This is a genomic window from Cognatundibacterium crateris (assembly GCF_010078235.1).
Lineage (GTDB): Bacteria > Pseudomonadota > Gammaproteobacteria > Burkholderiales > Burkholderiaceae_D > Undibacterium > Undibacterium crateris.
Map to the genome: position 1 here is coordinate 115,344 of NZ_JAABOS010000005.1, position 115,343 is coordinate 230,686.

At 52.0% G+C, this 115,343-nt stretch carries 106 protein-coding genes (2 of these 106 cut by a window edge); 40 read left to right on the forward strand and 66 right to left on the reverse strand.

Features of this window, described 5'->3' with window-relative positions; all coding sequences use genetic code 11:
- From EYB48_RS11195 to recG, 4 genes are all read right to left on the reverse strand, one after another.
- On the reverse strand, positions 1 to 57 hold the 5' portion of the coding sequence (locus EYB48_RS11195) for a hydrogen peroxide-inducible genes activator (RefSeq protein ID WP_162020432.1). The gene continues 888 nt to the left of window position 1, outside the view; only the first 57 of its 945 coding nucleotides appear in the window; its start codon is at positions 55 to 57; the stop codon falls past the left edge of the window.
- 194 nt (positions 58 to 251) lie between these two features.
- Positions 252 to 1,160, reverse strand: coding sequence for an SDR family NAD(P)-dependent oxidoreductase (locus tag EYB48_RS11200; protein ID WP_162020433.1), 909 nt, complete (start codon positions 1,158 to 1,160; stop codon positions 252 to 254).
- 155 nt (positions 1,161 to 1,315) lie between these two features.
- A complete protein-coding gene (locus EYB48_RS11205) occupies positions 1,316 to 1,801 on the reverse strand; it encodes a GNAT family N-acetyltransferase (protein WP_162020434.1) in 486 nt (161 codons plus the stop codon).
- A 91-nt stretch (positions 1,802 to 1,892) separates the two neighbouring features.
- Positions 1,893 to 4,061 (reverse strand): ATP-dependent DNA helicase RecG, encoded by a 2,169-nt coding sequence (recG, locus tag EYB48_RS11210; RefSeq protein WP_162020435.1) that lies wholly within the window; start codon positions 4,059 to 4,061, stop codon positions 1,893 to 1,895.
- A gap of 188 nt (positions 4,062 to 4,249) precedes the next feature.
- Here recG and queA point away from each other — a divergent pair, with 188 nt between their 5' ends.
- The 7 genes from queA (at position 4,250) to EYB48_RS11245 (ending at position 14,734) form a co-directional block, all read left to right on the forward strand.
- Positions 4,250 to 5,299: a tRNA preQ1(34) S-adenosylmethionine ribosyltransferase-isomerase QueA gene (queA, locus tag EYB48_RS11215; protein ID WP_162020436.1), complete on the forward strand. Its 1,050-nt coding sequence runs from the start codon at positions 4,250 to 4,252 to the stop codon at positions 5,297 to 5,299.
- Positions 5,292 to 6,425 carry a tRNA guanosine(34) transglycosylase Tgt gene (gene tgt, locus EYB48_RS11220; RefSeq protein ID WP_162020437.1) on the forward strand — a complete coding sequence of 378 codons (1,134 nt, stop codon included), beginning with the start codon at positions 5,292 to 5,294 and terminating at the stop codon, positions 6,423 to 6,425. Before queA ends, tgt begins: the two co-directional genes overlap by 8 nt.
- Positions 6,426 to 6,785: 360 nt before the next feature.
- Complete coding sequence (gene yajC / locus EYB48_RS11225) at positions 6,786 to 7,109, forward strand: preprotein translocase subunit YajC (protein ID WP_162020438.1); 324 nt, start codon at positions 6,786 to 6,788, stop codon at positions 7,107 to 7,109.
- A 77-nt stretch (positions 7,110 to 7,186) separates the two neighbouring features.
- A complete protein-coding gene (gene secD / locus EYB48_RS11230; protein WP_162020439.1) occupies positions 7,187 to 9,061 on the forward strand; it encodes a protein translocase subunit SecD in 1,875 nt (624 codons plus the stop codon).
- A gap of 23 nt (positions 9,062 to 9,084) precedes the next feature.
- On the forward strand, positions 9,085 to 10,023 hold the full coding sequence (secF, locus tag EYB48_RS11235; RefSeq protein ID WP_162020440.1) for a protein translocase subunit SecF: 939 nt from the start codon (positions 9,085 to 9,087) through the stop codon (positions 10,021 to 10,023).
- Positions 10,024 to 10,319: 296 nt separating this feature from the next.
- The gene (locus EYB48_RS11240) at positions 10,320 to 11,642 is read left to right on the forward strand and encodes an efflux RND transporter periplasmic adaptor subunit (protein WP_162020441.1); all 1,323 of its coding nucleotides are present in this window, start codon (positions 10,320 to 10,322) and stop codon (positions 11,640 to 11,642) included.
- Positions 11,639 to 14,734: an efflux RND transporter permease subunit gene (locus EYB48_RS11245; protein WP_162020442.1), complete on the forward strand. Its 3,096-nt coding sequence runs from the start codon at positions 11,639 to 11,641 to the stop codon at positions 14,732 to 14,734. The genes EYB48_RS11240 and EYB48_RS11245 overlap by 4 nt, the downstream gene beginning before the upstream one ends.
- A 119-nt stretch (positions 14,735 to 14,853) precedes the next feature.
- Here EYB48_RS11245 and EYB48_RS11250 read toward each other — a convergent pair whose 3' ends face one another.
- From EYB48_RS11250 to purB, 5 genes are all read right to left on the reverse strand, one after another.
- Positions 14,854 to 15,237: a MarR family winged helix-turn-helix transcriptional regulator gene (locus tag EYB48_RS11250; protein ID WP_235935068.1), complete on the reverse strand. Its 384-nt coding sequence runs from the start codon at positions 15,235 to 15,237 to the stop codon at positions 14,854 to 14,856.
- A 156-nt stretch (positions 15,238 to 15,393) separates the two neighbouring features.
- Entirely contained in the window at positions 15,394 to 15,960 is a 567-nt protein-coding gene (locus tag EYB48_RS11255) for a YceI family protein (RefSeq protein ID WP_162020444.1), read from the reverse strand.
- A gap of 23 nt (positions 15,961 to 15,983) precedes the next feature.
- A complete protein-coding gene (locus EYB48_RS11260; RefSeq protein ID WP_162020445.1) occupies positions 15,984 to 16,559 on the reverse strand; it encodes a YceI family protein in 576 nt (191 codons plus the stop codon).
- A gap of 9 nt (positions 16,560 to 16,568) precedes the next feature.
- Complete coding sequence (locus EYB48_RS11265) at positions 16,569 to 17,114, reverse strand: cytochrome b (RefSeq protein WP_162020446.1); 546 nt, start codon at positions 17,112 to 17,114, stop codon at positions 16,569 to 16,571.
- A 366-nt stretch (positions 17,115 to 17,480) separates the two neighbouring features.
- Positions 17,481 to 18,848, reverse strand: a complete 1,368-nt coding sequence (gene purB, locus EYB48_RS11270; RefSeq protein WP_162020447.1) for an adenylosuccinate lyase — start codon at positions 18,846 to 18,848, stop codon at positions 17,481 to 17,483.
- Between the two features lie 395 nt (positions 18,849 to 19,243).
- On the opposite strand from purB, the gene EYB48_RS11275 reads away from it, so the two are divergent.
- Positions 19,244 to 19,852 (forward strand): glutathione S-transferase C-terminal domain-containing protein, encoded by a 609-nt coding sequence (locus EYB48_RS11275; RefSeq protein ID WP_162020448.1) that lies wholly within the window; start codon positions 19,244 to 19,246, stop codon positions 19,850 to 19,852.
- A gap of 64 nt (positions 19,853 to 19,916) precedes the next feature.
- Here the strand turns inward: EYB48_RS11275 and bfr are convergent, their stop codons facing one another.
- The 6 genes from bfr to asd form a co-directional block, all read right to left on the reverse strand.
- Complete coding sequence (gene bfr, locus EYB48_RS11280; protein ID WP_162020449.1) at positions 19,917 to 20,393, reverse strand: bacterioferritin; 477 nt, start codon at positions 20,391 to 20,393, stop codon at positions 19,917 to 19,919.
- Between the two features lie 74 nt (positions 20,394 to 20,467).
- A complete protein-coding gene (locus EYB48_RS11285) occupies positions 20,468 to 21,130 on the reverse strand; it encodes an energy transducer TonB (protein WP_235935070.1) in 663 nt (220 codons plus the stop codon).
- Positions 21,131 to 21,138: 8 nt separating this feature from the next.
- The gene (locus tag EYB48_RS11290; protein WP_162020451.1) at positions 21,139 to 21,375 is read right to left on the reverse strand and encodes a (2Fe-2S)-binding protein; all 237 of its coding nucleotides are present in this window, start codon (positions 21,373 to 21,375) and stop codon (positions 21,139 to 21,141) included.
- A gap of 29 nt (positions 21,376 to 21,404) precedes the next feature.
- Positions 21,405 to 21,728, reverse strand: a complete 324-nt coding sequence (locus tag EYB48_RS11295) for a hypothetical protein (protein ID WP_162020452.1) — start codon at positions 21,726 to 21,728, stop codon at positions 21,405 to 21,407.
- Positions 21,729 to 21,805: 77 nt separating this feature from the next.
- A complete protein-coding gene (gene hemP, locus EYB48_RS11300; protein ID WP_162020453.1) occupies positions 21,806 to 22,000 on the reverse strand; it encodes a hemin uptake protein HemP in 195 nt (64 codons plus the stop codon).
- A 430-nt stretch (positions 22,001 to 22,430) separates the two neighbouring features.
- On the reverse strand, positions 22,431 to 23,285 hold the full coding sequence (gene asd, locus EYB48_RS11305) for an archaetidylserine decarboxylase (protein ID WP_162020454.1): 855 nt from the start codon (positions 23,283 to 23,285) through the stop codon (positions 22,431 to 22,433).
- Between the two features lie 272 nt (positions 23,286 to 23,557).
- On the opposite strand from asd, the gene ahpC reads away from it, so the two are divergent.
- Complete coding sequence (gene ahpC, locus EYB48_RS11310) at positions 23,558 to 24,121, forward strand: alkyl hydroperoxide reductase subunit C (protein WP_162020455.1); 564 nt, start codon at positions 23,558 to 23,560, stop codon at positions 24,119 to 24,121.
- 44 nt (positions 24,122 to 24,165) lie between these two features.
- Here the strand turns inward: ahpC and EYB48_RS11315 are convergent, their stop codons facing one another.
- On the reverse strand, positions 24,166 to 24,345 hold the full coding sequence (locus EYB48_RS11315) for a hypothetical protein (protein WP_162020456.1): 180 nt from the start codon (positions 24,343 to 24,345) through the stop codon (positions 24,166 to 24,168).
- A 27-nt stretch (positions 24,346 to 24,372) separates the two neighbouring features.
- On the opposite strand from EYB48_RS11315, the gene ahpF reads away from it, so the two are divergent.
- Complete coding sequence (ahpF, locus tag EYB48_RS11320) at positions 24,373 to 25,920, forward strand: alkyl hydroperoxide reductase subunit F (RefSeq protein WP_162020457.1); 1,548 nt, start codon at positions 24,373 to 24,375, stop codon at positions 25,918 to 25,920.
- A 194-nt stretch (positions 25,921 to 26,114) separates the two neighbouring features.
- Complete coding sequence (locus EYB48_RS11325) at positions 26,115 to 27,941, forward strand: hypothetical protein (protein ID WP_162020458.1); 1,827 nt, start codon at positions 26,115 to 26,117, stop codon at positions 27,939 to 27,941.
- Between the two features lie 124 nt (positions 27,942 to 28,065).
- Here EYB48_RS11325 and EYB48_RS11330 read toward each other — a convergent pair whose 3' ends face one another.
- The 4 genes from EYB48_RS11330 to EYB48_RS11345 form a co-directional block, all read right to left on the reverse strand.
- Positions 28,066 to 28,878: a prohibitin family protein gene (locus EYB48_RS11330; RefSeq protein ID WP_162020459.1), complete on the reverse strand. Its 813-nt coding sequence runs from the start codon at positions 28,876 to 28,878 to the stop codon at positions 28,066 to 28,068.
- A gap of 125 nt (positions 28,879 to 29,003) precedes the next feature.
- Positions 29,004 to 29,948 (reverse strand): MurR/RpiR family transcriptional regulator, encoded by a 945-nt coding sequence (locus EYB48_RS11335; protein WP_162020460.1) that lies wholly within the window; start codon positions 29,946 to 29,948, stop codon positions 29,004 to 29,006.
- Positions 29,949 to 30,258: 310 nt separating this feature from the next.
- Positions 30,259 to 31,353, reverse strand: a complete 1,095-nt coding sequence (gene mnmA, locus EYB48_RS11340) for a tRNA 2-thiouridine(34) synthase MnmA (protein WP_162020461.1) — start codon at positions 31,351 to 31,353, stop codon at positions 30,259 to 30,261.
- Entirely contained in the window at positions 31,350 to 31,820 is a 471-nt protein-coding gene (locus tag EYB48_RS11345) for an NUDIX hydrolase (RefSeq protein ID WP_162020462.1), read from the reverse strand. Before EYB48_RS11345 ends, mnmA begins: the two co-directional genes overlap by 4 nt.
- 718 nt (positions 31,821 to 32,538) lie before the next feature.
- On the opposite strand from EYB48_RS11345, the gene EYB48_RS11350 reads away from it, so the two are divergent.
- The 4 genes from EYB48_RS11350 (at position 32,539) to EYB48_RS11365 (ending at position 35,961) form a co-directional block, all read left to right on the forward strand.
- Positions 32,539 to 33,654, forward strand: a complete 1,116-nt coding sequence (locus EYB48_RS11350) for a Re/Si-specific NAD(P)(+) transhydrogenase subunit alpha (protein WP_162020463.1) — start codon at positions 32,539 to 32,541, stop codon at positions 33,652 to 33,654.
- Between the two features lie 47 nt (positions 33,655 to 33,701).
- Positions 33,702 to 34,064, forward strand: coding sequence for an aspartate 1-decarboxylase (gene panD, locus EYB48_RS11355; RefSeq protein WP_162020464.1), 363 nt, complete (start codon positions 33,702 to 33,704; stop codon positions 34,062 to 34,064).
- Positions 34,065 to 34,201: 137 nt separating this feature from the next.
- Entirely contained in the window at positions 34,202 to 34,516 is a 315-nt protein-coding gene (locus tag EYB48_RS11360) for an NAD(P) transhydrogenase subunit alpha part 2 (protein WP_162020465.1), read from the forward strand.
- On the forward strand, positions 34,516 to 35,961 hold the full coding sequence (locus EYB48_RS11365; RefSeq protein WP_162020466.1) for an NAD(P)(+) transhydrogenase (Re/Si-specific) subunit beta: 1,446 nt from the start codon (positions 34,516 to 34,518) through the stop codon (positions 35,959 to 35,961). The genes EYB48_RS11360 and EYB48_RS11365 overlap by 1 nt, the downstream gene beginning before the upstream one ends.
- Positions 35,962 to 36,033: 72 nt before the next feature.
- Here the strand turns inward: EYB48_RS11365 and rocF are convergent, their stop codons facing one another.
- Both rocF and EYB48_RS11375 read right to left on the reverse strand, forming a co-directional pair.
- Positions 36,034 to 36,945 carry an arginase gene (gene rocF / locus EYB48_RS11370; protein WP_162020467.1) on the reverse strand — a complete coding sequence of 304 codons (912 nt, stop codon included), beginning with the start codon at positions 36,943 to 36,945 and terminating at the stop codon, positions 36,034 to 36,036.
- A gap of 49 nt (positions 36,946 to 36,994) precedes the next feature.
- Entirely contained in the window at positions 36,995 to 38,077 is a 1,083-nt protein-coding gene (locus EYB48_RS11375; RefSeq protein ID WP_162020468.1) for an ornithine cyclodeaminase, read from the reverse strand.
- A gap of 445 nt (positions 38,078 to 38,522) precedes the next feature.
- Here EYB48_RS11375 and EYB48_RS11380 point away from each other — a divergent pair, with 445 nt between their 5' ends.
- Complete coding sequence (locus EYB48_RS11380; RefSeq protein WP_162020469.1) at positions 38,523 to 38,978, forward strand: Lrp/AsnC family transcriptional regulator; 456 nt, start codon at positions 38,523 to 38,525, stop codon at positions 38,976 to 38,978.
- A gap of 24 nt (positions 38,979 to 39,002) precedes the next feature.
- Here the strand turns inward: EYB48_RS11380 and polA are convergent, their stop codons facing one another.
- On the reverse strand, positions 39,003 to 41,783 hold the full coding sequence (gene polA, locus EYB48_RS11385) for a DNA polymerase I (protein WP_162020470.1): 2,781 nt from the start codon (positions 41,781 to 41,783) through the stop codon (positions 39,003 to 39,005).
- Here polA and EYB48_RS11390 point away from each other — a divergent pair, their 5' ends adjacent.
- Both EYB48_RS11390 and EYB48_RS11395 read left to right on the forward strand, forming a co-directional pair.
- The gene (locus EYB48_RS11390; protein ID WP_162020471.1) at positions 41,784 to 42,521 is read left to right on the forward strand and encodes an LOG family protein; all 738 of its coding nucleotides are present in this window, start codon (positions 41,784 to 41,786) and stop codon (positions 42,519 to 42,521) included.
- 117 nt (positions 42,522 to 42,638) lie between these two features.
- Positions 42,639 to 43,676 carry a phospholipase A gene (locus EYB48_RS11395; protein ID WP_162020472.1) on the forward strand — a complete coding sequence of 346 codons (1,038 nt, stop codon included), beginning with the start codon at positions 42,639 to 42,641 and terminating at the stop codon, positions 43,674 to 43,676.
- Positions 43,677 to 43,721: 45 nt separating this feature from the next.
- On the opposite strand, the gene EYB48_RS11400 is transcribed toward EYB48_RS11395, so the two are convergent.
- On the reverse strand, positions 43,722 to 44,078 hold the full coding sequence (locus EYB48_RS11400; protein WP_162020473.1) for a DUF1304 domain-containing protein: 357 nt from the start codon (positions 44,076 to 44,078) through the stop codon (positions 43,722 to 43,724).
- A 53-nt stretch (positions 44,079 to 44,131) separates the two neighbouring features.
- A complete protein-coding gene (locus tag EYB48_RS11405; protein WP_162020474.1) occupies positions 44,132 to 44,578 on the reverse strand; it encodes a thioesterase family protein in 447 nt (148 codons plus the stop codon).
- 309 nt (positions 44,579 to 44,887) lie between these two features.
- Between EYB48_RS11405 and EYB48_RS11410 the strand changes: the two genes are divergently transcribed.
- The 6 genes from EYB48_RS11410 to trmB all read left to right on the forward strand — a co-directional run bounded on the left by EYB48_RS11410 (position 44,888) and on the right by trmB (position 52,874).
- On the forward strand, positions 44,888 to 46,237 hold the full coding sequence (locus EYB48_RS11410) for an ATP-binding protein (RefSeq protein WP_162020475.1): 1,350 nt from the start codon (positions 44,888 to 44,890) through the stop codon (positions 46,235 to 46,237).
- A 47-nt stretch (positions 46,238 to 46,284) separates the two neighbouring features.
- Positions 46,285 to 49,062 carry an EAL domain-containing protein gene (locus EYB48_RS11415; protein ID WP_162020476.1) on the forward strand — a complete coding sequence of 926 codons (2,778 nt, stop codon included), beginning with the start codon at positions 46,285 to 46,287 and terminating at the stop codon, positions 49,060 to 49,062.
- 33 nt (positions 49,063 to 49,095) lie between these two features.
- Positions 49,096 to 49,938, forward strand: a complete 843-nt coding sequence (locus EYB48_RS11420) for an HDOD domain-containing protein (RefSeq protein ID WP_162020477.1) — start codon at positions 49,096 to 49,098, stop codon at positions 49,936 to 49,938.
- An 87-nt stretch (positions 49,939 to 50,025) separates the two neighbouring features.
- Complete coding sequence (gene nosR / locus EYB48_RS11425; RefSeq protein ID WP_162020478.1) at positions 50,026 to 51,354, forward strand: response regulator c-di-GMP phosphodiesterase, NosR family; 1,329 nt, start codon at positions 50,026 to 50,028, stop codon at positions 51,352 to 51,354.
- The gene (locus EYB48_RS11430; RefSeq protein WP_162020479.1) at positions 51,354 to 51,884 is read left to right on the forward strand and encodes a response regulator; all 531 of its coding nucleotides are present in this window, start codon (positions 51,354 to 51,356) and stop codon (positions 51,882 to 51,884) included. Before nosR ends, EYB48_RS11430 begins: the two co-directional genes overlap by 1 nt.
- 273 nt (positions 51,885 to 52,157) lie before the next feature.
- On the forward strand, positions 52,158 to 52,874 hold the full coding sequence (trmB, locus tag EYB48_RS11435; RefSeq protein ID WP_162020480.1) for a tRNA (guanosine(46)-N7)-methyltransferase TrmB: 717 nt from the start codon (positions 52,158 to 52,160) through the stop codon (positions 52,872 to 52,874).
- Between the two features lie 101 nt (positions 52,875 to 52,975).
- On the opposite strand, the gene EYB48_RS11440 is transcribed toward trmB, so the two are convergent.
- The 9 genes from EYB48_RS11440 to EYB48_RS11480 form a co-directional block, all read right to left on the reverse strand.
- Positions 52,976 to 53,773 (reverse strand): fumarylacetoacetate hydrolase family protein, encoded by a 798-nt coding sequence (locus EYB48_RS11440; RefSeq protein WP_162020481.1) that lies wholly within the window; start codon positions 53,771 to 53,773, stop codon positions 52,976 to 52,978.
- An 81-nt stretch (positions 53,774 to 53,854) separates the two neighbouring features.
- Positions 53,855 to 55,183 (reverse strand): MFS transporter, encoded by a 1,329-nt coding sequence (locus EYB48_RS11445; protein WP_162020482.1) that lies wholly within the window; start codon positions 55,181 to 55,183, stop codon positions 53,855 to 53,857.
- A 98-nt stretch (positions 55,184 to 55,281) separates the two neighbouring features.
- Positions 55,282 to 56,268, reverse strand: a complete 987-nt coding sequence (locus EYB48_RS11450; protein ID WP_162020483.1) for a PfkB family carbohydrate kinase — start codon at positions 56,266 to 56,268, stop codon at positions 55,282 to 55,284.
- Complete coding sequence (locus tag EYB48_RS11455; RefSeq protein WP_235935072.1) at positions 56,268 to 58,256, reverse strand: alpha-amylase family glycosyl hydrolase; 1,989 nt, start codon at positions 58,254 to 58,256, stop codon at positions 56,268 to 56,270. Before EYB48_RS11455 ends, EYB48_RS11450 begins: the two co-directional genes overlap by 1 nt.
- Positions 58,257 to 58,349: 93 nt before the next feature.
- A complete protein-coding gene (locus EYB48_RS11460; protein ID WP_162020484.1) occupies positions 58,350 to 60,659 on the reverse strand; it encodes a TonB-dependent receptor domain-containing protein in 2,310 nt (769 codons plus the stop codon).
- Between the two features lie 59 nt (positions 60,660 to 60,718).
- Positions 60,719 to 61,216, reverse strand: a complete 498-nt coding sequence (locus tag EYB48_RS11465; protein WP_162020485.1) for a hypothetical protein — start codon at positions 61,214 to 61,216, stop codon at positions 60,719 to 60,721.
- Between the two features lie 84 nt (positions 61,217 to 61,300).
- Complete coding sequence (locus EYB48_RS11470) at positions 61,301 to 62,359, reverse strand: LacI family DNA-binding transcriptional regulator (RefSeq protein ID WP_162020486.1); 1,059 nt, start codon at positions 62,357 to 62,359, stop codon at positions 61,301 to 61,303.
- A 103-nt stretch (positions 62,360 to 62,462) separates the two neighbouring features.
- Complete coding sequence (recQ, locus tag EYB48_RS11475; protein WP_202927771.1) at positions 62,463 to 64,265, reverse strand: DNA helicase RecQ; 1,803 nt, start codon at positions 64,263 to 64,265, stop codon at positions 62,463 to 62,465.
- Positions 64,266 to 64,358: 93 nt separating this feature from the next.
- The gene (locus tag EYB48_RS11480; RefSeq protein WP_162020488.1) at positions 64,359 to 65,189 is read right to left on the reverse strand and encodes an undecaprenyl-diphosphate phosphatase; all 831 of its coding nucleotides are present in this window, start codon (positions 65,187 to 65,189) and stop codon (positions 64,359 to 64,361) included.
- A gap of 453 nt (positions 65,190 to 65,642) precedes the next feature.
- On the opposite strand from EYB48_RS11480, the gene EYB48_RS11485 reads away from it, so the two are divergent.
- Complete coding sequence (locus EYB48_RS11485) at positions 65,643 to 66,107, forward strand: hypothetical protein (protein ID WP_162020489.1); 465 nt, start codon at positions 65,643 to 65,645, stop codon at positions 66,105 to 66,107.
- Between the two features lie 6 nt (positions 66,108 to 66,113).
- Here EYB48_RS11485 and EYB48_RS11490 read toward each other — a convergent pair whose 3' ends face one another.
- On the reverse strand, positions 66,114 to 66,383 hold the full coding sequence (locus EYB48_RS11490; protein ID WP_162020490.1) for a YkgJ family cysteine cluster protein: 270 nt from the start codon (positions 66,381 to 66,383) through the stop codon (positions 66,114 to 66,116).
- Positions 66,384 to 66,644: 261 nt separating this feature from the next.
- On the opposite strand from EYB48_RS11490, the gene EYB48_RS11495 reads away from it, so the two are divergent.
- The 4 genes from EYB48_RS11495 (at position 66,645) to EYB48_RS11510 (ending at position 69,903) form a co-directional block, all read left to right on the forward strand.
- Positions 66,645 to 67,283 carry a TetR/AcrR family transcriptional regulator gene (locus tag EYB48_RS11495; RefSeq protein WP_162020491.1) on the forward strand — a complete coding sequence of 213 codons (639 nt, stop codon included), beginning with the start codon at positions 66,645 to 66,647 and terminating at the stop codon, positions 67,281 to 67,283.
- Between the two features lie 194 nt (positions 67,284 to 67,477).
- The gene (locus EYB48_RS11500; RefSeq protein ID WP_162020492.1) at positions 67,478 to 68,128 is read left to right on the forward strand and encodes a protein-L-isoaspartate O-methyltransferase family protein; all 651 of its coding nucleotides are present in this window, start codon (positions 67,478 to 67,480) and stop codon (positions 68,126 to 68,128) included.
- A gap of 17 nt (positions 68,129 to 68,145) precedes the next feature.
- The gene (locus tag EYB48_RS11505; RefSeq protein ID WP_162020493.1) at positions 68,146 to 68,469 is read left to right on the forward strand and encodes a rhodanese-like domain-containing protein; all 324 of its coding nucleotides are present in this window, start codon (positions 68,146 to 68,148) and stop codon (positions 68,467 to 68,469) included.
- Positions 68,470 to 68,583: 114 nt separating this feature from the next.
- On the forward strand, positions 68,584 to 69,903 hold the full coding sequence (locus EYB48_RS11510) for a TolC family outer membrane protein (RefSeq protein ID WP_162020494.1): 1,320 nt from the start codon (positions 68,584 to 68,586) through the stop codon (positions 69,901 to 69,903).
- A gap of 94 nt (positions 69,904 to 69,997) precedes the next feature.
- Here EYB48_RS11510 and EYB48_RS11515 read toward each other — a convergent pair whose 3' ends face one another.
- The 5 genes from EYB48_RS11515 to EYB48_RS11535 all read right to left on the reverse strand — a co-directional run bounded on the left by EYB48_RS11515 (position 69,998) and on the right by EYB48_RS11535 (position 73,583).
- Entirely contained in the window at positions 69,998 to 70,840 is an 843-nt protein-coding gene (locus EYB48_RS11515; protein ID WP_162020495.1) for an AraC family transcriptional regulator, read from the reverse strand.
- The gene (locus tag EYB48_RS11520; RefSeq protein ID WP_162020496.1) at positions 70,837 to 71,703 is read right to left on the reverse strand and encodes a CPBP family intramembrane glutamic endopeptidase; all 867 of its coding nucleotides are present in this window, start codon (positions 71,701 to 71,703) and stop codon (positions 70,837 to 70,839) included. The genes EYB48_RS11515 and EYB48_RS11520 overlap by 4 nt, the downstream gene beginning before the upstream one ends.
- Before the next feature lie 58 nt (positions 71,704 to 71,761).
- On the reverse strand, positions 71,762 to 72,433 hold the full coding sequence (locus EYB48_RS11525; RefSeq protein WP_162020497.1) for a Vat family streptogramin A O-acetyltransferase: 672 nt from the start codon (positions 72,431 to 72,433) through the stop codon (positions 71,762 to 71,764).
- 68 nt (positions 72,434 to 72,501) lie between these two features.
- Complete coding sequence (locus EYB48_RS11530) at positions 72,502 to 72,813, reverse strand: hypothetical protein (RefSeq protein WP_162020498.1); 312 nt, start codon at positions 72,811 to 72,813, stop codon at positions 72,502 to 72,504.
- Between the two features lie 170 nt (positions 72,814 to 72,983).
- Positions 72,984 to 73,583: a phosphorylase family protein gene (locus EYB48_RS11535; RefSeq protein ID WP_162020499.1), complete on the reverse strand. Its 600-nt coding sequence runs from the start codon at positions 73,581 to 73,583 to the stop codon at positions 72,984 to 72,986.
- 232 nt (positions 73,584 to 73,815) lie between these two features.
- On the opposite strand from EYB48_RS11535, the gene EYB48_RS11540 reads away from it, so the two are divergent.
- Together EYB48_RS11540 and EYB48_RS11545 are read left to right on the forward strand one after the other, a co-directional pair.
- The gene (locus EYB48_RS11540; RefSeq protein WP_162020500.1) at positions 73,816 to 74,982 is read left to right on the forward strand and encodes a GGDEF domain-containing protein; all 1,167 of its coding nucleotides are present in this window, start codon (positions 73,816 to 73,818) and stop codon (positions 74,980 to 74,982) included.
- Between the two features lie 341 nt (positions 74,983 to 75,323).
- A complete protein-coding gene (locus EYB48_RS11545) occupies positions 75,324 to 77,399 on the forward strand; it encodes a S9 family peptidase (RefSeq protein ID WP_162020501.1) in 2,076 nt (691 codons plus the stop codon).
- 120 nt (positions 77,400 to 77,519) lie between these two features.
- Here EYB48_RS11545 and EYB48_RS11550 read toward each other — a convergent pair whose 3' ends face one another.
- The 12 genes from EYB48_RS11550 to rfbB all read right to left on the reverse strand — a co-directional run bounded on the left by EYB48_RS11550 (position 77,520) and on the right by rfbB (position 92,429).
- Positions 77,520 to 80,009: an adenosylcobalamin-dependent ribonucleoside-diphosphate reductase gene (locus EYB48_RS11550; protein ID WP_162020502.1), complete on the reverse strand. Its 2,490-nt coding sequence runs from the start codon at positions 80,007 to 80,009 to the stop codon at positions 77,520 to 77,522.
- 505 nt (positions 80,010 to 80,514) lie between these two features.
- Complete coding sequence (gene waaA, locus EYB48_RS11555; protein ID WP_162020503.1) at positions 80,515 to 81,798, reverse strand: lipid IV(A) 3-deoxy-D-manno-octulosonic acid transferase; 1,284 nt, start codon at positions 81,796 to 81,798, stop codon at positions 80,515 to 80,517.
- Between the two features lie 355 nt (positions 81,799 to 82,153).
- Positions 82,154 to 83,146, reverse strand: a complete 993-nt coding sequence (gene waaC / locus EYB48_RS11560) for a lipopolysaccharide heptosyltransferase I (protein ID WP_162020504.1) — start codon at positions 83,144 to 83,146, stop codon at positions 82,154 to 82,156.
- A gap of 103 nt (positions 83,147 to 83,249) precedes the next feature.
- On the reverse strand, positions 83,250 to 84,626 hold the full coding sequence (locus EYB48_RS11565) for a phosphomannomutase/phosphoglucomutase (protein ID WP_162020505.1): 1,377 nt from the start codon (positions 84,624 to 84,626) through the stop codon (positions 83,250 to 83,252).
- A gap of 18 nt (positions 84,627 to 84,644) precedes the next feature.
- On the reverse strand, positions 84,645 to 86,570 hold the full coding sequence (locus tag EYB48_RS11570; protein ID WP_162020506.1) for a polysaccharide biosynthesis protein: 1,926 nt from the start codon (positions 86,568 to 86,570) through the stop codon (positions 84,645 to 84,647).
- Between the two features lie 9 nt (positions 86,571 to 86,579).
- Positions 86,580 to 87,140 (reverse strand): sugar transferase, encoded by a 561-nt coding sequence (locus tag EYB48_RS11575; RefSeq protein WP_162020602.1) that lies wholly within the window; start codon positions 87,138 to 87,140, stop codon positions 86,580 to 86,582.
- Positions 87,141 to 87,158: 18 nt separating this feature from the next.
- Positions 87,159 to 88,118: a UDP-glucose 4-epimerase family protein gene (locus EYB48_RS11580; RefSeq protein WP_162020507.1), complete on the reverse strand. Its 960-nt coding sequence runs from the start codon at positions 88,116 to 88,118 to the stop codon at positions 87,159 to 87,161.
- Entirely contained in the window at positions 88,115 to 88,906 is a 792-nt protein-coding gene (locus EYB48_RS11585) for a glycosyltransferase family 2 protein (RefSeq protein ID WP_162020508.1), read from the reverse strand. Before EYB48_RS11585 ends, EYB48_RS11580 begins: the two co-directional genes overlap by 4 nt.
- A gap of 83 nt (positions 88,907 to 88,989) precedes the next feature.
- Complete coding sequence (gene rfbD, locus EYB48_RS11590; RefSeq protein WP_162020509.1) at positions 88,990 to 89,925, reverse strand: dTDP-4-dehydrorhamnose reductase; 936 nt, start codon at positions 89,923 to 89,925, stop codon at positions 88,990 to 88,992.
- Positions 89,922 to 90,467 carry a dTDP-4-dehydrorhamnose 3,5-epimerase gene (gene rfbC / locus EYB48_RS11595; RefSeq protein WP_408058290.1) on the reverse strand — a complete coding sequence of 182 codons (546 nt, stop codon included), beginning with the start codon at positions 90,465 to 90,467 and terminating at the stop codon, positions 89,922 to 89,924. The genes rfbD and rfbC overlap by 4 nt, the downstream gene beginning before the upstream one ends.
- Before the next feature lie 2 nt (positions 90,468 to 90,469).
- Positions 90,470 to 91,363 (reverse strand): glucose-1-phosphate thymidylyltransferase RfbA, encoded by an 894-nt coding sequence (rfbA, locus tag EYB48_RS11600; protein ID WP_162020510.1) that lies wholly within the window; start codon positions 91,361 to 91,363, stop codon positions 90,470 to 90,472.
- A 4-nt stretch (positions 91,364 to 91,367) separates the two neighbouring features.
- A complete protein-coding gene (rfbB, locus tag EYB48_RS11605) occupies positions 91,368 to 92,429 on the reverse strand; it encodes a dTDP-glucose 4,6-dehydratase (RefSeq protein WP_162020511.1) in 1,062 nt (353 codons plus the stop codon).
- Between the two features lie 340 nt (positions 92,430 to 92,769).
- Here rfbB and grpE point away from each other — a divergent pair, with 340 nt between their 5' ends.
- The 9 genes from grpE to EYB48_RS11650 all read left to right on the forward strand — a co-directional run bounded on the left by grpE (position 92,770) and on the right by EYB48_RS11650 (position 101,283).
- A complete protein-coding gene (grpE, locus tag EYB48_RS11610) occupies positions 92,770 to 93,339 on the forward strand; it encodes a nucleotide exchange factor GrpE (protein WP_162020512.1) in 570 nt (189 codons plus the stop codon).
- Between the two features lie 142 nt (positions 93,340 to 93,481).
- Complete coding sequence (gene dnaK / locus EYB48_RS11615; protein WP_162020513.1) at positions 93,482 to 95,428, forward strand: molecular chaperone DnaK; 1,947 nt, start codon at positions 93,482 to 93,484, stop codon at positions 95,426 to 95,428.
- 173 nt (positions 95,429 to 95,601) lie between these two features.
- Entirely contained in the window at positions 95,602 to 96,720 is a 1,119-nt protein-coding gene (gene dnaJ / locus EYB48_RS11620) for a molecular chaperone DnaJ (RefSeq protein WP_162020514.1), read from the forward strand.
- 257 nt (positions 96,721 to 96,977) lie between these two features.
- A complete protein-coding gene (locus EYB48_RS11625; protein ID WP_162020515.1) occupies positions 96,978 to 97,586 on the forward strand; it encodes a chalcone isomerase family protein in 609 nt (202 codons plus the stop codon).
- 164 nt (positions 97,587 to 97,750) lie between these two features.
- Positions 97,751 to 98,416 carry a carbonate dehydratase gene (gene can, locus EYB48_RS11630; RefSeq protein ID WP_162020604.1) on the forward strand — a complete coding sequence of 222 codons (666 nt, stop codon included), beginning with the start codon at positions 97,751 to 97,753 and terminating at the stop codon, positions 98,414 to 98,416.
- 148 nt (positions 98,417 to 98,564) lie between these two features.
- Positions 98,565 to 98,714, forward strand: coding sequence for a DUF2256 domain-containing protein (locus EYB48_RS11635; protein WP_162020516.1), 150 nt, complete (start codon positions 98,565 to 98,567; stop codon positions 98,712 to 98,714).
- Positions 98,711 to 100,243, forward strand: coding sequence for a cryptochrome/photolyase family protein (locus tag EYB48_RS11640; protein WP_162020517.1), 1,533 nt, complete (start codon positions 98,711 to 98,713; stop codon positions 100,241 to 100,243). The genes EYB48_RS11635 and EYB48_RS11640 overlap by 4 nt, the downstream gene beginning before the upstream one ends.
- Before the next feature lie 111 nt (positions 100,244 to 100,354).
- Positions 100,355 to 100,573, forward strand: a complete 219-nt coding sequence (locus EYB48_RS11645) for a TIGR02450 family Trp-rich protein (RefSeq protein ID WP_162020518.1) — start codon at positions 100,355 to 100,357, stop codon at positions 100,571 to 100,573.
- Positions 100,573 to 101,283 carry an SDR family NAD(P)-dependent oxidoreductase gene (locus EYB48_RS11650; RefSeq protein WP_162020519.1) on the forward strand — a complete coding sequence of 237 codons (711 nt, stop codon included), beginning with the start codon at positions 100,573 to 100,575 and terminating at the stop codon, positions 101,281 to 101,283. The genes EYB48_RS11645 and EYB48_RS11650 overlap by 1 nt, the downstream gene beginning before the upstream one ends.
- A 1-nt stretch (position 101,284) precedes the next feature.
- On the opposite strand, the gene kdpE is transcribed toward EYB48_RS11650, so the two are convergent.
- The 14 genes from kdpE to EYB48_RS11715 all read right to left on the reverse strand — a co-directional run.
- Positions 101,285 to 101,980 carry a two-component system response regulator KdpE gene (gene kdpE, locus EYB48_RS11655; RefSeq protein ID WP_162020520.1) on the reverse strand — a complete coding sequence of 232 codons (696 nt, stop codon included), beginning with the start codon at positions 101,978 to 101,980 and terminating at the stop codon, positions 101,285 to 101,287.
- Entirely contained in the window at positions 101,977 to 104,700 is a 2,724-nt protein-coding gene (locus EYB48_RS11660; RefSeq protein ID WP_162020521.1) for a DUF4118 domain-containing protein, read from the reverse strand. Before EYB48_RS11660 ends, kdpE begins: the two co-directional genes overlap by 4 nt.
- Before the next feature lie 38 nt (positions 104,701 to 104,738).
- Positions 104,739 to 105,311: a potassium-transporting ATPase subunit KdpC gene (gene kdpC, locus EYB48_RS11665; RefSeq protein WP_162020522.1), complete on the reverse strand. Its 573-nt coding sequence runs from the start codon at positions 105,309 to 105,311 to the stop codon at positions 104,739 to 104,741.
- Positions 105,312 to 105,324: 13 nt separating this feature from the next.
- The gene (gene kdpB / locus EYB48_RS11670) at positions 105,325 to 107,406 is read right to left on the reverse strand and encodes a potassium-transporting ATPase subunit KdpB (RefSeq protein ID WP_162020523.1); all 2,082 of its coding nucleotides are present in this window, start codon (positions 107,404 to 107,406) and stop codon (positions 105,325 to 105,327) included.
- A gap of 134 nt (positions 107,407 to 107,540) precedes the next feature.
- Entirely contained in the window at positions 107,541 to 109,358 is a 1,818-nt protein-coding gene (gene kdpA, locus EYB48_RS11675; protein ID WP_162020524.1) for a potassium-transporting ATPase subunit KdpA, read from the reverse strand.
- A gap of 1 nt (position 109,359) precedes the next feature.
- On the reverse strand, positions 109,360 to 109,449 hold the full coding sequence (kdpF, locus tag EYB48_RS11680) for a K(+)-transporting ATPase subunit F (RefSeq protein ID WP_162020525.1): 90 nt from the start codon (positions 109,447 to 109,449) through the stop codon (positions 109,360 to 109,362).
- Positions 109,446 to 109,538, reverse strand: coding sequence for a potassium ABC transporter ATPase (locus EYB48_RS19070; protein ID WP_202927763.1), 93 nt, complete (start codon positions 109,536 to 109,538; stop codon positions 109,446 to 109,448). Before EYB48_RS19070 ends, kdpF begins: the two co-directional genes overlap by 4 nt.
- A 243-nt stretch (positions 109,539 to 109,781) precedes the next feature.
- Complete coding sequence (locus tag EYB48_RS11685; RefSeq protein WP_162020526.1) at positions 109,782 to 110,558, reverse strand: TorF family putative porin; 777 nt, start codon at positions 110,556 to 110,558, stop codon at positions 109,782 to 109,784.
- A 237-nt stretch (positions 110,559 to 110,795) separates the two neighbouring features.
- Entirely contained in the window at positions 110,796 to 111,608 is an 813-nt protein-coding gene (panB, locus tag EYB48_RS11690; RefSeq protein WP_162020527.1) for a 3-methyl-2-oxobutanoate hydroxymethyltransferase, read from the reverse strand.
- A gap of 132 nt (positions 111,609 to 111,740) precedes the next feature.
- Entirely contained in the window at positions 111,741 to 112,223 is a 483-nt protein-coding gene (folK, locus tag EYB48_RS11695) for a 2-amino-4-hydroxy-6-hydroxymethyldihydropteridine diphosphokinase (protein WP_162020528.1), read from the reverse strand.
- A gap of 14 nt (positions 112,224 to 112,237) precedes the next feature.
- Positions 112,238 to 113,599: a polynucleotide adenylyltransferase PcnB gene (gene pcnB, locus EYB48_RS11700; protein ID WP_162020529.1), complete on the reverse strand. Its 1,362-nt coding sequence runs from the start codon at positions 113,597 to 113,599 to the stop codon at positions 112,238 to 112,240.
- A complete protein-coding gene (locus tag EYB48_RS11705) occupies positions 113,596 to 114,279 on the reverse strand; it encodes a histidinol-phosphatase (protein ID WP_162020530.1) in 684 nt (227 codons plus the stop codon). Before EYB48_RS11705 ends, pcnB begins: the two co-directional genes overlap by 4 nt.
- Positions 114,276 to 114,962 (reverse strand): DnaA regulatory inactivator Hda, encoded by a 687-nt coding sequence (gene hda / locus EYB48_RS11710; RefSeq protein ID WP_162020531.1) that lies wholly within the window; start codon positions 114,960 to 114,962, stop codon positions 114,276 to 114,278. The genes EYB48_RS11705 and hda overlap by 4 nt, the downstream gene beginning before the upstream one ends.
- On the reverse strand, positions 114,959 to 115,343 hold the 3' end of the coding sequence (locus EYB48_RS11715) for an AI-2E family transporter (protein WP_162020605.1). It continues 701 nt past the right edge of the window; 385 of the gene's 1,086 nt are visible here — the last part of the coding sequence; the start codon falls outside the window, past its right edge; it ends in the stop codon at positions 114,959 to 114,961. Before EYB48_RS11715 ends, hda begins: the two co-directional genes overlap by 4 nt.

Consider the following 115,343-nt stretch of genomic DNA (forward strand, 5'->3'; position numbering starts at 1 on the left):
GCCAAAATGTTTTTGCCGGGCGACCGCGACGATGTATTTTAATTCGGTGAGTGTCATGGTCTTAGTTTGGCACAGACTGGGCGAATCGTCAGCAAACTATTCAGTCAAAAATTAAAAAAAGCAGAATTCCTGGCGGTGCTGCATGACTAAAGCTGCCTCTTGATGCTTAAAATCGGACTAGGCATGGGTTGAGTTGTTGGCATTCCAATATCAAGCCATGCACCCAGTCCGCTTTTGTACTTATGGCGGACTTATTTTTTGTTCGCCATTGCCTTAGTCAATTCCATATGCCCTTGTGCCATGCCGCTTTCCGGCACGGTTTCGTGCTCGCGCTGGCGTACTTCCGCCAGTCGTGCAGCGAGCTGTTCCGGCGCATCGCTGGCATGGCCTATGTGTACACCTTGGGTCAGTGTGATGTGAGCTGCCTCAAAACTGCCTGCTCCGGCGCATAAAATAGTTCTGTTCGGTGCCTGTTCAGAAGCCAGTACCAACATGGCAGGCACCACATCGGTGGGTTGCAAAGCCTGTAAAAACTCAGGTGGGAACAGGCTTTCCGTCATGCGGGTAGCGGCAGTCGGGGCAAGGCTGTTGACACGGATATCGTATTTGGCGCCTTCCAGTGACAAGGTTTGCATCAGGCCTACCAGCGCCATTTTGGCCGCGCCGTAATTGGATTGACCGAAGTTACCGTACAGGCCAGAGGAGGAGGTCGTCATCACGATACGACCATATTTTTGTTCCGTCATGATGGGCCAGACGGCTTTGCAGCAGTGCACTGCGCCCATCAGATGCACATCCAATACGAGTTTGAAATCGTCCAGCTCCATTTTGGCGAAACTCTTATCGCGCAGGATGCCGGCATTGTTGATCAGGATATCGATGCGGCCCCATTTGGCCATGGTCTCTTTGACCATCGCTTGTACTGCCGCGTAATCAGTAACCGATGCACCATTGGCGATCGCTTCGCCGCCGGCAGCAAGGATTTCTTCAACCACAGCGAGCGCAGCTGCGGATGAGCCGCCCGAACCATCGCGTGTACCGCCCAGATCGTTGACCACGACTTTGGCACCTCTGGCAGCCAGTGCCAGTGCGTGCTCACGGCCCAGTCCGCCACCGGCACCGGTGACGATAGCTACGCGTCCTGTCAAGTCTATGCTCATGCTGTCATCCTTTATATGTTTCGTTGAAATTGAGTTGCTGAATGAGTGTCTTGTTTAGCGTCTTGTTCTTGTGTCAGTCTGGGCCTGGCTTGAAGTCCGGCCAGACTGCAGGAATGCATTGTAACCTGCAGCGCATGACATGATAGCCGGCTTGTTCAGCTTAGTTTTTTCTGCATCATGATGGCGCCACCCATGGCAGGATCAAGCTCATAAGTGGCAAAACCCTGGCTCAGATACAGTTGGCGTGCCGGATGATTGCCTTCCAGGACTTCCAGCGTGAGCTTGCAATAGCCTTGTTGTTGCGCAAATTCGCAGATGCTGTGCATGAGTCTATGGCTGATACCCCGCCCACGAAAATCTGGATGCACCGCAAAGTCGTGAATATTCAATAAGGGCTGACAAGCGAAAGTAGAAAAGCCCTCTACGCAGATGGCAAAAGCAGCGGCCTGTTCAGCTTCATACGCCAGAAAAGTATGCACCATTGTTTGGCGTTTTTGCAGTTCGACGATTAAATTCGCCTGGCTGTAAGCAGACAGGGCTGCGCCACCACCCATGGGATCACTCGCATAGGCATTCAATTGCTGCAGCAAGTCTTGAGCATGGCGCGGATTGTGCAGGTCGGCTTTGATGAGTGTCAGCATAAGTAGTCCAGAGAATGGTGTCGTTGGATGGAGTTAAGATAGCGCTGCCCGGCGCTGCCTTAATCTCATAGCTGGTGCAGCCATGATAGCCTCAGACCCGCAAAAATTCTTCTTTGTTCCCCAGCCAGCGTTCCAGATGGGCGGCGACGGTGACCGGGTCGTGTTTGAGTAATTCCTGCGCCAGATTGCGCGCTTTTTCTACCAGCCACTGATCTGTTTCCAGATTCGCGAAGCGTAACATCGCCTCGCCGGATTGGCGTGCACCAAGGAATTCACCGGGGCCGCGCAATTCCAGATCTTTTCTGGCGATTTCAAAGCCATCATTACTCTCACGCATCGTGGCCAGCCGTTGTTTGGCCGTGCCGCCCAGTGGGCCTTGGTAGAGCAGTAAGCAGACCGAGGCCGCCGCGCCGCGCCCGACCCTGCCACGCAACTGATGTAATTGCGACAGACCGAAGCGTTCGGCATGCTCTATCACCATCAGACTCGCATTCGGCACGTCGACCCCGACCTCAATCACCGTAGTGGCAACCAGTACCTGGCTGCGCTGGTGGATGAAATCATCCATCACAGTTTGTTTTTCAGCCGGTTTCAGACGTCCATGCACCAGGCCGACCTGTATGCCGGGTAAGGCGGCTGCCAGCATCATATGAGTATCAGTCGCTGTTTGTAATTGCAGGGTTTCCGACTCTTCGATCAATGGGCAAACCCAGTAGACTTGCTTACCTTCCTGTGCTGCCGCATGGACTCGGGCGATCACTTCATCACGACGGTTCTGGTCGATCACGCGTGTCACGATAGGGGTGCGGCCGGGCGGCAGCTCATCAATCACGGAGACTTCCAGATCCGCAAAATACGTCATCGCCAGCGTACGCGGGATAGGCGTGGCGGACATCATCAGCTGATGCGGTACTTTGCCGGCCACGGCCTTGTTCGCCAGATTCAGCCGCTGGCCCACGCCAAAGCGATGCTGCTCATCGACCAGCACCAGTCCCAGATTCGCGAACTGCACGCTGTCCTGGATCAGCGCATGCGTGCCTATCACCAGCTGTGCTTCGCCGGAACTGATCATGGCATTGGCCTGATCTTTTTCTTTCTTTTTCAGGCTGCCGGTCAGCCAGGCAGTTTTCACCCCCAGCGGTTCCAGCCAGGCAGCGATTTTGCGGAAATGTTGTTCAGCCAGAATTTCAGTCGGCGCCATCAATGCCGCCTGAAAGCCATTGTCTATCGCCTGCGCTGCCGCGAGTGCTGCAACGATGGTTTTGCCGCTGCCTACATCGCCTTGCAATAAGCGCTGCATAGGATAGTCCTGGCGCAGATCGGCGCGGATTTCTGCCAATACTTTTTCCTGCGCCCCAGTCAGTGCAAACGGCAGATTAATCAGAAAAGCATTGCTGAGTTCACCCACCACGGGCATCGCCGGTGCGCCTTTGCTGCGTCTTGTCAGCTGGGCACGCTTGAGCGAGAGTTGTTGTGCCAGCAGTTCATCGAACTTCATGCGCAGCCAGGCCGGGTGTTCGTGCTCCATCAGACTGTGCTGATCGATATCGGGCGGCGGGTGATGCAGGGTGCGGACGGCAGTTTCAAAGCCACATAATTGCAGGCTGGCCAGCCGCGCTGCGGACAAGGTGTCGCGCCAGTGTACGCGTTCTATTGCATTGCTGATGGCCTTACGCAGCAAGGCTTGCGGCACACCTTCACCCGATGGATAAACTGGCGTCAGCGCATTCGGCAGTGGCGCGCCTTCATTCACGATTTTATAGTTAGGATGCACCAGTTCCGCACCCAGGAAGCCATGCCTGAGTTCGCCGCGTGCACGCACCCTGGTACCTGTCGCTAGCTGCTTGGTCTGGCTGCCGTAAAAATTCAGAAAGCGCAGCGTGACCTGATCGCTGTCATCGCTGAGGGTGACCACCAGTTGCCGCCTTGGCCGGTATTGCACATCTGCGGCTGTGACCACGCCTTCGATTTGCACCTGGCTGCCGCCGCGCAGACTGGCTTCGCGCATACTCAGGATCTGGGTTTCATCCTCATAACGCATAGGTAAATGCAGGATAAAATCCATGTCTTTACGTAAGCCCAGCCTGGCCAGCTTATCACTTGCTTTAACAGGGGCTTTGGCGGTTTTTTTTGTATTGGTTTTCGTGCGGGCTGATGTCTGTGCCGACTCGCTGGCGTCGCTTTCCATAGCGTTCTCCGCTGCGGGCGCTGCCGTAGTCAGGGCAATCTCATCCTGTGCATTTGGGTGTTCCGCTGCCATGGGTGTAAAATGGTGGGTTTTGCCGTCGGCTTTGCCTGGTCGGTTATAAACAAGTTTGCTAAAAAATCAGCATACCGCATGTGCACTTTCCCCTGAGTTTATGCTGAGGGGCAGGTTGTTGTGCTTTATTTTACTGATTTTTTATACAGTGCGCAGCATTTTGTTCCATTTGATACGGTTTCCCGAGCATGAACTATTCTCTGAGTGATTTTGATTTCGATTTGCCTGATGCCTTAATCGCGCAAACTGCCTTGCCAGACCGGACGGCATCGCGCTTATTGCATGTGGATGGCGAGCGCTTGCTGGATCGCCAGTTTCCCGACATTCTGGAGCAATTGCATGCTGGGGATGTGCTGGTGTTTAACGATACCCGCGTACTCAAAGCACGCTTCTTCGGCGTCAAGGAAACCGGTGGCAAAGTGCAGTTGCTGGTCGAGCGTATTCTGTCCAATACTGAGCAAAACCGCAGTGTGCTGGTACAGATGCGTGCCTCTAAAGCGCCGCTGGTTGGCAGCAAAATCCGTCTGGCCGATGCATTTGATGTGACCGTCGGTGAGCGTGTCGGTGAGTTTTTTACGCTGTACTTCCCGGACGATATTTTTATCTTGCTCGACACCTATGGCCGCTTGCCGTTGCCACCGTATATAGAGCACGATGCCGATGCCTTTGATGAGCATCGTTATCAGACTGTGTACAGCCGTGTGCCGGGTGCGGTCGCCGCTCCGACTGCAGGCTTGCATTTCGATGAAGCCTTGCTGCAGCGCTGCCGCGACAAGGGGATTACGCTGGCCTATGTGACGCTGCATGTCGGTGCTGGCACGTTTCAGCCGGTGCGCACCGAAAACCTGGCGGAACATGTGATGCACAGCGAGTGGTACACCGTACCGCAAGAAACCGTGGATCTGATCCGCGCGGCCAAGGTCGCCGGACGTCAGGTGGTGGCAGTCGGCACCACCAGTATGCGTGCGCTGGAATCTGCCTCGCAATCCGGCAGTCTGCAGGCGGGCAGCGATGATACCTGCCTGTTTATCACACCGGGCTATGTATTCAAGACGGTAGACCGTCTGATTACCAACTTCCATTTACCTAAATCGACATTGATGATGCTGGTATCGGCTTTTGCCGGTTATGAGCGTGTTAAACAGGCTTATGCACACGCCATCGCACAACAATATCGTTTCTTCAGCTATGGTGATGCCATGTTGCTGACCAATACTTCCGGGAAATATCATGCTTGAATTTACCTTAATTAAAAAAGACAAAACCACAGCAGCGCGCCGTGGCCGCGTGAAAGTCAATCATGGTGTGATTGAAACGCCTATCTTTATGCCGGTCGGTACCTATGGCTCGGTGAAGGCGATGTCGCCACTGGAACTTAAGGAAATCGATGCCCACATTATTTTGGGTAATACCTTCCACCTGTGGCTGCGCCCGGGGCTGGATGTGATGAACAAATTCGGCGGCCTGCATGGTTTCATGGGCTGGGATAAACCTATCCTGACCGATTCCGGCGGTTTCCAGGTGTTTTCGCTGGGCGCGATGCGCAAAATTACCGAAGAAGGCGTGAAATTTTCTTCCCCTATCAGCGGTGAGCGCCTGTTCCTGTCGCCAGAGATTTCCATGCAAATCCAGCGCTCCCTGAATTCCGATATCGTGATGCAGTTCGATGAATGCACACCTTATGAAATCGATGGCCGTCCGGCGACAACCGAAGAAGCCGGAAAATCCATGCGCATGTCGCTGCGCTGGGCGCAACGCTCTATCGATGAATTCAATAAAACCGAAAACCCGAACGCCTTGTTTGGTATCGTGCAGGGCGGTATGTTTGAACATCTGCGCGATGAATCGCTGGCGGGCCTGAATGAGCTCGGCTTCCATGGTATCGCCATCGGTGGTTTGTCGGTGGGGGAACCGAAAGAAGACATGATGCGCATCCTTGCGCATACTGGTCCGAAATTGCCGGAAAATAAACCACATTACCTGATGGGTGTAGGCACACCGGAAGATCTGGTGGCTGGCGTAGCGAATGGCATTGATATGTTTGATTGCGTGATGCCAACCCGCAATGCGCGTAATGGCTGGATTTTTACCCGCTTTGGCGATGTGAAAATCAAGAATGCACGTTATAAAGAAGATAAAGAGCCGCTGGATGCGACTTGTGAATGCTATACCTGCAAGAATTTCTCGCGCGCTTATCTGCATCATTTGCATCGCACCGGCGAAATTCTGGGGGCCCGTCTGAACACTATCCACAATCTGCACTACTACCTGGATTTGATGAAAAACATCCGCCGTGCGCTGGATGACGAGCGTTTCCCGGAATTTGTACAGCAATTCCATGCTGATCGTCAGCGTGGGATCTGAGCCAGCGGCCTAAAGTAGCAAACCTGCCTGCTTAGATGCTGAAATGTGCAGCGAAAGGCAGGAAAGGGTAGTAAAAAGCAGGAAAATGCAGGAAAAAGCAGTTTTTACGATAGCCGGTGCTAGAATGTGGCGCTTTGCCAATTGAAAAACCGGCTTTTGGCACCAGATGCGGGGTTGCGGGAAATTGTCCTCGCGAGTTGGCTTGCGCAGTGCGCGTAGCCGGTTCATCAGCCTGAGCCAGCTTCCCGTCTGACAGGTTTTGCCATCCTGCTTATCTGGAATTGCAACGAAAACAGTATGTCGGTTTGATTGTCGGTTTGATCACATACTGTGGATTATTACAACGATTGGAGTCTGAACGTGTTTATTTCTAACGCTTACGCGCAAACTGCGGGTGCAGGTGTCGATGGTGGTCTGATGAGTTTCTTGCCACTGGTGTTGATGTTTGTGGTGCTGTATTTCCTGATGATACGTCCACAGATGAAGCGTCAGAAAGAACAGAAATCCATGATGGATGCGCTGGCAAAGAACGATGAAGTCGTGACCGCCGGTGGCATACTGGGTCGTGTGACCAAGGTGAACGAAAGCTATGTCACGCTGGAAGTCGCTAACGGTACCGAAGTCGTCGTGCAGAAAATCGCGATTTCGACTTTGCTGCCAAAAGGCACAATCAAGGCGATTTAAGCTCATCATACAGGCAACGCAGTCCATATTTATTGTGGACTGCGTTGTGCTTTTCAGCATCCCATTCTTAGATAATTATGAATCGCTATCCACTCTGGAAGTATGTCCTGATCCTGATTGCCCTGCTGTTCGGCGCTTTATACACTGCGCCTAACTTCTTTGGTGAGTCTCCTGCGGTACAGATCAGCAGCGCCAAGTCGACTGTCAAGATCGATGAAAGCATGAGCAAGCGCGTTGAACAGGTGTTGCAACAGGCGACACTCAAAGACAGCGGTATTTTTTATGATTTCAACGGCATGCAGGGTTCGGTACGTGCGCGTTTCGCCGATACAGATACTCAGTTCAAGGCAAAAGATGCACTCGAAAGAGCCTTGAATGCCGATCATAATGATCCTACCTATACCGTCGCATTCAATCTGTTATCGAATACGCCTAAATGGCTGCAAAGCATCCATGCACTGCCTATGTATCTGGGTCTGGATTTGCGTGGTGGTGTGCACTTCCTGATGCAGGTTGACACCAAGGCAGTCATGAACAAGCGGATACAGGGTTTGCAATCCACAGTGAAAACCAGCTTGCGTGATAAAGAAATCCGCTACGCGGGTCTGAGCCGCGATGGTGACGTGATTTCTGTTAAGTTCCGTGATGCTGAAACCCGCAACAAGGCGAAAGCCGTGCTGGCTGATCAGATGCAGGACGTCAGTTTGCAGGATGTGCCAGAGTCGACTGAATTCGAAGTAAAGATCGCACTCAAACCGGAAGCATTGAAAGCCGTCATCAGTGAGGGTGTAAAACAGAATATTACGGCTTTGTCCAAGCGCGTGAATGAGCTTGGCGTGGCTGAACCTATCATCCAGCAGCAAGGTCCTGACCGCATCGTGGTGCAGTTGCCTGGTGTGCAGGATGTGGCGCGTGCTAAAGAAATTATCGGTCGCACTGCAACGCTTGAAGTCCGTGTGCTGGATGAAAGTGTACTGGGTGCGGTGGACGAAAATACACCGGCTCCGTTTGGTGCAGAACGCTTCCGTTCTGATCGTAACGGCGAATGGCTGATGCTGGTTAAAGATCCGGTGGTCACAGGTGATTATATTACCGGCGCTACCGCCAGTTTTGACCAGAATCAGCAGCCAGCGGTATCGGTTGAGCTGAACGGTGACGGTGGCCGCAAAATGCGCGATGCAACCCGTAGCCGCGTCGGCAAACGCATGGCCATCGTGCTGTTTGAAAAAGGTAAGGGCGAAGTTCTGATTGCGCCGACTATCCAGAGTGAACTGGGTTCCCGCTTCAATATTACCGGTATGGGTACCCCTGCAGCAGCAGCCGATCTGGCGCTGTTACTGCGCGCTGGCTCGCTGGCAGCACCGATGGAAATCATCGAAGAGCGCACCATAGGACCGCAACTGGGCGTGGAAAACATCAAGCAGGGTAAGAATGCCACGCTGTATGGTTTTGCCGCGATCTCGGTCTTCATGATCGCCTATTACATGCTGTTTGGTTTCTTCAGCGTGCTGGCCTTATCGGTTAACTTGCTGTTGCTGGTGGCGATACTGTCGCTGATGCAGGCAACTCTGACCTTACCTGGTATCGCGGCGATTGCGCTGGCGCTGGGTATGGCGATTGATGCCAACGTGCTGATTAATGAACGTATTCGTGAAGAGCTGCGTGCTGGCCGTACGCCGCAAAAGGCGATAGAAGAAGGTTTTGCGCATGCCTGGGCAACGATTCTGGATTCCAACGTGACGACCATGATCGTCGGTCTGGCCCTGCTGATATTTGGCTCTGGCGCTATCCGTGGTTTCGCCGTGGTGCACTGCCTGGGTATTCTGACCTCGATTTTCTCATCCGTATTTGTCTCGCGCGGTGTCGTGAATCTGTGGTACGGACGTAAGAAAAAACTGAGTGCAATTTCTATCGGTCAGATCTGGAAACCCAGCGAAGACGCTGCGAAGTAATTTAAAGGACACAGGCATTTATCATGGAATTATTCCGCATTAAAAAAGACATTCCTTTCATGCGCCATGCGCTGATTTTCAATGTCATCTCTGCACTGACTTTTGTCGCTGCTGTGTTTTTCCTGGTACAAAAACAACTGCATTTTTCCGTCGAATTCACCGGTGGTACGGTGATGGAAGTGAGCTACACCAAGGCGGCAGACGTGGACGGCATACGCCGTACCGTCGATAGCCTGGGTTATGTGGATGCTTCGGTGCAGACTTTTGGTAAGGCGCAGGATGTGGTGATCCGCTTACCGCTGTCGAAAACCCTGAGTTCCACACAGCAGGCGGATCAGGTCATGGCGGCGCTGGTTGCTAAAGATCCTGATGTCAAAAAGCAGCGTGTAGAACAGGTCGGTGCCCAGGTTGGTGATGAGCTGGCCCACGATGGTCTGATGGCCTTGTTATTTGTGGTACTGGGCGTGATGGCTTATCTGGCGATACGCTTCGAATGGAAATTCGCGGTGGCAGCGATCGTCGCGAACTTGCATGACGTGATCATTATTCTGGGCTTCTTCGCTTTCTTCGAATGGGAATTCAACCTGTCCGTGCTGGCTGCGGTATTAGCAGTGCTGGGTTACTCCGTCAATGAATCGGTGGTTATTTTTGACCGTATCCGCGAGAATTTCCGTAAGCAGCGCAAGATGTCGGTGACAGAAGTGATCGACAATGCGATTACCAGCACCATTTCACGTACCATCATCACACACGGAAGCACGCAGATGATGGTGTTGTCCATGCTGTTGATCGGTGGCCCGACGCTGCACTATTTCGCTATGGCGCTGACCATCGGTATCTGCTTCGGTATTTACTCCTCGGTCTTTGTGGCGGCAGCGATTGCAATGTGGCTGGGTGTGACCAGAGAAGATCTGATCAAGCCGGTTAAAGAAAAAGACGATACAGACGGTGCCGTTGTATAAAACATGTCTTTATCGTGTAACGGAAAGTATCTACACTGAAAGCCAGCGGAAACGCTGGCTTTTTATTTGTTAGCATACAAAATGTATGCAAGCCGTGCACTTCAGAGTGAAACATCGGCGAAATGAGCGTTTGACGCCACGGTGTTCTTAGCTCGCTAAATCGCCCTGATCCCGTTCGCGAAACCGCTTTTGTTACTTCATTTGCCGGAATTGACCGCAAATCAGCTTAGCTTCTGCGAACTTTATGTCTCAAAGTCAGTCCTAGCGTCCGCGAAGTAAAAAAAGAATTGAAAAAAATGAGCCAACTGAAAACCATCACACTCGTTGCGGCGATCGCCGCTCTGGCCGCAGGCGGCTATTATGCGTACCAGTCATCTGCACCCAAAAATCCTGAAAGCGCCAATACGAAGAACGCTGACGCCAGCGCAAAATCATCGGCATCGGCTTCCGCCAGCGCCTTGGCTGGTAAAGGCGATAGCCGCCCGGTCAGTGTCTCTACCATACTGACGCAGAAAAAAGATTTTCCGGTTCGCCTGCAGGCTAACGGTGTGGTGTCCAGCCTGAACACGGTCGACATCCGGCCACAGATCACCAGCACGGTCACCCGTGTACATATCAAAGAAGGGCAGTTTGTACGTGCCGGTGAGTTGTTGTTTACGCTGGACAGCCGTAATGACGAAGTTAATCTGGCTAAGGCGCAGGCACAGCTGGACAAGGATATGGCCACGCTGGCTGACTTACAGCGTCAGCTGGCACGCAGCAAGGATTTAGTCAGCAAAAAATTTGTCGCGCAAAGTGCGCTCGACACTTCACAGACGCAGGTGGATGCGCAGCAGGCAGTGATTGCGTCGGATAAGGCGGCAGTGAATGCCGCTAAGGTCGCGCTCAGCTACAACCGCATCGTTGCTCCCGCATCTGGACGCACCGGCATCATTAGTGTGTTCGTGGGTTCCCTGGTACAGCCCAATGCGACGGCCACGGCGATGGTCACCATTACTCAGATCGATCCGATAGCGGTGACTTTCCCGCTGCCGCAGCGCCATCTGAACGATGCGCTGCAAAGTATGCGTAATGCAGACAGCTTTGTGCAGGCCAGTCTGCCGGATGGTCAGGGCAAATATAAAGGCAAATTACAGTTTGTCGACAACGTGGTTGATGCCGCGTCCGGTACCGTTAAAGTCAAAGCGGTGTTTGATAATAAAGAGATGAAGTTATGGCCGGGCGCTTACGTCAATCTGGACATGAGTGTGCGCACCATTAAGGATGCCGTGGTGGTACCGCAGGATGCGATTGTGGTCGGTGCACGCGGTAAGTCGGTCTATGTCGTGAATGCAGAGTCAAAAGCCGAAGTGAAACCTGTGACTGTGCTGGAAAGCTATGGCAATGAAGCGGTGATTTCCGGTGTTGAGGCTGGCGTCAAGATTGTATTGGATGGCAAGCAGAACCTGCGTCCGGGTGGTTTGGTGAAAGAGCGTAGTGCGGATGACAAAGACGCCGCTAAAGCTAAGGATGGTAAAGATGCCAAAGAGGGCAAGCCAGCCAGCAAAAACGCTGAAGGGCAGGGCGTGTCAGCCAAAGCAACTGAAGCACACAGCGCCTCTGCAGCGAGTGCATCATGAATTTATCTGAGTTATTTATCCGCCGTCCGGTGATGACGGTTTTGCTCAATCTGTCTATCGTGGTAGCAGGTATTCTGGCCTATCGCTATATTCCGATTGCGGCTTTACCCAGCTATAACACGCCTGTCATCAGCGTGAATGCCAATCTGCCGGGGGCCAGTCCTGAAACGATGGCGACCTCGGTTGCGCTGCCATTGGAAAAACAGTTCGCCACCATACCCGGCCTGTCGGTGATCAGTTCCAGCAATACGCTGGGGAATACTTCGCTGACGCTGGAGTTTGATCAAAACCGGAATATCGACGCTGCTTCGGTCGATGTACAAGCCGCCTTGCTGCGCGCCCAGCGTTCGCTGCCGATTGATATGACGTCGCCACCTTCTTATCGCAAGGTGAATCCAGCCGATGCACCGGTCTTGTTTATCGCGCTGACTTCTCCATCTTTAAGTCTGGCAGAGTTGACCAGTTATGCCGAGCATTTGATTTCACCCAGCCTGTCTACGCTGGAAGGAGTGGCACAGGTCAATATCTTCGGTATCAAACGTTATGCGGTGCGTATCCGCGTGATGCCGGATGCACTGGCTGCGCGTAATCTGACTCTGGATGACTTGTCGACTGCCATCCGCACCTCGAATGCGAATACCCCGGTTGGTACGCTGGACGGTGACAAACAAACCCTGACCCTGACTGCGAATAAGCAATTGCAAAGTGCACAGGAGTTCGCCAATCTGGTGGTCAGCAATAAAGGTGGACAGGTGGTGCGTCTGCGCGATGTGGCCAACGTCGAAGACAGCTACGAACAGGTAAAAACCAGTGCCAACTTCAATGGCGAGAGCTCGATTACGCTGGCGATTCAGCGCCAGTCGGATGCCAATACCGTAAAAGTGGTGGATTCGATCAAGGCTGCCTTACCGGGTTTCAAGGCCCAGTTGCCTGCTTCGGTGAATATGAATCTGGTCAATGACCGCTCAGTCTCTATTCGCGATGCCTTACACGACGTGAACCTGACGCTGCTGTTCACGATCTTCCTGGTGGTGCTGGTGATTTTCCTGTTCCTGCGTCACATGGTCGCCACCCTGATTCCTACGCTGTCGCTGCCAGTCTCACTGGTTGGTGCGATCAGTCTGTTATGGGGCTTTGGCTATACGCTGGATAACGTATCTTTGCTGGGTCTTACACTGGCCGTTGGTCTGGTGGTGGATGATGCGATTGTGATGCTGGAAAATATTATGCGTCACGTCGAGAATGGTGAAGAACCGTTCAAGGCCGCATTGCAGGGCTCACGCGAAGTTGGCTTCACGATTATCTCGATTTCCACTTCGCTGATCGCGGTGTTTATCCCGATTTTTTTCATGCCGGGCGTGATCGGTCAGTTATTCCATGAGTTTGCTGTGATCGTCAGTCTGGCGATTGTCGCTTCTGCTTTCGTTTCGCTGACCCTGGTGCCTATGTTGGCCAGCCGCTTTTTGAAGAACGAACATGAAATGGCAGCGCCGCCACGCTTAGTCGGCGCCATGTTAGGTGCGTTTGAACGTGGCTTCGATGCGTCCTTGCGCGTTTACACGCGTGGCCTGGACTGGTCACTGCGCTATCGCAAGCTGATCTTGTTGCTGGCATTGGCAACCTTTGTCGCGACTGCCTATTTGTTTAATGTGATTCCTAAAGGCTTCTTCCCGCAAGAAGATATAGGCCAGATTAATGTATCGACTGAGGCGGCAGAAGAGACCTCTTTCCCGGCCATGGTGGTGCTGCAGGATAAAGTGGCGAAGATCATACGCGAAGATCCGAATGTGGCGACCGCAACCTCGTTCAATGGCGGTAGCGGTGCGCAGAATAATGGCCGTATGTTTATCAATCTGAAGCCGCGCGATCAGCGTAAGCCGATGAAAGAAGTGGTCGATGGTTTGCGCAAGAAGGTCGCTGCTGTTCCGGGTATCACAGTATTCCTGCGCCCTACTCAGAACTTACAACTGGGTGGGCGCCCGAGTAAGAGTCAGTATCAGTACATCCTGCAAAGTGTGGAAGCGGGTGAGCTGAATGACTGGGCGCTTAAGCTGGTGGATAAACTGCGCAATGATCCCGGCTTTAAAGATGTGACCACCGACTCACAGCTCAAAGGATTGCAGGCCTCGATCGACATTGACCGTGACCGCGCCAATAGCCTGGGCGTGGGCATGGATAGTATACGTTCTGCGCTATACAGCGCGTTTGGTGAGCGCCAGGTCTCAACCATGTATACCAGTGTCGACAGCTATTCCGTGATTATGGAATTGGCTCCTGAAGCACGTAAAGATGAGAGCGCGATCAATGGCATCTACGTGCGCAGCAATACCGGTACGCTGGTGCCGCTGAACAGTATCGCGACGGTCAAACGCACTGTAGGACCGACCGCAATCAACCACGTCGGGCAGTTACAGGCTGTGACGGTGTCCTTCAATCTGGCACCTGATACGGCGTTGGGTGAAGCGACCAAGCGCATAGAACAATACCGCGAACAGATCAAATTGCCACCTTCGGTGATTACTTCTTACGGTGGCGATGCTGCGGTGTTTAAAGACTCGCAGTCCGGTCAGGTGGTGTTAATCGTTGCGGCCTTGCTGGTGATTTATGTACTGCTGGGCGTGCTGTATGAGAGCTATATCCATCCGATTACGATCTTGGCCGGTTTGCCATCAGCTGCAGTCGGTGCGCTGATCACGCTCAAGTGGTTTGGTGAAGATCTGACGCTGATCGCGACCATCGGTATTTTGCTGCTGATTGGTATCGTGAAAAAGAACGCGATCATGATGATCGACTTTGCGCTGGATGCACAACGTCATCAAAACATGACACCGGCAGAAGCGATACGCGAAGCTTGTATCCAACGTTTCCGTCCGATTATGATGACCACATTAGCAGCGCTGGTAGGCGCTTTGCCTATCGCACTGGGTCTGGGTGCCGGTGCTGAACTGCGTCAGCCACTGGGCCTGGCAGTCGTTGGCGGCTTGATTTTCTCGCAGGCGATTACGCTGTTCATTACGCCAGTGATTTATCTGGCGTTGGATAAATACAGCGGTTCTGGGCCGATAGTCGGTGATCGTTTGCCAGGGCGCTAGTCCTTAGCTGAGCAATGAAAAAACGGCACCTGGGTTCAGGTGCCGTTTTTTTATGCTAGGAATTTTGCGTCAGCTAAAAGAGTATGCTCTGCATATATTCCTTTGTGCATCAGCCGGATTTACTCCGTACTCAGATGCTGTTTCAGCTTGCTCAAAGCAGCTTCCAGCTGTGCGAAATCTTCCTCGCTATAAGCCTGAAATCTGACTGCACCGGCTTCTACCACTTGCGGGAAAATCTCTGCAAAGCGTTGTTCACCCTTAGCCGTGAGCTGGATAAAAAAATGGCGGCGGTCTTCGGTGCTGCGGCTGCGTTGTACCCAGCCTTGCTGTTCCAGACGATCAACCACGCCGGTTAAGGTGCCTTTGGTGATCAGGGTTTTTTCACCAAGTTCTTTGCACGTCATTCCTGGCGTATTGCCTAGCGTGGCGATGATGTCGAACTGCGATGGCGTGAAGCCGAAGCGCCGCACATTACGCGCGGATGCGTGTTCAAACAATTGCATGCATTCCGATAACAATCGTATGCTGCGCAGATAAGTCTTATTCATAATGAAGAGAAGTGATACTGATCTGAGCAGACTTTTGTGATCTGCTCAGATCAGTATTTTGTCACCGCGGCGCAGGCCGCTGTGACAAAACATGAAGCGACTGCTGGCGGATTAGTCAGCGCGGATCGCTTCAACCTGGATCGCCAGGCGGACTTCCGGAGCGAAGCGTGGCAGGCCGTAGTTCAGACCAAAATCAGAGCGCTTGAATTCTGCCGTTGCGTCGGCACCGCAGACTTCTTTTTTCAACATAGGATGTTGAATGCACTTGAACTTGTTGATTTTCAGTGTCAGCGGTTTAGTCACGCCTAACAGGGTGAATTCGCCTTCAACCGCAACCGGTGTGTCGCCATCAAATTTGATGGAGTTACCTTTGTAAGTCGCGGTCGGGAATTTGGCGACATTGAACATGTCCGGGGACTTTGCATGTTCATTCATTTTTTCGTGGCCGAAATCAACCGAGTTGGCATCGATAGTGATGTCAACGGTACCGGTTTTAGCAGCACGGTCCAGCGTGACTTTACCGCTGGATTTATTGAACTTGCCGCGCCATACCGAGATGCCGAAGTGATCGGCTTCGAAGCTAGGGTAGGTGTGGCCAGGTTCGATGACATAGCTGTCAGCGAATGCTGGGGCTGCGCTCAGCAGCAAAGTGGCGGCGATCAGTTTAGTCAATTGCATGGGATAGCTCCTGTGAGAAAAACTTAAGGTTGTGTGACTACGTGAAATTTAATCGTGACTTCATCGGCGACCATACTGGTATCTTTCCATTCACCTTCACCGATGTTGTAAGTCAGACGTTTAATAGGTAAAGCACCATCGAAAATCTGTTTGCCGCCCTCTTGTTTAATCGTGACCGGGAAGCTCACATTGCTGGTCTTGCCTTTGATGGTCAGGGTGCCGCTGACATCCAGTTTGCCGGCACCAGCTGGTTTCATCGCGGTACTGGTGAAGCTGGCTTTAGGGAATTGCGCCGCGTTAAACCATTCTTTTTTCAAGACTTCTTTGTTGTATTCTGCGTCGCCCAGATCAAAGCTGTTGAGCTCGATCTCCACATTCGCTTTGGAGCTTTCAGGTTTTGCGGCGTTGTAGTCGATGTTGGCGCTGAATTTTTTGAACTTGGCATCGACCGGTACATTCATTTGCTTGAATACGATATTCACCTGGCTCTTGCTGGCATCAACTTTCAATACGGCGGCAAAGGCAGGAATGGCCAGCACAAGGGCAGCCAGGCTGGCGGCCCAGCGGGTACGGCGTGACAGATTGGATAAGCGTTTCATCAGATTTCCTTATTGGTTGGATTTGCCTGGCATCATGCGGCGCATCAAGCCATCTTTGTCGATGACCTGGTGCTTCACAGCGGCTGCGATATGCAGCAAGACCGTGAACAGCATGAGGTTGCTGAGTATTTCGTGAACTTCTTTCAGGGTGTGTTTCAATTCCGGTGCCGGTGCGATGATGCTGGGCAGTTCGATCAGACCCAGGTAGACCACAGGATAACCGGCTGCGCAGGTATAGACATAACCCGACAGCGGAACGGCAAACATCAGAAAATACAAAAATACATGGGTGCCGTTGGCGACCTTCTTTTGCAACTCACTCATATGCGCCGGATAGGCGGGTGCCTGGGTCAGCAAACGGCTGATCAGACGCAGCGCGACCAGACCCAATACCGTCACCCCTAACCATTTATGATAAGAGTAGTATTGCAGTTTGGTCGGGCTGATGCGCATATCGGTCATGATCGTGCCCAGCACAAAAGCAGCGACGATCAGCAGTGCCACCAGCCAGTGCAGGATGATGGTTGGGGTGGCATAGCGGGTCTGATTACTCATAGTCTTTCCTTTAAACTGACACAAAAATTATTCTGACATGACGTGCAGAAGCAGAGTATGCGCTTATTACGGTCTTGGGTCATGATGCAACTTTTGTGGAACGATCACTGTCCAACATTTCACCGAACTTTTTAAAAAAGTAATTAGTTCGTATTAGGACTAATATAGCAAAAAAAATGAAAACGTGCTGAGCAGGTCAGATTTTGGGATTCGGTACACAGGCAGCATAGTAAAGAAATGCAAAAAAGCCAGTCTGCAGTTCATTCACTGCAGACTGGCTTTTTGTTTGCCGATGACCTCGCCATACTATGTGCGTTGCGCTGGTGATCCGCGCGACGCACATCGCTTAGACTCGAGTGCTTAGGCTCAGATCGCTTTAGCGAGCTTGACGGCGATACCGGTGTAGTTGGCAGGTGTCATGGCCAGCAACAAGTCTTTGGCTTCCTGAGGGATTGCCAGACCTTCGACGAATTCACGCAATGCTTGCTTAGAAATGCCTTTACCACGGGTCAGTTCTTTGAGTTGTTCGTAAGGGTTTTCTATGCCATAACGACGCATGACGGTTTGCACCGGTTCAGCCAGCACTTCCCAGGTCGCATCCAGATCCGCTGCCAGACGCTCAGGATTGGTTTCGAGTTTATTCAGACCACGCAGGCAGCTGTCATAGGCCAGCAGGGTGTAGCCAAACGCAACGCCGATATTACGCAATACGGTGGAATCGGTCAGGTCACGCTGCCAGCGCGATACGGGCAATTTTTCCGACAGATGACGCAGCAGGGAATTGGCCAGGCCCAGATTACCTTCTGAGTTTTCAAAGTCGATAGGATTGACTTTATGTGGCATGGTGGATGAACCGATTTCGCCCGCCTTGGTTTTCTGTTTGAAATAGCCAACCGAGATATAACCCCAGATGTCGCGGTTCAGATCGAGCAGGATGGTGTTGACACGTGCAAACGCATCAAACATTTCTGCCATGTAGTCATGCGGTTCGATCTGGATGGTGTAAGGGTTGTAAGTCAGACCCAGACGTTGTTCGATCACGTTTTTGGAAAAACTTTCCCAGTCATAGGATGGGTAGGCGGATAAATGCGCGTTGTAATTGCCGACTGCACCATTCATCTTACCGAGTATTTCTACCTGTTCGATACGCTTGACTGCGCGTTGCAGACGCGCAACCACGTTAGCAACCTCCTTGCCCAGTGTTGTCGGGCTGGCAGGTTGACCGTGGGTGCGTGACAGCATAGGCACTTCTGCATTCAGATGCGCGAGTTCGGTCAGTTTGCTGATGACTTTTTGCAGCGCCGGTACCATGACCTGATCACGTGCTGTTTTGAGCATCATGCCATGCGAAGTATTGTTGATATCTTCGGACGTGCAGGCAAAGTGGATGAATTCGCTGGCGGCTGTCAGTTCTGCTGAGCTGGCGACTTTCTCCTTGAGCCAGTATTCGACCGCTTTCACGTCATGGTTGGTGACAGCTTCGATTTCCTTGATGCGTGCCGCATCGGCTTCGGTGAATTCTGCTACCAGTTTGTCTAACAAGGCATTGGCTTCAGCTGAAAACGGTTTGATTTCATCAAAGCCAGCCTGGGATAAGGCTTGCAGCCACGAGACTTCAACTTTGACGCGATGATGCATGAAGCCAGCTTCAGACAAAGTTGCACGCAAGGCATCAACTTTTGCGGCATAACGGCCATCAATAGGGGAGAGGGCGGACAGAGAGGATAAGGACATGATCACTCGATTTTGTAGAGAAAAAATGGGAACTGCCGTTGCAAAATCTCCCTCAGGCTTTTCTTGCTCAGCGCACTCATTCCCAATTATTGCTGCGTGGAATCAATGCACTCAGAAAAGTTGACTTGTTGCAAAAGTCTCATCGAAAGCTTGCGCAAAAAACAACAGAACGAATGAAATTTTTGCCAAACTTGCCAGAGATCATGTTCACTGGGTAATCATGGTGAAATGATCTGAATGCTGGGAGTTCTTGCATGAATGCGCGGATTTTACCATTTTGTGCGTTGAAAATCTGGACTTTCCCTTTGTGTTGCAATGCAATAGGTATTTTCCCGTGGCAAGGGAGTGGTAATTGCCGATGGTATAATCAACGCTAAATTAATTTCTCAGAAACTATGAAACTCTTAGGCTCTACTACCAGTCCATTTGTGCGAAAAGTCCGTGTCGTACTAGCGGAAAAAAAACTCGACTACAGTTTTATCCTTGAAAACGTATGGGCGGCAGACACGACCATTCAGCAGTCCAATCCTTTGGGCAAAGTCCCTTGTCTGCTAATGGAAGATGGCGCGGTGATGTTTGATTCACGCGTGATTGTGGAGTATCTGGATACCCTGACACCGGTTGGTAAACTGATCCCTGCGCTTGGCCGTGAACGCGCAGGCGTGAAATGCTGGGAAGCGCTGGCCGATGGCGTGCTGGATGCGGCCATCCTGATCCGTCTGGAAAAAACCTTGCGTCCGGCAGAGCAGCAAAATGAAGAGTGGATACAGCGCCAGTGGAGCAAGGTAGTTGCCGGTTTGAAAACCATGTCGGCTGATCTGGGTGAAGCCACTTTTTGTGCCGGTAATCATTTAACACTGGCCGATATCAGCGTGGCCTGCACCTTGGGCTGGCTGAGTTTCCGTTTCCCGGAAATTGACTGGCGTACTGATTATCCTAACCTGGCCAGATTGTTCGATAAATTGTCTGAGCGTCCTTCGTTCAAGGACACGATTCCACACTGACACCAGGCTATGCGCCACTGTGCAGTGTAAAAAAAGGGATGGCCTCGCGGCGCATCCCTTTTTTTTATTCCTCAGCAGACAACTGGGATTGCAGATAATTCTGGATACCGATTTTCTCTATCAGTTCTATCTGGGTCTCCAGCCAGTCTATATGCTCTTCGGTGTCTTCCAATATCATCTGGAATAAATCGCGCGATACATAATCGCTGCAAGCTTCGCTGGTGGCGATGCCTTCTTTCACGGTTTTTTGCGCAGCTTGTTCCAGCTTCAGATCGCACTGCAGCATTTCCAGTGTTTCTTCGCCTATCATCAGCTTATGCAGGGCTTGCAGGTTAGGTAAGCCGCCCAGCATCAGAATGCGGTCTATCAGCTTATCCGCATGCTTCATTTCGCCTATGGATTCTTCGTATTCTTTTTTCGCAATTTTTTCAAACCCCCAGTGCTTGTACATGCGCGCATGCAGGAAGTACTGGTTGATTGCACTTAATTCATTGGTTAACTGCGCATTGAGCAGTTTGATGACTTTGGCATCGCCTTTCATTTTCTTTCCTTTCGTAAACGGAACTGGCCCACGCTCACATGATAGCAAGCGCGGGCCAGTGTATGTGGGAAATATCAGGAATCCAGGGAGAAATGGATAGTCGCAGTAGCGATCATCGCCAGTGCTTTGCCATCTTCATGATAAGGCTTGAACACCGCACGCATGATGGCGACTCTGGCCGCATCATCCAGCCGCGGGAAACCAGAAGACTGATGGACTTCAATTTTCTCTGCCTGACCTTTGTCATTCACCAGCACCCGCATCACAACTTTGCCTTCTTCTCCCATACGACGTGAAAGCGAAGGATATTCAGGACGTGGCGGACGCAGATACTCGACTGCGCTGACAGATTTGGGAGCTGCTGGCGCTGGTGGAGCCGCACTGACCACCGCCGCTGCTTCAGTCTTGGGTGGAGGCGGGGCATCATTGACTACCGCAGTGATGCTGTGTGGCGTAACCGGGGTATTGACAACTGGGGTAGGGATCACAGGCAGATGGATTTCCGGTTGTTTCAGGCTGACCGGTTTCTCGACGATTTTTGCCGGTGGCGGTGTGACTGGTTTTTCCGGCTGAACAAAGGTCATCACGACCTCTTCCGGAATGACCTTGACCACATGTGAAATCAGGCCATTTTGCAGCGCATAGAATAAGGCAGCGTGTGCCAGTACGATGCCTGCCATGGGCAGGAAACGACGCCAGGATGCAGCTTGACCAGACAGAGAAAACTCAGAGTTCATGACGGCATTCATGCTGGCATGGCCTCAGATGGCATCTGTAATTTGTGCAGCAAGAGTTGTAAGCCGGATTGGGGCGCGGGTTGCTGCGCGCACTCGCGCAATACCTGGCGCGCACAACCTGCGCATTTACCACAGCAGGTGCCGACTTCCAGATTGTCACGGATAGCGGCGAAAGTCGTCATGCCAGCATCGTAGGCACGCTGTATCTTCTTCTCTGACACGTTATGGCAAACACAAACTATCATGCAGTCCTCACTGGCTTGTTGCTTTGGGTTCAGGCGTTTCCCGGTGTGAGCCAGGAAAAGCGTTTTAATTTGCTGGGTTGCGGCAGATGCTGATCGATCAGCCCTGCCCATTGTTCCGATAACTGCTGGCACGTCGCTCTGACCACGGGTGCTAAATCAGGCAACTCAGACAGAGCTTTCAAATGGCGCTCTATCACTGCTGCCAGCTTCAGGCAAGCCTGGTCTTTATCTGCTGCATTGGCGTTCACGCTGTAATGCGACATCAGATGCAATACGGCGGATACCAATAAATCCGGCTGGGTCGAGCTGCGCTCAGTGGCCGCTGCTGCCTGGGTCAGAGGTTCATACGTCATGGCATTTCTCCAATGAAGGGTATGGTGTCCGACTGGCTGCGAGGGGGAGTCTCACTGGCTGGCTGACCATGCCTGGCTCATGCTGTCAAAATCAACTTATTCAATTGGGTGACACGCAGGCGGTAAATCCGGCCTTCGTGATCGATTTCTAACTCGCGCGACTGTTGCATCAGTTCCTGGCTTTTCAGACGTGGAACAGGCTTGCCATGGACGCTGTGCACTTTGGCTGGCAGGGCGGCGGCAAGTGGATTTGTTGTATCAAATTCAGCCATATTCACTCCGGTAATCTAAACGAGAACAATTCTTATTTAGATTATTGTGTAAACCCAGAAAATTTGCAAGCGATTTTCTATCGCAGGAATAGAAAATCACTATCTCTTGTGTAATCGCAAACGAAACAGGCAATTTGGACTGACGCAAAACCGCCCCAGCGGCGTTATGGCTCCTTGTCGTACCGCCGCGTACTGCCTGCGTCGCCATGGTGCAGCCAAGGTTTCAGGCAACACGTTGCCTGCTGGCGAAACGGACATCGCTTGCCAGCGATGTCACCCAAAGCAGGAAAGGGTTTTTTAGCTCTTGCCGGAACAATTTTGCGTAAGTCCNGAAAGGGTTTTTTAGCTCTTGCCGGAACAATTTTGCGTAAGTCCTGGCAATAAAAAAACCCACGCTATACGTGGGTTGGCTGGGAGGTGCGGGTTATTTTTATTGCTTTATCTGGCGCTCGGCCATTTTTTCACCCAGGCGTACCGGTCGGGCCGCATCCCACTCAGTATTAAAAGCCACCGTTGCCGGCGGGAACAACAGCACCACTGTTGAGCCCAGCAGGAAGCGTCCCATTTCTTCACCCTTTTTGAGCAGGATTTGTTGGGAAGCGTAATCCCATTCCTGAATGTGACCCGGGCGCGGAGGATTGACCACGCCATGCCAGACCGTCGCCATACTGCCGACGATGGTGGCACCGACCAAAACCAGCACGAAGGGGCCGAACTCAGATTCAAAATGGCAGACCACGCGTTCATTCCTGGCGAATAAGCCCGGCACACCGCGCGCTGTGGTCGGGTTAACCGAAAACAGATCACCCGGTACATACACCATGCGCAGCAGCTTTGCATCGCAAGGCATATGAATACGATGGTAGTCACGTGGGCTCAGGTAAATGGTGGCGAAGTGGCCATCGGCGTAACGCGCAGCGGCCTGACTGTCTCCCGCCAGCAAGGCAGTGGTCGAATAATTGTGACCTTTGGCCTGGAAGATCTGATCTTTTTCAATCGCGCCAAACTGACTGATGGCGCCGTCAACCGGGCAAACCCAGGCAGAATTTGCGAGCGGACGGGCACCGGCTTTCAATTCACGTGTGAAAAACTCATTGAAGGAGGCGTAACTGCTGAGGTCGGGATTTTTTGCTTCCTCCATGTTCACCTGATATTTGCCAGCAAACCAGCTGATCAGATGTGTCGTCAGCTTACCTGCGCGGGCATTGGCAACCCGGCCAGCGAAACGGGTCAGGGCAAGTTTAGGCAGCAGATATTGAGGAAGAACGGCAAGTCGATCAGACACAGTGGAAACCCCTGAAATGAATTGGTCGGGAATTATAACGTTGTGCAGTGATAGCGCCTATGATTTGTTCATGCTGCAATGCAGATAACGCAAGCGCCGGGAGCTAATCTGGAATAGAGGACATATGCAATTCACGAGTTTGCGGTATACTTGGTAGTTGATAGTTAAATTTAATCGAATTGATAAATTTAATTGTCTTTGTAAATGTTGCACATGCTATTAAGATACGCACATTCCCATTCAACAAGACTTTCAACCACGAAGGAAAAGCTATGTCTCTGATCAATACAACTGTTAAACCATTCAAAGCAACCGCTTACCACAACGGCAAATTCATTCCGGTTTCCAGCGAAGATCTGGCTGGCAAATGGTCGGTATTCGTGTTCTACCCAGCAGACTTCACTTTTGTCTGCCCGACAGAACTGGGTGACCTGGCTGATCACTACGAAGAATTCAAAAAACTGGGCGTAGAAATCTACTCTGTTTCTACAGATACCCATTTCACACACAAAGCATGGCACGACACATCTGACACGATAGGCAAAATCCAGTACCCAATGCTGGCTGATCCTACACTGCAGATTTCCCGTAACTTCGAAGTACTGATCGAAGAAGAAGGTCTGGCACTGCGTGGTACTTTCGTTGTGAATCCAGCTGGCGAAATCAAAGTCATGGAAGTGCATGACAACGGTATCGGCCGTGACGCAAAAGAATTGCTGCGTAAAGTACAAGCTGCACAATACGTAGCGAGCCATCCAGGTGAAGTTTGCCCTGCAAAATGGACACCAGGCGCGGAAACACTGACACCATCCCTGGATCTGGTCGGTAAGATCTAAGTTTTGCCTAAGTACTGATTAAGTAATCACTTAAGCAGGATTCCTCAGCGCAGCACTTCCTGTACCGCGACAAACTGGCTGCGATCAGCCAGTTTGCCAGCAGCAGCGCTGAGGAGCTGTACAGCTCTAAAAAACAGGGAACACAAGACGACCCCAGCGGCCAGATGGCTCGCGATGCTGAGTGCTTTTGATGCACCTCCGTGATAGCCCGCCCTGGACCTCATTTTCTTCATTCCTGAGAAAGAAGCATCATGTTAGACAATACGCTCAAAACGCAATTAAAAGCTTACTTAGAACGCCTGACCCGTCCGCTGCAATTGGTGGCATCGCTGGATGACAGTGATAAGTCCAGGGAAATGCACGAGTTGCTGCGCGAGATCGCCGAGTTGTCTGACAAAATTTCCGTGGTCGAACAACGCGATGATGCAGAACGCAAACCTTCGTTTGCGATCACTTCCCCTGGACAGGAAATCTCCCTGCGTTTTGCAGGCATCCCTATGGGACATGAATTTACTTCGCTGGTACTGGCATTGCTGCAGACCGGTGGCCATCCGCCGAAAGTCGATGCGGACGTGATACAGCAAATACAGCAGCTCGATGGCGATTTCCATTTCGAGACTTATATTTCCCTGAGCTGCCAGAACTGCCCTGAAGTGGTTCAGTCACTCAATTTGATGGCGGTACTGAATCCGCGTATTAAATCGGTCACGATAGACGGCGCGCTGTTTCAGAGCGAAGTCGAACAGCGTCAGATCATGGCGGTGCCGACGGTGTATCTGAACGGTCAGGTCTTCGGTCAGGGCCGTATGTCAGTAGAAGAAATACTGGCCAAACTCGATACCGGTGCGACTCAGCGTGCGGCAGAAAAACTGAATGCCAAAGCGCCTTACGATGTACTGATCGTCGGTGGTGGCCCAGCTGGTGCGGCAGCAGCGATTTACGCGGCCCGTAAAGGCATACGTACCGGCGTGGTGGCTGAGCGTTTCGGCGGTCAGGTGCTGGATACCATGTCGATAGAAAACTTTGTTTCTGTGACTGAGACCGAAGGACCGAAATTTGCGGCCGCACTCGAACAGCATGTAAAAACCTATGACGTTGAAATCAGCAATCTGCAACGTGCAGAAAAGCTGGTACAAAAAGATGGCATGACGGAAGTGCAGTTAGCCAGCGGCGCAACGCTGAAAGCAAAAAGCGTGATCCTGGCGACCGGTGCGCGCTGGCGCGAAGTGAACGTGCCGGGCGAAAAAGAATACCGTAACCACGGTGTGGCTTACTGCCCGCATTGCGATGGCCCGCTGTTCAAAGGCAAGCGCGTAGCAGTAATTGGTGGTGGTAACTCTGGCGTGGAAGCGGCAATCGATTTGGCCGGTATCGTCAGCCATGTCACCTTGCTCGAATTTGCCGCAGAATTACGTGCCGATGCCGTTTTGCAGCGCAAGTTACACAGTTTGCCGAATGTGACCGTGATCACCCAGGCGCAAACCAGCGAGATCCATGGCGATGGCCAGAAAGTGAATGGCATCAGCTATAAAAACCGCAGCGATGACAGCATTCATCGTATAGACCTGGAAGGTGTGTTTGTACAGATCGGCCTGGTACCAAATACGGAATGGCTGAAAGACACACTGAGCCTGTCACGCCACGGTGAAATTGAAGTTGATGCACGTGGCCAGACTTCGCTGCCAGGCGTGTTTGCCGCAGGCGATGTGACGACTGTGCCATACAAACAAATCGTCATTGCGGTCGGGGAAGGTGCGAAAGCTGCACTCAGCGCCTTTGATCACCTGATCCGCCAATAAACCTATCCACTCAGTCAGCCCTGATCACACGCGGGGCTGACTTCTGCCCCGGTTTTCCAGTGACATGGAGACCGGGGTTTTTTTATTTTGGGCGTGATATTCGGAAGATTGGGCGTGTCTTAAATTGCAATAAAGTATGATTGCCAAATAAATAATTGTTATAATGTGTAACTTATCTAACAATTTGTTTGGCTATGGCTCTCTTTCCTCAGTGCTTGCGTAATTTTCTCGGCTGGCAATATCCTGAACGGCAATTGATGGTGAGCCTGAGTTTGCCATTGGTGAAAACGGCTGCCGCACCTGTGCTTAATGATTTGCATCAACTACAAAAAAAGCGCGAAAACGATGAACAGGATGCGGAATTTTTGCGTTTGCTGTTACAGAAGCTGCGCCAACTGAATCGCTGTCGTCTGCGTGTCGCCGTCAGGGAAGAGTTTAATCATACGCTGGCTGCCTTGTTTTACCCGTTGGCGCAGGCAAAGCTTGCGCAGTACGGTAAAGATGGCGGGGTGCCCGATAGCCAGACCCGTGCTCAGGTGTTGGAAACACTGATCACCAGTTGTGCGGAATTCGTCAATTCTTATATCGTCATCACCCAGTACTATCAACGATGTTCACGTTTTCGCTATGCCAGATCCATCAAAAAGTCGGATTTGGCATCGGCCCGGGTGCTGGAGTTCCTGAGGCTCAAACAAAGTCTGAAAGCCTTGCGTTATCAAGAGTTGAGTCCGCGTGCCTGGGCATTTGCCAATACTCTCATGCATCAGATCGTCGCTGCCGGGCGGCAGGATGAACTCTTGTCACCGCTGCAGCGTAGCTATGGCAGTGACACTGAGCTGGAGACCATACGCGTGCGTGATGTGTATCTGTCGCTGCACATGGTACAGCGCTTACAGCTCAGTTACTGGCCGGTGCAATGGCAAACCTGGTTGCTGCGTTCTATCGGACTGGGTGATTTGAAAATTGCGCTGGGCAATGCAGCCTCAGGCGCACCTTCACGTCATACCTCGCTGGTCTATTGCGGTGATGAGCAGCCGACCCGCTTTGTGGCTGTTCCCGGCCAAGCCGGGCCTGCGCCTTTGGTATTGCAGTGGGAGTCTTTGCAGCAGGCGCTGACTTCAGACCTGGCTCAGGTCTTGCGTACACGCCGTGGGCAAGAGGCCGGTACTTTATCGCGTCATCTGAGTCTGTTCGGCCCTACCGAGCGGCTGGCGCTGGCGCAGTTACAGTTTGAGCGTTTCATGACCTATTCGGACAGTGTGGAACTGAAGCTGGATCAGCAGCGCGAAGTGCCGGATCTGCGCATTTTTATCGGCTTTCAAAACGTGTTTGCCTTGCTACGCCATATTGCCAAAGGCGGTGACTGGAAGGCGGTCGGCGAGCGTATGGTTGATTTGCTAGCGCGTCATTCCGCGGTGTTTTCCGATGATGCCGAGGGCAGCGTGCAAAGCTCCTGGACCTTACGTCACCAGGATGAACAGCAACTCTGTTTATCCACCCAGGAAAGTCACCATACCACCCAGATGCAGATTGGCGATCTGGCCGCCTATATGCTGGAACAGGCAGACTGGCATGCGCCTAAGCTGGGTGTGATACAGCGCATACTACGCCCGCAGAATGGACAACTGTTGATTACGATTAAGCTGCTTTGTGAGAATTCACAAGCCGTTTTGATAGACAGTCAGGCCGGACAGTCTTCTGCGATCAGCCATCACAATACCGATCAGCGGTCTGCGCTATTGCCTGCAATTCTGGGTGGCAGTAAAGAGTTGACGCAATTGTTGTTGCCCGTGGGTGTGCGCATGCGTGAAGAGGGGACGTTGCTACTGCAAACGCGTCAAACCCAGGAAACTGCGCAGCTGGGACATATGATCAGCGCGAGTAAGGGATTTACGCTGTATGCACTGCGGCGTCAGCCGCCGCAAGCTTTGCCAGCCGTGCAACAGGTAAAACAAGCGCCAGCCATTCAAACTGAGCAAGGGCTGAGCCTGAGCGAGACCGAAGCTGGTTTGCTGCAATAAGCGCTAAGGTGCCCAGTCGCATTTCAGCCTGAACGCTGAGCGAATGGCGGGAAGTGAATACAGAAAAAGCGGGGCAGCTGGCCCCGCTTTTGAACGGAATTGAGCAGAGTTGAGCAGAAAGATCTCAGCGATTCGTTTCCGCCGCCGCTTTATTGCCAATCTGCAGGAATGGAATCACGCCACCGGTCGTGGTTGGCAGACGGCCATCCCATTTTTCTATTGCTTTGGCCTGATTTTCCACTTCACGCAAACGCAGCAGTTCCGGTGTGACTTGCTGGCGTTGCAGTGCCAGCGCATCAGCTTCTGCGCGGGCCCGTGACACTTTTTGTTTGGCTTCGACTTCTATCCTTTGCAGGTCGCGCTCAGCCTTCATTTTTAACTGATCGGCGGTGGTTTTTGCTTCAATCGCTTCATTGAAGGTCTTACTGAAATTGAAGTTGACTATCGAGAATTCATCCACCACCAGACCGTGTCTGGCCATTCTCTCTTTGAGTGCCAGCACGATCTCATCGCGCACCTGGGAACGTTTGGAAATCAGTTCTTCGGCGGTAAAGCGCGCAGTCACTGCTTTCACCGCTTCCTGTACGCTGGGGATAATGATGCGTTCACCCGGCTCATTGCCCAGATCGCGGTAGATGGAGACTACGGCATCGGGACGCACATGATAATTGATGGCGATCTTGGTATGTACGGTTTGTAAATCCTTGGAGGCTGCATCGCCATCACCTTCACCTTTTTGTATCGCGACCGAGACTCTGTGCATACGCTGAGCGACCGGCCACACAAAATGCAGACCTTCGCTGTACACCTCATCAGACGGCTTGCCAAAGGTCGTCAGTACACCGCGGTAACCGGCAGGTATGGTGGCGAATGGATTTAAAATCAGGATCAGAAGCAGGACGCCGATTGCAGCGGCGATTTTGGGGAGAGCACGCATGATTTTCCTTGTTGATGTTGTTTGGAAAGCATGCTGAGTATAGTGAGAAACAGACAACTTAAAACGGTAATTGCTGCATCAATCCACCGTTCTGCCGGATACTGATGTGATCACGCAACAGCCTGTCAGCCTTCACGATCCATGTCGGCCAGTTCTGAGGCGTGTGCCCTGTGCTTGGTATTGCTTTGAAGCGGATCCTGATACAGCCAGGGCAGTACAAATTTAGTCATTTCTGAAGCCGCATGGACTGGTGCTTTGGCCTGATGCGCCACCGCACTGCAAATCGCTTCAATCAGGCACAGTGCTGCGCCTTCGGAATTCGGTGAGAATTGTCGGCGGGTTTGTGCAAACAGGGTGACATTGGCCATCGACGCCAGCGGTGAACTTGGTGCATCTGTCAGGGCCAGAATCGGCACCCCTTTTTCTTTCAGCTGGCGCAGGATAGTGACTACATCATCGGCATAACGCGGGAAAGAGATGCCTATCACCAGGTCTTTTTCTGTGTATTTGAACAACTGCCTTGCTACGGTGGATGGCCCGGCGGTTCCCATCGTTGATTGCACAGTGTTGCAAAACGGATCTAAGCTGTGCGCCATCAAACCACCTAAAAATCCGCTGGCACCATAGCCGATGATATAGATGCGTTCGGCATTCAGTATCATGCGTACCGCCTGATTGCACAGCTCCGGGTCCAGCCCGCGGCGGGTGGCTTCCAGATTGGTCAGATCTTCATTCAGCGAGCCCGCGATAATTTCTGTGCTGGTGGCTGGCCGTTGCACTTCACTGCGCAAGTTATCAATGGGCACCAGCATCGCCTCGAAACCACTCACCAGTTCTGCACGGAACTGAGGATAGCCTTCGAAACCCAGCGCACGCGCAAAGCGATTCGCTGTTGCGACAGAAATGCCAACGGCATTGGCCAGTTCGTCTATCGACATCGTGGCTGAGCGGAACACATTGGTCAGCACATAATCGGCAGCTTTTTTATGGGCTTTCGACAGGTTCATATACACCTTGCCGATACGGGCATTGACGGTTCCACCCAGGGCTTGCTTGTCAGGACGATTCATGATGGCTGGCTTTTCCAGTGAAAGAGAAATGTAAATATAATTTCATTAATTTGAAATGTAAAGTAATGAAACGTATCAAGTCAGAGAGGTGCTTTTTTCTGCCCGAGTACAGATATTCTCACCAGTAATGCTGAATTATCGCCAGATAATTTTAAATAATTCAAATATTATTTATAAAAATTCAGAAATGATGCGAAAAACAGCGCGTTATCTGTGAAGTGTATAAGCAAATTTGAATTCTGAGGCAGGCCATCAGTTGCGGAATGCGCGTGCAACTGATGGTGTGGCAGGAAGTGAATGTAGGAAGCGTTTATCCAGCCTGATGGATGATGCCACCGCCGAGGCAGACATCGCCGTCATACAGGACGGCAGACTGGCCAGGCGTGACTGCCCATTGCGCGTCAGGGAAATGCAGTTGGAATTGTTCGGTGTCACCGGCAAACTGGCAGGCCACATCAGGCTGGCGATAACGGGTCTTGGCCGATAACTGGGCTTGCGCAGGTGCATAACCGGCGACCCAGCTGACCTGTGTTGCTTCCAGCTGAGCGGACAGCAGCCAGGGATGATCATGGCCCTGGACCACGTATAAGGTGTTATTCACCACATCTTTGCGCGCCACATACCAGGCATCGCTGCTGCCATCGGCATTTTGATGGGATTTAATGCCGCCTATGCCTATGCCTTTGCGCTGACCCAAAGTATAAAAACTCAGACCTACGTGTTGACCAATGACCTTGCCTTCCGGCGTCTTGATATCACCGGGCTGATACGACAGGTAACGGTTCAGAAACTCGCGGAATGGACGTTCGCCGATAAAGCAAATACCGGTTGAGTCTTTCTTTTTCGCGTTCGGCAGTTGCAGTTGTTCGGCAATTTTACGTACTTCCGTTTTATGAATTTCACCCAGCGGGAACAGGGTATTGGCCAGTTGTTTCTGATTCAGTCTGTGCAGGAAATAACTCTGATCCTTGCTGGCATCCATCGCCTTGAGCAACTGGAATTCACCATTCACTTCGCGCACCCGGGCATAGTGGCCGGTCGCGATATAGTCAGCACCCAGCTTCATTGCATGATCGAGGAAGGCCTTGAACTTAATCTCAGCATTACACAGCACATCCGGATTCGGAGTGCGGCCAGCCTGGTATTCACGCAGGAATTCGGCAAACACACGGTCTTTGTATTCACTGGCGAAATTCACCGCTTCGATATCGACGCCCACCACATCGGCGACGCTGACGGCATCAATCCAGTCTTCGCGTGTCGAGCAATATTCCGAATCGTCGTCATCTTCCCAGTTTTTCATAAACAGGCCGATGACTTCATAACCCTGTTCTTTTAACAGCCATGCCGAGACCGAGGAATCTACCCCGCCAGACATACCGATTACTACACGTTTTTTACTCATAATGCGCTCGGGTGGGTAAACAGCAGCGAAAGCGGAGCACGCTTGCCGCGTAAATAGTCATCCACACATTGCAGCACCAGCGGGCTGCGATGGATGTGTTCGGAATTCAGAATATCGTTATAGCTCATCCAGACCGCTCTTAAAATGCCGTGATCCAGCGCGCGTCCGGTATCGGCGCCGGCATCACCGGTAAAGGCGAAGCGCAGATAGCTGACTTGCTCTTGCGTTACTGGGGAAGTAAAAGTCGATAAATACATTCCTACCAGTGCCGTCGGCGTAAATTCATAAGCCGTTTCTTCCAGGGTTTCACGGATCACGGCCTGTTCCAGCGATTCCTTAGGATCGAGATGGCCCGCAGGCTGATTGATGCGCACCCCGTCAGGGGTTTCTTCTTCCACCATTAAAAAGCGGTGATTGCGCTCAATAATGGCAGCGACGGTGACAGATGGTTTCCAGATGGCAGACATAACTTCTTTCGGTAATAGAACCTGAGCTACTGCTTTCAGGGGCGGAGTTTGCGCAGCCAGACTGTTAGCCAAAGGTTGCGTCGCGCCGGGGAAATCGTCAGTCAGATCCTAAGTAAGTCCGACATTTTACTTTGCTGTCACATTTTGTGTGGTGAAGCAGCAAATTTGACTACGCATTTGCTAATGCAAATTTTGTCTATGGGGCATTTTTTGAATGGTAAATTGTTGCGATTGCACAATTCTGCTTTGTTTTTTATAAATATTTTTCAGGCTAAGCCTCTGTTTTGTATGAGAAAAAAATAAATTAGTACGAATTGGATTGCTTTGATGAATTTCAGAAAGCTGATGAAAGTTGCAAATGATCTGAAAAAACTTCGTTTGTTCAGTCCAACAGAATCCATGTAATATCGTTGTCTAATATGACATGTAAGATTGTGGTAAGCATACTGCGCATGTCATCAGACTGTGCCGCGGAACTTAGAATTGTCCGGTTGCGATGTACAGACTGAGGACTGGTGATCCCCAAAAGGGAATTCCGTCACGAGATTTCACAGCGGGGTAAGCCCTCAGTTTGTTGAACTGAATATGAAAGTAGGAATGGAGCCCTGATTGCGGCGGCGAACAAGTGTCGGACTCGCATATGGCTGTATTTCTGAAAGAAATTGCTTAGCGTACTAACGAGAACGATTTTATTTTTACATCATCAGGGAGCACATCTATGAAAATCGGCATTCCCGCCGAGACCCGGCCGGGGGAAACACGCGTTGCGGCCACCCCCGAAACCATCAAGAAGTATGTCGCCGCAAAACACCAGGTCATCGTGCAGTCTGGCGCGGGTGTGGCAGCCAGTATTACCGATGAGGCTTATCAGGCTGCAGGTGCCCAGATAGGCAGCGCGGCTGATGCTTTTGGCGCAGAACTGGTCCTCAAAGTACGCGCGCCGGACGCCAGTGAACGCGCGCTCATGGCATCCGGCAGCGTGTTAGTAGGGATGCTCAATCCTTTCGATGCAGACAATATCAGCGCCATGGCGGCCAGTGGCTTGTCTGCCTTCGCGCTGGAGGCTGCACCGCGCATCACGCGCGCGCAATCGTTGGATGTCTTGTCTTCACAGGCAAACATCGCAGGTTATAAGGCGGTCATGCTGGCAGCGAACACTTACCAACGCTTTATGCCTATGCTGATGACAGCTGCCGGTACCGTGAAAGCCGCCCGCGTTCTGATCATGGGTGTAGGGGTGGCCGGCTTGCAGGCAATCGCTACTGCCAAGCGTCTGGGGGCGGTGATTGAAGCTTCTGATGTTAGACCTCCGGTCAAAGAACAAGTAGAATCGCTGGGCGCGAAATTCATTGATGTCCCCTATGAGACCGATGAGGAACGCGAAATTGCTCAAGGTGTTGGCGGCTATGCACGCCCTATGCCTGCAGCCTGGATGCAACGCCAGGCCGCACTTGTCCATGAGCGGGCCAAACAAGCTGACATTATTATCACTACTGCTTTGATACCGGGCCGAAAAGCGCCGGTGCTGATTTCCGAAGACACGGTAAAAGCAATGAAGCCAGGCTCAGTGATCGTCGATATGGCGGTCGAGCAGGGCGGCAACTGTCCACTCTCTGAATTGGGTAAAACTGTCACCAAATACGGCGTACATATCATCGGCGAGCCAAATCTGGCTACGCTGGTTGCCGCAGATGCGTCTGCTTTGTACGCACGTAATGTGCAGGATTTCCTCAAACTGATTATCGACAAAGAAGGTGGACTGGCGATTAACCGCGAAGACGAAATTGTCGCCGCGACGCTGATGTGTGCTGCGGGTGAAATACTCAGGAAGTAGCTGGTAAGTCAAATTTACCGAAACACGTATCAGAAAGTTGAAACACCATGCAAAGAAATATGCTCCGCGCCAAAATTCATCGCGCAACTGTAACTCAGTGCGACCTCCACTATGAAGGTTCATGTGGAATCGATGAAGATCTGCTTGATGCTGCGAATATCATCGAGAACGAACAGATCGAGCTGTATAACGTCAATAACGGTGAGCGCTTCTCCACCTATGCCATCAAAGGCAAGCGTGGCAGTGGTGAAATCTCCCTGAATGGCGCTGCAGCCCGTAGGGTGCAACTGGGCGACCTGATGATCATTTGTACTTACGCGCCGATGACGGAAGAAGAAGCGCGTAATCACAAACCAAATGTGGTGTTTGTGAATGCAAAAAATCAGATCACCAGTTTGAAAGAGTATTGAACCGCTATTGACTGATGCGCAAGGTGGTAAGCTGTGTCAGTCTGATTTGAATCAGGCTGACACACCAGCTACATGAAGCGTAAGTTGGTGACGGAAATGTCTTTGCATGTCTTATTCATTTAAAAAGAGAGGACATCATGGAAGTTAGTCATACCCTTACCAACCTCATCATTTTCGTGTTAGCCGTATATGTTGGCTATCACGTGGTGTGGACTGTAACGCCTGCATTGCATACGCCATTAATGGCGGTGACCAATGCGGTTTCTGCCATCATTATCGTTGGTGCCATGCTGGCTGCCGGCCTGACTGAAGGCTTGCTGGCGCAGGTGATGGGAACCCTGGCCGTCGCACTGGCTGCGGTGAATGTATTCGGCGGTTTTCTGGTGACCCAGAGGATGCTGGAAATGTTCAAGAAAAAAGACAATAAAGCAGCAGGCAAGGAGGGCAAATAATGAGTATGAATCTCGTTACGATGCTGTATCTGATCGCATCGGTATGCTTTATCCAGGCTCTCAAAGGCTTGTCACATCCATCCACGGCGCGGCGCGGTAATGCTTTCGGCATGGCCGGTATGGCTGTCGCTGTTTTTACCACCATTGCACTCATCGTGAAACTGAAAACCGAAGCTGCGGGCTCAGGCCTCGGCTATGGCCTGGTTACGCTCGGAGTCGTGGTCGGAGGCGGTATCGGTGCCACGCTGGCGAAGCGAGTGGAAATGACCAAAATGCCGGAACTGGTCGCAGCGATGCACTCGCTGATTGGTCTGGCGGCCGTCTGTATTGCCGTCGCAGTGGTTGCCGAGCCCTGGATTTTCAATATCACCACCCGTGAAGTTGCGATCCCGTTTGGTAACCGGATCGAGCTGTTTATCGGTACCTTTGTTGGCGCGATCACTTTCTCCGGCTCCGTAATCGCTTTCGGTAAATTATCCGGTAAGTACAAGTTCCGTCTGTTTCAGGGCGCACCTGTCACTTTCTCCGGTCAGCATATGCTGAACCTGATCCTTGCGCTGGCAATGGTTGGCCTGGGACTGGTATTTTGCTTCGACGGCGGTGTCGCACCGGCCTGGACACCGTTCATTATCATGACCGCCATCGCTTTTGTGCTGGGTGTATTGATCATCATCCCTATCGGTGGTGCTGATATGCCGGTCGTGGTGTCTATGCTCAACAGTTATTCTGGCTGGGCCGCAGCAGGTATCGGCTTTTCGCTGAATAACTCCATGTTGATTATTGCCGGTTCGCTGGTGGGTTCTTCCGGTGCGATCCTGTCTTACATCATGTGTAAAGCCATGAACCGCTCCTTCTTCAACGTGATATTGGGTGGTTTTGGTGGCGCCCCCGCGGAAGCAGCAGCTGGCGGAGCGGTGCAGCGGAATGTGAAATCCGGATCACCGGATGATGTGGCTTTCCTGTTGGGGAATGCAGAAACCGTGATTATCGTTCCGGGCTATGGTCTGGCAGTGGCACGGGCTCAGCATGCTTTAAAAGAACTGACAGAGAAACTCACGCACAAAGGGATAACTGTGAAGTACGCGATTCATCCGGTCGCAGGCCGTATGCCGGGGCACATGAATGTACTGCTGGCAGAAGCGGAAGTGCCTTATGACCAGGTGTTTGAGATGGAAGATATCAACAGCGAATTTGGACAAGCCGATGTGGTCTTGGTGCTGGGTGCGAATGACGTGGTCAATCCTGCCGCTAAAGATCCAAAATCGCCGATTGCAGGTATGCCGATTCTGGAAGCCTATAAAGCCAAAACTGTGATCGTCAATAAGCGCTCTATGGCCTCTGGTTATGCCGGTCTGGACAATGAATTGTTCTACATGGATAAAACCATGATGGTGTTCGGCGACGCGAAGAAAGTCATCGAAGATATGGTGAAAGCAGTTGAGTAAGCTTTGCACATGACCAAGAAAAAAACCGCTGGTAAAAGCGGTTTTTTTCTTTTTTTGAGGGGAAAACTATCTTCAGATACGTACCAGCGTCGATTTCCCGAACAGACTTTCAATCAGGTCAACTGCCAGGATCGCAGTCTGATTGCGTATATCCAGCGCAGGGTTGAGTTCAACGATATCGAGTGAGCCCATCAGGCCTGTGTCTGCGATCATTTCCATACACAATTGCGCTTCGCGGTAAGTTGGGCCGCCAAGTACCGCCGTCCCCACGCCCGGTGCAATCTGCGGGTCCAGGCAATCCATATCGAAACTGACGTGGATATGGGTATTGGCATCGACACCGGCCAGCGCAGAGCTCATCGCATTACGGATGCCGTATTCATCAATGTAACGCATGTCATAGACCTGGATTCCCATTTCGTGGATGAATTTTTTCTCGCCCGCATCCACACTACGTATGCCGATCTGACGGATTTCATGCGGCAGCATGGCTGGTGTGTGACCGCCATAGCCGATCAGCTCTTTCGGACCATGTCCCATCAGGCAGGCAACTGGCATACCGTGGATATTGCCGGTGGGGCTAATCGTCGACAGATTGCTGTCTGCGTGTGCATCGAACCACAACACACGAAGTTTTTTCCCAGCCTGACGGCAATGTGCAGCCACCGCGCTGATAGAACCGATTGCGAGACAATGATCGCCACCCAGCATCATAGGAAGATGACCATCGCTCAGCGCCTGTCCGACCGTATCAAACACGGCCTGGTTCCAATCAATGGCTTCTTTCAGATGACGCAAGCCATTGACCGGCTCTTGCCAGGGATTAGCCGGACCGTGCAGGTTGCCACGGTCGACCACCTGTAACTGACGTGCCTGCAAAGCTTCTGTCAGGCCAGCGACGCGCAATGCGTCAGGTCCCATGCTTGCGCCTTTGACGCTGGCACCAACATCGGTTGGTGCTCCAATTAAGGAAATGGTTTTCATTCTATTCAAATAAATAAGGCAGGTTAAATAACCGTTTGCTACGCCCGGATCAGGCGTGTATCGGAACGGCTGTTATTGTATTGACCGTCTGACTGGCATTGTGTACCAAGGACGAGGTATTTGCCATCCCCATACCAAACAAATCTTTAGGATCCATCATTTCCGGCACCAGATCCAGCATAGTGGAGCCAGGCTGCAACACATGTTTTTCCAGATAGCGCATGGCGGAAAAATCTTCCAGCGCAAAACCGACAGAATCAAACACCGTTACTTGCTGCGCATCGTGGCGGCCAGTGTTGCTGCCGTTGAGTATGGTCCACAGTTCGGTAACCGCAAAGTCGGCGGGCATTTGCTGTAACTCGCCTTCAATGCGTGATTGTGGTTCATATTCCACAACAACCATTGCTTGTCTGAGTATGTCCGCATGCAGCTCGGTTTTACCAGGGCAATCGCCACCGACGCCGTTGATGTGCATGCCCGCTTCTATCATGTCTGGCGTCAGGATGGTGGCATTGGTTTTGTCGGCGGTAACGGTCGTGACGATATCCGCGCCTTTGACGGCCTGTGCGGTTGACTCAGCGCGTATCACAGTCAGTTCTGGATAAGCGCGCAGATTGCGTATCAGTTTTTCGGTCGCGGCCGGGTCCACGTCATATACACGCAATTCACGTATGCCCAGCATTTTGTGAAAGGCGATGGCCTGGAACTCACTCTGTGCGCCATTACCAATCAGGGCCATGACTTTACTGTCAGGACGCGCCATATATTTGGCGGCCAGTGCTGAAGTCGCTGCAGTGCGTACTGCGGTGGTGAGTGTTAATTCTGAAAGTAAGCGCGGATAGCCGGTATCCACATCGGCGAGCACGCCAAACGCTGTTACAGTCAGCAAACCATCCTGGGTGTTTTTAGGATGCCCATTCACATATTTGAAAGAGTAATTGCTGCCGTCAGAAATAGGCATTAATTCAATCACGCCCACTTCTGAATGGCTGGCGACGCGCGCAGTTTTGTCAAACAGCGACCAGCGCAGATAATCTTCCCTGATCATTTCCGCCATATTGATAATCGCATTTTCAGGCGTAACCTGACGTAAATGATTCTGCATGTCGCGGGTGCCGATGAAGCTAACCATGATGTTCTCCAAGTTTTTTTAATATGGACAGGACTGACACATCTACTCCACCTGTGGGAGCAATAAGGATGGCTGTTAATCACTGAAACTCTGCACTTAACTTTGCCACGTCAGTCCTGATGTAAGAACATCGTCAATGGACTTAGCCACGCTGCTAAGCAGGCATGTCCCGAAGCTGTTGCGAAATTTTTCCACATTCAATTTTTCCACATTTCGCAAAAGCCTCATGCACATCAGACAGTGCAGTGAAACTGACGAGTTCTGCCTCCATTGTAGCTACGCCACCGGATAATTAGATTGCTAAATCTGCGATGAAAATCGTAGAATGAGAAATAAAATTTCATATATATGTAAATAAATTGAAATAATTTCCCAAATCGCATTTTCAATAAAATATATCAAAATCCGGCATCTGATTGTATGTGGCCGGCAAGGAGAGAAATGTATGGATAATTATGATTTGAGTATCCTGCGTCATCTGCAGCAGGATGGGCGTATCAGCAACCTGAATCTGGCTGAAAAAATTCATCTGTCTGCGCCGCAGACTTTGCGCCGGGTCAGAATGCTGGAAGAGCAGAAGGTGATACGCGCTTACAGTGCGCAGGTGAATCCGGAGGCGGTGGGGCTGGGCGTGATGGCGTTTGTGAATTTATCGCTGGACCGTGAACAGTTCCGCAATGTACGGGAAGTGGAGCGCAAGCTGCAGGCATTCCCGAATATCATCGAGTGCCATACCATCTCGGGTGATTTTGATTACATCCTGAAAGTGGTGGCAGCCGATCTGAAGAGTCTGTCGCAGTTTTTAACGGATACCCTGATGCAGGTACCCGGGGTGGCATCATTGCGCTCCATGATTTGTATGGAAGAGATCAAACCGGTTTCCGGCTTACCTATCGCCTAAAGACAAGCAAGCCGGAATGGTGGCTTAGTGTGCCTCTTCCCAGTTTTTGCCGACGCCTACTTCCGCCAGTAATGGCACATCGAGTGTGGCGACATTGGCCATCAGCTCCGGCAGCTTTTGTCTGACCAGCTCTACTTCAGCATCCGCCACTTCCAGCACCAGTTCGTCATGCACTTGCATGATCATGCGGGTTTGCAGTTTTTCCTGTTCCAGCCAGTTCTGTACTGCGATCATGGCCAGCTTGATCAAATCCGCTGCAGTACCCTGCATAGGGGCATTGATCGCTGCGCGTTCAGCGCCTTGACGACGCGGGCCATTCGGGCTGTTAATTTCCGGCAGCCACAAACGGCGTCCGAACACCGTCTCTACATAACCATGTGCTTTCGCCTTGGTACGGGTATCGGCCATGTATTGCGCCACGCCCGGATAACGCTGGAAGTATTTGTCGATATAGCTTTGTGCCGCTGCGCGTTCTATACCCAGATTGCCCGCCAGACCAAACGCACTCATGCCATAGATCAGACCAAAATTAATCACCTTGGCATAGCGGCGCTGTTCATTGCTGACCTCCGCAGGCGTGACACCAAAAATTTCTGCTGCAGTCGCACGGTGTACGTCTTCGCCATCAGCAAAGGCTTTGAGCAGACTTGCATCGCCAGAGATATGGGCCATGATGCGCAATTCGATCTGCGAGTAATCGGCCGACATGATGATATGACCCGGAGAGGCAATAAAGGCTTCGCGGATGCGGCGTCCTTCCGCAGTGCGCACTGGAATATTTTGCAGATTAGGATCATTCGAAGCCAGTCTGCCGGTGACGGCCACGGCTTGCGCATAATTGGTATGAACGCGTCCGGTAGCAGGATTCACCATCTTCGGCAATTTGTCGGTATAGGTCGATTTCAGCTTGGCCAGACCACGGTATTCGAGCAGAATTTTGGGCAGAGGATAATCTTCCGCCAGTTTCTGCAAAACCTCTTCATCGGTGGATGGTGCGCCAGACGGGGTTTTTTTGACCACCGGTAAACCCAGCTTGCCAAAGAAGATTTCACCCAGTTGCTTAGGTGAGTTCAGGTTGAACGGCTGGCCCGCCAGCGCATAGGCATTTTGTTCTAGTTCCAGCAGGCGGATACCGATTTCATGCGACTGCGCTGCCAGCAAAGCTGGATCGATTTTTACGCCGTTGCGTTCGATTTTTTGCAGCACCACAGAGGTCGGTAATTCGATGTCGTGGTAGACCTTGAGCAGCTTGGCATCCGGTGCGATTTCTGGCCACATGGCTTGATGCAATTGCAGTGTGATATCCGCGTCTTCGGCCGCATAGTCAGTCGCGCGTTGCAGTTCGACCTGATCAAAACCTATTTGCGATGCACCCTTACCGCAGACTTCTTCAAAGCTGATGGTTTTCTTACCCAGATGGCGCAGCGCCAGGCTATCCATGTCGTGTGACTTATGGGATTCGAACACATAGGATTCCAGCAAAGTATCATGTGCAATGCCGCGCAGCTGTATGCCATGATTGGCCAGCACATGACTATCATATTTCAGATTTTGCCCGACCTTGGCCTTGCTCGCATCTTCCAGCCAGGGGCGCAGTTTTTCCAGAACCAGTTCACGCGTAAGCTGCACCGGAGCGTCCGCATAGTGGTGGGCCACCGGAATATAGCAGGCATGACCTGCTTCGCAACACAGCGAGAGGCCGACTAACTGCGCATGCATCGGTTCCAGCGAAGTGGTTTCGGTATCGAAGGCGGTCAGGCTGGCTTGTTGTATCCGCGCCAGCCATGCGTCCAGTGCAGACTCAGTCAGCACCAGTTCATAATTTTTTTCGATGACGGCTGCATTTTCTTCCTCCTGAAACAGTCCGCCCTGTACCGGTGAATTCGCTGGCGCAGCGGCGCCCGCAAGGCTGGCTGATTTTAGTGGTGTGGCACCGGCGGTGGCATCGCCCGATAATTCGCGCAACCAGGTTTTGAAACCGTAGCGGCTGAAGAAAGCCAGCATGTCTTCCTTGCTTTCCGGTTTCGCGACCAGGCTGTGTTGAATATCCTGGTAATGCGCACTCAGGTCGCAATCGGTTTTGACTGTGATCAGTACCCGCCCCTGAGGCAGCCAGTCCAGCGCGGCGCGCAGGTTGTCACCGACCACGCCCTTGATTTTATCGGCATTGGCCATGATGCCATCGAGGCTGTCATATTCAGTCAGCCATTTAACGGCGGTTTTAGGGCCACATTTGGTCACACCCGGTACATTATCCACCGTGTCACCGATCAGGGTCAGATAGTCGATGATGCGCGCCGGAGGCACGCCGAATTTGGCTAATACGCCGGGTTCATCCATGACTTCATTGGACATGGTATTGATGAGCGTGACCTGGCTGTTGACCAGCTGCGCCAGATCTTTGTCACCGGTCGAGACTACGGTTTTCATATTCTGCCGGGTTGCAGCGACGGCCAGCGTGCCGATCACGTCATCGGCTTCCACGCCTTCTACCATCAGGATAGGCCAGCCCATTGCGGCCACAGCCTGATGGATAGGCTCTATTTGCAGACGCAGGTCGTCCGGCATCGGGGCGCGTTGAGCTTTGTATTCGGGATACAAATCATCGCGGAAAGTTTTCCCTTTTGCATCAAATACGCATGCCATGTATGCTGCCGGATAATCGCTGCGCAGACGGCGCAGCATATTAATCATGCCGTAAATGGCGCCGGTGGGCTCGCCTTGCGGATTGCGTAAATCCGGCATCGCATGGAAGGCACGGTACAGATAGCTGGAGCCATCGACTAACAAGAGGGTATTTTGCATATGAACGGAAACAGAAAAAATGTGACCAGATTGCGTCAGATTATTGATCAGGACAGGGCGACTTCCTTAAAAGCGCGTGAATCCTGGCATATGTTCACGATTATGGCAGAGTTTATCGAGTCTACCGAACGCCTTTCGACGATACGTCCGGCCGTCACGATTTTTGGCTCTGCGCGCATCAAAGCGGATGATCCCTATTATGTGCAATGTGTGGACTTGTCGCATCGCTTATCGGATGCCGGTTTTGCGGTGATTTCCGGCGGCGGCCCCGGCATTATGGAGGCCGCCAATAAAGGTGCGTATGAGGGGGCGTCGCCCTCAGTCGGTTTGAATATTGAACTGCCGCATGAACAGCGCAGTAATCCCTGGCAAAACATCAGCCTCAGTTTCCGGCATTTTTTTGCGCGTAAAGTCGCGTTTGTGAAGTATGCCGATGCCTATGTGGTTTTCCCTGGCGGCTTTGGCACCATGGATGAGGTCAGTGAGGTGCTGACCCTGATGCAGACCGGTAAATCGCGCCGCATTCCTGTCATTTTGGTTGGCACCAGCTTCTGGAGTGGTTTATTGGAATGGATCAAGGTACAGATGGCAGGCAATGGCATGATCGCGCCTGAAGACCTGAATCTGGTCCAGCTGATCGATGAGCCTGCGAATATTGTCGATGCGATTTTCGCGTTCTATGAAGCGCGTGATATCGAGCCGTCTGAGGACGAGCGTCAACGCATGCTGTATTTGTAAACAGATTTAACCGGAAAACCCCGGCACGGTGCGCTGGCTATCCGTTATTTCTAGCGGGTGCCTGCCTTGCCTGTTTCAATGTGTGCGTCGCTATTCAAGCTAAAGGAAGACTGAACGATGAAGAAAAAAAACTGGATGCTGGTCAGCGCTGTGTTGCCGTTCGCTGCGCTGGCACAACAGCAGGATTGTAGCCAGCTTGCGCAGGATGCAGAGCGTCTGGCTTGTTATGACCGCTTGTATGGTAAGCCTGCAAAGCCGATTTCGGCTCAGATCAGTAATGAAACCGGCGGAGCACCACAGCGTACAGAGGCGCCTGTCGCCGCTGCCAGCCCTGCAACGCGCGAAGTGGACGGGCTCAGCGAGCGTTGGGAATTAGACTCCGCGAATGCCAAATCCCTGTTTTTTCCTAAGCCGTATAAGCCGGTGTACATCTTGCCTGTCGCGTACAGTAATCGCATCAATGCAGCTCCGTTTTCGCCCGCTCCCGGCCACCAGGCGGATAAAGTGGATCTGGATTCAGTCGAAGCGAAATTCCAGCTCAGCTTTAAGTCAAAAATAATGGAAAATGTATTGGGGACCAAAGCCAATCTGTGGGGGGCTTATACCCAGTCCTCACGCTGGCAAGTGTATAACGGCGGTTTGTCGCGCCCGTTCCGGGAAACCAATTATGAGCCGGAGGCTATGCTGGTTTATCCGCTCAGCTTTGATATGCTGGGCTGGCAGACCAGGATGGCTTCGCTAGGCATCAACCACCAGTCCAATGGCCGAGCTTTACCCTTGTCGCGCAGCTGGAACCGTATTATCGGTGAGCTGGCGATGGAAAAAGGCGACTGGAGTATCAGTCTGCGCCCGTGGTGGCGCATCAAGGAAAGTGAGGCAACGGATGATAATCCCAGCATTCAGGATTATGCAGGGCGCGGTGAATTGCTGGTGACACGCAAAACCGGCAAGCACATCTTCACCTTCCAGGGCCGTCACAGCCTGCGTTCCGGGCAGCAGTCACGCGGCTCGGTGCAGCTGGACTGGGCTTTCCCTTTGCTCACCGGCCTGCACGGCTATGTGCAGATTTTCAGCGGCTATGGCGAAAGCATGATTGACTATAACTTCCGCCAGACCCGGGTGGGGATGGGTGTTTCGCTGGTAGAGTGGCGTTAATGTCTTAGGCTGGCCTGCGCCATGCACGTCAGCCGTAACAGTCATTCAGGCCAGATACAGCAAAGCCAGACCTATCGCGGCTGGCACCGCCTGAATGAACAGAATTTTGCGTGAAGCAGTCGCCGCACCATAGATCCCAGCGATCAATACACAGAGCAGGAAGAAGGTGCTGACCTCTTTGCCAGCCGCGCCCAGACTCAGTCCCCAGAACAGACCCGCAGCCAGAAAGCCGTTATACAGGCCCTGGTTCGCTGCCAGCGTCTTCGTGGACTTGGCCATTTCCGCGCTCATGCCGAAGGCACGGCGACCTGCCGGCTTTTCCCATAAAAACATTTCCAGAACCAGAATATACACATGTAATACCCCGATTAGCCCTATCACGATATATGCGGCTGTTTGCATGCCTGACCTTTATTTGAGAAGTGAAAAGTGGAACAAAATTTTAAACGAAAAACTCAGTTGGCCAGCCAGTTCACCTGCGGGAACTTGGCCATGAATTCTACCGGCATAGCAACGACTTTACTGATCTGGTAATCGAAAAATACAAAACCAGACTTCGCCATCGCGATCAGGGTGTTGTCCGCTGGACGCGTGATGCGGAAAATAATATCGCCGCCATATTTATTGAAGTCCATCACCCCGACTTCAAACAGCAACTGATCACGTGCATGCGCCTCGGCTTTGTAGGTCGTCGCGAGGTCGGTCACGATGATGCCCAGGCCCTCGGTGGCTGTTTCACGGATACCAAACTCAAACATAAAGCGGGCGCGGGCTTCTGAAATCATCGACACCATAGAATCATTGCCGACATGGTTGGCCGCATTGATTTCAGTCACCCTGACATTAAGCTGGGTGCGGTAGTAATACTGATCTTCAGGAAACTGTAGTTGTAAGCGTGCCATAGGGATACCAAGCGGGAAAGAGTAAAAATTTTACTGACGGCGCAGTCAGATAATGAGTTTCCTCATTGTAACGGTCTTTTACCCTTTAGAAATTCAGAAAAAGTCAGCGCAAGAATGAGAAACATTTCCTTGAGTTAACAATTGTTTGAATCTTGCTGCTTGTAAATACTTAAATACTGAGTAGTATGAAATTCAGGAAAATAGAACCAAAGCTGGGCTACGGGGGCGCAAGGGGCGCCAAAAAGATGTGAAATAGTTGTTTTTCGGGTAATTATTTGGCAAGGCAAATCAGCTGATGTGGGGCCAGAGATGGAAAATCAATTTGAATATTTCGACTTATCTGCGCCAGCACCGGCGACCACAGCGGCTGCCAGTGCCAGTCAGCCTGCGAGTGTCAGTCAGGAAGTAGCGCAACATAATCGTCTGAAATATCTGATTGATAATACGCCTGCGATTATTTACAGCAGCGTACCGACCGGCGATTTCAAAATGACTTATGTCAGCTCCAACGCGCAGCGCATACTGGGCTACGATTCCGCGATGATGGTATCCGACCCGAATTTCTGGTTTGATCACATTCATCCTGAGGATGTGCCGCAGATATTTTCCAGTCTGGCCATGCTGTTTTCAGAAGGCGAGCGCACTTACGAATACCGTTTCAAAAACAGCAATGGCCATTACATCTGGATGCACGATATGTTGCGCCTGATCCGCGATGAGGCTGGCAATCCACTTGAAGTAGTGGGCTCGCTGACCGACATCAGCGAACGCAAGGCGATGGAAGAGTCGCTGCAAAAAAAAGGCGAAGAGCAGAAACAGTTAATCCATAAGCTGCAAGAGGCGCAGGACCAGTTGATGCAATCGGAAAAAATGGCCTCGGTAGGTCAACTGGCCGCAGGTATCGCCCATGAAATCAATAATCCTATCGGTTTTGTAAATTCCAACATGGGATCATTGCAGGGTTACGTAGAGAAGCTGTTTGAAGTCCTTGGACAATATGAGCAGTTAATTCTCCAGCCGCAGGCTGCTCAGTCAGCTGTCGCACGTGTCAACGCCATCAAAAAAGAAGCCGATCTGGAATTCCTGCAGGAGGATGTGGAAGACCTGGTCAGGGAGTCTATGGATGGCCTGAAACGGGTGCGCGATATCGTGCAGTCACTCAAAGATTTTTCGCATGTCGGTGAAACCGACTGGCAAGAGGCGGATATCCATCATGGTATAGACAGTACGCTCAATATCGTGATCAATGAGATCAAGTATAAAGCCACCGTGATTAAGGAATACGGCAATTTGCCAAATGTGCGTTGCGTCATTTCGCAAATCAATCAGGTGGTGATGAATCTGTTGGTCAATGCCTCACATGCGATCAAGGAGAAAGGCAACATCACCATCAATACCGGATGCAAGGATGACTGGATCTGGATACGCATCAGTGATACCGGGTCCGGTATTCCGCCTGAAATCATGACACGTATTTTTGAACCGTTTTTTACGACGAAGCCGATAGGCAGCGGAACCGGTTTGGGTTTGTCTCTGTCATACGGAATTATCAAGAAACACAATGGACGTATCGAGGTGAAAAGCGAGCTGGGGCTTGGCACCAGCTTTACCATACATTTGCCGCTGCATCCGGATAAGGTGGATGCGAACAAAGAGTAATCTCCGTCACAGATCAAGGACAGATCAGCGATATCAGGGTGCAGGCTATGAGTCAGGAAAATACAAATAAGACCAGGGATGACTTCACTGCGATGCTCAATATCGGAACAGATGGCATGTTCGATAGTATGAGCAGTCTGCGCTTGAGTGCCAATGAAGCCAGAATGCTTGCGACTATCAGTCCGCAGCTGGCACAGATACGCGCACAGTTTGATCAGGCCTTACGCGAACATATCGCAGATACCCCTTTCTTGTCTTATGGCTTACCTGACAGCTTACAGCAGCGCATACATCAGCGTCAGCGTAGTTACTTTGCACTGTTATTGCAATCCAGGTCGGATAGCAGCTTTCTGGTGGACCGCAGCAAAATAGAGTTTGCCCATCAACAAATGGGACTGAACCGCGACTGGTATTTTTCTGCTTACAGAAAATATCTGGGAGCGGTATGGGCTGATCTGCAGGATATCAAAGCGGATTACCAGCTCTCCTTCAGTGGCATGATGCTGCTGGTGTTTAAACTATGCATGTTTGACCTCGGGCTGGCGCTGGAAGTCTATTCTGAAGTCGAGAAAAAGCGTTTTTTCGAAACCTATATCGCCGATATGCAGGTCCCGCCACCTATGCTGGCAGAAACCCGCCAGGCTGGTTTGATGGATCATTCCAAACGTAAAAAGCTCGATACGCTGCTACAGTCTTCGATAGATCATTCACCGCAGATAACCGGGCATTTGAGCGTCTGCTATCTGGGGCTGGATCAATATGAGCAAGTCGCTGAAAGCTATGGTTTTGAAGCCTCAAGACTGGTGTTGCAAACCATAGAAATGCGTTTGCGTGCTGAACTGCACGATCATGATGTGATCACCCATCTTGGGGCTGGCGAGTACATGCTGATTTTGCCTGGCCATGCTGACTCTGTCGAAGTGCTGGCACTCTGCCAGCGCGTCATGAACACTTTTACGCAAGCGATTTCCCTGATCGACCAGAAACTGAATATGTCTTGTTGCATAGGCATAGCCATGTATCCGGACGATGGGCAATTGGCAGAGGATATTTCCAGATGCGCTGAAGTCGCATTTCGCAGAGCGCGCGAATGCGGGCATGGCAGTCTGCGTTTTTATTCATCGGCCCTGAATGGCACTGTGGATGAACAGATAGCGCTGGCCTCAGATTTGCGCTTAGCGATACAGGACAATCAGCTGCAATTGTTTTATCAGCCCAAGGCGGATCTGCGCCACGGCAAAATCACTGGTTGCGAGGCTTTACTTCGCTGGCAGCATCCAACACGGGGTGAAATATCACCGGCAAAATTTGTGCCGATTGCAGAGCAATCTGATCTAATCATCGTGCTGGGCTACTGGGTGATACGACGTGCCTGTGAAGATATACAGCGTCTGCTGGCGCAACAGCTGGCGCTGCCGGTCGTGGCGATTAATGTTTCGCCACGCCAGTTGAAGGAGGTGGATTTTCCGGAACGTATGCTGGCTATCATGAATGAGTACGGCGTGACAGCAGCACAATTGTCGCTAGAGGTAACGGAGAGTGTGCTGATAGGCTGCGATGAGGAATTTGATGCCTTATTTTTCCGACTGAAAAACCTGGGCTTCAGCCTGTCGCTGGATGATTTTGGAACGGGTTATTCTGCACTCGGTTATCTGAAGCGTTTTTCATTTGATTATGTCAAAATTGATCAGTCTTTTGTCAGGGAATTGCCTGGGCATCTGAGCGATGCCTCGATCTCTAAAGCTATTATCTCGATGGCGCATAGCATGGGGATGGAGGTGATTGCTGAGGGCGTAGAGACGGAAGCGCAATGTAAGTTTTTTTCAGATAATTTATGCGAACAAGTACAAGGCTATTTCTATGCACGTCCTATGCCATTTGCGCAGTTACTGGATTTCATACGTCAGGATATCAGTCTGAATCCACATGTATTACAGGCCACACGGCCAGAGCGTACTTTACTGCTGGTAGATGATGAACCCAATATTTTGTCTGCACTTAAACGCTTGCTGCGTAAAGATGGCTATCGCATCTTGACAGGCAACAGCGCGAGTGAAGGCTTAGAGATACTGGCCAGTGAAAATGTTGATGTCATTATGTCGGATCAGCGCATGCCTGCTATGTCAGGTGTCGAATTTTTGCGTCAGGCCAAGGCCTTGTATCCGGATACAGTCAGGATCATCTTATCCGGCTACTCCGAACTGCAATACATTACTGATGCGATCAACGAAGGTGCGATCTATAAGTTTCTGACCAAACCCTGGGATGATGAGCAAATACGGAAAAATATCAGTGATGCATTTCAGTTTAAGGAAATTCTCAATGAGAACCGCAGATTGAATGTGGAGATACAAAGCAGTAACCGGGAACTGGTGAAAACCAATCGCCAGCTATCAGACATTTTGAAACAGAAGCAGAATCAGATACAAAGAGATGAAGTCAGCATTGGTGTGATCCGCGAAATTCTGCATCAGATACCATTTCCCCTGATCGGGATTGATGATGAAGACCGCATCGCTTTTTGCAATCTGCAGGCGGAAGAGTTATTGCCCGGCGCTGCAGTGAATCTGGATAATGAGCTGCACCAGGTATTTCCTGAGCTGGCGCAGCGTTTAAACAGTGCTGATCAACAGGGCTTGATTTCTGTGCAGATCAGCGGGAAAACTTACCATGTCGATTGCCGCGCAATGGGAAAACACTCTGCCTCGAATGGACGTATTATTATTTTTCTTCCGGTGGCAGGAATGAGTGAAGCGGGGAGTCAGGGAACTACGTACTCTCGCGCAGAGTCTGGCGCGAAACATGATGCAATAGTGGGAAAATAACGGAAAAAATAGCGGGAATATCAGAGGTTCTATATGCGTTCCATATCTGCAGAACAGCTTGTACGTGCGCTGGAGGAACTGCCCTCCTTGCCACAGGTATTGTCTGAATTGATCGAGGCAATCGAGCATGATAATGTGGATCAGCGCTCCATCATCATGCGGATAGCCCAGGATCAGGCCTTAACTTCTAAAACTTTGCGTCTCGCAAATTCTTCTTTTTATGGCTTGTCATATCGGGTCAATTCGCTGTCTGACGCTGTCTCTATCCTCGGTTTTCGCAGTTTGCGCACACTGGTGACCAGCACTGCAATCGCCAATCTGTTACACCGCTTTGTGTTGGAGCGGAATGACGTGGACTATTTTCTCGAGCATTCTATTTCGGTCGCGATTTTTGCCAAATTGCTGGCCGCGCACATCTGTGCCAATCAGGAGCAAGCTTTTACCACCGGGCTGATCCATGACCTGGGTAAGTTAGCGTTGGTGACAAAATTCCCTGGCGAATATGCTGCGGTCAAGCGCTATCAGAAAGAGCAGGCCTGTGCGCGCTATGAGGCTGAAAATGCAGTGCTATCTATGAGCCATGCATCGATAGGGGCAATGCTTGCGCGCAGATGGCGCTTTCCGCTCGAGATGCAGCAGGCGGTCAGTGCGCACCATGATCCGATGACGGCAGAAACCAGTGAATTGTCGATGTTGATTACGGTTGCGAATATTTTTGCCAAAGTGCATGCGAGCGATGAGGACCGCATGCGTTTGCTGCGTGAATCCAGTTATGCATGGCAGCGTCTGGAATTGAATGAAGAATTGTGTCTAAGGATTTTTGCGACGGAGAGGCAGCAATATGCCGAAATCAGCCAGATTTTACTCAGTCACTGATCGTACTGGCTTAGGCGGAAGAGCAGGCTGAACGCTAGTGTTTTAACGCAGCACCACCAACCACTTAGCCCATTTGGGAAAGCAGGCATGATGAATACAGAATTGCATGCTGAGCCGCAGACCGAACGTGTCTACCGCATATTATGCGTGGACGATGAGCCGAATATCTTGTCATCGTTGCGCCGTTTGTTCCGTGGTAAAGGATATCAGGTACTGATCGCTAATGGCGGCCAGGAAGGACTGGCTACGCTGGAAACAGAAACGGTTGATCTGGTCATTTCAGATATGCGTATGCCGGTGATGGATGGTGCAGTTTTCCTCGAACATGTCAGGGCACGCTGGCCAGATACCATACGCCTGCTGCTGACCGGCTATGCTGACATACAATCGATCATTGATGCGATTAACCGAGGCGAAATTTATCGCTACATCACCAAGCCCTGGGACGATAACGATATCGTCCTGATCGTGCGGCAGGCGCTGGAACGCAAAGCGCTGGAGCAGGAAAAACTCAGACTGGAAGAGCTGACCTTAAGGCAGAACGAGGAATTAAAAACACTCAATGCCAGTCTGGAAATCAAAGTCGAAGAGCGCACAGCCGATCTCAGAAAAGCGCACGAATCACTGCTGACCGCAAATGACAAACTCAAGGACAGTTTTCTGACCTCGATCAAGGTGTTTTCCAGCGTGATCGAAATGCGCGGCGGGAAGTTGATGGGGCACTCGCGTCGGGTGGCTGATCTGGCGCGCAAGATCGCGCGGCGCATGGGGCTGGAAAGCAAAGATACGCAAGAGATTTTTGTCGCTGCCTTGTTGGCAGATATAGGCAAAATCGGATTTTCTGACGAATTGCTGGAGACGCCGTTGAATCAGATGAATGGTGATCAGCTTGGTCAGTTTCACAAACACACCCTGCGCGCCGAGCAGTTACTGATGCCGCTGCAGGATTTGCAGGGCGCGGCGCGCATTATCCGCTTCCAGCATGAGCGTTTCGACGGTCGAGGTTTTCCGGATGCGATCGCGGGAGACCAGATTCCGCTGGGTTCCAGGATACTGGCGCTGGCTGGCGATTATGACAGTTTGCAAATAGGCTGCCTGGTCCCAAAACGTGTGCATCCGGATGATGCCCTGCCGCTCATCGTGCGTGGTGCCGGTAACCGTTATGATCCCAAGGTGGTTGAAGCTTTTCAACAAGTCATGGGTAACGTCAGCGAAGAACCGCACGACAAAGAAGTCATGGTGCCGCAGTTAGTGCCTGGCATGGTGTTGTCGGCAGATGTGGTATCCAAAGAAGGCATGTTATTGCTACCCGCCGACTTTGTGCTGGATGAAGGCGTGATAGAAAAGCTCAGGCTTTTCAGTGAACCTGTACATGGCCGGATGTTTGTGCGTATCTATACCAACAGGAGGAAATGATGCGACGAATTCTTTTACTGGATGATGAACAAAATGTGCTCTCAGCCTTAAAGCGCAGTTTCAGAAGCATCGCAGGCAGCGATCAGCTCAGGATAGATACCTACAATGTGCCGGAGCAAGCATTGGCGCATTTGCAGGATACGGCTTACGATTTTATTATCTCTGATTATCACATGCCATCCATGAATGGCATTGCTTTCCTGGCTCTGGCCAAGGGGATACAGCCAGATGCGGTGCGCATGATGTTGAGCGCGTCTGCTGAGTTCAAAACCATACTCGGTGCGATCAATGAGGCAGAAGCGTTTCGCTATATCGCCAAGCCCTGGACACAGGAAGAGTTGACGGATACCTATCAGGCCGCTTTGCAAAAGCGCGATCAGATACTCGAAGACCGGCGGCTGGCCGATGAGTTACGCGTGCAGCGCGGTCAGCTATCACCGCAGGAAGAGGCACTGCGCAGGCTGGAAGAGAGTGAACCAGGTATCACCAAAGTGAAGTGGGGCGCTGATGGCTCGGTCATGCTGGAATAAGTCGTAGAGCTTGCGTAAAACCACCCCGGCGGCGTGGCCTCGCTTGGGGTAACTGGGCGTAAGTCCTGAATAAAATGATACTTGTCTTGATAGATTCTTTGCTGCTGTTGGGCAGGTGGACACTGCGCGACTGGCTTTGTAATGGTTTGAAACAGGCTTGGTCTGGTAAAATGCCGCCTTTCTGTCCTGTTCTGTAGCCGGTTGTCTGATCTCAGTATCGTCACTGCGATATCTTCCGCTTCACAGTATGACCTCTTTTTACTGAAACTCTGTATGTCCGACTCTACACCTGCTGATAACAGCAAAACGCTGTTTTATGACCCGACTGAACGTCGTATCCGTAGCTTTGTCACCCGCACTGGCCGCGTCTCTGACGCGCAGGCCCGCGCGATAGAAACCCTGGGGCCGGTCTTCTGTATTCCTTATCAAAAATCCCTGCTCGATATCGATGCGACTTTCGGTCGCCAGGCGCCGACTGTATTTGAAATCGGTTTCGGTATGGGCGAAACCAGCGCCAAGATTTCTGCCGGTATGCCAGAGAAAAATTTCATCGGCGTCGAAGTGCATACGCCGGGCGTAGGCAGCCTGCTTAAGCTGACCGATGAAATGGGCTTGAAAAATCAGCGCATCATTCAGCATGACGCAGTCGAAGTGCTGAATTACATGATCGCGCCGGAATCCCTGCACGGCGTCCATGTGTTCTTCCCTGATCCCTGGCATAAGGCACGCCACAATAAGCGCCGCCTGATTCAGGGCCCGCTGGTACAACTGCTCGCATCGCGACTGGCACCAGGTGGCTATCTGCATTGCGCGACGGACTGGGAAGAATATGCAGTCCAGATGCTGGAAGTGCTGAGCGCTGAACCCGCTTTGGAAAATACCGCAGAGGCGTATGCGCCACGCCCTGAGTATCGCCCTGTGACGAAATTCGAAAACCGCGGCCTGCGTCTGGGTCATGGCGTGTGGGATCTGGTGTTCCGCAAAAAATAAGGCGGCGAGCCACAGTGCCAGCCGTGCTTAATGCGCAGCGCACTGTATCAAACTGCTCACTCGTAAAAAAAGCAGCCGTGTGGCTGCTTTTTTTTTGCTCGTCAATCCTGTGTGAACTGCAATTGCATCTCCCCTAGCTTGCCGAAGCGGATTGATAGCGGCACATGTAGTGGCACGTCTGGGCTGCCGGCATAAGAGCCGGTGATTACAAACTGGCCTTGGCGCAAACCCATGCCCTGACTGCGCAGGAATTCAGCCAGCCAGTACAGCGGCTGACGCGGGAACCCGGCCGGATGTTCGCCGCGTAATTGCTGTATGGTTTTTGTTTGCGTCTGAATTTCGATATCCAGACAGGAAGGCTCATTGCCCAGGTAATCCGCGGGTAGCGATGGTCCAAGCACGCAACCCTGATTGTACAAACCGTCCGCCAGATGCTCGGTGTATTCGGCTGTCTCTGGTGCCAGATAACGGCTGCCTATCAATTCCAGCGCGATATGACAGGCTGAGACTGCCTGATCGACGTCCTGCATACCATACGCAGCCTCACGCGGTGGTAAATCCTGGCCCAGTACAAAAGCCAGCTCAGGTTCTATGCGCGCCATCCCATGCAGAGGCTGCAGACTGACGCTACTTTCGCTTTTGTATACCCGGCTGGCAAAGATGGGCGCCAGTACCACGCGTCCATCGCTGGGGATACCGCATTTCCAACCTGCTATGGTTTCCCCTAACAAGGATGGAACCAGCGCCTGTATTTGCAAAGCGTCTTCTATGCTGCCAGGGCGCAAGGAGAGTGGCAGCCGCTCACCGCGTTGCTGCTGCGTGTGACGCTGCGCTAATTCGGCTGCAGCCTGTTGTTGCGTGGAGGTACTTAAGGAGGTGCCTGAGGATGTGCTGGTCATGATCTTACCTGTCTGAGGATACGCTGATTCCGTATGGTCGGTGGAGATCAGCGTATCTTAAACCAGCTCAGCACGGATTGCCTAGTTAGCTTTTATTTTTACCAGTGTTACTGTGGCGGCTGCCAACAATAACAAAGCACCTGCCAGCCGGATCACGTTTTCCGGATTGCCGCCCAACAGGCTGTGATAGTACAGCGGCAGTGTGAAAATCTGAATAATCATGGGGATCACAATGAACATATTAAAGATGCCCATATACACACCGGTTTTCGCGGCAGGTATGCAGCCCGCCAGCATGACATAGGGATTGCCCATGATGCTGGCCCAGGCCAGGCCTATGCCTATCATCGGTAACAGCAGCCAGAGTGGATCGTGAATAGCCGGTATGCTCAGCATGGCCAGGCCTGCCAGCGTCAGGCAAGTGGCATGGGTGAATTTGGGGCCGAAACGCCGTGTCAGCGGGATTAATGCAAATGCCGCGATAAAGGCGATGAAATTATAAAACGCACCAATCTGACCATTGAGCAAACCCGCATCACGAAACCCGGCAGAGCTGGGATCACTGGTGTCGAACAAGGTACGTGCCAGTGATAACACGATGTATTGCCAGTAGCAGAACATGCCATACCACTGAAACAGCTTCATCACAGCCAGCTGGCGCATGGTCAGGGGCATTTCTTTGAACGCATTCAGTATGTCTTTGAGCGTGGTTTTCCAGCCAGCCGGTTCAGCCTGGATTGCCTTAATTTCTTCTGCAGTCAGCGGAATTTCCGGTGTGGTCTTCAAGGTCCATAAGATAGAGGCCAGCGAAAAGAAGGCACCTATCATAAATGCAGCGATCACGATGTGCGGGATATGCTGGGCGTTCACCGCATCCTTGTTCATCCCTAGCCAGACCAACAGAGACGGCGTCAGATAAGCCAGCGTCTGGCCCAGCCCGGTAAATGCGCTTTGGGTCAGAAAGCCCAGTGTATGCTGGCTGCGGTCCAGCTTGTCACTGACAAACGCGCGGTAAGGCTCCATCGTTACATTATTCGCCGCATCCAATATCCACAGCAGGCTGGCTGCCATCCATAACACCGGGCTATAAGGCATCGCCAGCAAACCCAGGCTGCACAATATGGCACCGATCAGAAAATACGGTGTACGGCGCCCCCAGCGGCTGATGGTGCGATCACTCATGGCACCTATCACCGGTTGCACCAGTAAGCCGGTGACCGGCCCGGCCAGCCACAGATAGGGCAGGCTGGCTTCATCTGCGCCCAGATACGAATAAATCGGACTCATGCTGCTTTGCTGTAAACCGAAACTGAACTGGATGCCGAAGAAACCGACATTCATGTTGACGATCTGCCAGATATTCAGCAAAGGGCGCTGTGTGCTGCTGGCGGGTGAACTCTGAGTATTCATACTCTTTCCTGTCTCTTGAGGATAAGTGTCTGCTGCGCTTTGTGTTATGCGTGTTGCGCGTATTGTGTATTTTGTGCGTCCTGAGTATTCACGGCAGCTTATGGCGTGTTGTTCCAGGTCTTTTCCCATACCTTTTCCCAGGCATGATAAAACGGCTTATCGCCGACTGCACCACGCACGCCGCAAATCGCCGAGGCAAATGCCTGTGCTCTCTGCAAACTCAGCAAGCGCGGCCAGTCGCGTAACATGCCTAGTAAAACAATCGCAGAAAAGGCATCCCCGGCTCCCACGGTGTCGACTACGTCTATGGCAGACGCAATGCTGCCGCGGCTTTCCAGGCCTTCGCCATCTACATACAAATAGCCTTGCGCACCTAGCGTCACGATCAGTGCCTGCAGCTTGCAGGTCTGCAGTAACTCACGTAACAGCCCGATTGCTGGTATGCCCGGCGCGCTGAATTGTTGTTCCGCAGGTGTAGATAAAGCCGGATACAGTCGCAGTAAAACCTGTAATTCATCTTCATTGATTTTCAGGATATCCGCCGCAGCAATCGAGCGCAGTATGGTGTCCAGACTGGCCTGATCCTGACGCAGGTTCAGGTCCAGATAGCGCAGTGCGCTTGATTGCTTGAGTATGTCATTTAATGCCTGATGCGAAGCCGGTGCGCGCTGCGCCAGGGTGCCGAAGTAAATGATATCTCTGTCTGGTGGCGCTGCAAACGAGGCATGACGCTGCGCACAGGCCTGGCTGGCAGATGCACTGGCTATGTGATCATAGGCCTGATCAGGCAGGATGTGGAACTGATGGCTGACCAGATTGTGGGTATGCTGTATCTCCACACTGACTTTTCCAGTCGGGAAGTGGGGATCACTTTGCAGCCCGGCATCTGACATACCGAATTTGTGCATATCTTCGCGTATCCAGGTGCCGTAAGGGTCGTCGCCAATTCGTGAAATGAACAACGGATCGCAGCCGAAATAAGCCAGCGTGCGTGCCACGTTGTAGGGGGCGCCGCCGATCACAGGCCCATCCGGAAAATCATCGATCAGTACTTCACCGAATATGCAGATATTTGAGGCGGACATCAGTTCACTCCTGTTGCAGATAAATTCGACGCGATCAGCCAGCATTGCGACCAGGCTGGAATAAGCAGTATATCCGGCGGAACTGCGCCATCCGGCGTTTTCCAGCATCCTGATATTGCGCTGCCAGATGGCTGTGCGGATGGTAGTTGCTGCGCCAGTACGCTCAGCGTCACAGTTTGTGGCTGATCAGAGAAGTTTCCAATGAAAACAAAGGGCGCATGGGCTTCGCCGCGACTGAATGCCAACAAGGATGAGGAGTTTGTATGCAGCAGACGTCGTGCTGCCTGGGCTTGTAATTGCGGCAGCTTGCGGCGCCATTGCAGTAATCGCTGCAGACCTGAGCTGCACAGATGGGCCGCATTGCCAGCCGTTTGACTTCGTGTGGCCAGCGCCTCATTCCATTGTGGCCGGTGCAGCCAACGCGCATCGTATTGATGGGCAGCGACTGAACGGTAATCTTCATTGTTTTCCTGAGCAAATTCATCGCCCATATAAATCAGCGGCATACCACCGAAGCAAAAACTCAAACCATATAACAGCAATTGTCGCTGCACCGCTGTGCGGCTTTGCTCAGCGTCAGTCGCACGGCTCAGACCACATAGGGCAGCGGCCATGCCTACCGTGCCATGTACCGCAGCCGGATCGCTGGCCTGAAAGCTGGCGCCGCTGGCGAAGCTGTCGCCTTGTCCCGCAAAAAACTGGCTGACGGCAGACAGTCTTTGTTCTACATCTGTCGCTTGCAGACTGGCTTCCGGGCGCAACACATTCCAGCCTATATCGTCATGACAGCGCACATAGCTGAGCCAGCTGGTGTTCGGTGGCAGTTGCGGCGTGCCTGCGATGACTGCAGAAATCAGGCTAGTGTCTTGTTCTGCCACTGCGACCCAGGCTGCTGCCATCAGGCTGCTGTGATAAGCGAGATGACATTCCTGCACGCCGCGCTGTGCATCCCCCAGATAGGCGGGCAGATCACGCGTTGCGACGATCGCCTCTGCCTTCAACAAGACGCCCGGCATCGTGATTTCTGTGATGCAGCGCAGGCACTGCAGTATCCAATGCGCCTCCGGCTGATTCATACAAGTCGTGCCTGGCCGTTTCCATAAAAACGCAGTTGAATCAAGCCGGAATACTTCTATGCCGCGATTGGCCAGTTGCAGCATAGCTGCTGTCATGTCCAGAAACACGGCAGGATTACTGTAGTTCAGATCCCATTGATAGGGATAAAAGGTGGTCCATACCCAAGACTGCAGCGCATCGATATAGCTGAAATTGCCTGGCGCAACCTGAGGGAAAACCTGACCCAGCGTGGCTTCAAACTGATCCGGTACTGTCCGGTCAGGATAGTGGTAAAAATAATCCCGGTATTTCGCATCGCCCGCACGTGCTGCAATCGCCCACGGGTGATCGTCGGCGACATGATTCAGGATAAAGTCTGAACAAAGACTGATGCCGGATTCGCGTAATGCCTGAGTCAGTTGTTCCAGATCCTGCATACTGCCCAGCGTGGCTTCGACCTGATTGAAATCGGATACGGCAAAGCCGCCATCATTTTCACCGGCACGCGCTTTCAGGAAGGGCAGTAAGTGTAGATAAGTCACGCCCAGTTGCTGCAGATGTGGGATACGTTGTATGACGCCTTGCAGCGTGCCAGCAAACCGGTCGGTATAAGCGCAATAACCCAGTCTGTCTTCACGGGTGAACCAGTCGGGCTGTTGACTGCGTTGCTGATCCAGTGCCTGGAGTCCGGCCGGGCGTGCCTGTAGCGCATCGGCCATGACTTGCATCAGTTGCAGGCACCAGTTTTTCAATTGCACATCGTCGGCAAAGCGCGTTGCGTATAGCTGGCTTAAGCGCGTGATCAGCGTTGGTGCGTGCTGCGTAAAGCGCAGTTCTGCAGTGGTTCTAAGCGCAGGCGCAAGCTGCATCAGAAAAGCCTCCTTGCAGGCACTGAGCAGGGCGATGGAATTGGATGAAGAATGGACAGGCATAATGGTCTGGTTAAAATGGGCTCCCCCGGTAAGTAGGGGTTACAGGGGGAGCTCAAGTGCTGCGGGGACAATCGGTGTTACTGAGTTTCAGACTCAGAACGAATATTTCAAGGTGGCGCGTATGCTGCGTCCGTTGATGGAGCGCGCAGCATGTCCATCGCCTTCGACTTCGGTGTAGCCTATGGTGTTGAGCAAATTATTGATGCTCACCGACGCCTGCAGGCGTTCTGTCAACTGATAGTTGGCAAAGGCATTCAGTACATTAAAGCCACCCAGAGTCAGGGTATTGCCATCGTCGCCATAGGACTTGGACGTGCCGATCAGGCTGGCACCGAAAACGGCATCACCCATGGTGTAAGTTGGCGCGATCTGATACACATACTTAGCCTGGCGTCTTGGCGTTTTTCCTATGATACTTTTATCGGCTGCTGCGGTGATGCTGGCATTGGTATAAGTCAGTCCGCCAGTCATACGGAATGCACCGATTTTATAGCTGGCTTCGACTTCCAGACCTTTTGCATCATAGGTGTTGGATGAAAATTTCTGCGTCGTAGCTTCGAAATTAGACTCTGAAGTTTTGGCCTGGAACAGGGTTACAAAGCTGCTGAAATCGCCGCTTTTCCACTTCACGCCCGCTTCGTTTTGTTTGACGATATTGGTACTGATCGGTGTGCTGCCATCCAGCGGGTTACCAAACATAATGCGATCGGCATTGAACGCGATACCATCGCTGGTACGTGCAAACAAGGCCAGATCTTTATTCAGGCGGTAGTTCACACCGACCGAATACGAAGTGTGATTCACATCGTAATTGATGAACTTGGTATTGGCCTGACTGTAAGTCTGTTTAACCGCCTGATTGTAAGTGCCGCTGGCATTCTGCTTGTCATGGCGCAGGCTGGCATCGACATTCCAATCGCCTTTTTCCCAGCCCAGATTGGTGTACAGGGCATTGGTTTTGTATTGGGCATCGATGGCGCGGTTACAGCAGCCACCCCAGACATCGGTACCTTGTGCCAGCAAACCCGGGCTGCCTGCGACGGTAGCGGCGGAATTCAGCAGTGCCGGTTTATCGCCGCTGGCCTGCATCAGGTATTGATTGAAATTCCAGGTCAGTGCGACATTTTGTATGGAGCTGAAATAACCCACTGTAGTCGCGAGTTTGCCTTCTGCCAGCTCGAACGCACGTGATAAGCGCACATCATTGGTGGTGCTGCCCAGATCATCCAGCGAGGTATTGAAGACAGTGGCAGTAAAGGCCGGGCCGCTGTAAGCCTTGCCTGCATTAGGCCCAGTTGCATATGTCATGCCGCTGCTATTGTTGGCATTATCCGCCGGGAAGATAGAAATGAAACGGCCGGTATTAGTCGACTTGCGGAATTTTTCATCCAGCGTCCAGCCATTGCCTACATTTAAAGAAGCCTCTAAGCCGAAGGCGTTGCTCACTGCATGCAAGCCATCATTCACATTTGTGGAGACTTTGTTGTTGTTTTTATCCAGTACGATATCACGCGTCCAGTAAGGCGAGTAAAAGCTGGCAGTACGCGGATCAATTCCTGCCATTTCAGAGATAGAACCATTCACGGTACGGACAGGTACTGGCATATTCATCGGCGTTTTGTCGTCCAGATGTTTGACGCTCAGGCGGATATAGCCATTGTCCAGTTCATGCGTGATATTGGCACGTAACTGGCCGCCATCTTCAGCGGTGACACCGGCTGGACGCGAACTGTCGCCATTACGATAAAAGCCAGCGATAAACATCCGTGTTTTTGGTGACAGCGCTGCACCATAGTCGAAATCGAAACGGGTCTGGTTAAAATCCAGACCTTTTGTGATGCCTATGCTGCCGCCTTTTTCCTTACCATTTTTGCTGATGAAGTTAATGATGCCACCTGGTGCATTGGTCGCCATAGTCGATGCGGTGCCACCGCGTACCACTTCCAGGTGGCTCAGGCTGCCATCGGCGCGCAGATACATATCGGGTGTGGCAAAGGCGATGTCACCGAACAGCAGTACCGGCAAACCATCTTCCTGAAACTGCACATAACGCGCGCCACCGGCAGAGATCGGTACGCCACGCACGGTCAGGTTGGCATTGCCTTCACCGCCTGAGGATTCTGCACGTACGCCTGGAACAGCGCGCAAAATTTCTGCCGCATTGGTTGGGGCAGACTGGGAAATCTGATCCGCATCGAGCGAGCTGATGGAGACGCTGGCCTTCATTTTCGAGGTGCCGGTCGGCGTGCCGGTGACGATCACCGAATTCAGGTTCAGGGAATTTTTCTCTTTATCGCTGCTGACTGTGCCGGCTGCTTCCTGCGCCAGTGCACTGCCCATATGGAATACGGCCAGGGATACCAGACTGGCCATGCGTGTCAGTTTGAGGCTATGTGATGTCATTTCTGTCTCCATTGTTTTTGCATACCGACTTATAAGGTGTCGGCGGTTTGGCATACCTGTTAGCACCAAGTCGAACTTCTGCCGGTGTTCAGCATGGACAACTCAGGAGCAAAAGACCTCCAACAATCCTCGCCTTGCTCCGCAATGGTGAGAGCGGGGCTGGTTTTGCGATCTGACAAGCATTCTTGAAGATCTTTTGCACTGTAGGTGAGTTGCATTATGGTGCAAGTTATTTTTCTTTGCAATCGATTGCAAAGATGCGGTGCAATAAGTTTTGTTTTGGTGCGGAGAATAAAATTCTCAGTTGGCTCAAACAGGTTTGAGTAAGGATACGGACGAAAACGATTGCGTCCCTCTTGCCCGTTATGTGCTAAGGGCTCAGGTTTGGTGCGCCCTTTTGACCTGTTTTTCTGATGCAAAGTTAAGTTGATGTTGTCTGCAATACGCAACGTATCAGCGCTGAATGGATGTTTTTTGATGCAGTGCACAATGAAAGAGTGGGCTGAAATGTACGGGTTTTCTGTGTTTTTGCTGGATGTGCTTGGTGTATTTTGCAAACGTTTGCAAATGATGGTGTTTTTTATCTGCTCAGTCTGCCGGAGAAGAAGATGAAACAGGTTTTGAGTTGCCTCGGCGCTGGCTCACTGGCTGCTGCGACGTATGATGAGTTCGGTATCCAGCAAAAATGCCTGACTGGCATGCGTATCGATTTGATGTAGCAAGGCATCGACCAATGCCAGTCCGGCGACGGGCATGGGTTGCCGGATGGTCGTCAGCGGTGGATGAAAATAGCGCGCGAGCTCAATATCGTCATAACCGACGACTGCAACATCGGCGGGCACGCTGAAGTCGCGTTCGCGCAGTGAATTGATCGCTGTCATGGCCAGCAAATCACTGCAGGCGAACAAGGCATCAAAATTCACCTGACGTGCACATAGTTCGGCTACCGCCTGTTTGCCACCATCTTCTACAAACGATGCCGCAACCACGAGTTCTGCGCGCACAGGCAGCCCGGCTTCTGTCAACGCTGCACAGTAGCCCTGATAACGCTGACTGACTTCCGGTAGCTGGATGTCGCCAAAAAAAGCAATAGCGCGGCGGCCCTGATCCAGTAAATGGCGGGTAGCGAGTTTGCCGCCACTGATGTTATCGCTGCCTACAGTCACGTACAGTTGTTTTGGGAGTTGCGCACCCCACACCACTAAAGGCACTTTACGCAACGCGAGTTCATTGAGCTGATCATGGTGGCGCCATTGACCAATCAGGATAATGCCGGAGGCGCGGCCTGTGTCATAGATCTGCGATACGCTATCGAGCTGTTCCGCATCGACGCGCGAGACCAGCATGTCAAAACCACGCTCCGTCAATGCATCGGCCAGACTGCCCAGCATGCCCAGAAAAAACGGATCGGTTAAATGTTGGCGGGTAGCGCTGTCAGATGGAATCACGACAGCAATGGTACGGCTCTGCTTCAGACGCAGATTTTGTGCGCCGATATTGATGGAATAATTGAGCGACTTGGCCAGTTCAGCAATGCGGGTCTTGGTTTCATCATTCACCAATTTACTGCCGCTCAATGCGCGCGATACGGTGGACGTGGAAACACCAGCCAGTCTGGCGATATCGGCCATTTGCAGGCGGCGCTGTTCCTTTTTATCGGCGCGCTGAGTCGTGTTGGCGGTGTCCGGGCTAGTCTTCATCTGATCTGCGTGTAGAGTGAGCGGAGCTGTGGGCAGTAGGTTATAGGCTCCTAGCATAGCAAATCCGCTCAGCGCTTGGGTAAAGTTCCTGCTCGCTGAGGTCTTAGTTTGTGCTGAGTTCTGCGATCAGCTGCAGGATGTCATTGCCATAGCTCTCCAGCTTTTTATCGCCGACGCCAGAAATCGCACGTAAATCGACCAGCGTTTGTGGTGCATTTCTGGCGATTTCGCGCAGTGTCGCATCAGGGAAAATGACATAGGCCGGTACATTGTGCGTGCGTGCCGTTTCAACCCGCCACCAGCGCAGTTTATCGAACAGTTGCTGCTGCTCGCCGCTGAGTTCGCTTTCTGCGTAATCTTTGGCTGACTGGCGTTTATGTTTGAGTGCTTTTTCAGCTTTCTTATACTGCCTGAGTTGTATCTTCGTTTCGCCACGCAACACCGGCCGTGCAGCTTCGGTCAGTCGGAGTGCACTGTAGTTCTCGTAATCCACTGCAATCAGTTCCAGCGCGATCAGCTGCCGCAACAAGGCGCGCCATTCAGCCTCGCTTTTTTCTGAGCCTATGCCGAAGGTGGATAGCTGATCGTGACGCCATTGTTTGACACGGTCAGTATCGATGCCACGCAAAATATCGACCACATGGCCGGCAGCAAAGCGCTGATCGACGCGGTAAATGGTGGACAGGATTTTTTGTGCAGCTACAGTGCCATCAAAGGAAACCGGCGGACTTAAACAGGTATCGCAATTGCCGCATGGGCTTGAAGCCTGGCCAAAGTAATCCAGGACATGCACGCGACGGCAATTGATGGTTTCACATAAAGCCAGCATCGCTTCCAGCTTGACGCTTTGTACCCGTTTATAGGTTTCATTCGCATCCGACTCATCGATCATGCGACGCTGCTGCACCACATCCTGCAGGCCATAAGCCATCCAGGCGTTTGCCGTTGCTCCATCACGACCGGCACGGCCGGTTTCCTGATAATAGCCTTCTATACTTTTCGGCAGATCCAGATGGGCGACGAAGCGGACATCCGGCTTATCGATGCCCATGCCAAACGCAATCGTCGCACACATCACGATGCCGTCTTCGCGCAGGAATTTTGCCTGATTTTTGCTCCGTTCAGTCAGTTCCATACCCGCATGATAGGGTAGGGCGCTGATGCCGTGTTCATTCAGAAAAGCGGCGGTTTCTTCGACTTTTTTGCGCGACAGGCAGTACACGATGCCCGCATCGCCATTGTGCTGGGCTTCGATAAAATCGAGTAATTGCTTGCGTCCATTCGCTTTCTCTACGATTTGATAGCGTATATTCGGACGGTCAAACGAGGAGACAAACTGCAGCGCATTTTCGAGTTGCAGGCGATGTATGATTTCATCGCGGGTTTGCTGATCGGCGGTCGCCGTCAGCGCGATGCGCGGTACATGCGGAAAGCGTTCATGCAGGGTGGATAGTCGTATATATTCGGGCCGGAAGTCATGCCCCCATTGCGATACACAGTGTGCCTCATCGATCGCAAACAGGGCAATGTCGAGTATCTCCAGTAATTCCAGGCAGCGTTGGGTGAGTAAGCGTTCCGGTGCGATATACACCAGATCGAGTTCACCTTCGCGCATTTTCTTTTCCACTTCCAGGATCTGATCAAAGCTCTGGGTGGAATTCAGGAAGGCGGCGCGCACACCGACTTCCGCCAGTGCATCGACCTGATCCTGCATCAGTGCGATCAGAGGTGAAACGACGATGCCTACGCCGCGCCGTATCAACGCGGGTATCTGATAACACAGGGATTTACCACCACCGGTGGGCATCAGCACCAGGGTGTCACCGCCCTGTATCACATGATCGACGATCTGCCCTTGTTGCGAACGGAAAGCGGGGTAACCGAATACGGTCTGCAGTAAATGCAGCGCCTGATCCGCGCTTTCCCCGCTAGCGCCGCTGTGGTGGCTATCTTGGCTGTCCTGGCCGTGTTGGCTATTGAAACTGACTGAGGACACTACTTAATCAACCCACTGAATGACACCCGTGTAGGCGGTAATCAGGATCATGACGCCGAATGCAATGCGATACCAGGCAAAGACTTTGAAGTCATGCGAACTGATATAGCGCAGTAACCAGCGTACGCAAAAGAAAGCAGAGATGAAGGCTGCTACTGTACCCAGGGTGAACATAGGTACATCGGCCATGGATAAGTCATTACGTGCTTTGTACAGCGAATAGACCGTGGCGCCGAGCAGGGTAGGGATGGCCAGGAAAAAGGAAAATTCAGTAGCCGCTTTTCGTGACAAACCAAACAGCATGCCACCAATGATGGTTGCACCCGAACGGCTGGTGCCCGGTATCAGCGCAAATGCCTGTGCCAGTCCGATTTTGATGGCATCAGTGATGGTCATATCATCCACCGAATCAATGCGCGCGACTTGCTGATCCGCAGGTTTGCGTTCCACCCACAAAATGATGAAGCCACCAATAATGAAAGCGAGTGCAACCGGTACCGGTGCAAACAACACGGCTTTGATATGTTTGGAAAACAGCACGCCAAGTAATGCCGCGGGTAAAAAAGCGATGATTAATTTCAGTGCAAAAAAACGGGCTTTCGCATCCGAGCCCAGACCGCACAGCACACTCGCAATTTTTGCGCGGTATTCCCAGCAAACCGCAAAAATGGCACCGGCCTGAATGACGATTTCAAATACTTTTTGTGTTTCGCCTGTGAAGTTGAGCAAACTGCCGGTCAGGATCAGATGCCCGGTGGAAGAGATGGGCAGGAACTCAGTCAGACCTTCGACGATACCCATGATGATGACTTTGATGGCGAGTAATAAATCCATATGCTAAATCTGTCGTTTCTATGATGAGGAAGTAAAAACCGGAGCGAAGCTTACCATGTCAGGCTGAGCGGCTGTTGAGTTTTCATAGCGAAACCAGCTTGAATTCAAGCGGGGGGCGCAGTACAGGCGGAGAAAAAATCCTAGTCACTTACGATCCAGGTGAAAGCGGTTCGCAGCAGTTCATAGCTGTTCACAACATCCTGACTTTAGCAAGCCGATCGTCGGGGTTGGATTTTCTTTTATGCATGAATTTCACTAATTGGTACTGAAATTTAATGCCAATCAGTATTCTATTGAGCAGTATGTTGTTCTTGTCGATACTTCCGGATCCCAGTGTAGTGGCAGTGTTCTGTTCGTGTAGCACCGTACAGTCACCGCGACGAGCGCTGCTACCATGAGCGAGCGATGTTTGATGTGTACATTGGTCGCCGCTACTGAACTGATACCGGAGGCATGATGACTAAGAATGAAAACACTTCCCTGCACACCGAGGCTGCTCCAGCCGTAAGTGCCTGCTTTGGCGAATTTCAGCAACAAGCAGAAATTTCCTCATCCGAAACCACGCGCATGGGTGTCTATCAGTTTCAGCTGCAGCCTTTCCGTGCCGCCAAAGGGATGGTGATGGAAGTCGAGCGCGAAGGCCAGCACATTATCTCTGCGCATTTGCCGGCCTCGTTTTCACGCGGGGTGATGCGCAGCGCGAGCATTCATATTCGCGGTGCCGAGTATTTATTACTGGCGGCCAGCTCTGCCAGCCGTATGCTGGCGCATAGTAAGCGCTGGTTTGCGATGTTTCGTGCCGATGGCAAAAAAATCTATGCCACCAGTCTGGAGCAGCATGTGGCGCGGGTATTGCCGATGGAAGATGGTGTCTCCCTGCTGTTTATGAATGGTGACTCCATGCGTATCAAACTCTGATTTAACTCAGGGACAGGTCGCACGCTCCAGTGCATTCAGCCACTGTATCGCCTGTTCCTTATTCCCACCACACATTTCCGCCGACGCCTGCAAGCCTGAACAGCAGGCCGGGCGCTCAGGCCGGCCAAAAATCTGACACAAACCCTGTTCCGATAACTGCACACATGCGACTCCGGCTGCTTTGCCATTCGGCATGCCAGGTATAGGACTAGAGATCGAAGGCGCGATACAGCAGGCGGCACAGCCGGGACGACAGGAAAAAACGGGATTTTGCATGAAAAGGGGTGGCTGGCTAACGATGGGAATTGCATAAAAACTGGGTTTTCTGCAATTAAAGCACAGGATTTTGCATTTCATCGCATTTCGCTGTGTTTCCTGTGATTGCTTTGGCATGATGCATCTGCATTCCGGCTTGACGCTCATACGGGGGCGGATTACATTACTGACTCAAGAGTAAGTTATTCAAAATTGGCATTTTCTTCTGGCGCTACGGCGCAAGTGTGGAGATGACCGACAGATACCGCGAGTAGTAGTGATATGTTATGTCCTTGTAAGCCCAAGTGGGAAAGGCGCAAAGAGGCGCGACCCCAAGAGTTATTAGCCGCTGCGCTGGATTTGTTTGTCGAGCGCGGCTTTGCCGCGACACGTCTGGACGATGTGGCGAAGGCGGCGGGCGTTTCTAAGGGTACGCTGTATTTGTATTACTCGAGTAAGGAAGATTTATTCAAAGCGGTGGTGCGCACTAGTATCGTACCGCTGATCGGTGAAGCTGAAGAGCTGATTAACCAGTTTAGCGGTAGCAGTGAGGAATTATTCAGGATCGTGATCAGGACTTGGTGGAGCAATGTCGGTGATACCAAGTTATCAGGTTTGCCCAAGTTAATGATGGCCGAAGCGGGAAATTTTCCTGAACTGGCAAAGTTTTATCAGGATGAAGTGATTACCCGTGGCGAATTGCTGGTTGCAAATATGCTGAGACGCGGTATGGAGCGCGGAGAAATACGTCAGGTAGATTTGGAAATTGATGCCAGACTATTAATTTCACCTATTATAATGATGATGATGTGGAAACATTCTGCGGGTGTTTGCCAGGTGGAGCCAGAAAAAATGGGACTTTACCTGGAACATTACATAGAGATGGCTTTGCATGGCCTGTTGATCCATCAAAGTACCTGAGCACCTTGGTCGCCTGACTAAGTTTGAAGAATTTTAAGAATTGTGTGGGGGAAATTATCCGCTAATATCCATGATTGCTGATCTTTTGTCCGAAATCCGGCTGTCACCCAGCTGAAAATGACAAGGTAATCCTCAATCTGCGCATGTGCTTTGATAAAATGCGGTTTCCCTTAATTAATGCATCGAGTGAAGAAATGAATATCGAAAAAGCCCGTTTCAACATGATTGAACAACAAATCCGTCCTTGGAATGTGTTGGACAAGGACATTTTGGATATGTTGATCGTTGTGAAACGAGAAAATTACTTCCCGGACGAGCAGAAATCGCTGGCTTTTTTTGACACAGAACTGCCTTTGCCTGGCGGTACAACAGCCATGTGCCCACGGGTAGAAGCGCGTATCGTGCAGGAACTGGCGCTGAAGAAAAATGAATCCGTGCTGTTGCTGGGAGCTGCATCCGGTTACCTGGCTGCCTTGCTGGCCCATATGACACGTCATGTTACTGTGATGGAAGCCTCCGCTGAACTCAAAGCGCTGGCGGAAAAAAATCTGTCTGACAATGGCGTACGCAATGTCAGCGTATTGCATGCCAATGGCCTGACGACTGCGCATACCGGTACTTACGATGTGATCGTGGTTGCAGGTGGTCTGGACGTGATGCCGGAACAGTTGCAAAAGCAATTGAATGTTGGTGGCCGTTTGCTGGCGATCGCCGGTGCATTGCCAGTGATGCATGCGAATGTCGTGACCCGTGTATCAGATGCCAGCTTCACTAGCCGTACTGCATTTGATACGGCAATCGCCCCGCTGTCAGGTTCTGTACCTGTCTCGCAATTTAAGTTCTGATTGAAAGCAGAGAGAGCATGCAACACATTACCGCTACAGAACTTGCGCAGTGGCTCGCAGATAAGAGTAAAGAAACACCGCTATTACTGGATGTGAGGGAACCTTGGGAATATGAGACCTGTCATATCAGCGGTGCTCAGCTCATGCCTATGCAGACTGTGCCGGTTCGCGCGAATGAGCTTGATCCGGATGCTGTGATCGTCTGCATCTGTCATCACGGCGGACGCAGTATGCAAGTGGCCAATTTTTTGGAGCGTCAGGGATACAGCCAGGTCATTAATTTGACCGGTGGTGTGCATGCATGGGCTGCGCAGGTTGATCCTGCTATGCCAACTTATTAGAACTGACGAAATTGGCCTGGTCAATTGAGGTGAAGCTTGCCAGCTTGCTTCTGCTGTACTGAGCCAGTAATACGTGAGTCCTGCTTAATAAACTATTTTCACTCGGAGCGTTTGATGCGTAATCCTATCTTGGCAGCCTTGCTTGCCAGTGCTTTTTTTAGTCTGAATGCAGGTGCGACTGACTTATTGCAGGTCTACAAAGATGCGCTTGCAAATGACGCGCAGTTTGCCAGTGCACGTTCTGCACTGACTGCCGGGCAGGAAAAAGTGGTACAGGGCCGCGCTGGTTTGTTGCCTACGATAGGTTTGTCAGGATCGGATACCCGCTCCCGTATCACTTCACAGTCTGATCTGCCGGTTCCGGACCGCAGCTTTACCTCGACCACTAATTCCTGGACGCTGGGTCTGACTCAGCCTTTATTCCGTTGGGGTAATTGGGAGCAGTATGAGCAAAGTAAATTATCCGTTGTCGCCAGTGAAGCGCAGTTTGCGCAGTCGCGTCAGGATCTGATCGTACGTGTAGGTCAGGCTTACTTTGACGTACTGGCAGCTCAGGATACGCTGGCTACTTTACAGGCTCAGAAAATTGCGACTGGCGAGCAACTGGCATCGGCTAAGCGTAATTTTGAAGTGGGCACATCCACCATTACAGATACACATGAAGCGCAGGCTCGCTATGATTTGATTACGGCCCAGGAGTTTGCGGCGCAAAGTGATTTGCAGGTAAAGCGCTCTGCACTGCAGCAGATCATCGGTAAAGAAGCTGGTGATCTGGCGACCTTAAAGTCGGGCGTAAAGCTCAGTGCACCTCAGCCGAATGGCATCAATGAATGGGTCAGCACTGCAGAGAAACAAAATTACAGCGTGGTGGCGAGTGAAGTCAGTGTTGAGATTGCAAAACGCAGCATCGCATTAAGCCGTGCCGGTCATTATCCAACGCTGGATCTGGTTGCGAGTACCGGTCGTTCTTCTACGGGCGGCAGTCCTGTAAGCAGTGGTGTAACTAAGCCAACCACGATAGGTGTGCAATGGTCAGTACCGATTTTTGCCGGATTTGCCGTCGATAGTAAAGTGAAGGAATCGATTGCTCTCGAAGAGAAAGCACGCAATGATCTGGAGGTTGCACGTCGCGCTGCGGCACAGGGCGCACGTCAGGCTTACACCGGCGTCACCAGTGGCCTGGCACAGGTCAAAGCGTATGAGGCAGCGGAAATTTCCAGTCAGTCCGCACTGGATTCCAACAAGCTCGGTTATCAGGTAGGCGTGCGTATCAATATCGACGTACTGAATGCACAGCAGCAGTTGTACACCACACGCCAGACGCTGGCGAAAGCACGTTATGACACGATTTTGAATGGTCTGCGTCTGAAATCGGCGGCGGGTATTCTGAAAGAAGACGATTTGCTGGAAATTAACGCCTTGTTGCAAAACTGATTGTCGCCATGCCAAATAAAAAAACCGCGCAACCAAGGGAGCGCGGTTTTTTTTATTTGGCATCAGCCAGTGTCCGGACAGCGCTTGTGCTTACTTATACCGCGTAAAACAAATTTCTGAAGTCGTCAGGCGCAATCCGGTATAACCAGAAGCCAGTATCATCACTGGCGATCTGACGTAACAAATGTGCTGGCGAAAAGCCCGTCAGCTCAACAAATTCTTTGTGCATATGGGCCTGATCGTAATAGCCAAACTGCTGCGCAATCTGGGTCAGATCACCACGCTGCGTTGGCTGGCTGAGCAGATGCAACAAACAAAAGCCATAACGCGACAGTTTGCGCATATCGCGCAGATTCAGACCAAACGTATCTTGTACCCTGCGTTCTAGCTGCCGCTGGCCGATATCAAAAAAACTGGCCAGTTCCAGCAGCGGTAAAAACATCTTCTGATGCGAGCGCAAAAACCGTTCACCCAAACCTTTCCCGTTTTTATAATCGAGTATCTCTGACAGGAATTTCTGAAACAAGGCCACTTGTATAGCGATGTCTTTTTGTTGATCAATGCATTCAAGAAAACGCTGTACTGTTTGGGCATCAAACGCCACCTCCATTTCCACACTGTTACCTGCCAGCGTTACCGGGGATAAGTTGCATGCCTGCGGCAGCATACCTGGCCGGAAGCAAATCGACATCGTGACTGTACCTGGTGCATACCTTGCATGGATAGGGCTCATGAACGGACCGAGTATCAGAAATCGTGGCGATGTTTGATAAGTTTGATCCGGCATACGTACCTGAGTCGCGCCGCGCAGCGTCAGCATAATCGACGGGCAGGGCGACGCAGGAATGTAAGCGTCGCAGCCATCGAGTTCGGTTACCAATACATGCATCAGCAGATGCTGTAGTTGTGGCAGAGGTGGGAAAGTCTGGTATTTCATGTCGCCAGTTTCGGATAGCTGAAGCAAACGAAATGGATAAGGTTCAGTGCGGCGTGACTCAGGATCGCCATTTCGATGCGGCCGTTACGCTGATAAATCCAGCCATAGCCCAGACCAGCTGCAGTAGCAACAATCATGTAGGCTAAGCCACCACCAATATGGACCAGCCCGAATAAGATTGCAACGATCACGATACTGATCGCTGGCGGATACTGTGCAGGTAGTTGCTGTGACAGCTTTTGCTGAAGAAAGCCACGGAAAAAAGCTTCTTCCGCGACGCAGGTTAAGACTAAGTTCACGGCCAGAAAAACCGCAATATCGGCATGCCACTTAAAGTCCCAACGTATCAGCTGCAGCATGCAGGCCAGCGTCAGCACCGTGGCGACTGTGAGTATGCCAGGTAGCAGACTACGCCTGGCGTCGCTCAGGAATTGCTTCACATCGGCTACGCGTGGACTCAGGTAAGACAGTAGCAGGAACCCTGCATAGCCTTTGTCAAAATTCGCATACAGGGTAAATGGCAGGCTGTCCGGTGCATAGCGCACGGCTGAAATTAACTTCAGATTGTGGAAGCCAGGCAGCAGATGACTCGCCATTCCCAGCACCAGCAGTGTGCTGCCCAGGCCGCTGGCTATGCGCCAGGTGGCTGACAGCTGTGGTTGCGCGCATACATGGATGAAAAACCAGCAAAGCACGCAAATCAGCAAGCCTGGCCAGCTTAGCAGTCCTGTACTTACCGCTGCAACCAGGCTGCCTGTGGCCAAGATGCGGGCGGGTTGCCAGCGCCACGAGGTTTGGTGTGGCAGCCAGCACAGAGCGATAGCGCAAAACAGTAACAGGTAGGGAAGGTAGAGCAGATTCATAAAATTCCGGATCGGGATCACTTCCGGGTAAGCAGATAGTGTTGGATGGGGAGCCTTGTTAGTCAGTTCCGGAGTCGGACAATCCGGGCGTGCTGGCAAGTTCTTGTAATTGCTGGGGGCTACCAGCACTGATGACAGGCAAGTGGCGCGTGATCATTTCTATTGGCCAGTTCCACCAGGCTAGCTGTTCCAGCAAGTCGACTTGTTCTTGTGGAAAACGCTGGCGGATTAGTTTTGCAGGATTGCCACCGACGATGCTGTATGCGGGTACATCCTGCACCACCACCGAGCGGCTGGAAATAATCGCTCCATTACCAATACGGACGCCAGGCATAATCAGGCTGTCATAGCCTATCCAGACATCATTGCCGATGACCGTGTCCCCCTTGTACGGCAGCCCAGCAAGCTGCAAGGGTGCTGATTCCCAGCCGTTGCCAAATATCGCAAAAGGATAAGTGGACACGCCTCCCATAGGGTGATTGGCACCATTCATGATGAATTTGACACCACGTGCAATGGCACAGAATTTACCGATAATCAGCTTATCGCCGATGAAAGGAAAATGGTAAAGCACATTACGTTCAAAGTTGCGCGCATCTTCCGGATCATCGTAATAGCTGTATTCGCCAACTTCAATGTTGGGATTGCTGATGGTATTGCGGATAAAACAGACTTGTGGGAAACCAGGCAGCGGGTGAGGCTGACTCGGGTCGGGGCCATATGTGTGCATATTTCATTCTTATTTGTATCCACCCCGGGCAGCGTTGTGGACTTTGTAATCAGGCAGCATCCGTGCCATTAGCTCAGCCAGGATCGCGTGGAGGAACCCAGAAAATGCCCGATCAGTAAGATAAAAGCGAAGGGAGCCAGTCCATAAAAAATGGATAGCAAGAAGCGCCAGAATACCCAGATTTTTTCTGAAATCAGTGCTTGCATCATCCATATGCAACCGCCGTACACCAGGGCGACCGTCAGCAGGAACAGCATGGACAGAAAATTATCAGGACGGTAGGGGGCTGCGAAAGCAACAATGCCGCACCAGATAATCCATGCCGGAACAGCTACCAGTATCAGACGCTGAAATGCTTCCAGAAATGCCAGTGTACGCATGGTCAGGCTCACTTATGTCAGGTACTTCAATGGTATTGTCCATTATAACCAAAACATTCTATGGTTTTGGATTCAGGACTAACGCAACAGCGGCTAGCGGCGTGATGCTTACGACAGCGCAGGCCTGCAGCCATGCTGCACACCTGGGTAAGTTATTTGCTTAAAGCAATTTAACTTTTTTGTTGAAGATGATCAATTAAACTGTGTAAACCACGCGTCATCGCTGCCACGGAAGTTTGCATGTCCCATTGATCGTCGCCGACTTTAACAATATTTGAGATTGCACGCAATTCCAGAAATGCCTGTTGTTCTTTTTGGCAGACATGGAAAAAGGCAGCACCTTCCATGTTTTCCAAATCGGCATCGGTGATATCAATGAAGCCTGCCATTGCGGCATTCACAGAAATGCCGCGAGCCTGACGCATAGGGAAATCCGGCGGAAGGTAAGGGCAGTGTAAGACGTGACGTCGCTCAAATTCCATATCGATAGGCAGGTGGGCCATATGAACAAAACCATCCTGAGTGAAGAAACCAAGGTCAGCTTCCACTTCGCTGCTGACCAGGGCGACTTCACCCAGCGCAAAATCGCGACCTGGAAACACGCCCGCGATACCAGCCAGTATCAGCATGTCTGGCTTGTCATGGTGGATAGCGTTGAGCGTGGCATAAGCGGTTGCCGTCAGTCCTACGCCGGAAATACAGGTTTTGACATCGTCTCTGTGAAACAGGCTGGCTTCGGTCGCAGTGGGGAAAAGAACTTGAATTTTCATACTAGGTTAGCGCTGGAATAGTTGGGCAAACTGGGTCGCAAAGTGCGTTTGCAGAATTCAGCATACGCTAAACTTCTGATGCTGAATTGCAACACACATACTACACTGTAAAAACAAAATACTGGCTAAGTCTTGTTTAGGCTGACTTGCACTGACTATGATGGGCTCTATGTGCATGTTTCATGTATCTTGTCCTGAGTTTACATTAATCATTACGATAGGAAAGCGGGGCATGCAAACCATCCGTGATCTGGGTGTTAAACCGGAAGATCAGGCCAGAAGTGATATCGAACTGGACGTGCAGAGTTACGTCTGGCGCCGCTCGACCACTGATTTGTACATACGCTCCAAACCCGGTCCGATTTTTTATCTGCTGGCATGTGCGATCAGTTTCTGGCTGGCGGGTTACATACAACAATCGTGGTGGGTGATGCTTGCGCCAACGTTAGCATTTGGCGTGCTCGGATATTTACGTATCGCACACAAACCACCGGAAACGCATGCTACGCAACAAGTCTTTGAACGCTGGAAGCAGGTGCACTGGACTTACATTCATATTGGCTCCGTTTTGTGGAGCGTGGTTGCAGTCACGACAGGCTGGCTGGAGAGAGAGCCGAATCAGGCGGTGATCGTTTCGGTAATCACCACGATTACTTTTAGTACAGCAGCCAGTCATGCATTTGCTATGCACCCTTGGCATGCGCGTATCTGCGTGATGGAACTGATTTTGCCATCCATCCTGCTGTACATCTTTGGTACCCAGCATTTACAGGCAACGGGCGTCACACTGTGCATTTTCTTTGTTTATCTTCTCATCAATGTCAGGACAACAGTACGCGAATACCAGAAGCAGATTGATGTGGAAGTCATGCTGATACGCAGCCGTGCTGAGATTTCCAGGCTGTCTATGACGGATGTACTGACCGGTCTGCCTAACCGCCGCAAGTATGAGCAGGCCTGGCAAAGCCTGTGGTATATGGCCGCACGCAAGCAGGAAGTATTGGGTTTGATCCTGGTCGATCTGGATCACTTTAAACGCATCAATGACGAGTTTGGTCATCTCGCGGGCGATACCTGTCTGCAGCATTTTGCCGAGGTACTGAAACGTCACGTACGCAGGGAAACTGACATAGCAGCGCGTATAGGTGGTGAGGAATTCGTAATTATCATGCCAACCTGCAGCAAGGATCAATTGATACAGGTTGCTGAGAATTTGCGTGCGGATTTGCAAAAAACACCTTGTCAGCTAGGGGCAGTGGAAATTGTCTTCACTGCGAGTATGGGAACTGGTATCGCCGACTGGCATAGCGATGAGAGTCCTGAACTGACTTTCGAACGTATTGATAAAGCCTGTTATCAGGCAAAAGCCAATGGACGAAACCGCGTCGTTGCTGTCTAGTTTGTTCTTATGCCTGGCTATGCAAACAGGTGCAAAGTATGCCACTCAGCTTCGCCGGACTTGCACTGGCTTGACTAAATTCAGTTCTTATCCGGATCGGGCGACGTAAATCTGGAAATTGCCCTTATTTTCCATTGCGTACAGCGAAATTTTTCCTGCTTGGTAGAATGCTGCGCGTATAGCATCAGCATCCAGACACTACCTGTTCCATGTCCTTTACCCACTCGGTGCAGAGCCCGGCCAGTGTGCATTTGTGCGTATGAATGCCTGCATGCAGATGCATAGTCCAATTTCTTCATTACAAGACAACTGCGTAGCGGCTGTCAATCACAGGAGTACACATGAAGTTTCGTTTGAGCGCCTTGCTGGCGCTGGCCTTTGCCGGTGCTGCACAGGCTGAGATGCGCGGTTTGCAAATTGAGGATCTGGTTAAGATGGAGCGCGTTGGTGCTCCTGTGATCGCGCCGGATGGTAAAAAAATGCTGTACACCCTGCGTCAGACCGACCTCGAAAAAAACCGTGGCAGCACTAACCTCTGGCTGCAAGATCTGAGTCAGCCACGTCAGCCAGCGCAAAATCTGACCACGCAGGGCGCGACCGATCCGGTCTGGTCAGCCAAAGGCGACGCAATTTATTTTCTGTCCGCCCGCTCCGGCTCTTCCCAGATCTGGAAATTACCTTTACAAGGCGGTGAGGCGCAACGCGTCACCGATTTACCTTTAGATGTAGATAATTTCCGACTCTCACCTCAGGGTGACAAGCTCTTGTTCAGCATGGCGGTATTCCGCGAATGTCCTGATCTGGCCTGTACACAGAAAAAACTGGCAGACAAAGCGGCAAATAAAGCGACTGGACGTATCTATGACCGTCTGTTTGTGCGTCACTGGGATACCTGGGCCGATGGCCGCCGCTCCGTTTTATTTACCGCCCAGCTCGATAGCAAGGGTATCGTACAGGGTGCACCGGTGGCATTGAGCGCAGCGCTGGATGGAGATGTTCCGTCTAAACCGGATGGCGATCAGGAAGAGTATCAATTCACGCCGGATGGCAAGAGCGCTGTATTTGCGATTCGTATCGCCGGAAAAACCGAGGCCTGGTCGACTAATTTCGACCTGTATCAGGTTGCGCTCGATGGTCAGCAGGCAGCGAAAAATCTGACTGCTGACAATCCTGCCTGGGATACCCGTCCGAAATTTTCGCCCGACGGTAAAACCATGGCCTATGTGGCGATGCGTCGTCCCGGCTTTGAAGCAGACCGTTTTCAGTTAGTGCTGATGGATGTCGCTACAGGCAAGAAGCGTGAGCTGGCCGCGAACTGGGATCGCTCAGCTGCTGATTTTCGTTGGACACCCGATGGACAGTCCTTGCTGGTTGTGGCCGATGATCTGGGACAGCACCGATTATTCCGTATCGACGTGAGCAGTGGCAAGGTCAAGGCCTTGACTGGCCTGGGTGCCGTCAATTCCTGGGATGTGCATGGCGATCAGTTACTGGTGAATTTTGGCAGCCTCAATGGCGATGGTCAGATTTATCGTTTGTCGCTGAAACAGGCGGATAACACCGATGTGAGTAAGGCTGAGCAACTGACATTTGCGAATCGTGAGCTGATGCAGAATGTGCGCCTTGGCAGTTATGAGCAATTCAGCTTTACCGGTGCAAACGGCGATCAGGTTTATGGCTATGTGATGAAGCCATGGAATGCACAGCCGGGTGTCAAGTATCCGGTTGCTTTCCTGGTACATGGTGGCCCGCAAGGCAGCTTTGGCAATAAATGGGGCTATCGCTGGAATCCGCAGATTTATGCTGGAGCAGGGTATGCCGCGGTATTCATCGATTTCCACGGCTCTACCGGTTATGGTCAGAAATTCACTGATTCCATCAGCGGCGACTGGGGCGGTAAACCGCTGGAGGATTTGAAAAAAGGGCTTGCTGCCGCAGCAAACAAGTATCCATGGCTGGACACTAACCGCGCTTGTGCATTGGGTGCGTCGTACGGTGGATATATGATGAACTGGATCGCCGGTAACTGGTCAGATGGTTTCCGTTGCATCGTCAATCACGATGGCGTATTTGATACCCGTGGCATGGCCTATGCGACTGATGAAATCTGGTTCACAGAATGGGAAAACGGCGGTGCTTACTATGATGTGCCGGAAAAGCATGAACAGTTTAACCCGGCACGTTTCGTGAAAAACTGGAAGACCCCAATGCTGGTGGTGCAGGGCGAACTGGATTTCCGTATTCCTACTGAACAGGCTTTGGGCAGCTTCACCGCCTTACAGCGCCGTGGCATAGAGAGTAAATTGCTGATTTATCCGGATGAAAATCACTGGGTCACCAAACCGGCTAACTCCGTGTTGTGGCATCACACAGTGCTGGACTGGCTGGGTCAGCATATCGGAGCAGCCAAGAAGTAAGCGCTTTATTTACGCATGGTATGACTGCAGTTTGAATGCAGACAAATAAAAAACGGACACTGCCAGGTGTCCGTTTTTTTACCAATGCTGTCTCAGACAGCGCAAGCAGCTAAGCCGGGATTAGCCGCACGCGCCGACATAGCCACAAGAGACACAGCGGCTGCAGCCATCGATTTTTTGCAAAGCATGCGCGCCGCATTCCGGGCATTTTTTTCCGGTCGGAATATAGCTGATCGGCGCGGTTTCAGACTCGTAGGCCAGATCGTCCAGACCATATTGCTGCAGACGTGCTTTGAATTTTTCTGCCAGCACATGCACTGGAATCTGATTTCCAGAAGCATCCAGATAGCCGCGCTTCATCAGTATCCTTTGCAAAGAGTAGCCTATCGCTGCCACTTCTGACTCATGGAACAGCGGTGCCTGACTGCCATCATCCTTGGTGAGCATGCCGCAGCGTACCGTGCCTTTATCCCACACTACTTCGCGCATATCAGCCAGCGCTTTGGCAATGGAGCCACCGGAGCGGGCAGCCATCGATAACAGACGCATACTCGCTGAGATCCATTGCTGGCCATCGTTTTTCTGACCGGCCGGCATAAAGAATTCAAACGGACGTTCTATCGTCACCAGTTCGCCACCGACCATGCCTTGCACATGAATAAAACTCACAGTCAGGTAGACGGTTTTCTTGCCTTCAAAAGTCATGTACTGCACTTTGGAGGTTACGGATTCCAGATCACCAAATGGACGGCCCTCGAACTGCTTACGCAATAAATCTTCATCCGCTACAGCTTTGATTTCAGGTTTGACTTCCGGTGTGCCGACTGACAGCACACTGCCGAGTATGTTGTTTGGCCGATAGGTTGCGAGTCCTTTTAAACCTGCCTTCCAGGCATCCATGTACAGATTCTGGAAGTCCGCATACGGATAATCGGCCGGTACATTGACGGTTTTAGAAATCGCAGAATCGATGTAGGGTTGCACCACCTGCAGCATCTTCATGTGGTCGCTGGCAGACATATTGAGCGCAGTCACAAACTGCGCAGGTAATTTGCTGTCGTCCGTTACATCATTGCCCATCGCGCGATACAGACGCCAGGCGTGATCAGCCACTTCATACACGCGTGGATCGCCGCTGGCCATGCGTTTCTTGCGGTTATAGACCCAGGAGAAAGCCGGTTCTATACCATTCGATGCATTGTCCGCGAAGGCCAGCGTGATGGTACCGGTCGGTGCGATGGATAGCAGATGAGAGTTGCGTAAGCCATGCTTCTTAATCGCCTTGCGTACCGCTTCAGGCAGGCGTTGCGCAAATGTTCCGGCCAGATATTGCTTGGCATCGAACAGGGGGAATGCGCCTTTTTCTTTGGCCAGTTCAGCCGAGGCCAGATAGGCCGTATCGCGCATCGCTTCCGATACCTGACGTGCAAATTCGCGGCCTTGTTCCGAGTCATAGCGTATGCCCAGCATCACCAGTGTGCTGCCTATGCCGAGGAAGCCCAGTCCTACGCGGCGCTTGGACATGGCTTCTGCCTGTTGCAGTGCTAATGGCCAGGCGGTCGCATTGAGTACGTTATCGAGCATGCGGGTGGCAACGCTGACGACAGACTGGAAAGCTTCAAAGTCAAAGCTGGATTCAGTGCTGAATGGCTGGCGCACGAAGCGGGTCAGATTGACCGAGCCCAGACAGCAGCAGCCGTAATCCGGTAAAGGCTGTTCTGCACACGGATTGGTGGCTTCAATTTTTTCGCAGTAGTACAGATTGTTTTCTGCATTCATGCGTGACAGGAACAGAATGCCTGGCTCAGCATGATCATAGGTCGATTGCATCACGATATCCCACAGCTCACGGGCGCGTACCGTTTCATAGACCCATAAGCCATCTGCACGCTGATAGGCACCTGCTGCTTTGCGATCTTCACTTGGCTCTGCTTTGTGTACCAGGCTGAAATCGGTGTCTTGTTCGACCGCTTGCATGAACTCATCGGTGACGCCGATAGAGATATTGAAGTTGGTCAGCCCACCCTGATCTTTAGAGCGGATAAATTCCAGAATATCGGGATGATCTCCACGCAGCACGCCCATTTGTGCACCACGCCGCGCGCCTGCGGATTCAACGGTAGAACAGGATGCATTAAACACCTGCATAAAAGAAACCGGTCCGGACGCGCGCGAGCGCGTGCCGCGTACCAGTGCATCTTTAGGACGGATGCTGGAAAAATCATAACCGACACCACCACCACGCCGCATGGTTTCAGCCGCATCGGCCAGTGCGGCGTAGATGCCTGGCTTACCATCGGTAGGATTCGAAACGGAATCCCCAACCGGTTGTACAAAGCAATTGATCAGTGTGGCGTGCAGATCCATGCCTGCCGCAGAGTTAATTCGTCCGGCGGGTACAAAGCCATTTTTCTGCGCCCACAGAAACTGCTCTTCGTAGTAGGCACGGCTATCCTGTTGCTCAACGCTGGCCAGTGCCTTAGCCACGCGTGTTTGTACGTCATATATGCTGGCTTCATCGCCTTTAGCATATTTTTCAAGTAAGACATCGAGCGAGATTTCTTGCGGTGCCATGGCTGTGATTCCCTGGATGTTGTCGTTGGCATTCATATTGATAGTTCATTTCTCTTCAGGTTGAGGAGGAAGGCAACAGGGCGAAGGCAGTCAGCAGACTTTGTCATTCTGATCTTGACTTGCCGGAATGATATTGCCTCATTCCACTTGATCGGGGCTGTCTGTGTACACTTGTTCAGCTTACTGCTATATAAGCGAAAATCTGTCATCCAACACTATAGCGCTAGTGACGCAGTTTTGCGCGGTTGGGTTCAAGGCCAGAAAAATGCCAGACTGCGTTACAGGGCTCGTTACTAGCATCTGCCCTGACTGAAACCCGGGCCTTGCCTGTCCGGATTTTGGCCTGCATGCGTCTGCTGATTTAACTGCGAACAGGCGGCAGTAACAGGCCTCAGTATATGCCGCAAGTCTTCACCGGGCTTGAGGCTGCACAAGTCGCTTGAACATCTTTGGTTTTCGTTACGCCTTGTCGTCGCAGAAGCAAATGTAGCCGGACTTCACATAGTAGCTCCGCGTCGCCGCAGAGCTGGAACATGCAGGGTCAGCTCTGTTTCAGCCAGGGTTGCAGCAGTTGCAAGGTGCGTGCCGTTGCGCCCTGGTGTTGCAGGAAAAAGGCATGCGCTTGCTGGCCCATCTGCAGGCGTTTGACTGGATTGCCGAGCAGGGCGATGGCGAGACTCAGCATGCTGCGCGCACCATCGGCACGCAATGCGGCCTGAGCTGCGATAGCCTGATCGGTAATTTCTGAAAAATTGAAGGTGTGGCTGCCGGTTAACACCGGTTTGCCCATGGCACAGGCTTCGATCAGATTATGACCACCCAGGGGGACCAGGCTGCCACCGACAAAGGCGACATCGCAGGCGGCATAATACATATACATTTCACCCATACTGTCGCCCAGCAAAACCTGTATATCCGACGGGATTTGCGGCGCCGAGTGTTCGAGTGCAGAGCGCCGCATATAGCGCACAGCACGCTGTTCCAACATCTGTGCCACCTGATCAAAACGCTGTGGGTGGCGCGGGGTGATAATCAGTAAAGGCTTTTCCTGCAACAGCGGGAACTGTTCCTGAAACGCTTCCAGTATCAACTCTTCTTCACCATCGCGGGTGCTGGCGCACAGGATTACCTGGCGCTTGCCAAACTGCTCACGCAGCGCACGGCCACGTGCTTCCACATCCGTCGGTGGCGTAACATCAAACTTCATATTTCCAGTGACGACAGACTGATGTACACCCAGTTGCATCAGGCGGTCTGCATCCGGTGTGGATTGGGCTGCAACGGCATTGATCGCATGTGCAGCAGGCAGTATCAGCGCTTGCATACGCAGGGCCTTACGCAGCGATTTTTCTGACAAGCGCGCATTCACCAGTGCGACCGGAATTTCAGCCAGCTGACATTGTGCGATCAGATTGGGCCAGACCTCAGTCTCCATCAGTATGCAGATTTCGGGGCTGAAGTGACGCAGGAAACGCGCCATCATCCAGTTGATATCGTAGGGCAGGAAGGCTTGCTGCAGCCGCGCACCAACATCAGCAAATAACAGAGCGCCGGTTTCGCGACCAGTGGCTGTCATATGGGTCAGCAATATCCGGTGTTGCGGATACTGTTGCAGCAGCGCACGTATTAAAGGTTCTGCCGCCCTGGTCTCACCTGCAGACACCGCATGCACCCAGATCAGACGGGTGGCAGTGAAGCTTGGGTAGAATCCCAGGCGTTCCGGGATATGGCGGCGATAGCCGGGCTCCTGACGCCCGCGCCACCATAGCCGCAGCAGCGCAAAGGACAGAGACAATCCCCAGATCAAAGAATAAAAAAGACGCATCTGTTTGTTTTTCCTGAAATTCAACAGCACGATACCACCGGAGCCTGCCTTTGCGCTAAGCGCACAAGCGGTTCAGACTCAAGTACCAAACCAGTTTGGCGCGAAAGTGCATAGTAAATTGCCATAGAGCGCACATCGTTGCAGCCAGAACCATGCCAGCGTATCAGCGGTTTATAGCATCCTGCCTGGCAGGAATGGACGATACCGGCATTTTAAAGAAGCAGGACTATACCTGAAGTTTTACTCAGACCGGAATTCTAATTGAGCTCTGCAGGCATAAGCTGAGATTTGATGTCCGCGTCGCGATGCCTTGCCGGGGCAAATGTGCTTAAGGGCTAAAGCAACGTTTGCTTATTTAGTGAGTAGTCTCAACAGCGCTTAACAACTGTGTCATTGCACGACATACTTCATCGACAGATGGCGGAGCTCCATCATCGCCAAGATTGATAATACGCTCTGACCAGTTACCTTCAGTTTTCCATTTAGGCGAAGCGCAGTAGAGTTCTATGGTCGGTGTCTCATACGCCGCGGCAATGTGGGTCAGGCCGGTATCGACGCCTATTGCCAGCGTGGCGGAATAGGCAAGTAAGGTCGCTTCCTGCATAGAAAGCGCGGGCAGTACGCGCGCATTTGGCATGGCTGCAGCCATGGCTTCTGCTTCGGCTTTTTCTTCTGCATTCCCCCACGGTAGCAGCACTGGTAATGCTAATGTCTGCAAGTATTCTGCAACTGCAATCCAGTTGGATCTGGCCCATTTTTTTGCCGCACCTGCAGTGCCATGGAAAAAAACCACAAAGGGATGTGCCGGCATCCAGGCCGCATCACAAATGGGTGGCTGTATACCAAACACAGCCGGGCGGTCGACGGTATAGCCTGCAGCAGCCGCTGCGACCAGCCGGCCGCGTAATACAGCATGGGTATAGGGATCAACTGCTACGCTCTGGTCGTGGAAAATTCTGGATATGCCTTCATAGCCGGAACCTACGGTACCATTCGCGAGTCCGGCTTTTTTCCCGTTCTGGCTGGTTTGAGCCCAGCCCATCAGCAAACCGGTTTTGAGCAAGCCCTGAGTATCGAGGATCAGATCATACTGTTCTTCACGCAAGGAACGCAGAAACTGCCGGATTTCAGCGCGGTTTTGGGAAGATAGCAGTTTCTTTCTCCAGCGCCGTAATGCAAACGGGATGATGCGTCTTACTCCCGGGTGCAGACGCACCAAATTTACGTAGGCTTCTTCTACCACCCAATCTATGCTCGCATCCGGAAAATGCTGCAGTAAATCGCTGACGACCGGCATATTGTGCAGGACATCCCCGAGGGAGGAAACACGGATGATGAGGATTTTCACTGAATACTAAAGAAAAAGTCTGTGGCTGAAAAAAGGGTGAGTGCCAGGACAAGCATGCATCCGGTGTTCAGGATGTCAGCTTGTCCCCTGCATATTCAGATACTCAGAATGGCATCTGTGCATCAGGTTTGACGGCTAACACGGCTGCTTTGAGCGCAGCTTGTATGCGTTGCAGTGCTGCCGGATTTTCTGCTTCAAAGCGCATCACGATCACCGGGGTGGTGTTGGATGAGCGTGCCAGGCCAAATCCATCCGGGTATTCGACACGCAGACCATCGATGGTGATGACTTCATCTGCGCCCGGGAAATCGGCATTCGCCTGCATGGCAGAGATGATGCTGAAATTCTCGCCTTCATTGAGCTTCAATTGCAATTCCGGCGTCGATGGCGATTGTGGCAAATTATTCAGGGTAGCAGTCATATCTGGCACGCGGCTGATGATTTCCAGTAAACGCGCACCGGCGTACAAGCCATCGTCAAAGCCATACCAGCGGTCTTTAAAGAAAATGTGACCGCTCATTTCGCCACCCAGCGGCGAGCCTGTTTCGCGTAATTTCGCTTTGACCAGAGAGTGACCGGTTTTCCACATCAGCGGTACGCCACCGCGCGCTTTGACCCATGCCGAAATATGACGGGTGCATTTCACGTCATACAGGATTTGGGCGCCAGGATTACGTGTCAGTACATCTTCGGCAAACAGCATGAGCTGACGATCCGGATATATAATCTGACCATCTTTAGTCACGACACCCAAGCGGTCGCCATCACCGTCAAACGCCAGGCCGATTTCTGCATCCGTCGTTTGCAGGCAGTGGATCAGGTCTTGCAGATTTTCCGGATGGGCCGGGTCAGGATGGTGGTTCGGGAAAGTACCATCCACTTCGCAGAACAGCTCGATGACTTCGCAACCCATGCCGCGATACAGATCTGCCGCAAACGCACCGGCCACGCCATTACCGCAATCCACTGCAATTTTTAAAGGGCGGGCGAGTTTGACGTCGCTCAGTATGCGTTCCAGGTAAGTGGCTTTGATATCGTGGGTGTGGTATTGACCTTGTCCACTGACGAAATCCTTGTTCAGGATACGCTGATACAAAGCCTGAATCGCATCACCATAAATCGCTTCGCCAGCCAGTACCATTTTGAAGCCATTGTAATCAGGTGGATTATGGCTGCCAGTCACCATGATGCCGGAAGTCGCACCCAGTACATTGGTGCCGAAGTAAACCATCGGTGTGACCACGACGCCCAGGTCGATTACATCCACGCCGGTAGCTTGCAAGCCTTTAGCCAGTGCCGTGATCAGATCCGGCCCGGACAGACGGCCATCGCGGCCTATCACCACGGTTTTCTCGCCTTTAGCGATGGCCGCAGAACCAAAGGACTGACCGATCAGATAAGCGACATCGGCATCCAGCGTTTTGCCAATGATGCCGCGGATATCATAAGCCTTGAAGATGCTAGCTGAAAGTAGGGACATGATGAATTACCTGTTTGTTTAATGTAGGGTTGATGTGTGGTTCGTCGGTTTGCGTGACCTGGCTTGCCACAGCAAGTCCTCGATCCCGCATTGTGGCTGATATTCTGCCACTGTCTTGAGTAGTAAAGCACGTAACTGAGCAAAATCGAATTGTTCGCAAGCCTGTTCTATCGCTGTCAGGCTGGCTTCCAGCTCAGACCAGGGGAGTTCGTTTTCACGTGCGCGCATGATCAGCGGATGCGTGGTGCCTTCAACATTGTCACCTATTAGCAATTCTTCATAGAGTTTTTCGCCCGGACGTAAGCCCACGTGCTGAATCTCTATCTGGCCATCTGGTGTTTCTTCGCATTTCACTTCGAGACCACTCAGATGTACCATGCGCCGCGCCAGATCAATGATGCGGACCGGATCGCCCATGTCGAGCACAAACACGTCGCCACCTTCGCCCATGGCACCGGCCTGCAACACCAGTTGGGCGGCTTCCGGTATGGTCATGAAATAGCGTGTGATTTCGGGGTGGGTGAGTGTGATCGGTCCGCCAGCCTGGATTTGTTTTTTGAAAAGGGGAACAACAGAGCCGGATGAACCCAGCACATTCCCAAAACGCACCATGCAAAAACGCGTCGCAGACTGGCGTCTGGCACAGGCTTGTAAAACCAGCTCAGCCATGCGCTTGGTCGCTCCCATAATATTGGTCGGACGTACAGCCTTGTCAGTAGAAATCAGGACAAACTGGCTGACACCGGCACGCATGGCGGCACTGGCCACACTCAGGGTACCAAATACATTATTGCGTATACCTTCTATAGGATTATGCTCGACCAGTGGTACATGTTTATAAGCGGCTGCATGGTAGACGGTATCAATCTGCAGGGTCGTAAAAATATTATCCAGCTTCTTGCTATCTAAGACAGAACCCAGGAAAGGCAAAATGCGCAGCGCTATCTGTTCCTGCCTGGCGAGCTCTGATAATTCCTGTTCGATCGCATACAAAGCGTATTCCGACATATCCAGCAGGATCAGGCTGGCCGGACGCTGGCGCAGGATCTGACGACACAGTTCTGAACCGATAGAACCACCCGCCCCGGTGACCATTACTTGCTTATCACGAATACATACGCTCAGCAGTTGCGGATCCGGTGCGACTTGATCCCGGCCCAGCAAATCATCGATTTCCACATCCCTGACATCCTGTACTCTTAGCTCTCCGTTCACCAGGCTGGTGAGCGATGGCGTCATACGTATCTTGAGCTTCAGTGGTTCCAGCTGATCCAGTACCTGTTTATGGCGCGCCTTGGAAATCGAAGGCATGGCCAGCAGAATTTGTTCTACGCCAAAACGTGCTACGACTTTGGGTATGTCTTGTGGTGCATAGACTTTGATGCCAGCGATCGTCGCACCATGACGGTTAGGGTTGTCATCAACAAAGGCAACACACAGATAATCACCGCCTGAGCGCATTACAGACGCCAGTTGCGCGCCGGCTTTACCGGCGCCATAGATACAGACTGGAACTGTATTTTCATTGATGTCGGTACGTACCAGCCAGGCGCGTGCGATAAAGCGGCTCGCGCATAAGTAAAAAATCGAGCCCGCCCAGAAAAAACCAAACACCGCACGTGATAAGGGGAAAATGTGCAGCATCAGACTGATAAAAGTCAGTAGCAGCACCGAAATTGTGGCACCAAACACAACTACCCCCAGAATTTTCTGATCGATGTATCTGACGATAGCGCGGTACAGCCCGGTGCGTATGAAAATCGGTATGCTGATAAAGGGGATGGCGACGATCAGCCAAAAGTAATGCTGAAACAAGGCCAGGTTAAAACTTTCGTAGCGTAACCAGATTGCACAAATGAAGGCCAGCGGCAGGCAGATTGCATCCATGGCAATGGCGAGTAACTGCTTATTCCTGCGTGGCAGTTGTATCAGTAAATTCAGCATAGCCAGTCCTTAGTGTGTGATACCGTCACGACGTATCACTTTGAGAAAGGTCAGCAGCAATATGCGCAGGTCAAATCCAAGTGACTGATGCTGCAGATAGTAGCTATCGAGCGCGACCTTTTGTGGAATCGGTAATTCATCGCGTCCGTTAATCTGCGCCCAGCCGGTCAGACCTGGCGGAATGGTGTGTACGCCAGCTTCCGTCCTCAGGGCGATCAGATCATCTTGATTGTAGAGTGCTGGCCGTGGGCCGACAAAACTCATATCGCCCATGAGTATGCTCCATAACTGAGGCAGTTCATCCAGGCTGGATTTACGCAAAAACGAGCCTATTGGCGTCAGATATTGCTCAGGATTGCTCAGCAGATGCGTGGCGACCGCTGGCGTATCGATGCGCATGCTGCGGAATTTGGGCATTTTGAAAATCTGATTATGTTTGCCAACCCGGTCTGACCAGTACACGATGGGGCCGCGCGAGCTCAGTTTGACGCAGAGTGCGGTCAGCATTATCGGTATCAATAAAACGATGCTGGCACACAAGGCCAGTCCCAGATCGAATATGCGTTTCAAGATGCTATACATACTTTTTCAATTCCGTGATGATTCATGCTCTGCGGTGTATTGCAGCCCCTGCGCGACTGTAAATGGTGGCTCCCAGTCTAATTGGCTCCGGGCTTTGCCTATATCCACCTGCAACGATTCACATAAGCGGTCAGCAATCGCACGTCGGCCCAGCATGCGCGCCATCAGGTTCAGCCAGCCGGGCGGAAAAGCAAATAATCTGGGTTTAACCTGCAAAGCCTGCGCGCAGGCTTTCAATAAGGCTGGCGTGGATAAGTCCTCATTATCTGAAACCTGAAACACTGCATTCTTTGCCTGCGGATGATACAGGCAATGTGTGAGAAAGTGCGTCAGATTACCGATATAAAGCAGACTGCGCTGATTGCTGATGCTGGCTAGTGGCAAAGGGATTCCGTGCTTAACTGCCTGCATCATGCTGCGGAAATTGGCTTTGACGCCAGGACCGTAAATCAAAGGGGGGCGCACAATCGTGATCACCATGCTGTTTTTTTTTGCAATCGCGAGCAAGGCCCGTTCTGCTTCATATTTCGACAAACCATAAGGATCATGCGTTGCGGCGATATCTTCTTCCGACAGCGGGTGGCCGGGCGTGCTCCGTTCACCATTGACCTTGACCGAGCTCAGATAAATAAAATGTTTGACACCGGCGGCTGCGGCCTGCTTGGCCAGATTCACGCTGGCATCGACATTCAGTGCGCGGAACAGGCTAAGCGGATCGCCGGACGTTTCATGCATCACATGGACCCTGGCGGCGCAATGGATGACGGCACCGGCCTGATGCAGATGTTCTGTCCAGTCGGTTTGTGCGTCCATGCCCGGGATCAGCGGGTTTTGCATATTGTCATGCTGAGTATGCAGTGGCTGGCGCGTGGGGCAGACCAGGTGGTAGCCCAGCTCCAGCATGTGCGCAGTCAGGGCCTGACCGACAAAACCGCTGGCGCCGGTGATGAGTACGGGTTGGTTCATAGGGACTTCAAAGTATGTGGGCGACGCGGATAGACGCAATACTTGCGGAAAATAAAGCGCGTGAAGCTGGTCAAAAACCATCTTGCATGCGGTGAGGCCAGACTGCGGTTTCTATGCGCGCCAAAATGTACCGCATGCAGATCCGGGTAATAGCGCACACCATGTCCCGTCAGCAGAAAAGAGCGATAGCACAAATCCACATCTTCAAAATACATGAAGTAATCGTCGTCGAAACCGCCCAGTTGTTCGAAATGCGCTGCCCGCATCGCCAGAAAAGCCCCTGAACACCAGTCGATTTCACAGCTCTCTGGCAACTTGCTTTTGTCATAGACACTGGTGAGTGAGCGCACCAGCGGTACTCGGAGTGGCGACAGCAGATCGGGAAATATCCGGATATTGCCATCAGAAATTGTTCCGGCATGGTCTTTAAATAAATTCAGGGTGGCGCTGAGTGCGTGGTCACGCTGCATACGCTGTTCAAGCTCGGCGATGCGTTCCGGAGTAATGGCAATATCTGGATTCATGATCACGAACAGGTCATCTGCAGCGTAGCCTGCGCTTTGCCGGACTAACTGAAACAAAAAATTATTATTTGCTCCAAAGCCCAGACCAGGACAGGTATCTGTGTAGTGGACGCCCACTTGCTCGCAATAGCTGCGTAAGCTGGCAGAGGGGCAGTTATCTTTTACCCATATCTGCATTTGCGCACCTGCCTGCGCCAGACCACCCAACTGGCTGGAGATCAGCAATTCTTCGTGGCCGTGGCTGACTATAGCGATATGTATCATGATAAAAGCGTTGTTCTGAAGATAGGCGGATGGTGAATTTGCTTACGCAGGCGGCTCTTGCAATGACAGCCGTCTGCGTAAAATCAGCTTGCAGCCAAAGGGTGTTGTTGATCCAGGCACGCTGCCAGTGCGCTTTGCCAGTCCGGTATCGAAACTGAGAAAGTCTGCTGAATTTTCTGCGTATCTAAACGGGAGTTCACAGGTCTTTTAGCGGGCGTCGGGTAGTCGGAGGCGGGTATGCCTTCCAGTGTGGGTGCCGCTTTGCTGAGTAGCCCACGCAATCCTGCTTGTTCTACAATCGCTGTAGTGAAACCGAACCAGCTGGTGTAGCCGGTGTTGGTCAGATTGTACAAGCCCTGGAATTGCCGCCACCAAGCTGCCTGATCCGCCGCCGCCGCCAGTTGACGTACGATTTGCTGCGTCACTTGTGCGATGCTCAAGGCGGAAGTTGGCGCGCCAAACTGATCATTGACGATGCGTAAGTGCTCGCGTTCATTGGCCAGCCTCAACATAGTCAGTAAGAAGTTTTTGCCATGCAGTGAGTAGACCCAGCTGGTACGGAAAATCAAATGCCGGCACTGGCTGTCCTGAATCGCCTGTTCACCTTCATACTTAGTCTTGCCATACTGATTTACCGGATTGCAGGCATAGCTTTCCGTATATGCCGGCAGCGCATTCTGGGGTTGATCTGTGCCCAGACTGCCATCGAACACATAGTCAGTCGAGTAATGGATCAGCCCTATCTGCAAGCGTGCAGCCGCGCGCGCCATTGCCTGTGGAGCCAATACATTGACTTTGTATGCCGTGTCGGTATCGGTTTCCGCTTTATCAACGGCGGTATAAGCAGCCGGATTGATCATCAGATCAGGGCGGATTTGAACTATCGCATCCTCAATGGTATCTGGCTGGCTCAAGTCCAGCATCTGCCGGTCTGCGGCAATGATTTCATGTTCAGCCGCCAGCAGACCTTGCAGCGCAGCGCCGAGCTGGCCACTGACACCGGTCAGTAAAATCCTCATGCAAAAACCTCAGCTTCAGCCAGGGTTTTCGCGAGCTGATCTTTGCCGGATAAGACCGGTGCTTCGCTGATTGGCCAGGTGATGCCTATGGCAGGGTCATTCCAGGCCAGGCTGCGTTCAAATTCAGGGGCCCAGTAATCGGTCGTTTTGTACAAAAATTCAGCCTTTTCACTGAGCACCACGAAGCCATGCGCAAAGCCTGGTGGTATCCATAGCTGACGCTGATTCTCTGCAGATAAACGTACGCCAGCCCATTGGCCGAAGCGTGGTGAGCTTTTTCTGATATCGACTGCGACGTCAAACACTTCACCCGACACAACGCGCACCAGCTTACCTTGCGCTTGTTGAATCTGATAATGCAGGCCACGCAGTATATTTTTTGCCGACAGCGAATGGTTATCCTGTACAAACTCTGTCTGTACACCAGTCAGTTCAGCAAATTTTTTGGCATTAAAGCTTTCATAGAAAAAGCCACGCTCGTCGCCAAATACCTTGGGTTCGATAATCAGTACTTCTGGTAAATTAGTTGCAACAACTTTCATATTCAGCCGATCTTCTTTTCTAACAATTGCAGTAAGTAGCGGCCATATTCATTCTTTTTCAATGGCTGCGCCAGTTTCTCTAATTGCGCTGCATCGATGTAATTGCGACGGAACGCGATTTCTTCCGGGCATGCGATTTTCAAGCCCTGGCGTTTTTCTATGGTCGCAATGAACTGGCTGGCATCAAGTAAAGACTCGTGGGTGCCGGTATCCAGCCAGGCCATACCACGTCCCATCAGCTCCACATTCAGTTCACCTTGTTTGAGGTAAACATTATTGACGTCGGTAATTTCCAGTTCGCCACGTGCAGACGGTTTGATTGCAGCCGCGATATCCACCACTTGCTGATCATAGAAATACAGGCCGGTCACTGCATAATTCGATTTCGGTTTCAGCGGTTTTTCTTCTATGCTGAGAGCCTGGTGGTTTGCATCAAAATCAACCACGCCATACCGTTCCGGATCATGGACATGATAAGCAAACACAGTAGCGCCATTGCCACGCGCATCGGCATTGCGTAATTGCGGCTCAAAGTCATGACCGTAATAGATATTGTCACCAAGGATTAAGGCAGACGGTGAATTACCGATGAATTCCTTGCCGATGATGAAGGCTTGCGCCAATCCATCTGGTGAGGGTTGTACCGCATATTGCAGGTTGATACCCCATTGCGAACCGTCACCGAGTAATTCGCTGAAGCGTGGCGTATCCTGAGGGGTGGAAATGATCAGGATATCGCGTATTCCCGCTAACATTAAAGAAGTCAGCGGATAGTAAATCATGGGCTTATCGTAGACCGGCAGCAATTGCTTGGAAATTGCCTGAGTCACAGGATAAAGGCGGGTACCAGAGCCGCCAGCCAGGATGATTCCTTTACGTTGTGTAGTTTGTACCATTATCTTATTCCTTGTTGCTGTATTGCAAATCAACCCATTTCATATAATCGCCCGACTGTACATCGCTGACCCATGCATCGTTGTCCAGATACCATTGCACGGTTTTACGTAAGCCAGTCTCAAAGGTTTCTGCAGGTTTCCAGCCTAATTCACGTTCAATTTTCCGCGCATCGATCGCATAGCGGCGGTCATGCCCCGGACGGTCTTTGACATGGCGGATCTGGTCGCGATAACTGCCTTCAGATTTTGCTTGCAGTTCATCGAGTAAGTCGCAAATGGTATGTACCACGCTCAGATTGGTCTGTTCATTCCAGCCACCCACGTTATAGGTTTCACCCGGGCGTCCGGCTTCCAGCACGCGGCGGATTGCAGTGCAATGGTCAGTCACAAATAACCAGTCGCGTACTTGCTGACCATCGCCATACACAGGCAAGTCTTTACCTGCGCGTGCATTGGTAATAATCAGAGGTATCAGTTTTTCCGGGAAATGATAGGCACCGTAATTGTTAGAACAATTGGTGGTCAGTACCGGCATGCCATAGGTGTGATGGTAGGCGCGCACCAGATGATCAGAGGCCGCTTTCGATGCAGAATAAGGGCTGTTTGGTGCATAGGCTGTCGTCTCTGTGAACGGTGGATCCTCCGCCGACAAAGTGCCATATACCTCGTCAGTGGACACATGCAAGAAACGGAAGTCCGCTTTTGCCTCGCCTTCCAGGCCATTCCAATAGGCACGTGCCGCTTCCAGTAAGCTGAAAGTGCCATTCACATTGGTGGTGACAAAAGCGGCCGGACCATGGATGGAGCGATCTACATGACTTTCCGCCGCGAAATGCAGGATGGCGCGCGGTTTGTGTTCAGCAAATAAGGTATGAAGCAGTTCAGTATCGCAGATGTCGCCCTGCACGAAAATATGCTTAGGGTTATTGCGTACAGTCGCCAGATTATTCAGGTTGCCCGCATAAGTCAGTTTGTCAAAGTTGAGCACTGCCTCATCATGTTGAGCTAGCCAGCTCAAAACAAAATTTGAACCAATGAAACCAGCGCCGCCAGTTACGAATATCATGCACCACTCCTCGAATTGCTGAATTTAAAAAGTAAACAGGCGATTTTACTGGAAATTTACTGGGAATCGCGGTTTTAATGCTTTTGTTGCAATGTTTATTTGTTTCCGTATCGAATCAATTGCTGACGTGAATGCGAAATCCCTCTGTTTTGAAATAATGGTGTTATGTTTCTGACTTGTTTTTGCTTGTAAGCAAGTATGGGCGTTACTTAATGTGCGCGAAATTTCCGTGAAATGGAGGAAACATCCTTTATTTTGAGTTATTTCTAAGGACGGGTCTTGAATTATTTCGCTGCGCCCCCAATTGCAGCAGCAATAAAGTTTTGACTGGAGAGTTTGAATGCAAGAGCAAGATAAAAAAACGGAACAAGATATCCCTGTTACAGAGACTGCTGCTGCGGAAGCGGCGCAGGCGAATCCGGATTTGAGCCATGCTGCTGATCCGGGCGCGCAAAATAACGATCAATTAGTTGCTGAATTGCAAGCTAAGGTTGCTGAACTGCAAGACGCATTTATGCGCGCCAAGGCTGAAGGTGAAAATATCCGTCGCCGTGCCCAGGATGATATTGCGAAAGCGCATAAGTTTGCGATCGAAGGTTTTGCAGAAGCCATGGTGCCAGTCAAAGACAGTCTGGAAATGGCATTGAAAGTAGAAACGCCTTCTATCGACTCGCTTAAGGAAGGCGTTGAGTTAACCTTGAAGCAATTGTCGTCTGCATTTGAGAAAAATCGTTTGCTCGAAGTGAATCCGCTTCAGGGTGAAAAACTGGATCCTGATAGGCATCAGGCGATTTCTATGGTGCCTGCCGAACAGGATGCGAATACCGTGGTGACGGTCTTGCAAAAAGGTTACATGATCGCTGATCGCCTGCTGCGCCCTGCATTAGTGACAGTCGCACAAGGAAAATAAAAAAAATGCGTAAAAAACGCGCAAATTTCGCTTGAAAACTGCGTTTTTTACCTAATATCCGGAACAGACGAATCGGAAATACAGGCAAACTGAGCCGATTCTACAATCTCAACAAATAAAATTGACATTCTGAGGGAAAATCATGGGCAAAATGATCGGTATTGATTTGGGTACAACCAATTCTTGCGTAGCAGTTATGGAAGGCGGGCAGCCAAAAGTCATCGAAAACGCAGAAGGCGCACGTACCACTCCTTCTATTATTGCTTATCAGGAAGACGGTGAAATTCTGGTTGGCGCATCCGCTAAACGCCAGGCTGTGACCAATCCGCGTAACACACTGTACGCAGTGAAGCGTTTGATAGGCCGTAAATTTGAAGAAAAAGAAGTACAAAAGGACATCGGCCTGATGCCTTACGCCATTTCCAAAGCAGATAACGGTGACGCATGGGTTTCTGTGCGCGATAAAAAACTCGCACCACCACAAATTTCTGCTGAAGTCCTGCGCAAAATGAAAAAGACCGCCGAAGACTACCTCGGTGAAGAAGTGACTGAGGCCGTGATTACTGTTCCGGCTTACTTCAACGATGCGCAACGTCAGGCAACTAAAGACGCAGGCCGTATCGCTGGTCTGGATGTAAAACGCATTATCAATGAGCCAACTGCTGCTGCGCTCGCGTTTGGCCTGGATAAAAAAGAAAAAGGCGATCGTAAGATTGCGGTGTATGACCTTGGCGGCGGTACTTTCGACGTGTCCGTGATTGAAATCGCTGACGTAGACGGCGAAATGCAATTTGAAGTGTTGTCCACTAACGGCGACACCTTCCTCGGTGGTGAAGACTTCGATCAGCGCGTGATCGACTACATCATTGAAGAATTTAAAAAGATCAATGGCCTGGATCTGGCAAAAGATCCGATCGCGCTGCAGCGTATTAAAGCGTCTGCTGAACGTGCAAAAATCGAATTGTCCAGCTCTCAGCAAACAGAAATCAATGAACCGTATATCGCCATGGCCAATGGCGCACCGGTGCATTTGAATCTGAAAATTACACGCGCCAAACTGGAAGCACTGGTAGAAGACCTGATCCAGAAAACCATAGAACCATGCCGTATGGCGATCAAAGATGCGGGCGTTAAAGCGTCTGATATCGATGACGTGATTCTGGTTGGTGGTATGACCCGTATGCCTAAAGTACAGGAAGCGGTCAAAGAATTCTTCGGTAAAGATCCACGTAAAGACGTGAATCCTGATGAAGCAGTAGCAGTTGGTGCAGCGATCCAGGGTTCTGTATTGTCTGGCGATCGTAAAGACGTGTTGTTGCTGGACGTGACTCCGCTGTCTCTGGGTATCGAAACCCTGGGTGGCGTGATGACCAAAATGATCCAGAAAAACACGACTATCCCGACTAAATTCAGTCAGGTATTCTCGACAGCGGATGATAACCAGCCTGCAGTAACGATCAAAGTATTCCAGGGTGAGCGTGAAATCGCTGCTGGTAACAAAGGTCTGGGCGAGTTCAATCTGGAAGGTATTCCACCAGCAGCGCGCGGCACACCGCAAATCGAAGTCACTTTCGACATCGACGCGAACGGTATTTTGCATGTAGGTGCAAAAGACAAAGCGACCGGCAAAGAAAACAAGATCACCATCAAGGCTAACTCCGGTCTGACCGAAGACGAAATCCAGAAAATGGTGAAAGATGCTGAGCTGAACGCTGAAGAAGACAAGAAAGTGAAAGAACTGGCAGAGTCCCGCAATCAGGGTGATGCACTGGTTCACTCCACTAAGAAAGCCTTGTCTGAGCACGGCGATAAGCTGGAAGCTGGCGAAAAAGAGAAAATTGAAGCAGCCATCAAAGATCTGGAAGATGTATTGAAATCCGGTGACAAAGCTGAGATCGATACCAAGCTGGGTGCCTTGTCGACCGCTTCTCAGAAACTGGGCGAAAAAGTTTATGCTGACATGCAGGCGCAGCAAGCGGCAGCAGGTGGTGCAGCAGGTGGTGCAGGTGCAGCTGGCGCAGCAGAAGCGAAAGCGCAGGACGATGACGTAGTTGATGCTGACTTTAAAGAAGTCAAAGACAACAAATAATCAGTCAGATTCAGTCTGAAACTGGCTGCAGAGGCGCAGAGCACGCAGAATGAGTTTGGTCTCTGCGCACTCTGCGCCTTTGTGGCATAGAGCTCGCTTTTTTTTAATATTGAATCGCCATATTTTGTGTACCAGTCCCAAAATATGAACTACGAAAACAAGGTGTAATCCAGATGGCGAAGCGTGATTTTTATGAAATTCTTGGCGTGGGCAAAAATGCCTCCGACGAAGAAATCAAAAAGGCTTATCGCAAACTGGCGATGAAATACCATCCGGACCGTAATCCGGACAATAAAGTCGCCGAAGACAAATTCAAAGAAGCCAAAGAAGCCTACGAAATGCTGTCCGACAGTCAAAAGCGTGATGCTTATGACCGTTATGGCCATGCGGGCGTCGATCCGAATATGGGTGGTGGCGGTGGCGCCGGCGCCGGTGGATTTGCAGATGCATTTGGCGATATTTTTGGTGATATCTTCGGTGGTGGCCGCCGCAGTGCAGGGCCGCAGGTTTATCGTGGTGCGGATCTGCGCTACAACCTTGAAATCTCTCTGGAGCAGGCTGCAAATGGCTATGAAACCACGATACAGGTACCAAGCTGGGACGAGTGCGATACCTGTCACGGTTCCGGTGCTAAACCAGGTACCTCGCCGGTAACCTGTACCACTTGCGGTGGTCATGGTCAGGTACGTATGCAGCAAGGCTTGTTCAGCATACAGCAAGCCTGTCCTAAGTGTCATGGCACAGGCAAGATGATTCCTGATCCTTGTACCACATGCTCAGGCGTGGGCCGCATCAAGCGTAAGAAAACACTGGAAGTGAAAATACCTGCCGGTATTGATGATGGTATGCGCATCCGTTCTTCCGGCAATGGTGAGCCAGGTGTCAACGGTGGCCCTCCAGGCGATTTGTATGTGGAAATTCACATCAAGCAGCATCCTGTGTTCCAGCGTGAAGGCGATGACTTGCATTGTGAAATTCCGATTTCCTTCTCCAAAGCTGCTTTAGGTGGCGAGATTGAAGTGCCTACACTCAGTGGCAAAGCATCATTCACCGTGCCGGAAGGTACGCAGTCCGGTAAGACTTTCCGTTTGCGCGGTAAAGGCGTCAAAGGCGTGCGTTCAGGCTATGCGGGAGACTTGTTCTGCCACGTGCTGATAGAAACGCCGGTCAAGCTGACTGAGCGCCAGAAAGATTTGTTGCGTGAGTTTGAGCAGCTGACAGTCGAAGGTGGCTCGAAACACAATCCGCAAAGTAATACCTGGATGGACAAAGTCAAAAAGTTCTTCGAGTAAGCGACGGACTTGTTTGATGGCACCAGATGAACCCCGCTACACGCGGGGTTTTTTTACGTTTATCCGCATGATGCCAGTGCATCGCCTGAAACGTGCGAGCGCGCTTCTAGAGCGCTTGTTCCATAAAAAAACTGCATAAAATTTCCGCCTTCAGTTAAGCTAAAGCACCGCGTTAAGCGCGGAAAAATAAAGGATATGGCCGCATCGGTAGTGCTGATGCTGACCTGATCCAACACAAACTAAACGGAGACAGGAAAATGCTTTGGAATCAAACGAAACAATGGCTGGCCGGATGTGGTCTGGCAATGGGACTGGTGATGCAGGCGCAGGCAACGGAAGTCGCTGGCGTTAAACTGGATGAAACGATACAGCTGGCCAATACTGAGTTAAAACTGAACGGCGCCGGTATACGTTACAAAGCAATTTTCAAAGTCTATGTCGCCGGTTTATACCTGAAAGAAAAGAAGACCACAGTGCCCGATGTACTGGCTGTACCTGGTCCGCGCCGCGTGACTATCGTGATGCTGCGCGACCTCAGTAATGAGGATTTTGGCCGTGGCTTCATGCAGGGTATTCAGCAAAATACTGATAAAGCTGAGAAGGCGAAACTGACCTCACAATTCCTGCGCTTCGGCGAATTGTTTGCCTCTGTGCCGGAGTTGAAAAAAGGCGATGTCATGACCAATGACTGGATTCCTGGTGTAGGCACCGTGTTGACCCTGAACGGAAAAAAACTGGGTGAGCCTTATCCTGATCTGGCTTTTTACAATGCCTTGCTGCGTATCTGGTTAGGTGACAGTCCGGTCGACAAAGGCTTGAAAAAAGCCATGCTGGCGGAACCGGACGACCGTAGCAATTATCGTTAAGCGCAGTTTTTCGTTCTGGTCTGAGGCATCTCGCGCAGACGATAAGCATCATTTAACGGAAGATCACAGCGTATCGGGAGTTTCTCCCCATACGCTGTTTGTGCTCAAGCTTTTTGTGCAGTAAACAGTTAGAATCACGCCTGTTTCGATCAATGGGCCAGATGATGACAGTGCAAAACAGCAAAAAATTGACCCCTGAGCAGCTATTTGATAATAACCGCGCATGGGCACAGTCCATACGTAGTAAAGATGCCGATTTTTTCAAAAAACTCGCTGCCCAGCAAAACCCCGAATACCTGTGGATAGGCTGCTCTGACAGCCGTGTCCCTGCCAATGAATTGCTGGGCTTATTGCCGGGTGAATTATTTGTCCATCGTAATATCGCCAATGTGGTGGTGCATTCTGATCTGAATTGCCTCTCCGTTTTGCAATTTGCCGTCGATGTGCTGGGCGTAAAACACATTATCGTTTGCGGCCATTATGGCTGCTCCGGTGTACATGCTGCGATGACGCGTGGCCGGGTCGGTCTGGCGGATAACTGGTTGCGCCATGTGCAGGACGTGCATCAGAAACACGAGCGCTATCTGGGCGAAAGCTTGTCGCTGCGGCAGCGCGCTGACCGTTTGTGCGAACTGAATGTGATAGAACAAGTGGTTAATGTCTGTCAGACCACCGTGATTCAGGATGCCTGGCAACGCGGTCAGGAAGTCACGATACACGGTTGGGTATATGGCTTGCAGGATGGCTTACTCAATGAACTGGGTATGACCATAGACTCGCAGGAAGTCCTGGCAAAACATGTGGAAGCCAGTTTGGCCCGCTACCAGTAATCTCTTCATCAAAGCCGCTTGCTGCGGCTTTTTTTACGTACCAGGCCTGTTGCGCCAGCAGGCTTTTGAGTGCTGCCCAGCAACTTCACACAAATCATGGCATGATCGCGTTCATTCATTCTGAGGCAAGAACGAGCTGAATCCAACCATGAAAATGCGAAAAAAATCTGATCTGCCGGTACGCTATTGCGTACAGTGTGGCTTGCCTTTTCTGTGGCGTAAAAAATGGGAAAAGGTGTGGGATGAAGTGAAATACTGTTCCGACCGTTGCCGTCGCCAGCCGAAAGCACCGACATGAAAACCCACAGCCTGCGCCTGATCCTGGGCGATCAACTCAACCCTCAGCATTCCTGGTTTCAGCAGGTCAGTGATGAACACGTCTACGTCATGCTGGAAATGCGGCAGGAGACTGATTATGTGCTGCACCACGCACAGAAAATCATCGCGATCTTTGCAGCCATGCGTGCATTTGCGCATAGCCTGCAACAAGCAGGTCACCGTGTCCATTATCAAACCATACAAGAGGCTGATCCGGCGATCAGTCTGCCCATGTTGCTGGATCAGCTATTGCTGCATTATCAGTGCACAGAGCTGCGCTACCAGGAGCCCGATGAATACCGGCTGGACCAGCAATTAGCCGCCTATCAGCCTGCAGCGGGCATACCCAAATACTGCGTCAGCAGCGAACATTTTTTCACCCTGCGCCACGAAGTAGCCGCCCAGTTCAAAGGCAAATCACGCTGGCTGATGGAGCATTTCTATCGTGCGATGCGGGCACGTCACCAGATACTGATGGAGCAGGACCAGCCTGCCGGTGGTCAGTGGAATTATGATGCCGATAATCGTGCTGCCTGGTCTGGTTTGCCGTGGGAACCGGCTGATCAGCGGCCGGTACATGATCACAGTCAGCTGTGGCAAGACATACAGGCGGCCGGTGTCGCCAGTTTTGGCGAGCCGCAGGCCGCGCAGTTCCGCTGGCCTCTCAACAGGACAGAAGCGCTGCAGCAGTTACAGGTTTTTGTGAGCACGGCGCTGCCGCATTTCGGCTCTTATCAGGATGCGATGAGTCACCGTGCCTGGCGGCTGTTCCACTCGCTGCTGTCTTTCGCCTTAAATACCAAGATGCTGAATCCGGCTGAGGTGGTGCATGCCGTTGAACAGGAGTGGCGTGCAGCACGCATACCACTGCATGCTGCAGAAGGCTTTATCCGCCAGATCCTCGGTTGGCGCGAGTATGTGCGTGGTGTGTACTGGGCCAGAATGCCTGACTATGTGGAACAGAATCACTTTGACCATCAACAGCCCTTACCCGCCTGGTTCTGGACTGGGCAAACACGCATGCATTGCGTCTCCAGTGCGATTGGACAGTCGCTGGAACATGCGTATGCGCACCACATACAGCGCCTGATGGTAATAGGGAATTTCGCTTTGCTGGCGGGCTTGCAGCCGCAGGCTGTGCATCAGTGGTATCTGGGCATCTACATCGATGCATTTGAGTGGGTGGAGTTACCAAATACGCTGGGCATGAGTCAGTATGCGGATGGTGGTTTTCTGGCGACTAAACCCTATGTCTCGACTGCCACCTACATCGATAAAATGGGTGATTACTGCAAAGGCTGTTATTACGATAAGAAGCAAAAAACCGGTGAGCGTGCCTGTCCCTTCAATGCCTTGTACTGGGATTTTTTCGCGCGTAATGCAGAACAGTTGTCACGCAATCCGCGTATCGGCATGGTGTATCCGCAATGGCGCAAAATGAGCCCGGAGATCCAGGCCGCTTACCAGCAGCAGGCGCAGCGGATACGTGACAATCTCGACAGCCTGTAAAGCCAATCAACAAGCAATATGAATCGGCCAGACTGAGTGCTGATGCGCCTGCTGGCAGCAAAATGCCTGCAAACCCAGGCGTACTGCGGACTTGATAAAAAGGAGAGGGCGATGCAAAGCAGAGCGATCAGGAAGTTATTGCATTCCAAGTGGACAGCGCAGCAAGTGGTGGACAAGCAAAAGCATTTCATCGTGACGAAGCTGATAGAGCCGGAATGTCCGGATGCTCCGGTCAGCGAAGTGGAGATAGAAGCGGTCATGACTAAGCGCTTGCGCATTATCCCATGGCGTGAACTGGATAATCCCTTGCAATGGAAAAGAGGCTGGTGATGGATCAACACATACTGAAGAGTTTTCCTCCCGGTTTTCGCGTGCTGATACTGGGAGCATCTGGTGGCATAGGCGCTGCATTTGCCGAGCAGCTCAGCGCACAGCCTGCTTGTGGCGCGGTGCATGTGCTACACCGGCACAGCGAGCCTGCCTTAGACTTTGCTGATGAAGCCAGTATCGCTGCAGCTGCTGCCAGCATGCGCGCACATGGCCCCTTTCATCTGATCATCAATGCGGCCGGTCTGCTGCACAGCACTGACTTCATGCCTGAGAAAAAACTCGGCGACCTGCATTATGCGCAATTGATGGCGACCTTTCAGGTGAATACTTTTGGGCCTGCGCTGGTATTGCGTCATTTTTCCGGCTTGCTCGATACCCAGCGTGCGGTGATGGTGATGTTATCGGCCAAGGTCGGTAGCATAGAGGATAACCGGCTCGGTGGCTGGTACAGCTATCGTGCCTCCAAAGCTGCGCTGAATATGCTGATCAAGACCGCCGCGATAGAACTCAAACGCAGCCAGCCTGCGACGGTGTTACTGGCCATGCATCCGGGTACGGTGACGACCCGTTTGTCGCTACCTTTCCGTGGTGGGAGTGCGGCCCGGCCAGCAAGGCAGGCAGCGCAGGAAATGCTGGCGGTGATCGATCAGAAAATGCCAGCCGACAGTGGCAGCTTCGTCACTTACAGTAATGAGAATTTACCCTGGTAGTTTATTGCGTCACCAGGCGGTAACCAACTCCGGTTTCAGTCAGAAAGTAGCGCGGTTGAGCGGGTTCGGCTTCCAGCTTCTGGCGTAAGTTGGCCATGTAAATACGCAAATAATGGCTGCTTTCTGCATGGCCGGGGCCCCATACTTCTTTCAGCAATTGCTGATGCGTGAGCACCTTACCTGCATTCCTGGCCAGTACCGATAACAGGCGATACTCTATCGGACTCAGATGTACCGCAACGCCAGCCCGTGCCACCGTGCGCAAGGCAAAGTCGACACTGACATCACCAAATTCAAACCGGGCTTCCTGTTGCGCATTGGCGGGCTGACGCCGCCGCAAATGCGCACGTATGCGTGCAATCAGTTCAGCTGCACCAAATGGTTTGCTCAGATAATCATCGGCACCGGCATCCAGCGCCGCTACTTTTTCGTGTTCCTGGGTGCGCGCTGACAGCACGATCACCGGGACTTCACTCCAGCTGCGGATATCGCGTATCACATCCAGTCCATTCATGTCGGGCAGCCCCAGATCGACGATCAGCAAATCCGGTTTGCGGGTGGCGCAGCTGATCAGACCCTGCTTAGCGGTTTCACTCTCAAATACGGTCATGCCTTCAGCCTCGAGCGCAGTGCTGAGAAAGCGCCGTATCTGTTTTTCATCCTCAATCAGGACGATATGAATTTTTGCGTCACTCATTCCAGTTCATCTTCTATCATCGGTGGCAGTGGCGGCGCATTTCCCAGTGGCAGGGAAACCGTGAATTGCGCGCCACCATCTGGCCGGTTGGACGCTACGATTTTTCCGCTATGCGCGAGCACAATACTCTCACAAATCGCCAGCCCCAGACCTACACCCGGGCTGGCCGCTTCCAGTTCGCCGCGGGTAAATTTTTCAAAAATATTGACGCCTGCCGGCAATCCGGGACCATCATCCAGCATACTCAGATGCACAAATTCTGTATCTGCCTGCGCAGTGATCTGAATTTGAGTGCGGCCGTATTTTGCCGCGTTTTCTAAAAGATTGCACAGTACACGCTCCATTAGCACCGCGTCAAAGTACAGCAACGGTAAGTCCGCCGGTATCGCGGTTTTGAGTACATGGCCTTGCAAACTGTGCTGACAGGCGCGCAATGCGCTGCCGACCACTTCTTCCAAAGGTTGCCATTGCTGGTTCAGCGTGACTTTACCCGATTGCAGCCGCGCCATGTCCAGCAAATTGACCACCAGTCCGCTCATGCGCAGCGCTTCATCATGGATAGCCAGACTCAATTCGGCGCGTTTAGGCGGCGCTAAATCAGCTTGCTCATGCAGCGTGCTGGCCAGACCCACGATGGCCGTCAGTGGGGTACGCAGGTCATGCGAGATCGCCGATAATAAGGCATTGCGCATACGTTCTGCTTCCATGCTGATTAAGGCATCCTGCGCCACCTCGACATAATGCACGCGCTCCAGCGCCAGCGCAATTTGCGCGGCAAAGGTATCGAGTAACTGCTGCTGCTCAGGCTGGAAAATCTGTCGCGTATCCTTAGGTGCGATTGCCAGCACGCCGCGCGTGCGCATCGGTGCACGCAGAGGCAGATATAAGACCGCATTCGAGGGCAGGGTCTGGGTACCCAGACCGGCTGCCTGATGATGGTCGTAAACCCATTGCGCAACGCTGGTATCGACAGTGCTGAGCAGCATAGTCTGCATAGGATCTGGCTGACCGGTTTCAGCCAGCGGCTGGCGGATTTTGTCATGACTATCCGGCAGCAGGATGGCGACTCGGGCTTGGAAAACGGGTGCCAGATGATTGACACCGATTTCGATAATCTGTTCCACCATCAGGGCACCGGACAAGGCTTTGCTCATGGTGTACAGCGCATCGGCACGGCGTTCCCGGTACAGCGCAACCTGGGCCTGAAAGCGCAGATTGGTCATCAGTTTGCTGATGGTCAGTGACACTGCCAGCATGATTGCGAAGGTGAACAGATACTGGCTGTCGCTGACGCTGAAGGAAAAACGCGGCGACACAAAAAAATAATCGAAGCTCGCCACGCTGAGTAAAGAGGCGAGTACTGAGGCGCTGCGTCCAAAACGCAGTGCAACGAATACCACGGCCAGCAAATACAGCATCACCACATTCGCGAGGTCAAATACCTGGGTCAGGCCTGCGCTCAGCAGCGTCGCAGTCATGCATACCGCGATGGTCCACAGATAGGCTGACAGTGGCGTACGCTGGCTTTGATCCAGATCGATATGATTACTCTCAGCATGCGCTGCACTGTCTTGCACGCTAAGCTCATGGCCTACCATCACCACATCAATATCGGTGCTGCGGCTGGCCAGTTCATCCGCCAGGCTGGTGCGCAGCAGGCGGGTCCAGGCCGGACGCAAGGATTTGCCTATCACCAGTTTCGATACATTACGGCTGCGCGCATAACTCAGCAGCAGCGTGGCCAGATTGTCGCCTGCCAGTGTGGTGGTTTCAGCACCCAGTTCCTGCGCCAGTTTCAGCGCCTTCAATATGGCATCTTGTTGTCCCGCCTTGCGTTGAGCCAGTTTCGGCGTTTCGACATAAACCGCAATCCAGTCGGCACGCAGGCTGGCCGCCAGTCGTGCGGCACCGCGTACCAGCTTACTGGCGCTGGCATCTGGCCCGATACAGACCAGCAGCCTTTCTTTCGCTTGCCAGACCTGATGAATGGCCTGATCAGCGCGGTAGTCGCGCATCTGCACGTCGACCTGATCGGCAGTACGGCGCAGTGCCAGCTCGCGTAAAGCGATCAGATTGCCTTTGCGGAAAAAGTTTTTAGCGGCACGCTGGGCCTGCTGTTCGAGATAGACTTTACCTTCTTTTAAACGGCGCAGTAATTCGTCCGGTGGCAAATCGACCAGCGTGATTTCATCGGCCAGATCAAAAAATTTATCGGGCACGGTTTCCCACACCCGGATGCCCGTGATCTGTCCCACCACATCATTCAGCGTCTCCAGATGTTGAACATTGACGGTGGTGTACACATCGATGCCTGCAGCCAGTAGTTCTTCCACATCCTGCCAGCGCTTGGCATGGCGTGAACCTGCTACATTGGAATGCGCCAGTTCATCAACCAACAGCAAATCCGGCTGGCGCTGTAGCGCGCCATCCAGGTCGAATTCTGAGAGTACTCTGTCCTTGTATAGAATTTGTTGCGAAGGCAGGACTTCAAGCTCATGCGTCATCTGGATGGTATCTTGTCTGCCATGGGTTTCAACGATGCCAATCACGACATCGACCCCTTTTTGTTTTTGCAGATGCGCAGCATTCAGCATTGCATAAGTCTTACCCACCCCGGCACAGGCGCCGAAAAAAATCTTTAAGTGACCACGCTGCTGTTTTGCGTCTTCACGCTGTATCTTGTCCAGCAAGGCGTCCGGGTCGGGGCGGTAATCGTTCATCGTTATTTTTTCGCTTATTTCTTCGCTTATTTGTTCAATTATTTCTTGATTTGATCAAGTGCGAGATTCAGTTCCAGCACATTCACACGTGCTTCGCCCAGAATACCGAATTGTGCAGACTCTGTGTGCTTTTCCACTAAAGCACGCAGCTGTTTCTGGCTGAGGTCACGTATCCGCGCTACCCGCGCTAACTGATATTCGGCAGCAGCCGGGCTGATGTGCGGGTCCAGACCACTGGCGGAAGCGGTGACCAGATCGACCGGGACCGGACGGGTATTACCCGGATCGGCATCGTGCAAAGCTTTGATACGCTCTTCCAACGCAGCTTTCAAGGCCGGGTTGGTCGGACCCTGATTGGCACCGCCGGAAGCCAGGCCGTTATAAGAAAACGTGCCACTGGCCGATGGACGGCTCCAGAAATACCTGGGATCGCTAAAGCTTTGGCCTATCAGTTTCGAACCGAGCAGCTTGCCGTCTTTCTGTATCAGGCTGCCGCTGGCTTGCTCAGGGTAGGCGATTTTACCGACGCCAGTGACGGCCAAAGGATAGAGTATGCCGGTGATGGCGCTCAGTACGATGAAAGAGCCGATTAAGGGACGCAGAATTTTCATAACTAGACTCCTTTTAAACCAGACCGAGTACGGTCAGGATGATATCGATAAGCTTAATGCCGATAAACGGAACCAGCAGACCGCCCAGACCATAGACCAGCAAATTGCGGCGCAACAGGATATCCGCGCCTAGCGGACGATATTTGACGCCTTTTAATGCCAATGGAATCAGAAACACGATGATCAGCGCATTGAAGATCACCGCCGACATGATGGCGCTGGCCGGGCTGCTCAGCTGCATCAGATTCAGTGCGTTCAGTTGCGGATATGTAGTCGCAAACGCAGCCGGTATAATCGCAAAATACTTAGCCACATCGTTAGCGATACTAAAGGTAGTCAGCGAGCCGCGTGTCATCAGCATTTGCTTACCGATTTCAACGATTTCGATCAGCTTGGTCGGATTCGAATCCAGATCGACCATATTGCCGGCTTCCTTGGCTGCCTGAGTACCGCTGTTCATCGCGACTGCTACGTCGGCTTGCGCCAGCGCCGGTGCATCATTGGTACCATCGCCGGTCATCGCGACCAGTTTGCCATCAGCCTGATGTGAGCGTATCAGTTTCAGTTTGTCTTCCGGGGTCGCTTCTGCCAGGAAGTCATCGACACCGGCTTCGGCTGCAATGGCGGCTGCGGTCAGGCGGTTGTCACCGGTGATCATGATGGTTTTAATCCCCATTTTGCGCAGTTCCGCAAAACGTTCTTTGATACCGCCTTTGACGATGTCTTTCAGCTCTATCACGCCCATCACGCGTTGATCGTCGGTCACGACTAATGGCGTACTGCCTTGACGCGAAACCTGATCAACGATGTCGAGTACCGCTTGCGGGAATTGCAGGCCGGTTTCAGTGAACGCTTTACGCATGGCGTCGACCGAGCCTTTGCGAATTTTGCGCACGCTACCGTTTTGCGTGAGATCGACGCCGCTCATGCGGGTCTGAGCAGTGAAAGGAATGAACTCGGCGCCCAGCGACTGTATATCTCTTTCACGCAGCTGGAATTTGTTTTTTGCGAGTATCACGATGCTGCGGCCTTCCGGTGTTTCATCCGCCAGCGAAGACAATTGCGCGGCATCGGCCAGTTGCTCTTCCGAGACACCAGAGGCCGGATGAAACGCAGAAGCCTGGCGATTGCCCAGCGTGATGGTGCCGGTTTTGTCGAGCAACAGCACGTCGACATCGCCTGCAGCTTCCACAGCACGACCGGAGGTGGCGATCACATTTGCCTGCATCATGCGGCTCATACCTGCCACACCGATCGCTGACAGCAAACCACCTATCGTCGTCGGAATCAGGCACACCAGCAAAGCGACCAGTACTGTGATCGTGACTGGCATGCCTGCACCGGATGCTTCCACGCTGAACAGCGAGAAAGGCAGCAGGGTGACAGTCGCCAGCAGGAATACGATAGTCAAGGCCACCAGCAATATCGTCAATGCGATTTCATTCGGGGTTTTTTGACGTTTTGCACCTTCCACCATCGCGATCATGCGGTCGAGAAAAGCTTCACCCGGATTGACTGTCACTTTGACGATGATCCAGTCTGACAGTACGCGGGTGCCGCCAGTGACCGCACTGAAATCGCCACCGGATTCGCGTATTACAGGTGCCGATTCGCCGGTAATGGCAGATTCATCGACCGATGCCACGCCTTCGACCACTTCGCCGTCAGCAGGAATCACATCATTCGCTTCAACCAGGATGAAGTCGCCTTTACGCAGGCTGGAACCATTGACCAGGATTTGCGTCGCGTTACGCTGAGCGGTCTGCATTTTTTTTGCCCGGACATCCTGTTTTGCACTGCGCAGTGATTCTGCCTGTGCTTTGCTGCGGCCTTCTGCCAATGCTTCTGCGAAATTAGCAAACAAGACGGTGAACCACAGCCACAGGCAGATGGCGAGTATAAAGCCAGCCGGTGCTTCGCCTTGGCTCAGGAAGGCTTGCACGGTCAGTGCGGTGGTGAGCAGGCTGCCGATATACACCACAAACATCACCGGATTTCTCATCTGGACTTGCGGTTGCAGTTTGCGGAAAGCATCGACAATAGCTGGTTTTACAATGCTGGAATTTAGCAAGGACAGCTCGATTTTATGGCTCATTTTCTTCTTTCTAAACGAGAGACTTCTGCATATTCAAAGTGATGAATAACACTCCTGTTTTCTTCCCTGCGCAGCGCTGGCGATGACGCCTTTGCTCTGCACAGGGAAGCACGGGACAGTGTTGTGCAGTTCTCTTATTGGGCGATCATGATCAGGTGTTCGACGATAGGACCCAAGGCCAGCGCCGGAATATAAGTCAGTGCACCAACGATGACCACTGTGCCTAGTAACAGACTCACAAATAAAGGGCCGTGGGTAGGCAAGGTGCCTGCTGTTGCTGCCAGACGTTTCTTGGCTGCGAGAGAGCCGGCTATGGCGAGGATGGGTACGATGATGCAGAAGCGTCCGAACCACATGGCAATCGCCAGCATCACGTTATAGAAGGGCGTGTTGGCAGACAGTCCGGCAAACGCACTGCCGTTGTTATTGGCTGCGGAGACAAAGGCATACAGAATTTCGCTAAAGCCGTGTGCGCCTGGATTGGCAATACCCGCCTTGCCATCCGCCACCAACACAGAGACAGCAGTCCCTGCCAGCACCAGCACAGGGCCGATCAGGATAGAGACGGCGATCATTTTCATTTCGTAGGCTTCGATTTTCTTACCCAGATATTCCGGTGTGCGACCTATCATCAGACCCGCGATAAAGACCGCCAGAATAGCGAAGATCAACATGCCATACATACCTGCGCCGACGCCACCGAACACCACTTCACCAAGCTGCATCAGGATCATTGGCACCATGCCACCCAGCGGTGTGTAGGAATCGTGCATGCTATTCACTGCGCCACAGGAAGCTGCCGTCGTGATGGTCGCAAACAAGCCGCTGGCTGCGATGCCGAAACGCGCTTCTTTGCCTTCCATATTGCCGCCAGCCTGAGACTGCAAGGCAGAGTCACTTGCTGACTGATCGACGCCTGACTTGCTGAACATGGGATTACCTTGCTGTTCGGCCGTGATCGCCACACCGGCCAGCGAAACAAACAAAATAGTCATGACTGCAAAAATCGCCCAGCCCTGACGCTGGTCGCCGACCATTTTCCCGAAAGTGATACACAGCGCTGCGGGAATCAGGAAGATCGCCAGCATTTCTAAAAAGTTCGACAACGGCGTCGGATTTTCAAAAGGATGGGCAGAGTTGGCATTGAAGAAGCCGCCACCATTGGTGCCCAGCATTTTGATCGCTTCTTGCGAAGCAACCGGACCCATAGGCAAGGTCTGGGTTGTGGTGCTTTGCGCTTCAGGCACAGCTTTGCCAGCAGCATCCAGCACTGGTGCACCGGTTGCATCGACTTTCGGCACGGTATAGTCGAGTTTTTCAAGCAGATCAGCCGTTTTGTAGGCATCGAAATTCTGAATCACACCCTGACTCATTAAACCAGTCGCCAATATAAAAGCAAGCGGCAGCAGTATGTACAAAGTGCCGCGAGTCAGATCAACCCAGAAGTTACCTATGCTTTGCATCGTATGACGTGCGAAACCACGTATCAAGGCGATCGTGACGGCAAGGCCGGTTGCTGCGGACAAGAAGTTTTGTACGCTCAAACCCAGCATCTGCGTCAGATAGCTCATTGTTGTTTCTGGCACATAGCTTTGCCAGTTAGTGTTGGCGACGAAGCTGACTGCGGTATTGAGTGAGGAATCTGCTGCGATGCCTGGCAAGGCCTGAGGATTCAGCGGCAGCACAAACTGCAGGCGTTGTAAGCCATACAGCACAAAGACACCGAGCACATTAAATGCGATCAGCGCGATCGCGTAGGGCTTCCACGCCATTTCTTGTTGCGCATCGATGCCGAAAATTTTATAGCAGAGTTTTTCCAGCGGCTGTAGCAGCCAGGACAGCGCATTTTTTTCTCCGCTCATCACTTTGGTGATGTAGAGCCCCAGCGGTACTGCGAGTAGCACGAGTACGCCCATATACAGGGCAATCTGGAAAAAGGCAGAGTGATTCATTTTAAAATGCCTCCGGTTTCAACAAGGCATACACCAGGTAAATCAATAGAAGCAGCGCGACAATGGCGCCGACAACATGAAACAGGCTCATGCTTTGCCTCCCAGGCGGTTACAGCCCTGAACCAGGGCGAAACTGGCGACTGCAAATAGCAGCAGATAGCCGAGATATAAAAAATCCATATGAACTCCAACGAGAATGGCTGAGTCATTACGATAGAGATTTCGGGGTAAAGATGTCGTATAGCTTGTGCAAAGCGGTGTAAAAATTGTGTAAACGCGTGGTCGGGCTGCAGAGTGTAGGGGCTTGTCGGGAGAATGGATTTTCTTAGGCCGGAATAAAAAAACGGGTGTTAGACTGAGGTCCGGACACCCGTTGACGCCGTGGCGACAGCGCGCTTGAGACACTTAGTTTTAATCAGTCACTCAGAACGTTTTACTGACGCTGACGACCAGGCTGTGCTTGCCCATGAATTTGCCATTGGCTGGCGAGGCGTAAAAACTTTTATCTGCATTAGTGCCAATGGCGGCGAGGCTGAATGTCATGCCACCCAGCAGATTGACATCCTGACTGAGTCCGATTTTGTAATCGCTGTAGGTGGCTGCGCTGGCATTGATACCCTGAACTTTCTGGTAGCCCGCATGCAGATTCAGTGTCAGGCCTTCACGCAGTACGATATTTGCACCGAGGTCGAGGTAGCCGCTGTTTTTGCTATCGACGATACCGAACAAGGGGGTGAGGGCATGTGAATACTTGAGGTAGGCTGGACCGTAATTGAGCTGACCATACAGCTCCAGGGTATTCGCATCTTTCAATCCCACCTGATCCAGTTTGTTACCAGCATACACATAGCCCAGTACGCCCACATCGTAGCTCAGGTCCTGACTGAGTTGCCCTTTTTTACCCGCATACACATCCCATTCCAGCGGTGTGCTGCCAGCGCCTGGCGTATCTTTAATCCATTTAATCGTCGATAACCAGGTGCCTGCATACAGACCTGTCGGCGTGTGGCTGAGATCGGCACCGCCTTGCAGTGCAGGGCCCTGGCGGGTCTGTGAGATGCCGCGGTAACGGTAATCACTGGTCAGGCTGGCATTGAAACTCAGATCCAGATCAGGTTTTGCTTCCTGCGCCCATGCGGCAGAAGTGCTGAGGGCTGCGCTGCTCAGCAGCAAGGCGGCGTACAGTTTATTTTTCTTCATGTGAATTCCTTGATGGCGTTCGCCGGAATAGCGAACGGAACGCACAAGAGAATACGCAGCCGCGCATAAAAACAGTGCAAAGACCATTTATGCGAGTATTAAGAAACTGTAAAAATGCAGCAGATTTGCTGTGTACTGAATGTTGAATTACGCGGAAGGGAAGGGAAGTTGAAAACTGCTGCTGTCAGCCGCATCGCTAACAACAGCAGTTATCCGAACACCGCCTCAAGGCGGTGTTCAGAAGCAGTGTTCAGGTGCGGGGAAGCTTTGCGCTTTGACTGCCTGCACATAGGCGCTGACGGCCGCATCGATACTGGTCTGACCTTCCATGAAGTTCTTCACGAAGCGCGCTTTACGGCCGGGGAAGACGCCGAGCAAATCATGCATGACCAATACCTGACCAGAGCAATCCACACCCGCACCTATACCTATGGTGGGAATATGCAGCGAGTCAGTGACTTCTTTACCGAGTGTGGCCGGGATGGCTTCCAGTACCAGCAGGCTGGCTCCCGCTTCTTGCACAGCAAGTGCTTCAGTCTTCAGTAATTCCGCTGCGGCGCTGGTTTTACCCTGCACTTTATAGCCACCCAGCTGATGTACCGATTGCGGTGTCAGACCCAGATGGGCGCACACCGGTATCGCGCGTTCAGTCAGGAAGCGTATGGTCGGCAACAACCAGGTTCCGCCTTCCAGTTTCACCATTTGTGCACCGGCACGTATCAGGCGCGCGGCATTCTCAAAGGCGGATTCCGGGGTGGCATAGGCACCGAACGGCAAGTCGGCCACGACCAGCGCCTTTTGATTGCCACGTGCGACAGACGCGGTGTGGTACACCATGTCATCCACCGTCACCGGCAGTGTGGAATCATGACCCTGACTGACCATACCCAGTGAATCGCCGATGAGCAAGATCTCAACACCGCAGCGATCCATCAGCGCTGCGAAGCTGGCGTCATAGCAGGTCAGCATGGTGATTTTTTCTCCCTGCTCACGCATGGTCATCAGACCCGGGATACTGACCGCTTTGCGGTCTTGCAGATATTCCGCCATTTTCTTCTCCAAAGGATGTTACTTTGTTGCTTAAGGATTTGTGGGCTGCTTCAGCGACGGTAGCGTTGGTAATTTCGTCGACTATTTCGTCAGTTTTTTTATTAAAACAAGCTCAGCAGCGGTCCCGTTTGTTTATCGCTGTGGCAAACGGAAAATAATCTGTTGTGCCACCGCGGGCAAATAATCCGCGGCAGCTCCGCGCCCTGGTATCTGTACTTCAGCCGCGATTTCACACAGCGGCAGCAATACAAACGCGCGTTCCGTCATACGCGGATGGGGCAGCTGTAAATTGGCACTATCCAGTATCAGCTCACTGTACAACAGAATATCCAGGTCCAGCGTGCGCGGCGCATTGCGATATGGACGCTCGCGCCCGAAATCCGCTTCTATGGCCTGAATCGCAGTTAATAAATCCTGTGCAGACAAGCCGGTATGCAGCGCCGCCACCGCATTCACATAATCATCACCGCTGGAGTCGACCGGTGCGCTGCTGTACAGCGATGAGACTTGCAGTAAACGCGTTTGCGGCAGTTGCGCTAAACGTTCGGCGGCAGCCAGCACGGTGTCGGCTGCCTGCCCGAGATTAGCGCCCAGCGCAATGTAAGTCAGTTCCATTTAAACCAGTTCCATTACTCTTGTGCTGCTGCGGTTTTCTTAGGGCCGCGGCGACGTGGTTTGCGTTTTTTTACGCCGCCCGCTGCGACTGCTGTACGTGGTTTAGTGTTGATCAGGCGTTCGCGCGTTTCGGCGTCGCCTTCGATAAATTCGGTCCACCAGGTGCCGGTTTCTTCGTCCAGTTCACCCGAAGCACAACGCAGCAGCAGGAAGTCATAGCCGGCACGCAGACGCTGATGTTCCAGCATTTTGTAAGGGGTCTTGCCTATGCGTTTTTCGAAACGCGGCTGCATGGCCCAGATATCACGCATATCGGCTGCCACTTTGCGCTGAATCGCGAGCGCATCAGTCTGACGGTTCAGTACATCATCGGCTGCCAGATGTAAGGCCGGAATCGGGAATTCACCGGCTGCTTTATAGGCTTCCCATTTTTCCAGCACCTGATGCCACAGCAGTGAAGCAAACAGGAAGCTAGGAGAGACCGTCTTTCCTTGCTGTACGCGTGCATCGGTATTGGCCAGTGCCAGCGTCACGAATTTTTCGCCCATAGGCTGTTCCAGTACCACGTCCAGCAAAGGCATCAGACCATGATGCAAGCCTTCTTTGCGCAATTGCTGCAGACAGGCCATGGCGTGGCCGCTGGTCAGCAGCTTGAGCATTTCATCAAACACGCGTGCAGCAGGAACATTGTTGATCAATGGTGCCATTACCGCGATTGGAGCGCGGGTCGCATCATCAATCTGGAATTGCAGCTTGGCCGCAAAGCGGACTACGCGCAGCATGCGTACCGGATCTTCACGGTAGCGCTCTTCCGGTACGCCGATAATGCGCAGGGATTTTTTACGGATATCCTTGATGCCGCCGTGATAGTCGAGCACCGTTTGCGAAGCCGGATCGTAATACATGGCATTGATGCTGAAGTCGCGGCGCGCCGCATCTTCGTGCTGCTCGCCGAAGGTATTGTCACGCAAAACGCGTCCATGTTCATCGGTCAGCGCGGCTTTATCGGAAGGGCCACGGAAGGTGGTCACCTCCAGCAAATCCTGGCCAAACATCACATGCACGATCTGGAAGCGGCGACCGATAATGAAAGCGCGCCGGAACAGACGTTTAACCTGTTCCGGGGTCGCATTGGTCGCGATATCAAAGTCTTTAGGCTTGACACCGGTCAGCAGGTCGCGCACCGCACCACCGACGATGAAGGCCTTAAAGCCATTATCCTGCAGCGTTTGCGTAACCCGGATCGCATTGGCAGAAACCAGTTGCGGATTGATGCCATGGTCTTTGGCACTCAGTATCACAGGCGTGGCATGGTCGCTGGCCAGATGGCCGGATTTTTTAACGCCGAGGATTTTTCGTATAAATTTCTTGATCATTGTTTCTCAAACAGCTGGAGTAGAGGCCAGGTTTTCGCCAGTGCATGGGCCCGCAGCTTATCGTTGGGGTTGGTTGCGACCGGGTGGGTCACTGCCTCGAGTAAGGGAATATCGTTATGGGAGTCGCTGTAAAAATAGCTGCTGCCAAAATCACTGAGTTGTTTTTCTTGTAGTGCCAGCCAATTCTGTAAATGGATCACTTTTCCTGCCCCTGAGCTCGGGACACCGATCAGCTTTCCGGTGATGTTATTGTTGGTATCTGTTTCAGGTTCTGCTGCGAGCAAATGCTCTACACCCAGCGCACGCGCGATTGGTGCCGTCACAAAGCGATTTGTCGCCGTAATAATTGCAATCAGATCGCCCTGATCCTGATGTTTTTTCAGTAAATCATAAGCGACTGGTAACAGCGCAGGCTGTATCACTTCCTGCATGAACTGCGCATGCAGCGCATCCAGCTGCGATCTGGGAAAGCGCGCCAGCGTCCCGAGCGCAAATTCCAGGTATTCGACTGCGTCCAGCGTGCCAGCCTGGTACTGTGCGAAAAAGTCGGCATTGCGACGTGCAAATTCTTGCGCATCGACAGCACCGACGCGGCACAGAAACTGTCCCCACTCATAATCAGAGTCGATAGGAATCAGGGTGTGGTCAAGATCAAACAGGGCGATGTCAGCGGGTTTCATGGTCGTGTCCAGGGCTGTTGTTGCAGCATCAGTTCGCGCAATAAGGGCAGGGTAATAGGGCGTTTGGTGACCAGCGAATAATGATCCAGCTGATCCAGCATAGCCGTCAGCGAGCTCATGTCACGTTGATAGTGCGTAATCAGATAGGGTATCACGCCAGCGGAAATCTGTATGCCACGCGCATGTGCCGCACGTTCCAGTGCATCGATTTTGTCTTCGTCAGTCAGACCATGTAACTGATAAATCAAGCCCCAGCCAAAGCGGGTGCGCAAGTCATCGCGCATGCTGAGTATCATAGGCGGATGATTGCCAGCCGCGACCAGAAAGCCGCCGCGTGCGCGGGCCTCATTAAACAAATTGAATGCGGCAATCTGATTTAGCGGTGACAGATGTTCACAGTCATCCAGCAGATACAGGCTGACGGCGTCGCTGAAGTCAAACGCGCTTTCGGGCGCATTGGCTGGTATGTAACGTGAATCCGGATGATCGGCCAGCGCATGCAGTAAATGGGTTTTTCCAGCGCCAGGCTCACCCCAGATGTAGACCGAGCGCTCGCCGTATTGGCTGGCAATACGCTGCGAGAACAGTCCCAGTAATTGTGCGAGCTCGGCATTCTGTCCCACCACAAAGGTGGCCAGGGATGGCAGCTTTTGCGCGTCCAGATCGAGAAGTAATTGCTTCATGACTGACTGTAAAAAGTACTGTTCAGGTAAGAGCTGCGCAAATGGCGTACTGCGACCGAAATGATCGCTGATGCGGGCAGCGCAACCAGAATACCGATAAATCCGAATAGCTGACCAAATGCCATCAGCGCAAAAATCACGGTCAGCGGATGCAGACCGATGCGCTCACCAACCAGGCGTGGTGTGAGTATGAAAGACTCCAGCAACTGACCTACGCCGTAAATGATGGCGACAGCGATCAGACCTTGCAAACCATCAAATTGCAAGACCGCGCCTATCAGCGCCAGCGCCAGTCCGAGGCCGTAACCTATGTAGGGAATAAACACCAGAAAGCCAGTGATGATACCGACCGGTATCGCCAGGTCAAAACGGGCAATCGAC

Coding starts and splice junctions, on each gene's coding strand:
- EYB48_RS11540 (WP_162020500.1), top strand. CDS start 73,816: ATGCAAACCATCCGTGATCTGGGTGTTAAACCGGAAGATCAGGCCAGA.
- EYB48_RS11480 (WP_162020488.1), bottom strand. CDS start 65,189: ATGGATTTATTACTCGCCATCAAAGTCATCATCATGGGTATCGTCGAA.
- EYB48_RS11430 (WP_162020479.1), top strand. CDS start 51,354: ATGCGACGAATTCTTTTACTGGATGATGAACAAAATGTGCTCTCAGCC.
- nosR (WP_162020478.1), top strand. CDS start 50,026: ATGATGAATACAGAATTGCATGCTGAGCCGCAGACCGAACGTGTCTAC.
- EYB48_RS11650 (WP_162020519.1), top strand. CDS start 100,573: ATGGATCAACACATACTGAAGAGTTTTCCTCCCGGTTTTCGCGTGCTG.
- EYB48_RS11490 (WP_162020490.1), bottom strand. CDS start 66,383: ATGCAAAATCCCGTTTTTTCCTGTCGTCCCGGCTGTGCCGCCTGCTGT.
- EYB48_RS11250 (WP_235935068.1), bottom strand. CDS start 15,237: ATGCAATTGTTTGAACACGCATCCGCGCGTAATGTGCGGCGCTTCGGC.
- EYB48_RS11580 (WP_162020507.1), bottom strand. CDS start 88,118: ATGAACCAACCCGTACTCATCACCGGCGCCAGCGGTTTTGTCGGTCAG.
- EYB48_RS11470 (WP_162020486.1), bottom strand. CDS start 62,359: ATGAAGACTAGCCCGGACACCGCCAACACGACTCAGCGCGCCGATAAA.
- EYB48_RS11295 (WP_162020452.1), bottom strand. CDS start 21,728: ATGACGTATGAACCTCTGACCCAGGCAGCAGCGGCCACTGAGCGCAGC.
- can (WP_162020604.1), top strand. CDS start 97,751: ATGACAGTGCAAAACAGCAAAAAATTGACCCCTGAGCAGCTATTTGAT.
- EYB48_RS11330 (WP_162020459.1), bottom strand. CDS start 28,878: ATGCGTGCTCTCCCCAAAATCGCCGCTGCAATCGGCGTCCTGCTTCTG.
- EYB48_RS11530 (WP_162020498.1), bottom strand. CDS start 72,813: ATGCGTACACTGGCATTTCTGGAAGCATTTCAGCGTCTGATACTGGTA.
- EYB48_RS11625 (WP_162020515.1), top strand. CDS start 96,978: ATGCTTTGGAATCAAACGAAACAATGGCTGGCCGGATGTGGTCTGGCA.
- tgt (WP_162020437.1), top strand. CDS start 5,292: ATGCTTGAATTTACCTTAATTAAAAAAGACAAAACCACAGCAGCGCGC.
- rfbC (WP_408058290.1), bottom strand. CDS start 90,467: ATGAAAGTTGTTGCAACTAATTTACCAGAAGTACTGATTATCGAACCC.
- rocF (WP_162020467.1), bottom strand. CDS start 36,945: ATGAAAACCATTTCCTTAATTGGAGCACCAACCGATGTTGGTGCCAGC.
- EYB48_RS11460 (WP_162020484.1), bottom strand. CDS start 60,659: ATGACATCACATAGCCTCAAACTGACACGCATGGCCAGTCTGGTATCC.
- ahpC (WP_162020455.1), top strand. CDS start 23,558: ATGTCTCTGATCAATACAACTGTTAAACCATTCAAAGCAACCGCTTAC.
- dnaK (WP_162020513.1), top strand. CDS start 93,482: ATGGGCAAAATGATCGGTATTGATTTGGGTACAACCAATTCTTGCGTA.
- EYB48_RS11380 (WP_162020469.1), top strand. CDS start 38,523: ATGGATAATTATGATTTGAGTATCCTGCGTCATCTGCAGCAGGATGGG.
- kdpC (WP_162020522.1), bottom strand. CDS start 105,311: ATGAAAATTCTGCGTCCCTTAATCGGCTCTTTCATCGTACTGAGCGCC.
- EYB48_RS11510 (WP_162020494.1), top strand. CDS start 68,584: ATGCGTAATCCTATCTTGGCAGCCTTGCTTGCCAGTGCTTTTTTTAGT.
- EYB48_RS11535 (WP_162020499.1), bottom strand. CDS start 73,583: ATGAAAATTCAAGTTCTTTTCCCCACTGCGACCGAAGCCAGCCTGTTT.
- EYB48_RS11285 (WP_235935070.1), bottom strand. CDS start 21,130: ATGAACTCTGAGTTTTCTCTGTCTGGTCAAGCTGCATCCTGGCGTCGT.
- EYB48_RS11315 (WP_162020456.1), bottom strand. CDS start 24,345: ATGAGGTCCAGGGCGGGCTATCACGGAGGTGCATCAAAAGCACTCAGC.
- trmB (WP_162020480.1), top strand. CDS start 52,158: ATGTCCGACTCTACACCTGCTGATAACAGCAAAACGCTGTTTTATGAC.
- EYB48_RS11390 (WP_162020471.1), top strand. CDS start 41,784: ATGAACGGAAACAGAAAAAATGTGACCAGATTGCGTCAGATTATTGAT.
- EYB48_RS11515 (WP_162020495.1), bottom strand. CDS start 70,840: ATGAAATACCAGACTTTCCCACCTCTGCCACAACTACAGCATCTGCTG.
- EYB48_RS11245 (WP_162020442.1), top strand. CDS start 11,639: ATGAATTTATCTGAGTTATTTATCCGCCGTCCGGTGATGACGGTTTTG.
- ahpF (WP_162020457.1), top strand. CDS start 24,373: ATGTTAGACAATACGCTCAAAACGCAATTAAAAGCTTACTTAGAACGC.
- EYB48_RS11520 (WP_162020496.1), bottom strand. CDS start 71,703: ATGAATCTGCTCTACCTTCCCTACCTGTTACTGTTTTGCGCTATCGCT.
- EYB48_RS11440 (WP_162020481.1), bottom strand. CDS start 53,773: ATGACCAGCACATCCTCAGGCACCTCCTTAAGTACCTCCACGCAACAA.
- EYB48_RS11365 (WP_162020466.1), top strand. CDS start 34,516: ATGAGTATGAATCTCGTTACGATGCTGTATCTGATCGCATCGGTATGC.
- grpE (WP_162020512.1), top strand. CDS start 92,770: ATGCAAGAGCAAGATAAAAAAACGGAACAAGATATCCCTGTTACAGAG.
- rfbA (WP_162020510.1), bottom strand. CDS start 91,363: ATGGTACAAACTACACAACGTAAAGGAATCATCCTGGCTGGCGGCTCT.
- panB (WP_162020527.1), bottom strand. CDS start 111,608: ATGGCGGAATATCTGCAAGACCGCAAAGCGGTCAGTATCCCGGGTCTG.
- EYB48_RS11260 (WP_162020445.1), bottom strand. CDS start 16,559: ATGAAACGCTTATCCAATCTGTCACGCCGTACCCGCTGGGCCGCCAGC.
- folK (WP_162020528.1), bottom strand. CDS start 112,223: ATGGAACTGACTTACATTGCGCTGGGCGCTAATCTCGGGCAGGCAGCC.
- EYB48_RS11415 (WP_162020476.1), top strand. CDS start 46,285: ATGAGTCAGGAAAATACAAATAAGACCAGGGATGACTTCACTGCGATG.
- EYB48_RS11495 (WP_162020491.1), top strand. CDS start 66,645: ATGTTATGTCCTTGTAAGCCCAAGTGGGAAAGGCGCAAAGAGGCGCGA.
- EYB48_RS11275 (WP_162020448.1), top strand. CDS start 19,244: ATGAAACTCTTAGGCTCTACTACCAGTCCATTTGTGCGAAAAGTCCGT.
- EYB48_RS11255 (WP_162020444.1), bottom strand. CDS start 15,960: ATGCAATTGACTAAACTGATCGCCGCCACTTTGCTGCTGAGCGCAGCC.
- EYB48_RS11645 (WP_162020518.1), top strand. CDS start 100,355: ATGCAAAGCAGAGCGATCAGGAAGTTATTGCATTCCAAGTGGACAGCG.
- EYB48_RS11445 (WP_162020482.1), bottom strand. CDS start 55,183: ATGAATACTCAGAGTTCACCCGCCAGCAGCACACAGCGCCCTTTGCTG.
- panD (WP_162020464.1), top strand. CDS start 33,702: ATGCAAAGAAATATGCTCCGCGCCAAAATTCATCGCGCAACTGTAACT.
- queA (WP_162020436.1), top strand. CDS start 4,250: ATGAACTATTCTCTGAGTGATTTTGATTTCGATTTGCCTGATGCCTTA.
- EYB48_RS11265 (WP_162020446.1), bottom strand. CDS start 17,114: ATGAGTAATCAGACCCGCTATGCCACCCCAACCATCATCCTGCACTGG.
- rfbD (WP_162020509.1), bottom strand. CDS start 89,925: ATGAGGATTTTACTGACCGGTGTCAGTGGCCAGCTCGGCGCTGCGCTG.
- hda (WP_162020531.1), bottom strand. CDS start 114,962: ATGAAGCAATTACTTCTCGATCTGGACGCGCAAAAGCTGCCATCCCTG.
- EYB48_RS11345 (WP_162020462.1), bottom strand. CDS start 31,820: ATGTCTGCCATCTGGAAACCATCTGTCACCGTCGCTGCCATTATTGAG.
- EYB48_RS11660 (WP_162020521.1), bottom strand. CDS start 104,700: ATGAACGATTACCGCCCCGACCCGGACGCCTTGCTGGACAAGATACAG.
- EYB48_RS11500 (WP_162020492.1), top strand. CDS start 67,478: ATGAATATCGAAAAAGCCCGTTTCAACATGATTGAACAACAAATCCGT.
- waaA (WP_162020503.1), bottom strand. CDS start 81,798: ATGCGTCTTTTTTATTCTTTGATCTGGGGATTGTCTCTGTCCTTTGCG.
- kdpB (WP_162020523.1), bottom strand. CDS start 107,406: ATGAGCCATAAAATCGAGCTGTCCTTGCTAAATTCCAGCATTGTAAAA.
- secD (WP_162020439.1), top strand. CDS start 7,187: ATGAATCGCTATCCACTCTGGAAGTATGTCCTGATCCTGATTGCCCTG.
- EYB48_RS11360 (WP_162020465.1), top strand. CDS start 34,202: ATGGAAGTTAGTCATACCCTTACCAACCTCATCATTTTCGTGTTAGCC.
- EYB48_RS11420 (WP_162020477.1), top strand. CDS start 49,096: ATGCGTTCCATATCTGCAGAACAGCTTGTACGTGCGCTGGAGGAACTG.
- EYB48_RS11570 (WP_162020506.1), bottom strand. CDS start 86,570: ATGCTGAATTTACTGATACAACTGCCACGCAGGAATAAGCAGTTACTC.
- kdpF (WP_162020525.1), bottom strand. CDS start 109,449: ATGAGCCTGTTTCATGTTGTCGGCGCCATTGTCGCGCTGCTTCTATTG.
- polA (WP_162020470.1), bottom strand. CDS start 41,783: ATGCAAAATACCCTCTTGTTAGTCGATGGCTCCAGCTATCTGTACCGT.
- rfbB (WP_162020511.1), bottom strand. CDS start 92,429: ATGATATTCGTAACTGGCGGCGCTGGTTTCATTGGTTCAAATTTTGTT.
- EYB48_RS11705 (WP_162020530.1), bottom strand. CDS start 114,279: ATGAAACCCGCTGACATCGCCCTGTTTGATCTTGACCACACCCTGATT.
- EYB48_RS11685 (WP_162020526.1), bottom strand. CDS start 110,558: ATGAAGAAAAATAAACTGTACGCCGCCTTGCTGCTGAGCAGCGCAGCC.
- EYB48_RS11375 (WP_162020468.1), bottom strand. CDS start 38,077: ATGGTTAGCTTCATCGGCACCCGCGACATGCAGAATCATTTACGTCAG.
- EYB48_RS11290 (WP_162020451.1), bottom strand. CDS start 21,375: ATGATAGTTTGTGTTTGCCATAACGTGTCAGAGAAGAAGATACAGCGT.
- EYB48_RS11505 (WP_162020493.1), top strand. CDS start 68,146: ATGCAACACATTACCGCTACAGAACTTGCGCAGTGGCTCGCAGATAAG.
- EYB48_RS11455 (WP_235935072.1), bottom strand. CDS start 58,256: ATGCCTGTCCATTCTTCATCCAATTCCATCGCCCTGCTCAGTGCCTGC.
- secF (WP_162020440.1), top strand. CDS start 9,085: ATGGAATTATTCCGCATTAAAAAAGACATTCCTTTCATGCGCCATGCG.
- EYB48_RS11525 (WP_162020497.1), bottom strand. CDS start 72,433: ATGCACACATATGGCCCCGACCCGAGTCAGCCTCACCCGCTGCCTGGT.
- EYB48_RS11565 (WP_162020505.1), bottom strand. CDS start 84,626: ATGTCCCTACTTTCAGCTAGCATCTTCAAGGCTTATGATATCCGCGGC.
- hemP (WP_162020453.1), bottom strand. CDS start 22,000: ATGGCTGAATTTGATACAACAAATCCACTTGCCGCCGCCCTGCCAGCC.
- EYB48_RS11325 (WP_162020458.1), top strand. CDS start 26,115: ATGGCTCTCTTTCCTCAGTGCTTGCGTAATTTTCTCGGCTGGCAATAT.
- EYB48_RS11485 (WP_162020489.1), top strand. CDS start 65,643: ATGATGACTAAGAATGAAAACACTTCCCTGCACACCGAGGCTGCTCCA.
- EYB48_RS11585 (WP_162020508.1), bottom strand. CDS start 88,906: ATGATACATATCGCTATAGTCAGCCACGGCCACGAAGAATTGCTGATC.
- EYB48_RS11400 (WP_162020473.1), bottom strand. CDS start 44,078: ATGCAAACAGCCGCATATATCGTGATAGGGCTAATCGGGGTATTACAT.
- EYB48_RS11635 (WP_162020516.1), top strand. CDS start 98,565: ATGAAAATGCGAAAAAAATCTGATCTGCCGGTACGCTATTGCGTACAG.
- recG (WP_162020435.1), bottom strand. CDS start 4,061: ATGGCAGCGGAACACCCAAATGCACAGGATGAGATTGCCCTGACTACG.
- EYB48_RS11240 (WP_162020441.1), top strand. CDS start 10,320: ATGAGCCAACTGAAAACCATCACACTCGTTGCGGCGATCGCCGCTCTG.
- purB (WP_162020447.1), bottom strand. CDS start 18,848: ATGTCCTTATCCTCTCTGTCCGCCCTCTCCCCTATTGATGGCCGTTAT.
- EYB48_RS11550 (WP_162020502.1), bottom strand. CDS start 80,009: ATGAATGCCAACGACAACATCCAGGGAATCACAGCCATGGCACCGCAA.
- EYB48_RS19070 (WP_202927763.1), bottom strand. CDS start 109,538: ATGGATTTTTTATATCTCGGCTATCTGCTGCTATTTGCAGTCGCCAGT.
- EYB48_RS11405 (WP_162020474.1), bottom strand. CDS start 44,578: ATGGCACGCTTACAACTACAGTTTCCTGAAGATCAGTATTACTACCGC.
- kdpA (WP_162020524.1), bottom strand. CDS start 109,358: ATGAATCACTCTGCCTTTTTCCAGATTGCCCTGTATATGGGCGTACTC.
- kdpE (WP_162020520.1), bottom strand. CDS start 101,980: ATGAGTGACGCAAAAATTCATATCGTCCTGATTGAGGATGAAAAACAG.
- EYB48_RS11335 (WP_162020460.1), bottom strand. CDS start 29,948: ATGAATCGTCCTGACAAGCAAGCCCTGGGTGGAACCGTCAATGCCCGT.
- bfr (WP_162020449.1), bottom strand. CDS start 20,393: ATGAAAGGCGATGCCAAAGTCATCAAACTGCTCAATGCGCAGTTAACC.
- EYB48_RS11410 (WP_162020475.1), top strand. CDS start 44,888: ATGGAAAATCAATTTGAATATTTCGACTTATCTGCGCCAGCACCGGCG.
- EYB48_RS11200 (WP_162020433.1), bottom strand. CDS start 1,160: ATGAGCATAGACTTGACAGGACGCGTAGCTATCGTCACCGGTGCCGGT.
- mnmA (WP_162020461.1), bottom strand. CDS start 31,353: ATGAGTAAAAAACGTGTAGTAATCGGTATGTCTGGCGGGGTAGATTCC.
- EYB48_RS11450 (WP_162020483.1), bottom strand. CDS start 56,268: ATGTCCGCCTCAAATATCTGCATATTCGGTGAAGTACTGATCGATGAT.
- EYB48_RS11350 (WP_162020463.1), top strand. CDS start 32,539: ATGAAAATCGGCATTCCCGCCGAGACCCGGCCGGGGGAAACACGCGTT.
- EYB48_RS11545 (WP_162020501.1), top strand. CDS start 75,324: ATGAAGTTTCGTTTGAGCGCCTTGCTGGCGCTGGCCTTTGCCGGTGCT.
- EYB48_RS11395 (WP_162020472.1), top strand. CDS start 42,639: ATGAAGAAAAAAAACTGGATGCTGGTCAGCGCTGTGTTGCCGTTCGCT.
- EYB48_RS11640 (WP_162020517.1), top strand. CDS start 98,711: ATGAAAACCCACAGCCTGCGCCTGATCCTGGGCGATCAACTCAACCCT.
- EYB48_RS11205 (WP_162020434.1), bottom strand. CDS start 1,801: ATGCTGACACTCATCAAAGCCGACCTGCACAATCCGCGCCATGCTCAA.
- pcnB (WP_162020529.1), bottom strand. CDS start 113,599: ATGATCAAGAAATTTATACGAAAAATCCTCGGCGTTAAAAAATCCGGC.
- dnaJ (WP_162020514.1), top strand. CDS start 95,602: ATGGCGAAGCGTGATTTTTATGAAATTCTTGGCGTGGGCAAAAATGCC.